The organism is Aeromonas taiwanensis (genome assembly GCF_000820165.1).
Classification (GTDB): domain Bacteria; phylum Pseudomonadota; class Gammaproteobacteria; order Enterobacterales; family Aeromonadaceae; genus Aeromonas; species Aeromonas taiwanensis.
In genome coordinates, this window is sequence record NZ_CDDD01000013.1 from 56,857 (window position 1) to 151,464 (window position 94,608).

Annotated in this window: 83 protein-coding genes and 1 riboswitch (1 of these 84 only partly in view); of the genes, 42 read left to right on the forward strand and 41 right to left on the reverse strand. The window is 63.8% G+C overall.

The genetic code is table 11. The features are described from left to right. The 8 genes from BN1136_RS02430 to BN1136_RS02465 all read left to right on the forward strand — a co-directional run. Nucleotides 1-959, forward strand: the 3' portion of a protein-coding gene (locus BN1136_RS02430; protein ID WP_043758234.1) for an N-acetylmuramoyl-L-alanine amidase. 601 nt of this gene lie to the left of the window's left edge; only the last 959 of its 1,560 coding nucleotides appear in the window; its start codon lies beyond the left edge, outside the window; the stop codon is at nucleotides 957-959. A 209-nt stretch (nucleotides 960-1,168) separates the two neighbouring features. Continuing rightward, nucleotides 1,169-3,091 carry a DNA mismatch repair endonuclease MutL gene (gene mutL, locus BN1136_RS02435; protein ID WP_043758237.1) on the forward strand — a complete coding sequence of 641 codons (1,923 nt, stop codon included), beginning with the start codon at nucleotides 1,169-1,171 and terminating at the stop codon, nucleotides 3,089-3,091. Between the two features lie 93 nt (nucleotides 3,092-3,184). Beyond that, nucleotides 3,185-4,102: a tRNA (adenosine(37)-N6)-dimethylallyltransferase MiaA gene (gene miaA / locus BN1136_RS02440; RefSeq protein ID WP_081843618.1), complete on the forward strand. Its 918-nt coding sequence runs from the start codon at nucleotides 3,185-3,187 to the stop codon at nucleotides 4,100-4,102. Nucleotides 4,103-4,174: 72 nt separating this feature from the next. Then, complete coding sequence (gene hfq, locus BN1136_RS02445; protein WP_005304228.1) at nucleotides 4,175-4,438, forward strand: RNA chaperone Hfq; 264 nt, start codon at nucleotides 4,175-4,177, stop codon at nucleotides 4,436-4,438. A gap of 63 nt (nucleotides 4,439-4,501) precedes the next feature. Continuing rightward, on the forward strand, nucleotides 4,502-5,788 hold the full coding sequence (gene hflX / locus BN1136_RS02450; RefSeq protein ID WP_043758245.1) for a ribosome rescue GTPase HflX: 1,287 nt from the start codon (nucleotides 4,502-4,504) through the stop codon (nucleotides 5,786-5,788). Nucleotides 5,789-5,880: 92 nt separating this feature from the next. Then, nucleotides 5,881-7,032, forward strand: coding sequence for an FtsH protease activity modulator HflK (hflK, locus tag BN1136_RS02455; RefSeq protein ID WP_043758246.1), 1,152 nt, complete (start codon nucleotides 5,881-5,883; stop codon nucleotides 7,030-7,032). A gap of 3 nt (nucleotides 7,033-7,035) precedes the next feature. Beyond that, nucleotides 7,036-7,920: a protease modulator HflC gene (gene hflC, locus BN1136_RS02460; protein WP_043758249.1), complete on the forward strand. Its 885-nt coding sequence runs from the start codon at nucleotides 7,036-7,038 to the stop codon at nucleotides 7,918-7,920. Nucleotides 7,921-7,997: 77 nt separating this feature from the next. After that, nucleotides 7,998-8,186, forward strand: a complete 189-nt coding sequence (locus BN1136_RS02465) for a DUF2065 domain-containing protein (protein WP_043758252.1) — start codon at nucleotides 7,998-8,000, stop codon at nucleotides 8,184-8,186. A 68-nt stretch (nucleotides 8,187-8,254) separates the two neighbouring features. On the opposite strand, the gene ispB is transcribed toward BN1136_RS02465, so the two are convergent. Further along, entirely contained in the window at nucleotides 8,255-9,226 is a 972-nt protein-coding gene (ispB, locus tag BN1136_RS02470; RefSeq protein ID WP_043758255.1) for an octaprenyl diphosphate synthase, read from the reverse strand. Nucleotides 9,227-9,468: 242 nt separating this feature from the next. Here ispB and rplU point away from each other — a divergent pair, with 242 nt between their 5' ends. The 4 genes from rplU to BN1136_RS02490 all read left to right on the forward strand — a co-directional run bounded on the left by rplU (nucleotide 9,469) and on the right by BN1136_RS02490 (nucleotide 13,184). After that, entirely contained in the window at nucleotides 9,469-9,780 is a 312-nt protein-coding gene (gene rplU / locus BN1136_RS19600; RefSeq protein WP_005304210.1) for a 50S ribosomal protein L21, read from the forward strand. A 17-nt stretch (nucleotides 9,781-9,797) separates the two neighbouring features. After that, nucleotides 9,798-10,055, forward strand: coding sequence for a 50S ribosomal protein L27 (gene rpmA / locus BN1136_RS02480; RefSeq protein ID WP_010673199.1), 258 nt, complete (start codon nucleotides 9,798-9,800; stop codon nucleotides 10,053-10,055). 189 nt (nucleotides 10,056-10,244) lie between these two features. Beyond that, nucleotides 10,245-11,447: an Obg family GTPase CgtA gene (gene cgtA / locus BN1136_RS02485; protein ID WP_043758257.1), complete on the forward strand. Its 1,203-nt coding sequence runs from the start codon at nucleotides 10,245-10,247 to the stop codon at nucleotides 11,445-11,447. A gap of 366 nt (nucleotides 11,448-11,813) precedes the next feature. After that, complete coding sequence (locus BN1136_RS02490) at nucleotides 11,814-13,184, forward strand: YjiH family protein (protein WP_043758260.1); 1,371 nt, start codon at nucleotides 11,814-11,816, stop codon at nucleotides 13,182-13,184. A 67-nt stretch (nucleotides 13,185-13,251) separates the two neighbouring features. Here the strand turns inward: BN1136_RS02490 and BN1136_RS02495 are convergent, their stop codons facing one another. Then, the gene (locus BN1136_RS02495; protein WP_043808007.1) at nucleotides 13,252-16,134 is read right to left on the reverse strand and encodes an HD domain-containing phosphohydrolase; all 2,883 of its coding nucleotides are present in this window, start codon (nucleotides 16,132-16,134) and stop codon (nucleotides 13,252-13,254) included. Nucleotides 16,135-16,387: 253 nt separating this feature from the next. On the opposite strand from BN1136_RS02495, the gene BN1136_RS02500 reads away from it, so the two are divergent. Next, on the forward strand, nucleotides 16,388-17,377 hold the full coding sequence (locus BN1136_RS02500; protein WP_043808009.1) for a luciferase-like monooxygenase: 990 nt from the start codon (nucleotides 16,388-16,390) through the stop codon (nucleotides 17,375-17,377). Nucleotides 17,378-17,625: 248 nt separating this feature from the next. After that, complete coding sequence (locus BN1136_RS02505) at nucleotides 17,626-18,111, forward strand: 2TM domain-containing protein (protein WP_043758279.1); 486 nt, start codon at nucleotides 17,626-17,628, stop codon at nucleotides 18,109-18,111. 151 nt (nucleotides 18,112-18,262) lie between these two features. Here the strand turns inward: BN1136_RS02505 and BN1136_RS02510 are convergent, their stop codons facing one another. From BN1136_RS02510 to lptD, 6 genes are read right to left on the reverse strand one after another with little or no spacing between them, the layout of a single operon-like run. Next, entirely contained in the window at nucleotides 18,263-19,084 is an 822-nt protein-coding gene (locus tag BN1136_RS02510; RefSeq protein ID WP_043758281.1) for a symmetrical bis(5'-nucleosyl)-tetraphosphatase, read from the reverse strand. Nucleotides 19,085-19,090: 6 nt separating this feature from the next. Next, entirely contained in the window at nucleotides 19,091-19,453 is a 363-nt protein-coding gene (gene apaG / locus BN1136_RS02515; protein ID WP_043758284.1) for a Co2+/Mg2+ efflux protein ApaG, read from the reverse strand. A 4-nt stretch (nucleotides 19,454-19,457) separates the two neighbouring features. After that, nucleotides 19,458-20,270: a 16S rRNA (adenine(1518)-N(6)/adenine(1519)-N(6))-dimethyltransferase RsmA gene (gene rsmA / locus BN1136_RS02520; RefSeq protein WP_043758286.1), complete on the reverse strand. Its 813-nt coding sequence runs from the start codon at nucleotides 20,268-20,270 to the stop codon at nucleotides 19,458-19,460. Further along, nucleotides 20,260-21,255, reverse strand: coding sequence for a 4-hydroxythreonine-4-phosphate dehydrogenase PdxA (gene pdxA, locus BN1136_RS02525; protein ID WP_043758291.1), 996 nt, complete (start codon nucleotides 21,253-21,255; stop codon nucleotides 20,260-20,262). The genes rsmA and pdxA overlap by 11 nt, the downstream gene beginning before the upstream one ends. After that, a complete protein-coding gene (surA, locus tag BN1136_RS02530) occupies nucleotides 21,255-22,547 on the reverse strand; it encodes a peptidylprolyl isomerase SurA (protein WP_043758294.1) in 1,293 nt (430 codons plus the stop codon). The genes pdxA and surA overlap by 1 nt, the downstream gene beginning before the upstream one ends. A gap of 30 nt (nucleotides 22,548-22,577) precedes the next feature. Next, entirely contained in the window at nucleotides 22,578-25,010 is a 2,433-nt protein-coding gene (lptD, locus tag BN1136_RS02535) for an LPS assembly protein LptD (RefSeq protein ID WP_043758297.1), read from the reverse strand. 174 nt (nucleotides 25,011-25,184) lie between these two features. Between lptD and BN1136_RS02540 the strand changes: the two genes are divergently transcribed. The 3 genes from BN1136_RS02540 to djlA are packed head-to-tail and all read left to right on the forward strand — an operon-like array spanning nucleotide 25,185 to nucleotide 27,713. After that, a complete protein-coding gene (locus BN1136_RS02540) occupies nucleotides 25,185-26,213 on the forward strand; it encodes an aminoglycoside phosphotransferase family protein (RefSeq protein ID WP_043808010.1) in 1,029 nt (342 codons plus the stop codon). Next, complete coding sequence (murU, locus tag BN1136_RS02545) at nucleotides 26,210-26,878, forward strand: N-acetylmuramate alpha-1-phosphate uridylyltransferase MurU (protein WP_043758300.1); 669 nt, start codon at nucleotides 26,210-26,212, stop codon at nucleotides 26,876-26,878. The genes BN1136_RS02540 and murU overlap by 4 nt, the downstream gene beginning before the upstream one ends. A 19-nt stretch (nucleotides 26,879-26,897) precedes the next feature. After that, complete coding sequence (djlA, locus tag BN1136_RS02550; RefSeq protein ID WP_043758302.1) at nucleotides 26,898-27,713, forward strand: co-chaperone DjlA; 816 nt, start codon at nucleotides 26,898-26,900, stop codon at nucleotides 27,711-27,713. Between the two features lie 64 nt (nucleotides 27,714-27,777). Here djlA and BN1136_RS02555 read toward each other — a convergent pair whose 3' ends face one another. The 4 genes from BN1136_RS02555 to BN1136_RS02570 form a co-directional block, all read right to left on the reverse strand. After that, entirely contained in the window at nucleotides 27,778-29,133 is a 1,356-nt protein-coding gene (locus tag BN1136_RS02555) for an NCS2 family permease (RefSeq protein ID WP_043758306.1), read from the reverse strand. Between the two features lie 255 nt (nucleotides 29,134-29,388). After that, complete coding sequence (locus BN1136_RS02560) at nucleotides 29,389-29,718, reverse strand: hypothetical protein (protein ID WP_043758309.1); 330 nt, start codon at nucleotides 29,716-29,718, stop codon at nucleotides 29,389-29,391. A 151-nt stretch (nucleotides 29,719-29,869) separates the two neighbouring features. Next, entirely contained in the window at nucleotides 29,870-31,537 is a 1,668-nt protein-coding gene (ettA, locus tag BN1136_RS02565) for an energy-dependent translational throttle protein EttA (RefSeq protein ID WP_043758312.1), read from the reverse strand. Nucleotides 31,538-31,814: 277 nt separating this feature from the next. Next, entirely contained in the window at nucleotides 31,815-32,660 is an 846-nt protein-coding gene (locus BN1136_RS02570; protein WP_043758315.1) for a lytic transglycosylase domain-containing protein, read from the reverse strand. A 357-nt stretch (nucleotides 32,661-33,017) separates the two neighbouring features. Here BN1136_RS02570 and BN1136_RS02575 point away from each other — a divergent pair, with 357 nt between their 5' ends. The 3 genes from BN1136_RS02575 to BN1136_RS02585 are packed head-to-tail and all read left to right on the forward strand — an operon-like array spanning nucleotide 33,018 to nucleotide 35,789. After that, nucleotides 33,018-33,746: a glycosyltransferase family 2 protein gene (locus BN1136_RS02575; RefSeq protein WP_231557826.1), complete on the forward strand. Its 729-nt coding sequence runs from the start codon at nucleotides 33,018-33,020 to the stop codon at nucleotides 33,744-33,746. Further along, on the forward strand, nucleotides 33,746-34,111 hold the full coding sequence (locus tag BN1136_RS02580; protein WP_043758321.1) for a lipid-A-disaccharide synthase N-terminal domain-containing protein: 366 nt from the start codon (nucleotides 33,746-33,748) through the stop codon (nucleotides 34,109-34,111). The genes BN1136_RS02575 and BN1136_RS02580 overlap by 1 nt, the downstream gene beginning before the upstream one ends. Then, on the forward strand, nucleotides 34,098-35,789 hold the full coding sequence (locus BN1136_RS02585; protein ID WP_043758324.1) for an ArnT family glycosyltransferase: 1,692 nt from the start codon (nucleotides 34,098-34,100) through the stop codon (nucleotides 35,787-35,789). Before BN1136_RS02580 ends, BN1136_RS02585 begins: the two co-directional genes overlap by 14 nt. Before the next feature lie 187 nt (nucleotides 35,790-35,976). Here the strand turns inward: BN1136_RS02585 and BN1136_RS02590 are convergent, their stop codons facing one another. Next, a complete protein-coding gene (locus BN1136_RS02590) occupies nucleotides 35,977-36,987 on the reverse strand; it encodes an NAD-dependent epimerase (RefSeq protein ID WP_043758327.1) in 1,011 nt (336 codons plus the stop codon). Further along, a complete protein-coding gene (locus BN1136_RS02595) occupies nucleotides 36,984-38,345 on the reverse strand; it encodes a UDP-glucose dehydrogenase family protein (RefSeq protein WP_043758329.1) in 1,362 nt (453 codons plus the stop codon). The genes BN1136_RS02590 and BN1136_RS02595 overlap by 4 nt, the downstream gene beginning before the upstream one ends. A gap of 316 nt (nucleotides 38,346-38,661) precedes the next feature. Between BN1136_RS02595 and BN1136_RS02600 the strand changes: the two genes are divergently transcribed. Then, entirely contained in the window at nucleotides 38,662-39,270 is a 609-nt protein-coding gene (locus BN1136_RS02600; protein WP_043758332.1) for a YitT family protein, read from the forward strand. A gap of 149 nt (nucleotides 39,271-39,419) precedes the next feature. Here the strand turns inward: BN1136_RS02600 and BN1136_RS02605 are convergent, their stop codons facing one another. The 3 genes from BN1136_RS02605 to BN1136_RS02615 are packed head-to-tail and all read right to left on the reverse strand — an operon-like array spanning nucleotide 39,420 to nucleotide 42,100. After that, nucleotides 39,420-40,211, reverse strand: coding sequence for a heme ABC transporter ATP-binding protein (locus BN1136_RS02605; RefSeq protein ID WP_043758333.1), 792 nt, complete (start codon nucleotides 40,209-40,211; stop codon nucleotides 39,420-39,422). 15 nt (nucleotides 40,212-40,226) lie between these two features. Continuing rightward, on the reverse strand, nucleotides 40,227-41,258 hold the full coding sequence (locus tag BN1136_RS02610; protein WP_043758335.1) for a FecCD family ABC transporter permease: 1,032 nt from the start codon (nucleotides 41,256-41,258) through the stop codon (nucleotides 40,227-40,229). Then, nucleotides 41,255-42,100, reverse strand: coding sequence for a heme/hemin ABC transporter substrate-binding protein (locus tag BN1136_RS02615; RefSeq protein WP_043808011.1), 846 nt, complete (start codon nucleotides 42,098-42,100; stop codon nucleotides 41,255-41,257). The genes BN1136_RS02610 and BN1136_RS02615 overlap by 4 nt, the downstream gene beginning before the upstream one ends. Nucleotides 42,101-42,268: 168 nt before the next feature. Between BN1136_RS02615 and hutX the strand changes: the two genes are divergently transcribed. Both hutX and hutZ read left to right on the forward strand, forming a co-directional pair. Further along, nucleotides 42,269-42,781, forward strand: a complete 513-nt coding sequence (hutX, locus tag BN1136_RS02620; RefSeq protein ID WP_043758337.1) for a heme utilization cystosolic carrier protein HutX — start codon at nucleotides 42,269-42,271, stop codon at nucleotides 42,779-42,781. Continuing rightward, a complete protein-coding gene (gene hutZ / locus BN1136_RS02625; RefSeq protein WP_043758340.1) occupies nucleotides 42,778-43,335 on the forward strand; it encodes a heme utilization protein HutZ in 558 nt (185 codons plus the stop codon). The genes hutX and hutZ overlap by 4 nt, the downstream gene beginning before the upstream one ends. 66 nt (nucleotides 43,336-43,401) lie before the next feature. On the opposite strand, the gene BN1136_RS02630 is transcribed toward hutZ, so the two are convergent. From BN1136_RS02630 to BN1136_RS02640, 3 genes are read right to left on the reverse strand one after another with little or no spacing between them, the layout of a single operon-like run. Continuing rightward, complete coding sequence (locus tag BN1136_RS02630) at nucleotides 43,402-43,809, reverse strand: hypothetical protein (RefSeq protein ID WP_043758344.1); 408 nt, start codon at nucleotides 43,807-43,809, stop codon at nucleotides 43,402-43,404. 42 nt (nucleotides 43,810-43,851) lie between these two features. Then, nucleotides 43,852-44,400 carry a cysteine hydrolase family protein gene (locus BN1136_RS02635; protein ID WP_043758346.1) on the reverse strand — a complete coding sequence of 183 codons (549 nt, stop codon included), beginning with the start codon at nucleotides 44,398-44,400 and terminating at the stop codon, nucleotides 43,852-43,854. 21 nt (nucleotides 44,401-44,421) lie between these two features. Further along, nucleotides 44,422-45,387: a ChaN family lipoprotein gene (locus BN1136_RS02640; RefSeq protein WP_043758349.1), complete on the reverse strand. Its 966-nt coding sequence runs from the start codon at nucleotides 45,385-45,387 to the stop codon at nucleotides 44,422-44,424. Nucleotides 45,388-45,574: 187 nt separating this feature from the next. Here BN1136_RS02640 and BN1136_RS02645 point away from each other — a divergent pair, with 187 nt between their 5' ends. The 4 genes from BN1136_RS02645 to BN1136_RS02660 all read left to right on the forward strand — a co-directional run bounded on the left by BN1136_RS02645 (nucleotide 45,575) and on the right by BN1136_RS02660 (nucleotide 55,600). Beyond that, nucleotides 45,575-47,668 carry a TonB-dependent hemoglobin/transferrin/lactoferrin family receptor gene (locus tag BN1136_RS02645; RefSeq protein WP_043758351.1) on the forward strand — a complete coding sequence of 698 codons (2,094 nt, stop codon included), beginning with the start codon at nucleotides 45,575-45,577 and terminating at the stop codon, nucleotides 47,666-47,668. 260 nt (nucleotides 47,669-47,928) lie between these two features. After that, nucleotides 47,929-49,083 carry a 3-phenylpropionate MFS transporter gene (locus BN1136_RS02650; RefSeq protein WP_043758354.1) on the forward strand — a complete coding sequence of 385 codons (1,155 nt, stop codon included), beginning with the start codon at nucleotides 47,929-47,931 and terminating at the stop codon, nucleotides 49,081-49,083. A gap of 54 nt (nucleotides 49,084-49,137) precedes the next feature. Further along, nucleotides 49,138-52,599, forward strand: coding sequence for a hybrid sensor histidine kinase/response regulator (locus BN1136_RS02655; protein ID WP_043758357.1), 3,462 nt, complete (start codon nucleotides 49,138-49,140; stop codon nucleotides 52,597-52,599). A gap of 202 nt (nucleotides 52,600-52,801) precedes the next feature. Then, a riboswitch (cyclic di-GMP riboswitch) is annotated at nucleotides 52,802-52,889 on the forward strand. Between the two features lie 110 nt (nucleotides 52,890-52,999). Further along, nucleotides 53,000-55,600 (forward strand): glycosyl hydrolase family 18 protein, encoded by a 2,601-nt coding sequence (locus BN1136_RS02660; RefSeq protein WP_043758358.1) that lies wholly within the window; start codon nucleotides 53,000-53,002, stop codon nucleotides 55,598-55,600. Nucleotides 55,601-55,745: 145 nt separating this feature from the next. On the opposite strand, the gene BN1136_RS02665 is transcribed toward BN1136_RS02660, so the two are convergent. Then, on the reverse strand, nucleotides 55,746-56,546 hold the full coding sequence (locus tag BN1136_RS02665; protein WP_043758360.1) for a putative RNA methyltransferase: 801 nt from the start codon (nucleotides 56,544-56,546) through the stop codon (nucleotides 55,746-55,748). A 126-nt stretch (nucleotides 56,547-56,672) separates the two neighbouring features. Next, the gene (crp, locus tag BN1136_RS02670; protein ID WP_042074976.1) at nucleotides 56,673-57,311 is read right to left on the reverse strand and encodes a cAMP-activated global transcriptional regulator CRP; all 639 of its coding nucleotides are present in this window, start codon (nucleotides 57,309-57,311) and stop codon (nucleotides 56,673-56,675) included. Between the two features lie 371 nt (nucleotides 57,312-57,682). Between crp and BN1136_RS02675 the strand changes: the two genes are divergently transcribed. Next, the gene (locus BN1136_RS02675; protein ID WP_043808013.1) at nucleotides 57,683-58,087 is read left to right on the forward strand and encodes an OsmC family protein; all 405 of its coding nucleotides are present in this window, start codon (nucleotides 57,683-57,685) and stop codon (nucleotides 58,085-58,087) included. A 48-nt stretch (nucleotides 58,088-58,135) separates the two neighbouring features. After that, nucleotides 58,136-58,435: a hypothetical protein gene (locus BN1136_RS02680; RefSeq protein WP_043758367.1), complete on the forward strand. Its 300-nt coding sequence runs from the start codon at nucleotides 58,136-58,138 to the stop codon at nucleotides 58,433-58,435. A 69-nt stretch (nucleotides 58,436-58,504) separates the two neighbouring features. Here BN1136_RS02680 and BN1136_RS02685 read toward each other — a convergent pair whose 3' ends face one another. The 3 genes from BN1136_RS02685 to BN1136_RS02695 form a co-directional block, all read right to left on the reverse strand. Beyond that, entirely contained in the window at nucleotides 58,505-59,038 is a 534-nt protein-coding gene (locus BN1136_RS02685; protein WP_043758370.1) for a DUF4136 domain-containing protein, read from the reverse strand. Between the two features lie 15 nt (nucleotides 59,039-59,053). Next, entirely contained in the window at nucleotides 59,054-59,923 is an 870-nt protein-coding gene (locus BN1136_RS02690; RefSeq protein ID WP_043758373.1) for a phosphoribulokinase, read from the reverse strand. A gap of 236 nt (nucleotides 59,924-60,159) precedes the next feature. After that, a complete protein-coding gene (locus tag BN1136_RS02695; protein WP_043758375.1) occupies nucleotides 60,160-60,405 on the reverse strand; it encodes a YheU family protein in 246 nt (81 codons plus the stop codon). Nucleotides 60,406-60,494: 89 nt separating this feature from the next. Between BN1136_RS02695 and BN1136_RS02700 the strand changes: the two genes are divergently transcribed. Next, complete coding sequence (locus BN1136_RS02700) at nucleotides 60,495-61,646, forward strand: GGDEF domain-containing protein (protein ID WP_043758378.1); 1,152 nt, start codon at nucleotides 60,495-60,497, stop codon at nucleotides 61,644-61,646. Here the strand turns inward: BN1136_RS02700 and BN1136_RS02705 are convergent. The 3 genes from BN1136_RS02705 to BN1136_RS02715 all read right to left on the reverse strand — a co-directional run bounded on the left by BN1136_RS02705 (nucleotide 61,628) and on the right by BN1136_RS02715 (nucleotide 64,397). Next, nucleotides 61,628-62,611 (reverse strand): hydrolase, encoded by a 984-nt coding sequence (locus BN1136_RS02705; RefSeq protein ID WP_043758382.1) that lies wholly within the window; start codon nucleotides 62,609-62,611, stop codon nucleotides 61,628-61,630. The genes BN1136_RS02700 and BN1136_RS02705 overlap by 19 nt on opposite strands. A gap of 60 nt (nucleotides 62,612-62,671) precedes the next feature. Then, nucleotides 62,672-63,571, reverse strand: coding sequence for a chemotaxis protein CheV (locus BN1136_RS02710; protein WP_043808015.1), 900 nt, complete (start codon nucleotides 63,569-63,571; stop codon nucleotides 62,672-62,674). A gap of 139 nt (nucleotides 63,572-63,710) precedes the next feature. Further along, on the reverse strand, nucleotides 63,711-64,397 hold the full coding sequence (locus BN1136_RS02715) for a hypothetical protein (protein WP_043758384.1): 687 nt from the start codon (nucleotides 64,395-64,397) through the stop codon (nucleotides 63,711-63,713). A gap of 39 nt (nucleotides 64,398-64,436) precedes the next feature. Here BN1136_RS02715 and BN1136_RS02720 point away from each other — a divergent pair, with 39 nt between their 5' ends. Beyond that, nucleotides 64,437-64,643: a YheV family putative zinc ribbon protein gene (locus BN1136_RS02720; RefSeq protein WP_033130616.1), complete on the forward strand. Its 207-nt coding sequence runs from the start codon at nucleotides 64,437-64,439 to the stop codon at nucleotides 64,641-64,643. Nucleotides 64,644-64,849: 206 nt separating this feature from the next. Further along, the gene (locus tag BN1136_RS02725) at nucleotides 64,850-65,482 is read left to right on the forward strand and encodes an FKBP-type peptidyl-prolyl cis-trans isomerase (protein WP_043758389.1); all 633 of its coding nucleotides are present in this window, start codon (nucleotides 64,850-64,852) and stop codon (nucleotides 65,480-65,482) included. A gap of 60 nt (nucleotides 65,483-65,542) precedes the next feature. Here BN1136_RS02725 and BN1136_RS02730 read toward each other — a convergent pair whose 3' ends face one another. Both BN1136_RS02730 and BN1136_RS02735 read right to left on the reverse strand, forming a co-directional pair. Then, nucleotides 65,543-65,758 (reverse strand): SlyX family protein, encoded by a 216-nt coding sequence (locus BN1136_RS02730; RefSeq protein ID WP_043758392.1) that lies wholly within the window; start codon nucleotides 65,756-65,758, stop codon nucleotides 65,543-65,545. 14 nt (nucleotides 65,759-65,772) lie between these two features. Continuing rightward, the gene (locus BN1136_RS02735; protein ID WP_043758395.1) at nucleotides 65,773-66,741 is read right to left on the reverse strand and encodes a WD40 repeat domain-containing protein; all 969 of its coding nucleotides are present in this window, start codon (nucleotides 66,739-66,741) and stop codon (nucleotides 65,773-65,775) included. Between the two features lie 119 nt (nucleotides 66,742-66,860). Here BN1136_RS02735 and fkpA point away from each other — a divergent pair, with 119 nt between their 5' ends. Both fkpA and BN1136_RS02745 read left to right on the forward strand, forming a co-directional pair. Next, nucleotides 66,861-67,664: an FKBP-type peptidyl-prolyl cis-trans isomerase gene (gene fkpA, locus BN1136_RS02740; RefSeq protein ID WP_043758586.1), complete on the forward strand. Its 804-nt coding sequence runs from the start codon at nucleotides 66,861-66,863 to the stop codon at nucleotides 67,662-67,664. A 147-nt stretch (nucleotides 67,665-67,811) separates the two neighbouring features. Further along, nucleotides 67,812-69,227, forward strand: a complete 1,416-nt coding sequence (locus BN1136_RS02745; protein ID WP_043758396.1) for a sigma-54-dependent transcriptional regulator — start codon at nucleotides 67,812-67,814, stop codon at nucleotides 69,225-69,227. Between the two features lie 90 nt (nucleotides 69,228-69,317). Here the strand turns inward: BN1136_RS02745 and BN1136_RS02750 are convergent, their stop codons facing one another. The 3 genes from BN1136_RS02750 to BN1136_RS02760 form a co-directional block, all read right to left on the reverse strand. Continuing rightward, nucleotides 69,318-70,184: a tetratricopeptide repeat protein gene (locus BN1136_RS02750; protein WP_043758399.1), complete on the reverse strand. Its 867-nt coding sequence runs from the start codon at nucleotides 70,182-70,184 to the stop codon at nucleotides 69,318-69,320. Nucleotides 70,185-70,292: 108 nt separating this feature from the next. Then, a complete protein-coding gene (locus tag BN1136_RS02755; protein ID WP_043758401.1) occupies nucleotides 70,293-70,628 on the reverse strand; it encodes a hypothetical protein in 336 nt (111 codons plus the stop codon). Nucleotides 70,629-70,745: 117 nt separating this feature from the next. Then, nucleotides 70,746-71,084, reverse strand: coding sequence for a DUF2956 domain-containing protein (locus tag BN1136_RS02760; RefSeq protein ID WP_043758403.1), 339 nt, complete (start codon nucleotides 71,082-71,084; stop codon nucleotides 70,746-70,748). A 248-nt stretch (nucleotides 71,085-71,332) separates the two neighbouring features. Here BN1136_RS02760 and ushA point away from each other — a divergent pair, with 248 nt between their 5' ends. Then, on the forward strand, nucleotides 71,333-73,063 hold the full coding sequence (ushA, locus tag BN1136_RS02765; protein WP_043758406.1) for a bifunctional UDP-sugar hydrolase/5'-nucleotidase UshA: 1,731 nt from the start codon (nucleotides 71,333-71,335) through the stop codon (nucleotides 73,061-73,063). Between the two features lie 316 nt (nucleotides 73,064-73,379). On the opposite strand, the gene BN1136_RS02770 is transcribed toward ushA, so the two are convergent. After that, the gene (locus BN1136_RS02770; RefSeq protein WP_043758408.1) at nucleotides 73,380-74,234 is read right to left on the reverse strand and encodes a Tim44 domain-containing protein; all 855 of its coding nucleotides are present in this window, start codon (nucleotides 74,232-74,234) and stop codon (nucleotides 73,380-73,382) included. Between the two features lie 425 nt (nucleotides 74,235-74,659). Between BN1136_RS02770 and dnaB the strand changes: the two genes are divergently transcribed. Further along, nucleotides 74,660-76,054: a replicative DNA helicase gene (gene dnaB, locus BN1136_RS02775; RefSeq protein ID WP_039040054.1), complete on the forward strand. Its 1,395-nt coding sequence runs from the start codon at nucleotides 74,660-74,662 to the stop codon at nucleotides 76,052-76,054. Nucleotides 76,055-76,395: 341 nt separating this feature from the next. Beyond that, nucleotides 76,396-77,469 carry an alanine racemase gene (gene alr / locus BN1136_RS02780; protein ID WP_043758415.1) on the forward strand — a complete coding sequence of 358 codons (1,074 nt, stop codon included), beginning with the start codon at nucleotides 76,396-76,398 and terminating at the stop codon, nucleotides 77,467-77,469. Between the two features lie 152 nt (nucleotides 77,470-77,621). Here the strand turns inward: alr and putA are convergent, their stop codons facing one another. Further along, complete coding sequence (gene putA / locus BN1136_RS02785) at nucleotides 77,622-81,572, reverse strand: trifunctional transcriptional regulator/proline dehydrogenase/L-glutamate gamma-semialdehyde dehydrogenase (RefSeq protein WP_043758417.1); 3,951 nt, start codon at nucleotides 81,570-81,572, stop codon at nucleotides 77,622-77,624. A gap of 358 nt (nucleotides 81,573-81,930) precedes the next feature. Between putA and BN1136_RS02790 the strand changes: the two genes are divergently transcribed. Beyond that, a complete protein-coding gene (locus tag BN1136_RS02790; RefSeq protein WP_197068416.1) occupies nucleotides 81,931-83,253 on the forward strand; it encodes an MFS transporter in 1,323 nt (440 codons plus the stop codon). Between the two features lie 106 nt (nucleotides 83,254-83,359). Continuing rightward, on the forward strand, nucleotides 83,360-83,797 hold the full coding sequence (locus tag BN1136_RS02795; RefSeq protein ID WP_043758420.1) for a VOC family protein: 438 nt from the start codon (nucleotides 83,360-83,362) through the stop codon (nucleotides 83,795-83,797). 62 nt (nucleotides 83,798-83,859) lie between these two features. Here BN1136_RS02795 and fumC read toward each other — a convergent pair whose 3' ends face one another. Next, nucleotides 83,860-85,263 carry a class II fumarate hydratase gene (gene fumC / locus BN1136_RS02800; RefSeq protein WP_043758422.1) on the reverse strand — a complete coding sequence of 468 codons (1,404 nt, stop codon included), beginning with the start codon at nucleotides 85,261-85,263 and terminating at the stop codon, nucleotides 83,860-83,862. A gap of 122 nt (nucleotides 85,264-85,385) precedes the next feature. Here fumC and BN1136_RS02805 point away from each other — a divergent pair, with 122 nt between their 5' ends. The 3 genes from BN1136_RS02805 to BN1136_RS02815 are packed head-to-tail and all read left to right on the forward strand — an operon-like array spanning nucleotide 85,386 to nucleotide 88,456. Then, nucleotides 85,386-85,814 carry a MarR family winged helix-turn-helix transcriptional regulator gene (locus BN1136_RS02805; RefSeq protein ID WP_043758426.1) on the forward strand — a complete coding sequence of 143 codons (429 nt, stop codon included), beginning with the start codon at nucleotides 85,386-85,388 and terminating at the stop codon, nucleotides 85,812-85,814. Between the two features lie 37 nt (nucleotides 85,815-85,851). Then, nucleotides 85,852-86,919: an HlyD family secretion protein gene (locus tag BN1136_RS02810; protein ID WP_043758430.1), complete on the forward strand. Its 1,068-nt coding sequence runs from the start codon at nucleotides 85,852-85,854 to the stop codon at nucleotides 86,917-86,919. Nucleotide 86,920: 1 nt separating this feature from the next. After that, on the forward strand, nucleotides 86,921-88,456 hold the full coding sequence (locus tag BN1136_RS02815; RefSeq protein WP_043758433.1) for a DHA2 family efflux MFS transporter permease subunit: 1,536 nt from the start codon (nucleotides 86,921-86,923) through the stop codon (nucleotides 88,454-88,456). Nucleotides 88,457-88,526: 70 nt separating this feature from the next. On the opposite strand, the gene pepE is transcribed toward BN1136_RS02815, so the two are convergent. The 5 genes from pepE to BN1136_RS02840 form a co-directional block, all read right to left on the reverse strand. Continuing rightward, entirely contained in the window at nucleotides 88,527-89,276 is a 750-nt protein-coding gene (pepE, locus tag BN1136_RS02820) for a dipeptidase PepE (protein WP_043758434.1), read from the reverse strand. Between the two features lie 223 nt (nucleotides 89,277-89,499). Continuing rightward, complete coding sequence (locus BN1136_RS02825; RefSeq protein ID WP_043758437.1) at nucleotides 89,500-91,308, reverse strand: carbon starvation CstA family protein; 1,809 nt, start codon at nucleotides 91,306-91,308, stop codon at nucleotides 89,500-89,502. Nucleotides 91,309-91,520: 212 nt separating this feature from the next. Beyond that, nucleotides 91,521-92,258, reverse strand: a complete 738-nt coding sequence (btsR, locus tag BN1136_RS02830; protein WP_043758439.1) for a two-component system response regulator BtsR — start codon at nucleotides 92,256-92,258, stop codon at nucleotides 91,521-91,523. Then, nucleotides 92,252-93,946, reverse strand: a complete 1,695-nt coding sequence (locus tag BN1136_RS02835; RefSeq protein WP_043808018.1) for a sensor histidine kinase — start codon at nucleotides 93,944-93,946, stop codon at nucleotides 92,252-92,254. Before BN1136_RS02835 ends, btsR begins: the two co-directional genes overlap by 7 nt. 45 nt (nucleotides 93,947-93,991) lie before the next feature. Then, nucleotides 93,992-94,608 (reverse strand): endonuclease/exonuclease/phosphatase family protein (locus tag BN1136_RS02840; protein ID WP_043808019.1); only part of this gene is annotated, 617 nt, incomplete at its 5' end.

Consider the following 94,608-nt stretch of genomic DNA (forward strand, 5'->3'; position numbering starts at 1 on the left):
TCGTCGATCTGAACAAGCGATCCGAGATTGCCCGCAAGGCCAAGGCGGATCTGCTGGTATCTGTCCACGCCGACAGCTTCCACAACTCGACACCCCGGGGCGCGTCCGTCTGGGTGCTGTCGACCAACCGCGCCAACCGCGAGATGGGCAGCTGGCTCGAGAAGCAGGAGAAGCAGGGGGAGCTGCTGGGCGGCGTCGGCAAGGTATTGGCCGAATCCGATCCCAACCCCTATCTGGCGCAGACCTTCCTCGATCTCTCCATGGACAAGTCCAGGGCCGAAGGTTATGAGGTGAGCCGCCAGATCCTGCGCTCCATGGGCAGGGTGGCCCGGTTGCACAAGAAGGCGCCGGAGCACGCCAGCCTGGCGGTGCTGAAGGCGCCGGACATTCCCTCCGTGCTGGTGGAGACGGGCTTCATCTCCAACCACGCGGAAGAGAAGCTGCTGGCCACCGCCAGCTATCAGGATCAGCTGGCCCGCGCCATCTTCGAGGGGATCCGCACCTATTACCGCAGTCACCCGACCAAGGGGCCCGTGCTGACCGGCAAGGGGCAGGTCGCGTCCACACAGGCGACTAGCCGCCCGGCGCCCGCGAGCAAGCCGGTGGCCGCCAGCAAACCGGCCGCGCAGCCAGCACAGCAGATTGTCACCAACCGGATGCCGGCGACCGAGCCATATCGCGTCGGCGATAGCGGTGCCCCGGTCAGCAGCGTGGGCAGCGCCTCCGGCGCCGGGGTGATCAAACCCTACAAGGTGGCGGCCAAGGAGCCGAGCGCGCCGGCCGCCAGCAGCCAGAGCAACGACAAGAGCAAGATGATCCGCCACGTGGTCACCCGGGGCCAGAGCCTCTCCCGCCTCGCGGAGAAGCACGGCGTGAGCCAGGCGCGGCTGGTGGAGATCAACAAGCTCAAGTCACGGGACATCCAGATAGGGCAGGTGCTCTACATCCCGCAAAAATAGTGCCAAATGAGTGCTACTCCCATCAGTGCCAGTGGCACGGTGGGCGCGGCACCTCTCAAGCCATGAACGCCACGGGTTTCCCCAGGCTTCATCTCGGGAGCGGGTAATGCCGCTCCCCATAGTGCCGCCGAACCTGGTCCGCCAGCTTGCTGCGGGAGATGGCCGGACAAAGGAGCCCGCTTCCCCAGATCCACGCTCAGGAGTCAGCGATGCCGATCCGTATATTGCCTCCTATCCTGGCCAACCAGATCGCCGCCGGCGAGGTGGTGGAGCGGCCCTCCTCCGTGGTCAAGGAGCTGGTGGAAAACAGCCTGGATGCGGGCGCCGACCGGGTCGAAATCGACATCGACAAGGGCGGGGCCAAGCTCATCCGCATCCGTGACAACGGCTGCGGCGTCGCCAGGGATGAACTGGTGCTGGCGTTGTCGCGCCATGCCACCTCCAAGGTCGCGACCCTGGACGATCTGGAGGGGATCAACAGCCTCGGCTTTCGCGGGGAGGCGCTTGCCTCCATCAGCTCGGTCTCCCGACTGACCTTCACCTCCCGCACGGCGGAGCAGGCCGAAGCCTGGCAGGCCCAGGCCGAGGGGCGCGAGATGAGCGTCACCATCAAGCCGGCGGCCCACCCGGTGGGCACCACGGTGGAGGTGGTGGACCTCTTCTTCAACACCCCGGCGCGGCGCAAGTTCATGCGCAGCGAAAAGACCGAGTTTGCCCACATCGACGAGCTGGTGCGCCGCATCGCGCTCTCCCGTTTCGATGCCACCCTGATCCTGCGCCACAACGGCAAGGTGGTGCGCCAGTACAAGGCCGCCAACACGGTGGCCGAGCAGGAGCGTCGCCTCGCCGCCGTCTGTGGCTCCCCCTTCATGCACCACGCCCTGGCGGTGTCGAGCGAACACAGCGACGTGCGGCTCTGGGGCTGGTTGGCGACCCCGGAGGGCGCCAGGCCGCAAAACGATCTGCAATACACCTATGTCAACGGCCGCATGATGCGCGACAAGCTCATCAACCACGCCATCCGCCAGGCCTATGACGAACTGCTGCCGGCCGACCGGTTCGCGGCCTATGTGCTCTACATCGAGCTGGATCCCCGTCAGGTGGACGTGAACGTCCACCCCGCCAAGCACGAGGTGCGCTTCCATCAGGCGCGCCTCATCCACGACTTCATCTTCCAGGCGCTCTTTACCGCCCTGCGCCGTGAAGGGGTTGGCGCGGCCACCGAGGAGCCGCTGGCCGAGACCCTGATCGAGCTGCCGGGCAGCCCGGAGGTCACCTACCCCGGTCAGGCGCCGCGCACCGAGTGGTACGGTGCCGAACATAGTTATCGGGCCCCCGCCCAGACGAGAGAGGGGGGCACCGTACGAGAAGGGGCCGGGCGCGGGGGCAACTACCAGCCCCCCGAGCCCCCGAGCCGGGCAGCGATGCGTGGCATGGGCGCCCTGCTCACCACCTTGCCCGAAGTGACGTCGGCAGCGTCGCTGGCCGAGGCGCCAGAGCGCTTCGCGAGCTCTACGCCAGGCACTACGCCGAGCACTGTCCCGGGCACCGCCCCGAGCGGTCGAACCGGGGAGTGGCGTGCCCTGACCCTGGTGGAGCAGGCTTATCTGCTGCTGGAGCGCAGCGGTCAGTTGGCGCTGCTCTCCCTGGTGCGGGCGGAGCGCCTGCTGCTGCGCCACTGGCTGCTGGACGCCTGGGGCCAGGGGCTGGCGGCCCAGCCCCTGCTGCTGCCGGTCTCCTTCAAGCTGCCGAAAAACCTGGTCGCCCTGGTGGAAGATCGGGAACGCCTGCTCAAACGCATGGGGCTGGAGTTGAAAAGCGGCGGGCGCGACACCATGATCCTGACTCGGGTACCGGCCCTGCTGCGCCAGACCGATCTGGCCCGCCTCTTACCCGAATTGCTGCAGCTGGTCGAGAGCGGATCTGACAGTGATGCGGACGAGCAGGCTGGGATACTATGCCAATGGCTGGTGGAGCAGGGCATAAGTGCCGATAAAATATACGATTTTGCCACGGCTAACCGATTGTTGACGGAACTAGTTGCCGATTTCAATGACCAACTGGCAGACGCGCGCCTGGTGCGCCCGCTGCCGCTGGCCAGCGTGCTGGCCGAGTTCGCCGATGGCAAGTGAGGGGGATGCCTCCTCTTGAACCCATAAACCAGTTTTTTTGCAGGTGCGCCGCCAGGGTGGCGACCATGCGAGGGAGTTTTTCACGTGGCTGAGTTGCCGACTGCAATTTTTCTGATGGGGCCCACGGCCTCCGGCAAGACGGATCTCGCCATCGAACTGTGCCAGGCACAGCCCTGCGACATCATCAGTGTGGATTCCGCGCTCATCTATCGCGGCATGGACATCGGCACCGCCAAGCCGACGCCGGCCGAGCTGGCGCAGGCGCCGCACCGGTTGATCGACATCCTGGATCCCGCCATGAGCTATTCGGCGGCGGATTTTTGCAAGGATGCGCTGCGGGAGATGAAGGAGATCGCCGACCGTGGCCGTATTCCGCTGCTGGTGGGCGGCACCATGCTCTATTTCAAGGCGCTGCTGGAGGGGCTCTCCCCGCTGCCCTCCGCCGATCCGCTCATTCGGGCCGGTATCGAGGAAGAGGCGGCGCGCCTTGGTTGGCAGGCGCTGCACGATGAACTGGTGCGCATCGACCCGGTGGCCGGCGCCCGCATCCACCCCAACGACCCGCAGCGGCTCAGCCGGGCGCTCGAGGTCTACCGCATCAGCGGCAAAACCCTCACCGAGCTGACCCGGGTGCAGGGGGAGGGGCTGCCCTACCGTGTGCTGCAGTTTGCCATCGCCCCCCAGGATCGCGCCGTGCTGCACCAACGCATCGAGCAGCGCTTCGACAAGATGCTGGGAAGCGGCTTCGAGCAGGAGGTCAGGGCGCTTTACGAGCGGGGGGACCTCACCCCGGAACTTCCTTCCATTCGCTGCGTGGGATACCGCCAAATGTGGGACTACCTGGCGGGGGAAGTGGAGTATGATGAGATGCGTTATCGTGGAATTGTTGCCACCCGCCAGTTGGCCAAGCGTCAGATGACCTGGTTGCGCGGTTGGTCTGATGTGACCTGGTTGGAATCTGGTGAGTCTGGCAATCTGGCAAGGGTCGTCGCCCGAGCCGGTGCGGCTTGACACTCCTGTATAATCAGGTTGTTATATTGAATATCCGGTGTTTAAAAACAACAAACTATAAGGAAAAGAAAGATGGCTAAGGGGCAATCTCTCCAAGACCCGTTTTTGAATGCGCTGCGCCGTGAGCGGATTCCTGTTTCTATCTATTTGGTGAACGGCATCAAACTGCAGGGTCAGATCGAATCGTTTGACCAGTTTGTCATTCTGCTGAAGAACACCGTGAGCCAGATGGTCTACAAGCACGCCATTTCCACCGTGGTGCCTGCCCGTGCCGTCAACCATCATCAGCACGCCCAGGGCGCTGCCGGTGAAGAGCAGGGTGAAGCCGAGGCGTGATATCCCGCGGCGAGCCCACTCGCCAACACAGATCCATCATGATACCTGTCAAGGAGCAAGCGCTTGTTTGACCGTTACGAAGCTGGTGAACAGGCCGTTCTGGTACATGTCAACTTCAGCGATGAGGGTGAGCGGGAGGATCTGGACGAGCTCAAGATGTTGGTGAGCTCGGCCGGGGTCAATGCACTGGGGGTGATCACCACCAGTCGCAGCGCGCCCAGCGCCAAGTTTTTTGTCGGTAGCGGCAAGGCGGAAGAGATCGCGTCCCAGGTCCAGATGCTGGATGCGGACGTGGTCATCTTCAACCATGCCCTGACCCCCGCCCAGGAGCGCAACCTGGAGCGTCTGTTCCAGTGCCGGGTCGTGGACAGGACTGGCCTCATCCTCGATATCTTCGCCCAGCGCGCCCGTACTCACGAAGGCAAGTTGCAGGTCGAACTGGCCCAGTTGCGCCATCTTTCCACTCGCCTGGTGCGAGGCTGGACCCACCTCGAACGTCAGAAGGGGGGGATCGGCCTGCGCGGCCCGGGTGAAACCCAGCTTGAAACCGACCGACGTTTGCTACGTGAACGCATCAAGGCGATTCTGCGCCGGCTCGACAAGGTGGCCAAGCAGCGGGAGCAGGGGCGCCGTGCCCGCAACCGCAACGAGGTGCCGACCGTTTCCCTGGTGGGTTACACCAACGCCGGAAAATCCACTTTGTTCAACCAACTTACAGATGCCAGCGTGTATGCTGCCGACCAGTTGTTCGCAACCCTGGACCCTACCCTGCGAAAATTGGTGATCCAGGATGTGGGTGATGTGATCCTGGCGGACACAGTTGGATTTATTCGGCACTTGCCCCATGATCTGGTCGCGGCCTTCAAGGCGACGCTGCAGGAGACCCGCGAAGCGGATCTGCTGCTGCACGTAGTGGACTGTGCCGATGAACAGATGCAGGAGAATATCGACTCGGTCCAGCAAGTCCTGGCCGAGATCGAGGCGGATGACCGTCCTCAGCTGATGATCTGCAACAAGATCGACAAGCTGAGCGATCGTCCTGCCGGCCTGGAGCGTGACGAGGCGGGTCGCCCGGTGCGAGTCTGGCTGTCGGCCCAGACCGGCGAAGGCAGCGAATACCTTTTCCTGGCCCTGACCGAACTGCTGGCCGGTTCCATGGTCCATCACACCCTGCAGTTGCCGCCGTCGGCCGCCAGATTGCGCAGTGCGCTCTATCGGCTGAAGGGCATCGAGCAGGAAGGTTTCAGCGAGGAGGGGGATTTCGTCCTGGAAGTCCGCCTGCAACTGGCCGACTGGAACCGCCTCATGAAACAAGAAGGTGAGAGTTTACAACGCTTTATCAGGCATTGATTCGTCGATGACGATGAATGTTTACAGGTTTCATCGACGAGAGATGGCCCGATAGAGATGATATCCATCCGCATGTATTAATGGAGACGCTGATGGCTTGGAATGAGCCTGGTAACAATGGCAAAGACCGTGACCCCTGGGGGAACAACGGCAAGAATCAGGGCCCCCCTGATCTGGACGAGATGCTGCGCAAGGTGAGCCGTCGTTTCGGCGGTCTGCTCGGTGGTGGCAAATCCGGTGGTGGTGACGTGGGCAAGTTTGGCCTCTCCATCGCCCTGGTGGTGGCCGTGGTGGTGTGGGTCGTCAGCGGCTTCTACACCATTCGCGAAGCCGAGCGGGGCGTGGTGCTGCGCTTTGGCGAGTACTCCCACAACGTGGATCCGGGCCTGCGCTGGAAGCCGACCTTCATCGATCGGGTGATCCCGGTGGATGTGGAGTCCGTGCGCTCCCTGCCGGCCTCCGGTTTCATGCTGACCCAGGACGAGAACGTGGTACGGGTCGAGATGGACGTGCAGTATCGCGTGGTCGATCCCGAGCAGTACCTGTTCAGTGTGACCAATGCCGACGAGAGCCTGAGCCAGGCGACCGACAGCGCCCTGCGCTATGTGGTGGGTCACACCAAGATGGACGACGTGCTGACCACGGGTCGTGAGAAGGTGCGCCAGGAGACCTGGCAGGTGATCGACAGCATCATCGAGCCCTACCACATGGGTCTGCAGATCGTGGACGTCAACTTCCTGCCGGCTCGTCCGCCGGAAGAGGTGAAGGACGCCTTCGATGATGCCATCTCCGCTCAGGAAGATGAACAGCGCTTCATTCGTGAGGCGGAAGCCTATGCCCGTGAAGTGGAGCCCAAGGCCCGCGGCCAGGTCAAGCGCCTGGAGCAGGAAGCCGAAGCCTACAAGTCCCAGATCGTGCTGAAGGCCAAGGGTGAGGTCGCCCGCTTCAACGAGCTGCTGCCCCAGTATCAGGCTGCCCCGGAGTTGACCCGCGATCGTATCTACCTGGAAACCATGGAAGAGCTCTATCAGCAGGCCAACAAGGTCCTGGTGGACATGCCGGCTGGCAACAACAGCATGATCTACCTGCCGCTGGACAAGCTCTCCGGCAAGGCGAATGCCGTGCAACCGGCGCGTCCGGCGAGCACCCCTGCCGTCGAGCCGGCCCAGCCGTCCAACGAAGGGGCCAATTCCACACCGACCCCGCTGCGTGGCGGTGATCGTTTCAGCACAGGGAGAAACTGATAGATGAAGAAGATAGCTATTGGTGTCATCGCTGTGGCCGCCATGGTCTGCTTCTCTTCCGTCTTCATCGTCGATGAAGGCCAGAAGGGGATCGTGGTGCAGTTTGGCAAGGTGAAGCGGGTGGATTCCGGTGAGCCGCGTCTGTATGAGCCGGGCCTGCACTTCAAGGTGCCGCTCATCGACCAGGTGCGCAAGATGGATGCCCGCATCCAGACCCTGGAAGGCCAGGCGGATCGTTTCGTCACCTCCGAGAAGAAAGACCTTATCATCGACTCCTACGTGAAGTGGAAGATCGAGGACTTCTCCAAGTACTACCTGGCGACCGGTGGTGGCAACAAGATCCAGGCCGAAGACCTGCTCAAGCGCAAGATCAACAACGGCCTGCGTTCCGAGATCGGTAACCGCACCATCAAGGACATCGTCTCCGGCGAGCGGAGCACCGTGATGGAAGATGCCCTGATGAAGATGGCGCGCTCCTCCGAGCTCGGCATCAAGGTGGTGGATGTGCGGATCAAGCAGATCAACCTGCCGGTGGAAGTCTCCAGCTCCATCTATCAGCGGATGCGTGCCGAGCGGACCGCTGTGGCCCGTGAGCACCGCTCCCAGGGTCGCGAGCAGGCCGAAATCCTGCGCGCCGACATCGATCGCAAGGTGACCGTCATGATCGCCGACGCCGAGAGCAACGCCCGCCAGCTGCGCGGTGAAGGGGATGCCGAAGCCGCCCGGATCTACGCTGACAGCTACAAGAAGGACCCCGAGTTCTTCAGCTTCGTGCGCAGCATGGAGGCCTATCGCAAGAGCTTCGCCAGTGGCAATGACCTCATGGTCCTGAAGCCGGACAGCGAGTTCTTCCGCTACCTCAAGTCGCCTAACGGGGACAAGCAGTAAACACCGAATGGTGATAGCAAAGGGCCTGAGCATTCAGGCCCTTTTCCATTGTGAGGCATTTCTTGTGAGGAGGGGGGATGCTGACATCCATCCTGATGGGGTTGGGGTTGCTGCTGCTGTTCGAGGGGCTGGGTCCCTTGCTGGCCCCCAAGGCCTGGCAGCAGATGCTGCGGATACTGAGCGATCAGCCACCTGAACAGCTGCGCCGCATCGGCGGCTGCCTGGTGGTGGCGGGGGCTGTCATCCTCTGGGCACTCGGCCACTAGTCGCCACGGCGATAGAGAATGAAAAAAGAGGCCAATGGCCTCTTTTTTGTTGGATTCGGAAATTCGACTCAGGCGCTGCGTTGTACCGCCATGTGGGCCAGGGTTTCCAGTGCCTGCTTGTGCTGGGAGTCCGGCAGGATGGCGAGGGCGGCAATGGCCTTGTCGGCCTCTTCCCGGGCCCGCTGGCGAGAGTATTCGAGGGCACCGGTACGGTCGAGGATGGCCAGGATGCGTTCCAGGTGATCCATGCCGTTGCGGTGCTCGATGGCGTCGCGTACCAGCTGGCGCTCTTCCGGTGTACCCACTTCCATGGCGCGCAAGAGCGGCAGGGTGGGCTTGCCCTCGGCCAGATCGTCGCCCACGTTCTTGCCCATCTCGTCGCTCTGGGAGCAGTAGTCCATCACGTCGTCGATAATCTGGAAGGCAGTGCCGAGATACTTGCCGTAGTCGGTCATGGCCTGCTCGACGGGGGCGGACTGATGGGTCAGCACGGCGGCGAGGCGGGTCGCTGCCTCGAACAGCTTGGCGGTCTTGCAGTAGATGACCGTCATGTAGCTCTCTTCCGTGGTATCCGGGTCGTTGCAGTTCATCAGCTGCAACACTTCCCCTTCTGCGATGGTGTTGGTGGCATCGGAGAGGATCTCCATCACCTTCAGGTTGGAGAGCTCGCTCATCATCTGGAAGGAGCGGCTATAGAGGTAGTCACCCACCAGAACGCTGGCAGCGTTGCCAAACAGGGCGTTGGCGGTTTCCCGGCCCCGGCGCAGGTCGGATTCATCGACCACGTCGTCGTGCAGCAGGGTGGAGGTGTGAATGAATTCGATGATGGCGGCCAGCTTCAGGTGATCTTCACCCTCGTAGCCCAGGGCGCGCGCCGCCATCACGGTCAGCATGGGGCGCATCCGTTTGCCACCGGCACTGACAATATAGAAACCCAGCTGGTTGATCAGGCTGACATCGGACTGGAGTCTTGCCAGGATCAGTTCATTGACCGCCGTCATGTCGGCGGCACAGAGCGCACGGATAGTCTGTTGGTCCATAAGTCTCGTAACGTGACGGCAGCATTTACTGCGTTTTTAGCAATGGCGGGGATTCTACACGATTTCACAATGGGTTACAGTTAAGCGTTTATTCACGGCGAGGGATATGCGCACAAAATAAACTTTTTGCTAAATTGGCCTTGCCTCGGCAAATCGTTCTGCGTAGAATGCCCGCCCATTGTTATAGGTTTTTGCGCGTGTCTGGCCTTGAGCAAAAGACACGCCTTTACGGAGTTAATCAAATGTACGCGGTATTCCAAAGCGGCGGAAAACAACACCGTGTGGCCGAAGGTCAAATCGTTCGTCTGGAAAAGCTGAACGTTGAGACTGGCGCTACCATCGACTTCAACGAAGTGCTGATGGTTGCTGCAGGCGACACTTTCAAAGTAGGTGCTCCTTTCGTTGAAGGTGGCAAGGTTGTAGCTGAAGTTGTGGCTCACGGCCGTGGCGAGAAAGTGACTATTGTCAAGTTCCGTCGTCGTAAGCACCACCGTAAGCAAGCGGGCCACCGTCAGTGGTTCACTGAAGTCAAAATCACTGGCATCAGCGCTTAATTAGAGGAGTCCGATAGATGGCACACAAAAAAGCTGGCGGTTCATCCCGCAACGGTCGCGATTCTGAAGCTAAACGCCTGGGCGTGAAGCGTTTCGGCGGCGAAACAGTTCTGGCTGGCAGCATCATCGTTCGTCAGCGCGGCACCAAGTTCCACGCTGGTGAGAACGTTGGTCTGGGCAAGGACCACACTCTGTTCGCTACCGCGAACGGTAAAGTGCAGTTCGAAGTTAAAGGTCCGCAGAATCGTAAGTACGTCAGCATCGTTGCTGAGTAATTACGGACCGCAAGGATCCGAAGCCCCGCCCACCAGGCGGGGCTTTTGTTTTTCTGATGAGTTTGACGAAAAAACGGCACGCGGATGAGCTGGCGCAGGCAGGCTCAATCGGCCAGATGCGTCTCGCCCGAAGGGGCCCGTATCACTATAATTGCGTATCGGTTTTTCGAATTAAGGTGACGGTTACCTATGAAGTTTGTTGATGAAGTCCAGATTCGAGTCGATGCCGGTGACGGTGGTAACGGTTGTGTGAGCTTCCGCCGCGAGAAGTACATCCCGAACGGTGGCCCGGACGGCGGTGACGGCGGCGACGGCGGCGACGTGTATCTGGTTGCCGATGAAAACCTGAACACCCTGATCGACTACCGCTTCGAGCGTTTCCATGCCGCCGAGCGTGGCGAGAATGGCCAGAGCGCCAACTGTACCGGCCGTCGTGGCAAGGACAAGATCCTGCGCGTGCCAGTCGGTACCCGTGCCAGCGACGAAGACACCGGCGAGCTGCTGGGGGATCTGACCAGCCACGATCAGAAGCTGCTGGTCGCCAAGGGCGGCTTCCACGGCCTTGGCAACACCCGCTTCAAGAGCTCCGTCAACCGGGCCCCGCGCCAGAAGAGCAACGGTACCCCGGGTGAGGTGCGTACCCTGAAGCTGGAGCTGCTGCTGCTGGCGGACGTCGGCATGCTGGGCCTGCCCAACGCGGGCAAGTCCACCTTCATCCGCGCCGTCTCCGCCGCCCGTCCGAAAGTGGCCGATTACCCCTTCACTACCCTGGTGCCGAACCTCGGCGTGGTGCGTGGCGAGAACTCCCGTTCCTTCGTCATTGCCGACATCCCGGGTCTGATCGAAGGGGCTGCCGAGGGGGCTGGTCTGGGGATCCGCTTCCTCAAGCACCTGGAGCGTTGCCGCGTTCTGATCCACCTGGTGGACATCTGCCCGGTAGATGGCTCAGATCCGGCTGAAAATGCCGTGACCATCGTCCGGGAGCTGGAGAAATACAGCCCGGAGCTTGCGAGCAAGCCGCGCTGGCTGGTGTTCAACAAGATGGACCTGATCCTGGAAGAGGAAGCGGGCGAGGTGATGGAGCGCGTCAAGGCCGCCCTGAACCACGAGGGCCCGGTCTACGCCATCACCGCCATCAGCAAGGAAGGCACCAAGAAGGTGTGCTACGACATCCTGGATCTGCTGGACACCATGCCCCGTCAGCTGGATGCCGATGCCAAGGCCGCCATCGAGAAGGTGGAGTTCAAGTGGGACGACTACCACAAGAACCAGCTGGCCCAGGCCGAGGCGGAGGCCCTGGCGGCGTCCAAGGCTTTTGACGATGGCCTGGACGATGATGACTGGGACGACGAGGATGACGACGGTGTCGAAGTCATCTACGTCCGCGATTGAGTATCGCCTCAGTGACGAAACCGGAGCCCCGAGAGGCTCCGGTTTTTTTATGGGAGGATCGACGGGATCACCCTATAGATATATTTTTCATCTCTCTTATTGCCTGCCTGCGGCTGCAGATTATACTGCGCTCCTGAACTTAACCTCCTTGAAACATTATGCTAACCAATAAAAATGAATTGATATGCATGACTGTTTTGGTTTGTTCTTATGGATGGTTTGCCTGATAAAATATTTATGCTTGAGATAATGTATAAAAAGCTTGTTTGTGCACTTTTTTACGTTATTCTTGCGCCCGCTTGCCGGGCAAGAGCATGGATATGCAGGTGGCCTGGCTGAAGGAAAAGTCACATTTAAGGTTTTATCATGTTGGAAAAGACCCTGGAGGCACCGGCGATCCGTACTCGCCGCAACGTGCTGATGTTTTTGATCCCGTCGCTGATCGGGATCCTGCTGTTCATGACCCCGGTCCTCTACGACGGCAATGTCACCATCCCCGTCGCCGTGCTGGCGAAGCTGGTGCAGACGGTGTTTGCCGATCATCTGGTTGCCATGGTCAGCGCCATCATCACCACCACCATGCTGATGACCCTGGTCGCCTGGCTGTTCAAGCCGGCCATCCTGGTGCGTCGCCCCTTCCTGAACAGCCTGTTCAACGTCTCCCCCTTCTGGGCCTGCGTGCGGGTGTTGGGCGGGATCTTCGTGCTGCTGACCTTCTTCGAGGTTGGCCCCGAGGTGCTGCGTTCCGGCGCGACCGGCGGCCTGGTGCTGCACGATCTGCTGCCGGTACTGTTCTCGGTATTCATCTTCGCCGGCTTGCTGCTGCCGCTGTTGCTCGACTTCGGTCTGCTGGAGTTTGTCGGCACCATGATGACCCGCATCATGCGCCCCGTGTTCCGCCTGCCGGGCCGTTCTGCGGTGGATTGCTTCGCCTCCTGGCTCGGGGATGGCAGCGTTGGCATTCTGCTCACCAGCAAACAGTACGAAGGCAAGTTCTATACCCAGCGGGAAGCTGCCGTCATCGGTACCACCTTCTCCGCGGTCTCCATCACCTTCTGTCTGGTGGTGATCTCTCAGGTGAAGCTGGAACACATGTTCGTGCCCTTCTACCTGACCGTCTGCCTGGCTGGCGTGGTGGCCGCTATCGTGGTGCCGCGCCTGCCGCCGCTCTCCTGGAAGAAGGATGTCTACAGCGACGGTACGCCCCTGTGCCGCAAGCAGGAGGCGATTCCCCATGAGCACAGCGTGCTGAGCTATGGCTATCAGCGAGCCCTGGCCAAGGCCGACGGCATGACCGACATGGGCGCCGTGGCGCGGGAAGGGGTGAAGAACGCCCTGGACATGATTTTCGGGGTGCTGCCCGTTGTGATGGCCATCGGCACCTGTGCCCTGATGCTGGCCGAACACACCCCGGTGTTCAACTGGCTGGGGGCGCCTTTCGTTCCCCTGCTGGAGCTGCTGCAACTGCCGGAGGCGGAAGCCGCATCCAAGACCATCATGGTGGGTTTCGCCGACATGTTCATCCCGGCGGTGCTGGCCTCGACCATAGAGAGCGATATCACCCGCTTCGTGATCGCCGCCATGTCGGTGACCCAGCTTATCTATATGTCGGAAGTGGGCGCCCTGCTGCTGGGCAGCAAGATCCCGGTCAAGCTGTGGGAGCTGTTCATCATCTTCCTGCTGCGCACCCTGATCACCCTGCCGGTGATTGCCGGTGTGGCCCATCTGCTGTTCTAAGAGGCAGTGCTTTAAGAAAAAACGGTCAACCCAGGTTGACCGTTTTTTTTATGGACGGCGGTGAAGGCTAGTGTGCCTCTGCCAGCAGGGACTGGCAGGCCGTCTCGTCGAGCTGCTCGGGGGCGAGGAAACGCCTGGCATAGTCGCGCCAGACGCCGCTCTCGATGAAGAGGGCGAACAGGGTCGGGTCTATGTGCTGCTCCTCTACCATTTTCTGCATGATGCCCAGGGACTGGGAGACAGTCTTGCCCGACTTGTAGGGGCGATCGCTCGCGGTCAGCGCCTCGAAGATGTCGGCGATGGCCATGATGCGGGCGGGAATGCTCATCTGCCCCCCCTGCAGCTGGCGTGGATAGCCGGTGCCATCCATCCGCTCGTGATGACCCCCGGCTATTTCGGGCACCTTGCTAAGGTGGCGGGGGAAGGGGAGGCGCTCCAGCATGCGGATGGTCTGGATGATGTGCTCGTTGATCTTGTAGCGCTCCTCCTCGGTAAGGGTGCCGCGGCCGATGGCGAGGTTGTAGTGCTCCCCCCGGTTGTAGAGGTGGGTGGGCACCCTGACCTTGAAGCCCCAGGGGTTGTTGCGGGCGAGGTTGTCCTGGTCCGGGCGGGGAATGAGGTGAACCGGCTTGTCGGCGAGCAGCTGCTCGCGGCAGGGCAGGGGGGAGGGGCCTGGATGGCGCTTTCTCTCCTCCTGGCTGATGCCGAGGCGATCGTCCAGGGTGCGCAGCCAGCTACGTTTGGCGATGGCATCCAGCCTGGCCAGCTTCTCCGGTGCCATCCACTCGCCTCCCAGGTTGCACTCGGCCACGAAGGCAAACTCCTCATCCAGGGTTTGCCAGTGGGATGCCAGCGCCTCCTCGGCCGCCTGCCGCTCCGAGGCTGGCAGTCTGGCCGCCAGGGCCTCGATGTGGGCATCGCGCTTGAGCACCTCGAAACGGGTGCGGATCTCGTGGATCCGGTCGTAGATGGTCTCCAGCTTGGTGGCCTTGTCGACCACGAACTCCGGGGTGGTCACCTTGCCGCAGTCGTGCAGCCAGCTCGCGATGTGAATGGCCTCCCACTCCTCGTCGTTGAGGTTAAAGTCTCTGAAGGGCCCCTGCTGCTGTGCACAGGCCGCCTCCGTCAACATTTTGGTCAGTTCGGGGACGCGCTGGCAGTGGCCGCCGGTGTAAGGGCTCTTGGCGTCGATGGCGCCTGCGATGAGCTCGATGAAGGCCTCCAGCAGCTGTTTCTGCTCTTCCAGCAGGCGCTGGTTTTCGATGGCGGAGGCGGACATGCCCGCCAGCGCCTCGATGAGGCTGATGCGTGAAACCAGCTCCCGGGGGGAGCAGTCCGGCAGCACCAGCAGCAGGCTGCCGATCAGCTCCTGGCGGTGGTTGTGAAGGGGTTCGACCAGCAGCTGGCAAGGGCCGGGGAAGGGGCCCCAGCCCACGAGGCAACGGTTCCACTGCTCCTCATCGAGGCGGAGGCTGAGACGCTCCGTGTGATAGAGGCCGGCGAGCAGGGTATCCTGCCAGATCACCTGTTCGCAGGGCAGCGGCTGCCCCTGCCAGATGGCTTGAACGGCCTGCATCTGCTTCTTCTGCGCTAGGTAGAGGGCGCCTCCTTCCGCCTGGGCCGCGGACACGGTTTCATGGAGGATGCGGCTCAGCAGGGAGTCGAAGCGGTGTTCGGCCGTCAGTGCCCGTCCCATGCTCATGAAGTTGCCCAGGGTCAGCCGCATGCTGGACATGGCGCGGGCGAGATCGTCTATCTCCCGGATGGCCGAGCCGGGCTCCTTGCTCTGGCCAAAGTCGAATTGCTGGATCCGCTCGGCCTCTGCGGTCAAAGCCAGCAAGGGGGTGGCCGTCCGTCTGGCCACCAGCCAGATGACGGGCAGCAGCAGGAGCAGGCCGGCGAATGCCCAGGCCAGGTTGTGCAGGGCATCCTGGCGAGCCGGGGCGGTGAGCACCTTCGCCGGAACCAGCAGGGCGAGATAGAAGGGGGAGCCTTCCCCGAGGGAGGAGAGGTTGATCAGCCAGTCCTCCCCCTTGTCGGTGCTCAGGGTCAGCTCGGTAGGGTTGTGCAGCAGGGTGGGCTGGCTCGCCATCTCCTGTTGCAGCAGGGCCAGGACGGGATGCCTGAGGGCTGTCAGCATGGGCAGGCGGCTCAGCTGGTCGAAGCTCGGCAACTGTTTCGGGTCCGTGGCCAACAGGGTGCCGGCCTCGTCGAACAGCACCAGCTGGCTGTGGCTGGGAAGGGGCAGCTCGCCGATGAGGGAGGAGAGCCCCTCTACACCGGCATCCAGCCCGATCACTGCCCGGCGGTCATCGCTCTCCACCGCCAGGGTCATGCCAGGCTCCCGGGTGGTGAAGAAGAGGTAGGGGTGGGTCACTATGATGCCGGTGTTCCAGCGTGCCTGCTTGTACCAGCCGCGATCGCGGGGATCGAAGCGGTACTCCGGCATGGGGCGTCGCTCCAGCAGCCGCTGGCGCTGATCAAAATAGAGAAATTCCCCCCGACCCTGACTCAGGCTCTGGACCAGCAAACGGCTCTCGGCGGGCGGATTGTCCAGCGCCCCTTTCGCCCGTTCGGTCAGCTTGCGCACCAGGAAGAAATCACCATTGTCATAACCCACATAGATGGCGCCATAGCTGCTGCTGTTGGCCAGCACTTCAGCCAGCTGGGGCAGAAAGGCGAGGCGTGCCTCCAGGTCCGGCGTGGCAGAGAGCTGACCGCTGCGCAAGAGGCTCAGTGACATGCGCGCGGGGCGCTGGTTCAGCGTGATGGCCAGCGCCAGCTGCTCCCGATAGTGCTGGAAACTCTGTCGTTCGTGCGCCAGCCCCTGTTGCATGCCCTGCTGGAACTGCAGGAGGATGAGGGCCCCTCCCAACACGGAGAAGAGCAGGATGAAAAGGGTGGCAATGTGTACGTAGAAGGGTTTGCGGCTGAGTTGTGTGCTTGTCATGGACGGGTCCTTGTCCTCCGGCGATCGCGGTCATGATCGCCTATCAGTGTGCTCGCTTAATGACAAAAAGCATAGGGCCTGACGGGATGGAATGAGGCCTTAGTGACCTCTTTCGCAGCGCATAGTGAATGCGTACCGACGAGTGGACCGCTCGGGAACGTCTTGCCAGCCTGCTCCGGTCACGTGATTCATTCAGATATCTCGTGCTACATTGCTGCACTGGCAAATGCCCTGTGAATCAAAGGAGTGTCCCATGTCTGTCGTTCCCTATTCCGTACTGGATCTGGTGCCCGTTCCCGAGGGCTCATGGCCGGCCGAGTCGTTTCGCCGCTCTCTGGACCTGGCCCGGCATGCGGAACGCTGGGGGTACCACCGCTACTGGCTGGCGGAACATCACAACATGCCGGGGATCGCCAGTGCCGCCACCTCGGTGCTCATCGGCCATCTGGCGGGGGGCACCTCCACCCTGCGGATCGGTGCCGGTGGCATCATGTTGCCGAACCATTCGCCGCTGGTGATTGCCGAGCAGTTCGGCACGCTAAGCTCCCTTTACCCGGATCGCATCGATCTCGGCCTCGGCCGCGCTCCCGGGAGCGATCAGCGCACCATGCAGGCGCTGCGCCGGCAGCGCAGTGGCGAGGTGGACGATTTCCCGGCGGACGTGCGCGAGCTGATGGGTTACTTCGGGGACGAGATCGGCGCCGTCCAGGCGGTGCCGGGCCAGGGGCTGCACGTCCCCATCTGGCTGCTGGGCTCCAGTCTCTACAGCGCCCAGCTGGCGGCAGCCATGGGGCTGCCGTTCGGCTTTGCCTCCCATTTTGCCCCCGGTCTGTTGCTCCAGGCGCTGGAGCTTTATCGCACCCAGTATCGCCCCTCGGTTCGCTGGCCCAAGCCCTATGCCGTGGTCTGCGTCAACCTGATCGCCGCCGACAGCGAACAGGAGGCCCGCTTCCAGTTCACCACGGTACAGCAACAGTTCCTGCGCCTCTACCGAGGGGATGCCGGCAAGCTGCCGCAGCCGGTGCAGGCGCTGGGGGAGGAGTGGTCCCCCCGGGAACTGATGGCGATGGAGCAGACCCTGGCCCGCTCCCTGGTGGGGGATCCGGAGCGGGTACGCCACGGTCTCAAGGCCCTGCTGGCGGAAACCGGGGCTGACGAACTGATGTTCAACGGGCCCATCGTGGATCATCAGGCCAGGCTGCGCTCCTTCGAGATTGGCGCCGAGCTGATGCAGGGGCTGTAGGCCAGCCCTTTGGACCTGTTTCGTTCCCATGCCGGGTCGCCCGGCTGGATGCGCAGCCGGATCCGCTTTGCGGCGAGACCCCGCATGGCGGGCCTGGCCCTGTCTGGTTTCATGGACGAAAGATCGGCTGTGAACAATCCTAATTGTCTGATTTTAAAAGTAAGTCAGGTAAGTGTCGGCTCTCTGTCGTGTCTCTCGTTCGGCTCTGTCCCTATGCTGGTCCTGTCAATCACCACAAGGAGCACAAGATGATCGTCAGGAAGTTGAGATTGCAACGGGGATGGTCCCAGGAACAGCTGGCGACCCTGACTGGCCTGAGCGTTCGCACCATCCAGCGGATAGAGCAGGGACAGTCACCCGGACTGGAATCCCTCAAGGCCCTGGCCGCCGTCTTCGAGCTCGATGTGATCCAACTGCAGGAGAGCGAGATGAGAGGAAACGAAGTGGACGGTCGGGAAGCAGTGTCAGTGGCGCGGGATGAGCGGGAGGCGATGAAGTTCGTGGAGGGGTTGCGGGGCTTCTATGGTCACCTCATCAGCTATGTGCTGGTGATAGGGGGGCTGTTCGTCATCAACTACCTGAGCAATCCGGACTACATCTGGGCCTGGTGGCCCATGCTGGGGTGGGGGCTGGGGCTGGCTTCCCACGCCATCAATCTGTTCCAGCCGTTCAGGCTGTTCGGCCCGGAGTGGGAGCGGCGCCAGATTGAGAAGCGGCTGGGGCGCAGGCTATAGCCTTGTGGGTTGTGATAACAAGACGGGCCCGGTGATGCCGGGCCCGTCTTGTTTTTTCGCCCCTGACTGGTGTTTGCTGCCTGGCAAAGGCTAGGCGGGAGTCCTGTGATTGTGCCGGAGCGTCAGGCACAGCTGGGCTAGGCCCAGATCCTTACTTGGCATAGACAGGGCAGGGCGTCGCTATCAGGGCGTCGTCCTCGTAGCGCCACAGGGTGAGACTGTTGCCCCAGACGCAGCCGGTATCCAGCCCCTTGATGTCGTCCTTGCCGGTCTTGCCCATCAGTGCCGCCCAGTGGCCAAACACCAGTATGGGGTCATCCACATGGTGCTCGCGCTGCTCGAACCAGGGGCGCAGGCCCGGGGTCGATTCGGTGGGGCCCTTCTTGCATTTGAAGTCGAGCCGGCCATCGAAGTAGCAAAAGCGCATGCGGGTGAAGCTGTTGATGATGTAGCGGTAGCGCTCTATCCCCAGCAGACCCTCGTCCCAGCTGTCTGGCTGGTCCCCGTACATGTTGTGCAGCAGCCAGCTGTACTGATCCCCGCGCAGCAGGGTCTCCACTTCCCGCGCACAGCTGCGAGCGGTGTGGGCATCCCAGGCGGGGGAGAGACCGGCGTGGATCATCATGATGGGCAGATCGGGGTGCTCAGCCAGCAGCGGCCGGTGACGCAGCCACTCCAGCAGCTCGTCCCGATCCGGTGCTTCCATCAGTTCCTGCAGCTTGTCCTTCTTCTTGAGGGGCGCGACCCCGTGGGCCACGGCCAACAGGTGCAGGTCATGGTTGCCGAGCACGGTCACGGCCTGTTGTCCCAGTGACTTGACGAAGCGCAGGGTGTTGAGAGAGTCCGGGCCGCGGGCGACGAGATCACCGCACAGCCAGAGCACGTCGTTATCGAAGTCGAACTCGGCAAGATCCAGCAGGCGGCGCAAGTCGTCGTAGCAGCCCTGGATATCGCCGACGAAACAGTTCGCCATGAAACCTCAGTTGATAATGTTTGGAATGGCCAGTGTGAAGGGGGCGATGGGCGCCTCGAATTGCTGGCCAGATTCATCTTGCAGGATGTAGCTGCCTTCCATCACGCCGAGCGGCGTGGCGAGCGGCACGCCGCTCTGGTAGGTGAAGGTCTCGCCTGGGGCGATCAGGGGTTGTTCACCGACAACCCCGGGCCCTTCCACTTCCTGCATCTTGCCATTGGCGTCCGTGATGAGCCAGCGTCGATGCAGCAGCTGCACCGTGCCCGGACCCAGGTTCTCTATCTCGATGCGATAGAGAAAATGGTAAGGGTCTGCGGTCCCTGCCACATAGCTGGGGTGGGGGCGGACCAGGATCCGGGCTTTCGTCATGGGATCAGGCCTGCTGCTGATCGGCCAGCCAGTTGGCGATCGTGACGAACTGCTCGAGGGAGAGGTTCTCCGGTCGCAGGTTGCCATCGATGCCAAGCTCGGTCAGCTGGGCGTCTGTGATGAAGTTGGCGAAGCTGTTGCGGATGGTCTTGCGACGCTGGCCGAAGCCCTCGGTGCAGACCCGGTTCAGGCAGCGGATATCCTTCGCGACTATGGTCGGGTTCTTGTGCGGCACCAGGCGTACCACGGCGGAGTCCACCTTGGGTGCCGGCTTGAAGGCGCCAGGGCCCACTTCCAGCACCGGGATCACCTGGCAGTAGTACTGGGTCATCACGCTCAGGCGGCCATAGGCCTTGCTGCCCGGACCAGCGGCCAGACGCAGTACCACCTCTTTTTGCAGCATGAAGTGCATGTCTTCCACCCGTTCGGCGAACTCGCACAGGTGGAAGATGAGCGGGGTGGAGATGTTGTAGGGCAGGTTGCCGAAGATACGAAGCGGCCCCTTGCCTTCCCCCATCAGGGTGCTGAAGTCGAAGCGCATGGCATCGGCCTCGATGACGGTTAATTTGTCTTTAAGAGTGGGGTGATCGCGCAGGCGTGCGGCGAGATCCCGGTCCAGCTCGACCACGGTCATCTTGTCCATCTGGGCGGCGACCGGTTCGGTTAGCGCCGCCAGACCCGGCCCGATCTCCACCAGGTTCTGACCTGGCTGGGGGTTGATGGCGGCCACTATCTGGTCGATCACATAACGGTCGTGCAAGAAGTTCTGACCGAAACGCTTACGGGCCGTGTGGCCCATGTGCACCTTACTGCTCATATCTTTTTTTCTCTACCATCTGGATGGCGTGGTTGATCGCGGTGATCAGGCTGCCGGGATCGGCCAGGCCCTTGCCTGCCAGATCCAGCGCGGTGCCGTGATCCACCGAAGTACGGATGAATGGAAGTCCGAGGGTGATGTTGACCGAGTTGCCAAAGCCCTTGTATTTGAGCACGGGCAGCCCCTGGTCGTGGTACATGGCGAGTACCGCATCCGCATCCTTGAGGTATTTGTCCTGGAACAGGGTATCGGCCGGCAGGGGGCCGACGAGATCGATCCCCTCCTGGCGCAGAGCGGCCAGAGCGGGTTCGATCACCTCGATCTCTTCACGACCGAGGTGCCCCCCTTCCCCGGCGTGGGGGTTGAGGCCGCAGACGTAAATCCGGGGCTGTTCGATGCCGAACTTGCGCTTGAGATCCGCATCCAGGATGCGGATCACCTTGCCAAGGCGCTCCTCTGTGATGGCCTTGGCCACATAGGCCAGCGGGATGTGGGTGGTTGCAAGCGCCACCCGCAGCCCTTCGGTGGCCAGCAGCATCACCACGTCGGCGGTGTCGGACTGCTGGGCGAAGAACTCGGTGTGGCCGCTGAACGACACGCCCGCCTGGTTGATGATCCCCTTGTGCACCGGCCCGGTCACCACGGCGGCAAACTCGCCGCTCAGGTTGCCGTCGCAGGCCCGTTGCAGGGTGGCTAGCACATAGGCGCCGTTACCTTCGTCGAGTATGCCCGGCACCGCAGGGGCGCCAAGGGGCACGGTGCAGATGCTCAGGGTCCCCGCCCGCTGGGGGCGGGCAGGGGCCGTGGCGTCATAAGGTTCCAGCTCGACAGACAGCCCCAGCAGGGCTGCCCGCTCTTGCAACAGGGCGGGATCGGCGATCACCACCAGTTGATGGGGCCAGTCCCGCTGGGCGATGTGCAGCACCAGATCCGGGCCTATGCCCGCCGGCTCACCCGGGGTGATGGCAAGACGATGACAGCTCATCAGTTCGGTTCGATCTGGATGTAGGCTTCGTCACGCAGCTCATCCAGCCAGGACTGGGACTCTTCGGCGAAGCGGCGGTTGAAGATGAGCTGGTAGGCTCGCTGCTCCTGGGCCTTGCCGGTGGCGTCCTGGCTGCGGCGATCCTCCAGCTGGACGATGTGCCAGCCGTGGGTGGTGCGGAAGGGTTCGCTGATCTGGCCAGGTTGCAGGCGGCCCACCATGTCGCGGAACTCCGGCACGTAGACGTTGGGATCAGACCAGCCCAGCTCGCCGCCCTGTACCGCGGAACCCGGATCCTCGGAGTACTTCTCCGCCATGCTGGCGAAGCTCGCCTTGCCGCTCTTGATGTCGTGCAGGATGCCGTCCAGGGTGCTCTTGGCCTTCTCCTCGCTCAGGATGATGGAGGGCTTGATCAGGATGTGACGGGCCTTCACCTCGGTCTGCATCACCTGCTGCTGACCCTTGGTGTCGAAGATCTTGACGATGTGCAGACCGGCACCGGAGCGCAGCGGGCCGACGATGTCGCCTTTCTTGGCGCCCTGTACCGCTTCGGCCATCAGGGTGGGCATCTCCTGCGGGCTCATCCAGCCCCAGTCACCCCCTTCCAGGGCCTTGGGACCGTTACTCTCGGCGATGGCCAGCTTGCGGAAATCCGCCCCCTCTTTCAGGGCGGCGAGGATGCGTTCGATCTTGGCCTTGGCGGCGTTGAGCTGTTCGGCATTCGGGTTATCCGGCAGGGCAACCTGGATGTGGCCGATATGGAACTCGGTCTGCTGCTGGCCCTGCTTGCTCAGCGCCTCGACCACCTGCTTGACCTCCTGATCGGAGATGTTGATGCGGCGACGCACCTGGCTGCGGCGGACTTCGTTCATCAGGATCTCGCGACGCACCTCTTCCCGGTACTGGGCATAGGTCAGCCCTTCCCGATCCAGCTGGGCACGCAGCTGCTCCAGGGTCATCTTGTTGTCGGCGGCGATGCTCTGGATGGCCTGCTCCAGCTGGGTGTCACTGATCTTGAGCCCCTGGCGCTCCGCCAGTTGCAGCTGCAGGCTCTCCTGGATCAGGCGGTCCAGCGCCTGCTTGCGCAGGGTGACGTCATCGGGCAGGGACTGGCCACTCTCCTGGGCGGATGCCTTCACCTTCTGTACTAGGGCTTCCTGCTGACTGGCCAGCACCACGTCCTTGTTGACCACGGCCAGCACCTTGTCCATCAGCTCGGGGGCGGCGAAGGCGCCCTGGCTCATGACACCGAACAGGCCTGCGGTCAGCAGGGAAATCAACGTCTTCTTCATATCCATCTCTCAAGGCGTTTGCCAGACCGGTTATTGGTCTCGCAGGTTAAACGGACGAATGTAAGGCAGTGCTTCGGTGTCCAGGGAGGTGCCCTTGGCGCCGGTACCCACGCTACCCAATCCTTTCATTTCAAATTGAATGCCGAAACTGCGCTCCGAAGTCGGTTCCAGATTCACGTTATCCGGTGTGTTGACCCACTCCAGGTTGAAGTTGATGCTCCAGCAGCAGGAGTCGTACTTCAGGCCCACCTTGCGGTCCACTTTGACGTTCTGGTTGAGCTCCTGATAGTAACCCCCGTAGAGGTGCCACTGGTCGTTCAGGGGCGTGGTCAGCAGCAGGCCGATCTGGTTGAGATCCGTGACCTGTCCCTTGTTGTCGAGGTCGTAGTTGGCATCCCGCACGAAGCGGTGGTTCAGCTGGCTGATCAGTTTCTCGTGGCGGTACTCCAGGGCGCTGTTGGCAGAGCTGATCTGGCGCTGTTCCACGTCATACTGTGCCCCGGCATGGGCGTACCACTGCTCGTTGATCTTGGCGTCTCCCTCGAACGACAGGGGCGAGCGGGTATTGGTGCTCAGCTCGTCGCTGCTGTAGAGCTTGACCCTGGGGGCCACGAAGTCGAAGGCTTGGGCAACGGCCAGCCGGATTCGTTCATCCCCGGCCGGATCATAAATGCGGGTCGTGACGCCCAGGGAGAGGCGATTGGAGTCGCTGATCCGGTCCAGACCGGCGTAGCGGCGATCGCTGAACAGGCTGTAGTAGTCCTGGCGCATGGTGGTGGAGTCGTAGACCCCGATGTTGTCCTGATCCTTGTAGGGGATGTAGAGGTACTGGAACTCCGGCTCCAGGGTCTGGTTGGCGCCCTCGCCAAACCACTGCTGATCACGCTCGAAGGTCATGCCCCCCTTGAGACGGAAAGAGGGCAGCACCCGGGTGATGGTGCCTTCTTCCAGCGTGACATCCCCCCCGCCTACCGGGGTGAAGCGGCTGGTGAAGGTGCTGCTCATGTTGTCCGGTACCGTCTGATCGTAACGGGTGTACATCAGCTTGTACTGGCTGTCGAGGAAGTAACCGGCTTCGTCGATGAGCGGGATGGTTAGGGTGGGGGCCGTGTGGAAGCGGGTCCCGGTGTAGGCCTCCCCCTGGTTCTGCGCAATGGCCTGATCGTTGTTGTAGCCGAAGTTGGTCAGTTCGGTGTTCCAGGCCAGATCGTACCAGCTCCCCTGCTGGTAGTAGTTGTGGTTGATGCGCGGCATCAGCTCGTGGGGCTGCTGGGCGCTCGCCAGCAGGATCTGGTAGGTGCGCACCTCTGCGTTGAGGTTCCAGTTCTGTTGGAAGTAGCCGGCCGTCAGGGATTGTTGTAGCTGGTTGTCAACCTGGGTCCCTACCTTGGGGGAGAAGTCGTTGAAGTAGTTGTAGTCACGGTCCCGCACCTTGGTGTAGTCCACCGACACTCGCAAGGTGTTGTCCATGAACATAGAGGTGTGACGGGCGTTCAGCAGGTAGCGATGACCGTCGGAGAGGTAGTCGTTGAGGCTGTCCGTCTCGTCGTACTGCTTGTCGTTCGCCAGGTTCTCGAAGTAGAGGCTACCCACGTGGGCCGGATCCGGCATGTAGCGGAACTCGACCTGCTCCATCAGGCCCCGTCTGTCCATGAAGCGGGAGGTGATGGTGGCATCGTAGTTGGGCGCTATGTTCCAGTAGAAGGGCTGGGTGATGTCCATGCCGTTCTTGGAGCTCTGGGTATAACCCGGGTAGAGCAGACCCGTCTTGCGCTCGTCCTTGATGGGGAAGTTGATGTAGGGGAAATAGAAGACAGGATAGTCATAGAGCCAGAGGCTGGCGTTCCAGGCTTCCCCGAACACCTCGGACTGGTCGATGTCGATGCTGCCAGCCTTCAGGGTCCAGACCTCCTGACCCGGCGGGCAGGTGGTGTACTGGGCCCCTTCCAGGGTGATGTTCTGGTTGTTGTTGGTCATGGTCACCTTCTCGGCGAAGCCGCGCACCGGTGAGCCGTGAACCTGATACTTGCCCTCTTCCAGCTCGGAGTTCTTGGTGTCCAGGTTGGACTTGAGGGTCTTGTCGCTGGTGACCGTGATCTGGCCATCGTTGTAGTAGATGTTGCCGATGGCGATGACGTCCCGGCTCTTCTGATCGAGCTGGGCGTAGTCGGAGTCGAACTTGCGCACCCCCTGACGAACCTTGACATCGCCCTCGTAGACGGCGGTGCCGCCCTGCTTGGCCTCCAGGCGATCGGCATCCACCTCGACGGGCAGGGCATTGGCATCTTGGCCTGCGGTGGGTTTCTCTATCTTGGGCACATAGTCATAGCAGAGGCTGTCGAGGATCCCGGTGGCGGGCGGTGCGTTGAGTGGCGCAGCCTGAACCATGAGCGGACTCACGGCAGGAACAAGGCTGATGGTCAGGGCGATGGGACAGGAGTATCCCAGTGTCCATTTTGTCATGTGAAAGGCTCGCGCAATCCGTAGTAAAAACGGTTAGTTCAGGGCATGCATTTTATGTCAGGATCCATCGAGTTGACATTGCATGTCATTGCTTTATGTTAGCCGGCAATGATAAAGCATTATTGCGGCCAGGGCTAACAGCCAAGTGCTGCTTTCCAATTTGGTTCCCGACTCATGCACGATCGCGCTTCCCTGCTTTTGCAATGGGCACGCCGGATTTCCGGTGATGCCAACCTTCCGTTGACCCTCATATCCGGTGACGCCAGTTTCCGCCGTTACTTCCGTGGTGGTGGTCTGGTGTGGGTGGATGCTAATCCTAAAACCGAAAAAAATCATGAGTTCGTTCGCAATGCGGTCGCATTGCATGAAGTGGGGTTGAAGGCGCCCGAGGTCAGGGGGGTGGACTACGATCACGGACTGCTGGCGGTGACGGACCTCGGGGATACCCAGCTCATCGGCTGCCTGGACGAGAGCAACGTGCTGGCCTGGTATGGCAAGGCCATCGCCCTGTTGCCCCGTCTCGGCGCTGTTGAACTGGAGCTTGAGCCTTTTGATGCCGCCTTCATGGCCCGGGAAAACGCCATCTTCCCCGAGTGGCTGCTGGGGCAGCACCTGCAGCTGACCCTGAGCGCCGAGGAAGAGCAACTGCTGGCGGAGACCTTCGCCTGCCTCACCGCGAACAATCTGGCCCAGCCCCAGGGGGTGATGCACCGGGACTTCCATAGCCGCAACCTCATGGTGTGCGGTGGGCAGACCCCGGGCGAGAGCGAGCTCGCCATCATCGACTTCCAGGACATGGTCATCGGCCCTCTGAGTTATGACCTGGTCTCCCTCCTGAAAGACTGTTACGTGCGCTGGCCCGACGAGGTGATCGAGCAGGGCATGCGCCAGGGCTTCGAGACCCTTCGTCAGGCGGAGCTGCTCGGCGGGCTCGACTATGCCGCGTTTCGTCGCGCAGCAGACCTCACCGGCATGCAGCGTCACCTCAAGGCGGCGGGGATCTTCACCCGCCTCTGGCATCGGGACGGCAAGTCCGGCTACCTCAAAGACATCCCACGCACCCTCGACTATGTGGTCGATGTCTGTCGCACCCATGGCGAGAGCTATCCCGTGCTGGTTCGCTTCGGTGCCTGGCTGGAGCAGGTGGTGCTGCCGGGTCTGACCCGGGTGGCCGAGGCCCGTGCCGACGGAGCTGCATCATGAAGGCGATGATCCTGGCCGCCGGCCGCGGCGAGCGGATGCGCCCGCTTACCGACAGTCTGCCCAAGCCGCTGCTGGCGGCGGGAGGCAAACCCCTCATCGTGCATCATATCGAGAAGCTCAAACGCGCCGGGATCAGCGAGCTGGTCATCAATCATGCCTGGCTTGGCCACAAGCTGGTGGAGGCCCTCGGCGATGGCAGCGCGTTCGGGGTGTCTATCCGCTGGTCGGCAGAGGAGAGCGCGCTGGAGACCGCAGGCGGCATCGTGCAGGCGCTGCCCCTGCTCGGCAGCGACCCCTTCCTGGTGATCAACGGCGACACCTGGATCGATGCCGACTATGCCTCCCTGGTAAGTCAGCCCCTGGGGGGGGATCTGGTCCACCTCTGGCTGGTGCCCAATCCCCCCCAGCATCCCAATGGGGACTTCTCCTTGCAAGCCGGCCGGGTGCAGGATGCCCCGGCCCTGACCTTCAGCGGCGTAGGTCTCTACCACCCCGCCGCCTTTGCCGATCTGCCCTCGGGCGCCCGCAAACTGGCGCCCCTGCTGCGGGACTGGATGGCGCAGGGCAGAGTCGGCGGCAGCCTGCTCGCCGGCGAATGGCGGGACATCGGCACCGTGGAGCGGCTGCGCTCGCTGGACGAGCTGCTGCTCGCCGGCACTCATTAACATCACGAGGTCTTGAACCATGCGTATTTGGGGTAAGGTGCTTGGCGCCTTCTTCGGTTTTCTGCTCGGCAACATCTTCGGGGCCCTGCTGGGCCTGTGGATTGGTCACCGCTTCGATCGGGGCATGGGCATGTCCTTCCGCCGTGCCCCCAGCCAGCAGCAACAGGCGGTCTTTTTCCACGCCACCTTCGCCGTCATGGGCCACATCGCCAAGGCGAGCGGGCAGGTCACCGAACACGAGATCCGGGTGGCGTCCAACCTGATGGACAGGATGCGCCTCTCCGGTGAGCAGCGCGTGCGCGCCCAGGAGTCGTTCCGTCAGGGCAAGGAGAGCGACTTCCCGCTGCGCGAAACCCTGGCGGAGTTTCGCCAGGCCAGCCAGGGGCAGCGGGACATTCTGCGCTTCTTCCTGGAGGTCCAGCTGCAGGCCGCCTTTGCCGATGGCAAGGTGGAGGCCAACGAGCGCGCCATCCTGCAGACCATCGCCGACGAGCTGGGGTTCAGCCGTATCGAACTGGCGCGGATCCTGGCGATGGCCGAGGCTCAGATGAACTTCTTCCACCGCCAGCAACAGGGCGGTGGGCAGGGGCAGCAATACCGGCAGGAGCCGCCCTCCCGGGACCGTCTCAAGGATGCCTATCAGCTGCTCGGGGTGAGCGAGAGCGACAGCGATCAGGAGATCAAGCGCGCCTATCGCAAGGAGATGAGCAAACATCACCCGGACAAGCTGGCCGCCAAGGGGTTGCCGCCGGAGATGATGGAGATGGCCAAGGAGAAGGCCCAGGAGATCCAGCAGGCCTGGGAGTGGATCCGCGAGGCTCGCGGCATCCGTTGAGCGGCGATGCCAGACATGAAAAAAGCCCGTCGATGACGGGCTTTTTTGTGGGTGCAAGCGAGGGTTAGTGGCTGTCGACCCAGACAAACTTGAGCACGAACAGCAGGGCCACCACCAGCACGCAGGGGTTGATCTCGCGCCAGCGGCCGGTGCCCGCCTTCATCACGCAGTAGGAGATGAAGCCCACGGCGATCCCCTCGGTGATGGAGAAGCTGAACGGCATCATGACGGCGGTCATGAAGGCCGGCACCGCCTCGGTCAGGTCTTCCCACTTCACCCGGGTCAGCTCGGAGCACATCAGCACGCCCACGTAGATAAGGGCGCCCGCGGCGGCGTAGGCCGGCACCATGGCGGCGACCGGGGAGAAGAAGATGGCCAGCAGGAACAGCACGCCGACCACGATGGCGGTCAGGCCGGTGCGACCGCCCACGGCGACCCCGGAGCTGCTCTCGATATACGCCGTCACGGAGGAGGTGCCCATAAAGGCGCCGCCGACGGAGCTCACGCTGTCCACCACCAGGGCCTGTTTCATGCGCGGGAAGTGACCTCTGTCATCGGCCAGCTTGGCGCGGTTGGTGACCCCGATCAGGGTGCCGGAAGAGTCGAACAGGTTGACCAGCATAAAGGAGAAGATGATCCCCGCCAGGCTGATGTCGAGCGACCCCATCAGATCCAGCTGGCCGAATACCGGCTCGACGCTGGGTGGCATGGAGACGAAGCCCTTGAAGGTGACATCCCCGAACAGGAAGCCCAGCCCTGTGGTGACCACCATGGAGATGAGCACGGCGGAGTGCACCCCACGGGCGGAGAAGATGCAGATCAGGAAGAAGCCCAACAGCCCCAGCAGGCAGGGCAGGGAGGTGAGGTTGCCCACGGTCACCATGGTCGCGGGGCTCGCGACGACGATGCCGGCGTTGTGCAGGCCGAGCAGGGCGATGAGCAGGCCGATGCCGGCGGTGATGCCGACCCGCAGGGTGAGCGGGATATTGGCGATCAGCCAGTAGCGCACCCGCAGCAGGGTGAGGATCAGCAGGCCCAGGGCGCCCCAGAAGATGGTGCCCATGCCGACCTGCCAGGAGTAGCCCATGCCGGCCACCACCACGAAGGCGAAGAAGGCGTTGAGGCCCATGGCGGGCGCCAGGGCGATGGGCAGGTTGGCCAGAAGACCCATCAGGATGCTGCCGATGCCGGCGATGAGGCAGGTGGTGACGAACACGGCCTGGGTGTCCATGCCCGCGGCAGAGAGGATCTGCGGGTTGACGAACACGATGTAGACCATGGTCAGGAAGGTGGTGATACCGGCGATCACCTCGGTGCGGGCCGTGGTGCCATGACCGCGCAGGGCAAACAGGCGCTCGAGCAGTCCATGCCCGGCAGCCGGGCTGGCGGTCTGCCCGGTAGCGTGATGTGGTTGATTCATGTTGGATTCCAATGGGTAACGTGAAATAAGCAGCAGGGGGGCCGCACCCATCCATGCGGGGTGAAGGGCCCTGTTTCTGGCGGTGAAATGACCAGACTCGTCCTGATACCGTGACAGCGCGCACATTTTTACACAGGCGGCCAGGTTTACAAACCCCGGATCTGCGAGGCGGATCAATGAATAGAGTAAAAATTCAAACGTTTGCTCCGGGAGGCGTTAAAACGGGGCTCGATAGAGGCTTGTTTGCGGGGGCCATCAACGGCTCTTCAGGTAGCGCTCGATAAGCTGGCTGAGCACGGCGTCGCTCTGCTCCAGCAAGGGGGCGAGTGCCAGCCCCAGGCGCTGCAGCAGCAGGCCGGCCTGGGCCTCGCTCAATTTGCGCCCCTCGATGAGGAACTCCTGCTCCGGCAACTGCTTGTCATGGCGGGGGATCAGCACCCAGTTGACCCGTTCGGGCTCGATGGCGGCAAAGACCCGACTGGCTGCCGTGCAGAAGGTGTCGATGTGGTGCTTGCCATCCGGCCCCAGGCAACCGGGTTCAAGCCGGATCTGGATGGTGAGTCTGGGGGCGGTGGGCTGGGTCATGGCGCGTTGTCACTGGGTGAAGGAGGGGATGATTGTAATCCGGAAGGCGATAAAAAGGGGAGCCCATGCTCCCCTTGTCATCACAGCGTTTGCCATGCCGTCCCCGGTCGGTGTGGTCCGGCAGGCCGCCTTGCTTCATCGCCAGGCGCAATTACTTGGCGATACGCTTGTATTTCGCGCGATGCGGCTGGACGGCCTCGGCGCCATAGGTCTTCTTCTTCCACTCTTCGTATTCGGTGAAGTTGCCCTCGAAGAACGCGATCTTGCCCTCGTCCTGATAGTCCAGGATGTGGGTGGCGATGCGGTCGAGGAACCAGCGGTCGTGGGAGATGACCATGGCACAACCCGGGAACTCCAGCAGGGCGTTTTCCAGGGCGCGCAGGGTTTCGATGTCCAGGTCGTTGGTCGGTTCATCGAGGAGCAGCACGTTGCCGCCGGTCTGCAGCAGCTTGGCCAGGTGCAGACGGCCACGCTCGCCACCGGAGAGCTCGCCGACGCGCTTCTGCTGGTCAGAGCCCTTGAAGTTGAAGCGACCGATGTAGGCGCGGCTCGGGAACTCGTAGTTGCCGATGCGCAGGATGTCCTGACCGTCGGCGACCTCTTCGAACACCGTCTTCTTGTCATCCATGCTGTCGCGGAACTGATCCACCGATGCCAGCACCACGGTTTCGCCCAGGGTGATGGCGCCGGAGTCCGGCTGCTCCTGGCCCGACATCATGCGGAACAGGGTCGACTTACCGGCACCGTTCGGGCCGATGATGCCGACGATGGCACCCTTGGGAATGGCGAACGACAGGTCATCGATCAGCACCCGATCACCGTAGGATTTGCGCAGGTTGGCCACTTCCACCACCTTGTCGCCGAGGCGCGGTCCGGGCGGAATGAACAGCTCGTTGGTCTCGTTGCGCTTCTGGTAGTCGTTGGTGTTGAGCTCCTCGAAGCGAGCCATACGAGCCTTGGATTTGGCCTGACGACCTTTCGGATTCTGACGAACCCACTCCAGCTCCTTCTCGATGGACTTGCGACGGGCGGCTTCGGAACTCGCCTCCTGGGCCAGACGCGCGTCTTTCTGCTCCAGCCAGGAGGAGTAGTTGCCTTCCCAGGGGATGCCCTCGCCGCGGTCCAGCTCGAGGATCCAGCCCGCCACGTTGTCGAGGAAGTAGCGGTCGTGGGTGATGGCCACCACGGTGCCCTCGTAGTCGTGCAGGAAGCGCTCCAGCCAGGCCACGGACTCCGCATCCAGGTGGTTGGTCGGTTCGTCCAGCAGCAGCATGTCCGGCTTTTCCAGCAGCAGGCGGCACAGGGCCACGCGGCGGCGCTCACCACCGGAGAGGTGCTTGATCTGGGCATCCCAGGCCGGCAGGCGCAGGGCGTCAGCCGCGCGCTCCAGCTGGTTTTCCATGTTGTGACCGCCCTGGGCGGCGATGATGGCTTCCAGCTCGCCCTGCTCGCGGGCCAGCTTGTCGAAGTCGGCGTCCGGATCGGCGTAGGCCGCATAGACCTCGTCCAGACGAGCCATGGCGCGTTTCACCTCGCCCACGGCCTCTTCCACCGCCTCGCGCACTGTCTGCTCCGGATCCAGCTTGGGCTCCTGAGGCAGGTAGCCGATCTTGATGCCGGGCTGCGGGCGGGCTTCCCCTTCGATCTCGGTGTCGAGCCCGGCCATGATGCGCAGCAGGGTGGACTTACCGGCGCCGTTCAGACCCAGCACGCCTATCTTGGCGCCCGGGAAGAAGGAGAGGGAGATGTTCTTGAGAATATGACGCTTGGGCGGCACGACCTTGCCGACCCTGTTCATGGTGTAAATAAATTGAGCCATTGGCTAATTCTCTTCCTTTCAGCAGTTTAATGTCTTGGCATTAACAGACTGATGTCGTGGTGGGGCCGGGTCGGCAGGACCGACACGGTTCCAAAAAACCCGTCGATTGTAAACCAATGGGAGGAGGGCGGCAAAGCCGCCACCGGGGAGCTGGCGCTGGCGAAGCTGAGGGGCGGGAGGGCCGCATCAGGCCACCCGCCGGGGCTCATGCTTAAGACTTCCTTAACTCTGGCCCGATAGGATACCCACTGAACGGCGGTGCGGGCCCGGATGGTGGTCAGCGTGGCCGTTTCTGCCCCTTGTCCGCATCGTGTCCCGAGTAGTAGAGCACCCGCTGCACATACTCCTGGGTCTCCTGATAGGGAGGCACGCCACCGTGGCGCATCACGGCCTGCTCCCCGGCATTGTAGGCCGCGCTGATCCTGACCCAGTCAGGGCCAAACTGCTTCTCCAGCCATTTCAGGTAGATCATGGCGCCACGGATGTTCTGCTGCGCATCGAACGGACGGGTCACGCCGAAGCGGGCCTGGGTCTCGGGGATGAGTTGCATGACCCCCTGCGCCTGTTTGGGGGAGACGGCCTGGCTGTTCAGATTGGATTCGGTGATGGCGATGGCCAGCGCCAGCCTGGGATCGACCTTGTGGCGCAGGGCCGCCTTGCGGATCTGGCTGGCCAGCTGCTGCTTGGCGACCGGTTGGCGGGCGATGTAGTGCTCCAGATCGAACGGCGTGCCCGGTTGCACCCAGGGGGCGCCGCCGCCTCCTCCCCCGACGCCGCAGTTACCCAGGGGGGCATTGCCGACGCGTGCGTTGTAGTAGCGGGCGGCCTGCTGGTTGCCGAGGCGCATGGCCATGGCCAGGTAGGCGTTGGCGCTGCGGGCGTTGCGGATCCCCTGGGGGCCGCGAGCCAGCAGGCGGCCGATGCGGAAATAGGCCTCGGGGTTGCCGAGGCGAGCCGCAGAGCAGTAGTGGGCGATGGCCTGCCTCGGGTTGCTGCGCTCCAGGGTGGCGCCCTGGCGCAGGGCGCTCATCGCCTTGGGGGCCTGGCGAAAGGCTTCGGCGTGGGCCGGGGTCGTGGTCAGGAGGAGGAGGAGCCCCCAGCCCCAGATGCAGAGTTTCTGCATGATGGATACCTCATTTTCGTATCCGCAAGATATAGGTTCTAGGTGGGCTGGCTGCCAGCCAGATGATGGAACATGTGGTTATGTCTCAGTTCATCAGAGACGAAAATGGTATGGAACTTTTGACCAGGAGATGCACCCGTGGGTTGCGGTGCCCGGAAGAGCGGCAGGACAAAATGACTGCGTAATGCACAGTGGTTGATGCCGTCGTCAATTGCAGAGTGGTAGACTGCGAACGTCATGATGCAATACCTTGTATTTTAGTGGGTTATGGCGTTAAGGCCCTCTCCCCATCTCATGATGTGAGCAACAGGATTAGTTGCGTTTTTCAATTGTTGGGAAGCTCTTATGGGTTATTCAGTGGATGTATCAGTCGTAGTGCCAGCCAAGGACGAGCGGGACAATCTGGCCCCCCTCATCACTGAAATCGATACCGCTTTGGGGGGCAGTTACGACTACGAATTGATCTATGTGGATGATGGCAGTGAAGACGACAGCTACGCACTCCTGTGCGAGCTGAAGGCCCGCTTTGCCAGGCTGCGGGTGGTGCGACACGTCAGGGCCGTCGGCCAGAGCATGGCGGTGCTGAGCGGCGTGCGCCAGGGGCGCGGTGACTGGCTGGTGGTCCTCGATGGGGATGGCCAGAACGATCCGGCCGACATTCCCGCCATGCTCGAGGAGGCCAAGCGCCGCTTCGAGGCGGACAAAAATCAGGTGGGACTCATCGGCCATCGCGTCACGCGCCGCGACGACTGGGTCAAGCGCCTCTCGTCGAAACTGGCCAACGGTTTTCGCGATCTGCTGCTCAAGGACGGTATCCCGGATACCGGTTGCGGGCTCAAGGTGGTGCGCCGTGAATGGTATCTGCGCCTGCCCTCCTTCAATCACATGCACCGCTACATTCCCGCCCTGATCCAGGCGCAAGGGGGTACCATGTCTCCCTGGCCGGTCAATCACAGGCCGCGGCAGGCGGGCGTCTCCAAGTACGGTGTCTGGAACCGGCTCTGGGTCGGGCTGGTGGACGTGGTCGGCGTCTGGTGGTTGCAGCGCCGCTCCAAGGTGGTCGAGATCCGGGAGATTCTGGAGTGATGGATACCCTGCTCTCCATGCCACTGGACTGGCTGGACTGGACCGGTCTGCATGTCACCGGCTGGAAGATCATCGGTTACACCGGGGCGCTCATGTTCGGCGGCCGCTGGCTGGTGCAGTTCATTGCCTCGAAGCGGGCCGGGCGGCCCGTCATTCCCCGCCTGTTCTGGTACATGAGCGTGCTCGGCAGCCTGATGACCCTCAGCTACTTCGTCTTCTCCCCCAAGCAGGACTCCGTCGGCGTGCTGCAGAATCTCTTCCCCACCTTCACCGCCCTCTACAGCCTCTATCTGGACATCCAGCATCGCGGCTGGAACCGGGACAAGCTGGCCACCAACCGGGAGGTGCGCGATGGTGGCGAGTGATCGCTTCTTGCTCGACCAGCGCTCCCTGGGCTGGCTGCTGCTGATCGCCCTGGTGGTGCTGGGAGCGGGTCTGGGCTTGCGGGATCCCTGGCCAGCCGATGAGCCCCGTTTCGCCCTGGTGGCCAAGGAGATGGTGGAGAGCGGCCAGTGGCTGTTCCCCATGCGCGGCGGCGAGATCTATCCGGACAAGCCCCCCATGTTTATGTGGGGGATAGCGATAGGGTATCTGCTGACCGGTTCCATCAAGGTGGCCTTCCTGCTGCCCTCCCTGCTGGCGGGTCTGCTGACCATAGCGCTGGTGTGGGATCTGGGCCGCCGGCTGTGGAGCGCGCAAGTGGGCTTTATGGCCGGTCTGCTGCTGCTGTTCACCGTCCAGTTCACCCTGCAGGCCAAGACGGCGCAGATAGATGCCCTGGTGACCTTCTTCATCACCCTCGGCGTCTACGGTTTCATCCGTTTCCTGCTCTGTGAGGGGGGCTGGCGCTGGTACTGGCTCGGCTGGTTCGCCGCCGGCCTTGGCATCATCACCAAGGGGGTGGGGATCCTGGCCGTGCTGATCCTGATCCCGGCTGTCTGGACCCATAGGGAGCAGATCCGCGCCGCCTCCCGGGCCGACTGGCTGAAAGGGCTGGCGGGGCCCCTGTTCATGCTGCTGGCCATCGGCCTGTGGCTGGTGCCCATGTTGCTCGCCGTGGCCCAGAGCGGGGATCCCGTGCTGCAAGCCTACCGGGACAACATACTGCTGCGCCAGACGGTGACCCGCTATGCCAACTCCTGGCACCACGTCAAACCCTTCTGGTATTACCTCACCTCGGTGATCCCGCCATTCTGGCTGCCCCTCTCCCTGCTGCTGCCCTGGCTGGTGGTGGCGTGGCGCAAGGCCGTTCAGGGGCGGGACAAGTGCATCATCCTGCTGCTCGGTTACCTGGTGCTGGTGATCGTGTTCTTCTCGGTGTCGCCGGGCAAGCGCGGCGTCTATGTCACGCCGGGCACGCCGGCCCTGGCCCTGCTGACGGCCCCCTTCATCGCCGAGCTGCTGGCCCGGCGCTGGCCCGGCCGCCTGCTGTCGGGCCTTGGCTGGTTGCTGGGGATCGTCGGCGTGGGCGGTGCCGCGGCGCTGGTCTTCAGTGCCAGGCTGGCGAGCAAGGCCGGAGAGCTGGGGCCGGCCCCCTGGCTGCCCTTGCTGGTGCTGGGGGTTGCGCTGCTGCTCCTCAATGCCGGGCTGCGCCGGGCGCCCCTCACCGCCATCCTCAGTTCGCTGGCGGTGGGCTGGCTGATCTACTCCTGCTGGATCTGCGTGAAGCTCAATGACCTGCGCACCCCCGAGGGGGTGATGGCGCTGGCGGTGGAGCGGGTGCCTGCGGAGAACGCGCTGCTGCTGGCCGGCTTCAAGGAGCAGCACCTGCTGTTCACCCGTCAGCCGCTCTGGCACTACTCCTATCGGATGCCGGACGAAGAGCAGGCTCGCGAGGCGGCGGCCTGGGTGGCGGCGGCCCCCGGCCGCCAGGTGCTGGGGGCAGCCGATCTCATGGCGCGCTGCTTCGAGCCCTCCCTCATGGAGAATCTCGGCAATCGCCACCGCACCGACTGGATGCTGGCCGACAGCTCGGCCCTCAAGCCCCAGTGCCGCGGGCTTACCCCCGGGATCGAGCCGTTCCACTATGCCCCCGGCCCCTGAGGCTGGAGACCCGGATCGGATAAGCAGAAGGGCTGCCAGTGGCAGCCCTTCTTGTTGTCGGATCCCCCGGTGCGATCAGGCCTTGTAATATGCCTTGTACCAGTGGACGAAGCTCTCTACCCCTTCCCTCAACCCGACTCTGGGTCTATAGCCGGTTGCTTCGGTACGAACAGGGCCCGTTGGGGGCTCAGGCTTGGTAGTAGGATCTGTACCAGTTGACGAAACTCTCGACCCCCTCTTTCAACCCGACTCTGGGTCTATAACTCGTCGCCTCGAACAGCGCCTCGGTGTCGGCCCAGGTGGCGAGCACATCACCGGGCTGCATGGGCATCATGTTGCGGATGGCCTGCTTGCCGAGGGCAGCCTCGATGGCCTCCACAAAGTCCAGCAGCCGCACCGGGCTGCCGTTGCCGATGTTGAAGAGGCGATAGGGGGCCGGGCTCGACTCGGTCTGCCCATGCCAGTTCGCCTCGCCGACCGGCGGGCGGTCCGCGATGCGCACTATGCCTTCCACTATGTCGTCGATGTGGGTGAAGTCCCGGCTGAGCTGGCCCTGGTTGTAGATGTCGATGGGCTCGCCATTGAGGATGGCGCGCACGAACTTGAACAGCGCCATGTCGGGGCGTCCCCAGGGGCCGTAGACGGTGAAGAAGCGCAGTCCCGTGGTCGGCAATCCATACAGGTGGGAGTAGGAGTGGGCCATCAGCTCGTTGGCTTTTTTGCTCGCCGCATACAGGGAGACGGGGTGATCCACCCCGTCCGAGGTCTTGAACGGCATCTGCTCGTTGAGGCCGTACACCGAGCTGGAAGAGGCGTAGATCAGGTGTCCGATCCCGTGATGGCGGCACCCCTCCAGCACCGTCAGGGTGCCGGTGAGGTTGCTGTCGGCGTAGGCAAAGGGATTGTCCAGGGAGTAGCGCACCCCGGCCTGGGCACCGAGGTGGATCACCCGTTCGAACCGCTCCCGGGCACTCTCGCGGGCAAAGAATGCCGCCATGGCTTGCCTGTCCGCGAGATCGCAACGCTCGAAGCGGAACCCGGGCAGCGGCAGGAGCCGGGCCAGGCGCGCCTCCTTCAGGCTCACCTCGTAGTAGTCGTTGAGGTTGTCGAGACCGACCACCTCGTGGCCCTCCTGGATGAGCCGCTGCGCCAGGTGAAACCCGATGAAGCCGGCGGCGCCGGTGACGAGATACTTCATTGTGCCTTCTCCAGAATGCGTGCCTGTTCCAGGCTGTTGCCGCGGCCAATGGCGTAATAGGTGAAGCCGCGCTGGTGCAGGCGGGCCGGATCATAGAGGTTGCGGCCATCGAGGATGACGGGCTGCTTCAGGGTGCGTTTGATGAGCTCGAAGTCGGGGGCGCGGAACTGTTGCCACTCGGTGCAGATGAGCAGGGCATCGGCGCCCTTGAGGGCGGCTTCCTGGGTGCCGCACAGGGCCAGATCGTCGCGCAGGCCGTAAAGGTGCTGGGCCTCTTTCATCGCCTCGGGATCGAACGCCTGCACCTTGCCGCCGGCGGCCCAGATGGCCTCCATCAGCACCCGGCTCGGGGCTTCGCGCATGTCGTCGGTGTTGGGCTTGAAGGCCAGCCCCCAGAGCGCGAAGGTGAGACCGCTCAAGTCTGCACCGAAGTGCTGGTGGAGGCGCTCGGCGAGCCTGTGCTTCTGTCTGTCATTGACCTGTTCCACCGAGCGCAGCAGGGGCACGTCACAGCCGTTTTCGCTGGCGGTATGGATCAGCGCCTTCACATCCTTGGGGAAGCAGGAGCCGCCGTAGCCGCAGCCCGGGTAGATGAAGTGATAGCCGATGCGCGGATCGGCGCCTATCCCCTTGCGCACCTCCTCGATATCGGCCCCGAGGCGCTCCGCCAGCCCGGCCATCTCGTTCATGAAGGAGATCTTGGTGGCCAGCATGGCGTTGGCGGCGTACTTGGTCAGCTCGGCGCTGCGTTCGTCCATCTGGATGATGCGATCGTGCTGGCGGTTGAAGGGGGCGTAGAGCTCTTCCAGCAGGGCGAAGGCATGGGACGAGCCGGTACCGATGATGATGCGATCCGGCCGCAGGCAGTCATTGACGGCGGCCCCCTCCTTGAGGAACTCGGGGTTGGAGACCACCTCCAGGGGCAGCTCGACGCCGCGATCGCGCAGTATGGCCTCGATATGGTGGCGTACCCTGGCGGCGGTGCCGACCGGCACAGTGCTCTTGTTGATCACCACCTTGCCTGCCTGCATCAGCTGACCTATGGTGCCCGCCACCGCCAGCACGTGCTTGAGATCGGCGGAGCCGTCCTCGTCCGGCGGGGTACCGACCGCGATGAAGATGAGCTCGGCGAAGGCTACCCCTTCGGTCACGTCCGTGGTGAAGTGCAGGCGGCCGGCCTGATGGTTGGCCTGCACCATGGGGGCGAGGCCGGGTTCGAAGATGGGGATGATCCCCTCCTTGAGGCGCGCCACCTTGGCGGCATCCACATCCACGCAGGTCACCTGGTGGCCCATCTCCGCCAGCACGGCGGCCTGGACCAGACCGACATACCCTATCCCGAATACGGTGACTCTCATCTGCGATAGCTCCTTGAGGCAGACTTGTTGCAAGACAGCCATTCTAGAGCGATTCAACCCCGTGAACAGCGGGCTCTGCCGGGTTTTCAGCGTTTCTTCAGGTTCTCTTCAGCCTGGCGCAAGAGGGAGTGGCAGATCTTGGTGCAGGGGCTGTAACGCTGGGCTGACGAGCACCATTTTGGTGCGTGTGGTCGCGGACTTGTGATCCGGCTCACTCAAACCGGACACTGTGACCATTACGAAGTCCCGGCCCACGGGGCTCATTCCCGCCAGAGATGGCGGCAGACACTCTTTCACTTCGCATGGACACCCGGTTATGGACAACACCCCCCGCTCTGCGCACCCGCTCTATGAGGATGTGCTCGCCCTGCTGACCGCGGCAGGTTTCGTTTCACTCGGCATCTTCCTGTTCCATCAGGTCGGGCTGCTCACCGGTGGCACCGCCGGGTTGGCCCTGCTGTTGCAGCAGGTGACCGGCATCAGCTTCGGCCTGCTGTTCTTCACCATGAACCTGCCCTTCTATGCCCTGGCCTGGCTCAGGATGGGGCCGCGTTTCACCCTCAACACCTTCGCTTCCGTGGCCACCGTCTCCTTCATGACGGACCACCTCAACGCCGTGTTGCAGATAGGCAAGATTGAACCCGTCTATGCGGCCCTGATCGGGGGTACCCTGATCGGCATGGGGCTGCTCATCATGTTCCGCCACAAGGCGAGCCTGGGAGGCTTCAACATCCTGGCGCTCTTCATCCAGGACAGGTTCGGCATCCGGGCTGGAAAGCTGCAAATGGGGCTGGATTGTGCCATCGTCATCGCCTCTTTCTTCGTGGTCTCCCCCTGGTTGCTGGCTCTCTCCGTGGTGGCCGCCATCATCTGTAACCTGGTGTTGACACTCAATCACAAGCCGGGCCGTTATCAGATTGCCTGAGCCGCCGGCTCGCCCCGACACAAAAAGAGCGCCTTATGGCGCTTTTTTTTTCTCTGCAGTCTGGGGAGTCTGGGGCCCGGCCCCGGCTCTCTGGGCAGTGCATTTCCGGGGCCTGGGGGTTATCGCGATGGACGGCGGCGGGCCCGAGATCAGATCACCATGGGCAGGCCGCTCCGGGGGTGGTGGATCACCTGGGCCGGGTAGCCGTAGAGCCGCTCGATGAGCGCCGGCGTCAGCACCTCTGCCGGGGCGCCGTCCGCCATCAGGCGGCCCTGGGCCAGCATCACCAGCCGGTCGGCGTAGCGGGCTGCGAGGTTGAGATCGTGCAGCACCACCAGCACGGCGGTGTGACGGCCGGCCAGGGCGCGGGCCATGGCGAGCAGCTGATGCTGGTACTTGAGGTCGAGGGCCGAAGTGGGTTCGTCGAGCAGCAGCAGCCTCGGTTGTTGGGGCTCGTCGGGCGCCTGCCAGATCTGGGCAAGCACCCGGGCGAACTGTACCCGCTGGCGTTCCCCGCCGGAGAGGCCGGGATAGAGGCGGCCGGCCAGATGATCCACCCCGGCATGGGTCATGGCGGCCCGCACTATGTGGTCGCGCCGGCTGGCTGGCTCGCTGTGGGGCAACCGGCCCATGGCCACCACCTCCTCGCAGAGGAAGGGAAAGCTCAGGGAGGAGCTCTGGGGCAAGACGCCGACCCGGTGCGCCAGCGCGTTGCCGGCCCAGCTCTGGCGTTCCCGGCCGAACAGGGTGATGGAGCCCTGACAGGCCAGCTCGCCGGTCAGGCACTTGAGCAGCGAACTCTTGCCCGCGCCATTGGGGCCGAGCAAGGCGGTCAGACTGCCCGCCTGCAGGCTGAGATCCAGGCTGTCAAGGATGAGGCGGTTGCCCCGGGTGAGGCTGATCTCCCGGCACTCAAGCAGGGGGGAGGGGGATCCGGGCAAGGGGACTGTCTCCTGTTACAGGGTCCGGCGGCTCTTGACCAAGAGCCAGATGAAGAAGGGAGCCCCCATCAGGGCGGTGATGATGCCGACCGGCATCTCGGCCGGCGCCAGCAGGGTGCGCGCCAGCATGTCGGCGCCCAGTAGCAGGGCTGCCCCGAGCAAGGCGGAGAGCGGCAGCAGCCGGACGTGGTTGGGGCCGGCCAGCAGCCGCACCAGGTGGGGCACCACCAGGCCGACGAAGCCGATCATGCCCGCCACCGCCACCGCCACGCCGACTCCGGCGGCGGTGAGCAGGATGAGCCGCCGCTTGAGGGCCTGCACGTTCACCCCCAGGTGGCGAGCCTCCCCTTCGCCCAGCAGCAGGGCGTTGAGGGGATTGGCATCGCGCGCGAACAGCAGCAGCAGGGCGGCCAGGGTCAGCAGCGCCAGCGCCACGTCCACCGGCTTGCCCGCCGCCAGCGATCCCATCTGCCACAGGCTCAGGTTGCGCAGCATCTGATCGTCGGCGAGGTAGGTGAGCAGGCCGATCACGGCGCCGGAGAGCGCCGTGATGGCGACGCCGGCCAGCAGCATGACGGTGACCGAGGTGCCCCCCTCCCGGGTGCCGAGCAGATAGACGAGGGTGGTGGTCAGCGCCCCGCCGAGGAAGGCGAGCAGGGGCAGCAGGCCGAGGCCGAGCAACGCCTGCAGCTGCTGGCCAAGAGGGGCCAGCAGCACGATGGCCAGGGCGGCGCCGAGCGCTGCGCCGCCGGAGACGCCGATGATGCCGGGATCGGCCAGGGGGTTGCGAAACAGCCCCTGCATCACGGCGCCGCAGAGGCCGAGGATGCCCCCCACCGCGATGCAGAGCAGGGTGCGGGGCAGGCGGATCTCTTTCACGACGAGGAGCTTGTGGGCCTCCATCCCGCTCGCCTGCCCGGCGAACAGGGCGCGCAGGCTCTCGCCAAACGACAGGGACATGGGGCCGGTCGCCAGGGAGCCGACCAGCAGCAGCGCCAGCGCACCGCCGGTGAGGGCGAGCAGCCAAGGCAGTGGCAGGCGCATCATGATCCTTGCTTGATCCACTGGGCGATCTGGTTCGCCTGCTGCAAGGATCTCAGGCTCAGCCCCCCCTGCAGGGCGTGGCCGTCGATGGCGTGGATGGCCCCGCGCTTGCCGGCGGGGGTGGCTTCCAGCGCCGGCACCTGGCCCAGCACGGAGGCGGGATCCTGATACTGCTGCCAGTCGCGCCCGCTCACCAGCACCAGGTCCGGCTGCAGTTCGATGAGGGATTCGGTGGAAACGGGCTTGTAGTCGTGCAGCCGGGCCACCGGGTTGACGCCGCCGGCCAGGGTGATGAGGGCGCTGGCGGTGGTGTTGCCACCGGCGATGCTGGTGGGCTGCCCCTTGTGCAGCAGCAGGAAGAGCACCTTGAGCGGTTTGTTCTGCTTCGCCTGGGTGGCCAGCTGCTCGCTCTGGGCCCGAATCTCGCCCTTCAGGCGCGCGCCGGCGGCCGGGTCCTGGAGCAGGGCGGCCAGGGTGTCGATGCGCTCGTCGAGGTTGGCGAGGGTGGGGGCGGTGGGCAGCACGTCCACCTCGACCCCGGCCCGGCGCAGCTGTGCCAGGGCGGGTGGCGGCCCCATCTCGTCGCTGCCGACCACCCGGGTCGGGGCCAGGCTCAGGATCCCCTCGGCGGCCAGGGCGCGGTGGTAGCCGACCCTGGGCAGGTTCTTGGGTTCAGGGCTGCTCACATCGGTGGCAATAATGCTCGACTCCCCCCCCAGCGCCAGGATGAGTTCCGTGGTGGCCGGGCCTATGCTGACGATACGCTCCTTCGCCGCGGCGGGCAGGGAAGAGAGGGAAAGGGCGCAGCCTAACAGGCTGAGAGCGAGGGCAAAACGACGGCCCATGCGAACCTCCGAGGGGTGAGTGAGAGTGGGATTGCCGCCGAGAATATCAAGCCCGCGAGGAAAATGCACTGAGAATGAAAGCGATTATCAATTGCGTTAAGTGGGTCGCTTCATTACAGTATCCGCCGCGACATCGAGCACCATTACAGATCATCCAGGGGAGAACCGATGAGCATTGCACAACGCATTCAGACACTGCTGGAGCAGGACCCCAGCGCTCACCCGTCCAGCATCGCCACCCAGCTGGCCGTCAGCGAGTGGGAGGTGGTGCGCCACCTGCCCGCCGACTTGATGACGCAAGTGCCGAGCGATCAGGCCGAAGCCCTGCTGGCGGATCTGGCCAGCTGGGGTCCGGTGACCACCATCGTCGAGTCCGACGGCTCCATCTTCGAGGTGAAAGCCCCCTTCCCCAAGGGCAAGACGGCACGCGGCTACTACAACCTGATGGGACGGGACGGCGAGATGCACGGTCATCTCAGGCTCGACAACGTGGTGGGCATCGCCCTGGTCAGCAAGCTGTTCATGGGCAAGGAGGGGCACTCCTTCCAGTTCTTCGGCCATAGCGGTCGCTGCATTTTCAAGATCTACCTGGGCCGCGACGAGCAGCGCCAGCTGCTGCCTGATCAGGTAGAGCGTTTCATGGCCCTGCGCCACCAGTATCAAGAGGAAGTGAAAGCATGAGTGAACGTCAGGAGCGTCTGCAAAATCGCCTGCAACCGGAGATCCGCGAATTCCGCGACGGTTGCCGCACCCTGCAGCTCGCGACCGTGGACAGTGAAGGCAACCCCAATGCCAGCTATGCCCCCTTCGTGCTGCAGGAGGATGGTTACTATGTGCTCATCTCCGAGATCGCCCGCCACGCCCGCAACCTGCAACAGGTGCCCAGGGTGTCGCTGATGCTGATCGAGGACGAGAGCGGCGCCCGCGAGCTGTTTGCCCGCAAGCGCCTCACCTTCGATGCGCTGGCCGAGGTGGTGGCTCGCGACGACGTGCGCTGGGAGAAGGCCGTTACCGCCTTGGAAGGGCGCTTCGGCGAGATAGTCAGGGGGCTTTCCAACCTCAAGGACTTCGTGCTGTTTCGCCTCAAGCCCGAGCAGGGACTCTTCGTCAAGGGCTTCGGCCAGGCGTTCCGGGTCTCCGGCGACGAGCTGGTGGACTTCGTCCATCTGGTAGAGGGGCACAAGCGCATCGACAACGGCGCCGAGCTGACCAGCCCGGCGGACGAACCGGTCTGACGGACGCGAGTCTGGCATGAAAAACGGGCAGCCCAGGCTGCCCGTTTTGTTGTCTGCACGCCCCGGTCACTCCTGCCAGGAGGCCTGGTTGGGGAAGGCATCGCGATCGGCCTGGGAGGCGGTCTCGTTGCATTCTCCCCGGATCTTCCAGGAGGTCTGGCTGAGGACGATGTAGCCACTGCGGCAATACTTGTTCGTCGCCAGCATCTGGGCCAGCTGATCGTCCTGCAGCGCCTCCCGGCGCTCCAGCAGGCTCTTGCTGCGGCGGGTCAGGCGACTGTCATCGTCCTCCTGCAAGCGGCCCGGCAGGGCGTCTAGGGGCGCGGCCTCGAAGGTGAAGCGCTTGCTCCCCTCCTCGTTGATGTGGGTGTGGAACAGGGGGGCCGGGCCATCGGGCGCTATCCCCGGCAAACCGGAGCAGGCGGTGATCGCCGGTAACGACAGCAGCAGGACAACAGCAGAGAGTTGACGCACACAAGACTCCAATCAGGTGATCGCTTCAGGGCGGGCAGCTTATCACGCCTGCGCGCCTTGAGGGTTGGTGAGCAGTTGATCCGTGGTGAGCAGGGTCACGCTTCTGCCCTGGGGCAGGCTCAGGTGCCGCCACATCCAGTGGTGATGCTCGATGATCTGTTCGGCACTCAGGTGTGGCCTGTCCGCCGTGGTGTGGGCATCGGTCACCGCGAAAACGTCGAACCCCTGGGCCGCGGCGCTGCGCAGCGTGGTGTCGACGCAAAAGTCGGTGGCGCAGCCGCACAGCAGCAGCCTGTCCACCGGCTGCTCCGCCAGCAGGAAGCCGAGCTCGGTGTCGAGGAAGCTGTCGCAGGCGGTCTTGCGTACCCGGCTGTCATGGGCGCCCGGCGTCAGATCGGCGTGCAGTTGCCAGCCCGCGCTGTGGGGTTCGAGTTCGGATCCCGGCTCGTCGTGCTGCACATAGATGACGCGCCCTTGCCGGGCCCGCACGGCGTCGGCCAGACGATTGACGTTGGCGATGACCCGGGCGTCCTGATGGCGGGGTTGCTCGAAAAGCCCTTGTTGCATGTCGATGACCAGTAACACATCCATATGAAATCCTTGGGCTATTTGTCAGGGTTGCAGCCACTGGCTGCAGTCACGGCTGCGAGATTGATGCAGTGCGCCCATATCTTGCTTCATTTCCTCCGCATTTAGCCAGCGCTCCGGCAGGGGGGCGATCTGCACCCTGACGTCTGGGGTACTCCCCGGGGCGGCCCTGGCATCCGTCTGCGGCACGATCAGCGCCACCTTGAGGGCCGGGTTGCGGCTGGCGATGCGGCTGGCGATGCCGAGCCCCCCCTCCACGTGGAAGTTGCCGGCGATGTGCAGGATGCGCCGGCCGGGGTGCTTGCCGAGGTAGTCGACCATGCTCTCGGCCATGGTGTCGTCCCAGCTGGTCTGGGCGGCGAAGCGGCGGGCATTGCCATCCGCATCCCCATGGTGCATGGAGGCCATGAACTTCTGGCGATAGGGATCATCGCCGAGGGTGAGTTCGCGGGCGAGCTGGCTGCGGCGGCTGGCGGGCAGCCTGTCGAGCCAGGTCGGGCCCTCCTGGCCGACACAGCTCACCAGCGGCTTGGGGGCATTGGCGGCGATCACCGGCAGTTGATGGCTCTTGGCAAATTCCACCAGGGGGCGGTAGTCGCTCGGGTAGTTGGGCCAGGCATGGCCGTCCCGGATCAGCGCCGACTCGCCGATGCGCCCGGCGAGGTAGGCGTCCAGCACCGGCTGATCGGCGCGGCTGAACTGCTCCATGGAGAGCACCAGGGCGCGGCCATCCCCCTGGGCGATCCCGGCCAGCCCCGCCAGCAGGCGGGCCTGCAGCAGGTGAACGGCCGGGTGGGTGTGAAGCTCCCCCACCAGCACGATGTCGGCATCCTTCACCCTCTCCAGCGCCTGGGGCAGGGTCAGCGAGCGATCTCCCTGCCCCTCGGTGAGGCGGTAGTCATAGAGGGTGCGGGGTGGCTCGCCCTGGGGCGGCGTGGCGCAGGCGGCCAGCAGCAGGGGCAGGGCGAGCAGGGGGAGTCGTCGGGTCATGGCATCTCACAATGTCGGGGGTGCTGCGCCACACGATGGCAGCATGGCGAGCGGAAAAAAAGTGGCGCCAGTGTAAAGGGGAATTGATGCAAAAGAAAATGAGAATGATTTACTTTATTGTTGATCTTTGTTCGTGTCGGGGTAAGATGCCTCCCGCTTGATAATAATTCTCAATAAGGACTTTGCAGTGGCGCACAACTACACCCCCTCACTGATTGCCCTCGCCGTGGCGGCAGGGCTGGTTTCCCCCGCCTTCGCCGCAGACACCCAGACCGATGAGGTCATGGTGGTCAGCGGCTCCCGGATGGAACAGAAGCTGGAAGATGTCTCCGGCCCCATCGCCGTCATCACCTCGGAGCAGATAGAAGAGCAGGTCGTCAGCAACGTGGCCGATCTGTTCCGCTACGAGCCGGGCGTGAGCGTGCAGGGGGGAGCGGGGGATGCCCAGACCTTCACCATTCGCGGCATGAGCGAGAACCGGGTCAAGGTGGTGCAGGATGGCGTGCGCCAGAACGATGCCTACAAGAACGGCGGCGTGGGTCAGACCTACTTCGACACCGACATGATCAAGCAGGTGGAAGTGGCCAAGGGACCGGCGTCCGCCGCCTACGGCTCCGATGCCCTGGGGGGCGTCATCGCCATCACCACCAAGGATGCCGGCGACTTCCTGAAGGGGCGTGACAGCTACCTGGACGCGACCACGGGCTACGCCTCCAGCAGCCACCAGAAGATGGCGGGCATCACGGGGGCGCTGCGCGCCGGGGAGTTCGAGAACCTGCTGCGCTACACCTGGCGGGACGGCGGGGTGACCCAGAATTACGACGGCGACAAGGACGAGTTCGACATCATCAGCCAGGCCGTGCTGTTCAAGAGCAAGTGGAATCTCAGCGACGATCAGTTCCTGAAGCTGACGATCGACTACTTCACCGAAGGGCAGGATCCGGATGCCGTCGATCTGACCAAGACCGGCTCCGTCTTCAACCAGCCGATCACCGACAAGGAGACCGACAACCTCTCCCTGGTGCTGGATCACGGCCTCGCCCTGAACGCCCCCTGGGCGGATCGGGTGGACAGCAAGGTGTATTACACCCGCACCAAGCAGACCCTGGATCAGTACGCCTCCTCCAAATACCCGGTGCGGCCGACCAACCCCTATGTGACCAAGAACTCGCTGGATCACAACGGTTTCGAGCAGGAGAGCCTGGGGGCTCAGGTGAAGTTCAGCAAGGCCCTCGCCAGTCAGCGTCTGGCCTGGGGTCTGGAATACGAGCACACCGACAACGAGCGCACCCGCTTCAAGGGGCCGACCGTACAGGGCGACTTCGTCGGCTACAGCGAGCTGAGTTTCCCGTCCACCACCAGCGAGCGCAGCGCGCTCTGGGCCTTCGACGAGATCAAGTTCGGCGAGCGCTGGGTGCTGACCCCGGGCATGCGTTACGACTACTACAAGATGACTCCGGACGAGGATCCCGCCTACACGGGCGAGAACATGAAGAAGATCTCCGAGGGGGAGTTCTCGCCCAAGCTGGGGCTGGTGTTCAAGGCTCACGAGGCGGCGAACCTGTTCGCCCAGTACAGCCACGGCTTCAAGGTGCCCATGTATGACAACGCCTTCTCCACCCTGAACCACCAGGCGTATGGTTACCGCATCGAGCCGAACCCGAACCTCAAGCCCGAGAGCAGCGACGGCATCGATCTCGGCGTGCGCGGCAGCAGCGGCGGTTTCAGCTACGAGGTCGCCACCTTCTACAACAAGTTCGACGACTTCATCGAGCTGACCGGGGTGGGGACGGAAGGGCGCACCGCCGTCTACCAGTACCAGAACCTGGACAAGGCGACCACCAAGGGGGCCGAGGTCAAGGCGGACTACTGGCTGAACGCTCTGGTCAACGTCTGGGGCAACCTGGCCTACATCGAAGGCAAGGATGGCGATGGCAACTACATCAACAGCCTGAGCCCCCTGAACGGCAGCCTGGGCGTGCGCCTGGAGCAGCCGAACTGGAACATCAACACCGCCCTGCGCTTCGCCGACGACATGGACAAGGTGGGCAAGGATTCCCGCGGCAACGACAACATCAAGAGCGCCGGCTGGGGCGTGGTGGATCTCTATGCCCAGTTCAAGCCGATGCAGGATCTGCAGCTCAACGTCGGCGTCTTCAACCTGTTTGACAAGGAGTACGTGAGCTACGAGAGCATCACCGGCCTCGCCGCCAGCGCGGACACCAGCGGTCAGACCGAGCCGGGTCGCAACCTGAGCGCACGGGTGAAGTACGTGTTCTGACGGAACGGTGCATGTCATAAAGAGGGGGCCACTGGCCCCCTTTTTCGATGGGAAGGGGAACGGCGCCAAAAAGAAACCCGCCGGCGGCGGGTGGAAGGATTGCAACACTCATCAGGAAGCGGTGTTATTCAAATAGACAGGGGGATGTGACAAAGGTTCAATTTTATTGATATTTCTGGTTTTTATCCTGGCTGCCGCCTGGGGATCCCCGCCCCGAAATCGGTTATCATTTGTGCCCCTTGTCTCGCAGTCGAGCCCCTATGCCCGCGTTCTCCTGGTTAGCCCTGTTCTTCGGTGCCTTCTACTTCGTCTATGGCGCCTATCTGCCGTTCTGGTCCCTCTGGCTGGAAGGCATAGGGGTGAGCGCCGAGCAGATAGGCCTCTTGCTGGGGGTCGGCATGGCCATCCGCTTCGCCGGCAACCTGGTGGTGATGGGACGGGTCAAGGGGGCGGGGCAGCTGTTGCCCGTCACCCGACTGCTCTGTCTGCTGAGCCTGCTGGCCTTCCTCGGCTTCTATGTCAGCCACGGCATCTGGTGGCTGGTGGCGCTGACCCTGGCGGCCAACTTCATCTACCCGACCCTGATGCCCATGGGGGAGGCGCTCGCCACCCGCATGGTGGTGCAGACCCACCTGGACTACGGCAAGGTGCGCCTGTGCGGATCCTTCGCCTTTATCGTCGCCTCGACCCTGGTGGGCGCCCTGGTGGGCAACTTTGGCAGCGACTGGGTGCTGCACACCATGGTGGTCGGGCTGCTGATCATGCTGGGGCTGAGCCTGCTGCCGCTGCACCCGGCCCCCCGGGAGCTGCAGGGGGAGCGGGCCAAGGCCTCCTTGAAGGAGACGCTCAAGTCCCCCTCGGTGCGCCGTTTCCTGCTCATCACCGCCCTGCTGCAGGGGAGCCACGCGGCCTACTACGGGTTCAGCGCCATCTACTGGAAGGCCGAGGGCTACAGCGGCACCCTCATCGGTTATCTGTGGGCCCTGGGGGTGGTGGCGGAGATCGCCATGTTCGCCGCGGACAAGCGCTTCCTCCAGCGTTTCGGGGCCCAGACCCTGTTCCTGGTGGGGGCCGTCGGTTGCGTGGCGCGCTGGGCGCTGCTCGGCAGCTCCACCGAGCTGGCGGTGCTGGTGATCGGCCAGCTGCTGCACGGCGTTACCTTCTGCATCAGCCACCTGGGGGCCATCCGCTTCATGACTCGCCAGCTGCCTGCGGAGCAGCAGATCCCCACCCAGGCGCTCTACGCGGCGCTCGGCCTCGGCATGACGGTGGCCGCCCTGATGACGTTGAGCGGCCTCCTTTTCGAGTCCCTCGGTGGGGGCATCTTCTTCATCATGGTACTGGTGGTGCTGCCGGTCTTCGTGCTGCGACTGCGTGAAGAGCGCGGCGACGCGCGGCCTGCACCGGGCCACTGAGACGGGCCCGCCTCTGGCGGGCCATCGACCAATCTGGACAAAGGAAATACGTAGATGCACCAAGGATGGCTGCTGATCGGGCTGTCGCTCGCCTATCTGGGACTGCTGTTCCTCATCGCCTTCGTGGCGGACAAGAACAAGCGCCGCCGCCCCAAGGGGCAGCCCCTGCTCTACAGCCTGTCGCTGGCGGTCTACTGCACCTCCTGGACCTTCTTCGGTACCGTGGGCCAGGCCAGCGAATCCCCCTGGTCGCCGGTGCCCATCTACCTGGGCCCCATGCTGGTCTTCCTGTTCGGCTGGCGTCTGCTGGCCCGCCTCATCCTGGTGGCCAAGCGCGAGCACATCACCTCCATCGCCGACTTCATCGCCGCCCGTTACGGCAAGTCCCAGCGCCTGGCCATGGTGATCAGCCTCATCGCCATCATGGGGATACTTCCCTACCTGGTGTTGCAGCTCAAGGCGATCGTCACCGGGCTGGATCTGCTGATGGCCAACAGTGCCGGAGCCAGCCCCACCAGCAACATGGCCGAGCTGGCGCTGGGCGTCACCCTGCTGCTGGCCCTGTTCAGCATCCTGTTCGGCACCCGCAACCTGGACGCCACCGAGCACCACCGCGGCATGGTGGTTGCCATCGCGTTCGAATCCGTGGTCAAGCTGCTCGCCTTCATGGCGGTGGGGGGCTTCGCGCTCTGGCTCATCGTCAGCAAGCCGAGCGAGGCACGCACCCTGGTGGCCAGCGATTTTCTCGATGCGGTGGTGGCGGTGACGCCGGGCGGCCTGCTGGAGCTCGCCATCTATACCCTGATCGCCATGTGCGCCGTCATCTGCCTGCCGCGCCAGTTCCACGTGACCGTGGTGGAGAACAACCAGGGGCAGGATCTGCACTGGGCGCGCTGGATCTTCCCCCTCTATCTCTTCCTGATGGGGCTCTTCATCTGGCCGCTGGCTCTGGCGGGCAAGCAGTGGGTGGGGGCCGGCATGGCCTCGGACACCTATGTGATCAGCCTCCCCATGTCCCTCGGCTACGACGGCATGGCGATGCTGGCGTTTCTCGGCGGCACCTCGGCGGCCACCGGCATGGTGATCGTCTGCACCATCGCGCTGGCCATCATGGTGAGCAACGATCTGGTGCTGCCGGTGCTGCTGCGCCGGGTCTGGCAGCAGGGGCGGGACGAGCGCCTGATGCGGCTGCTGCTGCAGGTGCGCCGTGGCGCCATCCTGCTGATCCTGCTGGCCGCCTGGGCGCTCTACCTCTGGCTCGGGGATCTCACAAGCCTGTCGCGCATCGGCTATTTGTCGTTCGGCGCCGTGGCCCAGTTCGCGCCGGCCCTGCTGCTTGGTCTCTACTGGCGGCACGGCAACCGCAAGGGGGTCTACCTGGGTCTTGTCCTCGGGGTCAGCCTCTGGTGCCTGACCCTGCTCGCCGAGAGCGGCCTGCTGGCGGGATCTCCCCTGGAAGCCCTGCTGGCCCCCCCCGACTGGCCCGCGTTTCGCGAGCTGAGCCTGGGGGCCTGGTGCCTCTTCCTGAGCCTCTTGCTGAACCTGGTGGGCTATGTGGCGGGCTCGCTCCTGTCCCGGGCGGCGGTGAGCGAGCGGCTGCAGGCGGCCAACTTCGTCGGCAAGCAGAGCCGGGACACCACGGCGCTCTACCAGGCGCGGGTCTCGGTCAAGGAGCTGGAGATGCTGGCGGCCCGCTTCGTGGGGTCGAGCCGGGTCAAGCGCGCCTTCGGCCGCTTCGCCGGCGAGCGGGGCGGCACCCTGGCGCCCCAGATGCAGGCCTCGGCGGAGCTCATTGCCCACACCGAGCGTCTGCTGGCGGGGGTGTTCGGCACCTCGTCCGCCCGGCTGGTGCTGGCCTCGGCCCTGCAGGGGCGCAACATGCAGCTCGAGGAGATCGCCACCATAGTGGACGAGGCCTCCGACGTGTTCCGCTTCAACCGCGGCCTGCTGCAGGGGGCCATCGAACACATGGGGCAGGGGATCTCCGTGGTGGACAGGGAGCTCAGGCTGGTGGCCTGGAACCGGCGTTACATCGAGCTGTTCTCCTATCCCCCCGGCCTCATCCAGGTGGGTCGCCCCATCGAGGAGATCATCCGCTACAACGCCGGGCAGGGGCTGTGCGGCCCCGGCGAGATCGAGGCCCAGGTGGCGCGCCGGGTTGCCTTCATGCAGCGCGGCAGTCCCCACATCTCGGCCAGGGAGCGGCCGGATGGCCGAGTGATCGAGATGCAGGGCAACCCCATGCCCGCCGGCGGTTTCGTCATGACCTTCACCGACATCACCCCGTTTCGTGACGCCGAGCGGGTGCTGCGCGAAGCCAACGAACACCTGGAGGCGCGGGTGGCCGAGCGCACCCACGAGCTCTCCGAGCTCAACCGCCAGCTGCTGCTGGTGAACCAGCAGGTGGAGCGGGCCAACCACTCCAAGAGCCGCTTCCTCGCGGCGGTGAGCCACGACCTTACCCAGCCGCTCAATGCGGCCAAGCTGTTCACCTCCTCCCTGCTGGAGATGCTGCCCCCGGCGGACGAGCCCGCCCGCATCGCCCGCCACATCGACGATGCCCTGGGGGCGACCGAGGATCTCATCATGGACCTGCTGGATATCTCGCGCCTCGAGGCCGGCAAGTTCAAGGCCAAGAAGCTCGACTTCGCCCTGCGGGACGTGCTCGACAACCTCAAGGCGGAGTTCGGGGTGCTGGCCCAGGCCGGGGGGATCCAGTTCTCCGTGGTGGAGAGCAGCCTCGCGGTCTACAGCGACGTGCGCCTGCTGCGGCGGGTGCTGCAAAACTTCCTCACCAACGCGTTTCGCTACAACCCGGGGGGCCGGGTGCTGCTCGGCTGTCGCCGGCTGGGGGACAAGGTGCGCATCGAGGTGTGGGACAACGGCCCCGGCATCCCGGAGGGCAAGCAGGAGGCGATCTTCGACGAGTTCTCCCGCCTCGATCACTCCCGTACTGCCAAGGAGCAGGGGCTCGGCCTCGGGCTTGCCATCGCTCGCGGCATCTCCCTGGTGCTGGGTCACCAGCTCTCACTGCGTAGCTGGCCCGGAGCGGGATCCGTGTTTGCCATCACCCTGAACCTCGCGACCCGGCCCGTGACGGCGAGCCAGATGACGGCGCCAGCCCAGCGGGACAGCCAGCTGGAAGGGGTCAGGATCCTCTGCATCGACAACGAGGAGGACATCCTCATTGCCATGGCCTCCCTGCTGGAGCGCTGGGGCTGCGAGGTGCGCTGTGCCCAGAGCCTGGAGCAGGCAGAGGAGATCATCGGGGCTGGCTTCCTGCCCCGGCTGGTGCTCTCTGACTATCACCTGGACGACGGCAAGACGGGGTTGCAGGCGCTGCACATGATCAGGCTGGCCCATGGCAACGGCATCGGCGGCATCATCATCAGCGCGGATCGCAAGAGCGAGCTGCAGACGCAGATCCGCGAGCATGGCTTCGGTTATGTGAGCAAGCCGGTCAAGCCGCTCAAGCTGCGGGCCCTGATGAACAGCCTGCTGCTACCGGTTCAGTGACGGCAATCACAGAATCCATCATTGATTGACGTGGCTGATAATGGTTCTCATGCAGCATCATCGGCGACGTTGTTGCCGATTTGTATGCATTTTCGTGGCCAACTGGCAATGGTGAGTCCCTCTCACTGTTATTTTTACTAGGTGGCGGGCCGACGACTCTCCTCTATAGTCATTCGGCGATTATTTTCATCGCAAATCAAGTTGTGCAAAAAGGCAAACCGGACGAAAGTCCGGGACGCAAAGCTTCCGGTCTAAGGGTCAGCGGTACCTAGGATAGCGGGGCCACCACAGGTTGTTTCGTCCATGGGCCAAGCCATGGTGCGATGTCGTCTGCATTCCCTGTCTGGTTGCGTTGCCTTTTTCGTTGTTTATTCCAATAACGAAATAAGGAAGTTCAACTATGTTCAGTCCAAAACATTCCCTGCTGGCGCTGCTGGTCGGGGGGATCTATTCCACCTCCGCCCTCGCCGCCGCCCCCGGCAAACCCACCATAGGCTGGGGTGAAACCAAGTTCGCCATCATCCAGATCGATCAGGCCGCCACCTCCTACAACAAGCTGGTGACTGTCCACAAGGATGGTGCCCCCGTCAGCGTGAGCTGGAACCTCTGGTCCGGCGACGTGGGCCAGACCGCCAAGGTGCTGCTCGATGGCAAGGAGGTGTGGTCGGGGGCCGCTGCGGCATCCGGCACCGCCAACTTCAAAGTCACCAAGGGGGGCCGCTACCAGATGCAGGTCGCCCTGTGCAACGCCGATGGCTGCACCCTCTCCGACAAGAAGGAGATAGTGGTCGCGGATACGGATGGCAGCCACCTGGCGCCGCTCGATGCGCCGCTGCAGGAGAACAACAAGCCCTATGCCAACAAGTCCGGCAAGGTGGTGGGGGCCTATTACGTGGAGTGGGGCGTCTATGGCCGCAAGTTCACCGTGGACAAGATCCCGGCCAAGAACCTGACCCACATCCTCTACGGCTTCACTCCCATCTGCGGTGGCAATGGTATCAACGACAGCCTCAAAGAGATCTCCGGCAGCTTCGAGGCGCTGCAGCGCTCCTGTGCCGGTCGCGAGGACTTCAAGGTCTCCATCCATGACCCCTGGGCCGCCGTGCAGATGGGGCAGGGCAAGCTCACCGCCTTCGATGAACCCTACAAGGGCAACTTCGGCAACCTGATGGCCCTCAAGCAGGCCAACCCCGACCTCAAGATCCTCCCCTCGGTCGGCGGCTGGACCCTCTCCGATCCCTTCTACTTCTTCAGCGACAAGACCAAGCGCGACACCTTCGTCGCCTCCATGAAGGAGTACCTGCAGACCTGGAAATTCTTCGACGGCGTGGACATCGACTGGGAGTTCCCGGGCGGTCAGGGGGCCAACCCCAACCTGGGCGGGCCGCAGGATGGCGCCACCTATGTGGCGTTGATGAAAGAGCTGCGCGCCATGCTCGACGAGCTGGAAGCCGAGACCGGTCGCCAGTACGAGCTCACCTCGGCCATCAGCGCCGGCGGTGACAAGATTGCCAAGGTGGATTATCAGGCGGCCCAGCAGTACATGGACCACATCTTCCTGATGAGCTACGACTTCAACGGCGCCTGGAGCAACACCGAGCTGGGCCACCAGACCAACCTCCATGCTGCGAGCTGGGATCCGGCCACCAAGTACACCACCGACAAGGGCGTCAGGGCGCTGCTCGGCCAGGGGGTCACACCGGGCAAGATCGTGGTCGGTGCGGCCATGTATGGTCGCGGCTGGACCGGGGTCAGCGGTTATCAGGCCGGCAACCCCTTCACCGGCACCGCAACCGGCCCCGTCAAGGGCACCTGGGAGAACGGGGTGGTGGATTACCGCGACATCGTCAACAACCGCATGGGCGCAGGCTGGGAGCAGGGCTATGACGAGGTGGCCGAGGCCCCCTACGTCTTCAACGCCGGCACCGGGGATCTCATCAGCTTCGACAACGACCGTTCGGTCAAGGCCAAGGGGCAGTACGTGCTGGCCAACCAGCTTGGGGGCCTGTTCGCCTGGGAGATCGATGCAGACAACGGCGACATCCTCAACGCCATACACGAGGGGCTCGGCCATGGGGACGGCGGCACCACGCCACCGGTCAACAAGCCGCCGGTGGCCAATGCCGGCAGCGATCTGAACGCCACCGGTCCGGCCGAGGTGACGCTCAATGGCGCTGCCTCCCATGACCCCGAGAGCGGTGTGTTGAGCTACAGCTGGAAGCAGGTGTCCGGCCCGCAGGCCAGCCTGCTGGATGCCACCTCGGCCAAGGCCCGTGTGGTGCTGGATGCCGTCAGCAGCGACATCAACCTGGTGTTCGAGCTGACCGTGACCGACGATCAGGGGCTCTCGGCCAAGGATCAGGTGGTGGTGACCAACAAGGCACCGCAGCCGAACTTGCCGCCCGTGGTGAACGTGTCGGCCACCGCCAGCGTCGAGTCCGGCAAGCAGGTGACCATCCAGGCCACGGCCTCCGATCCGAACGGTGACGCCCTGAGTTATCAGTGGACGGTGCCGGCGGGGCTCAGCGCGACTGGCCAGGACAGCGCTAGCCTGGTGGTGACGGGCCCGAGCGTCACCAGCGACACCGCCTATGATCTGACCCTGGTGGTCACCGACGGTGCGCTGGATGCCACGGCGACGACGCGTCTGACCGTCAAACCGGCCAGCACGGGGGGCGGCTGCAGTGCGACCGATCCCGATGCGGCCAACCATCCGGCGTGGAGCGCCAGCACCGTCTACAACACCAATGACAAGGTGAGCCACAAGCAACTGGTGTGGCAGGCCAAGTACTGGACCCAGGGCAACGAGCCGAGCCGCACCGCCGATCAGTGGAAGCTGGTGAGCCAGGTGCAGCTGGGTTGGGATGCCGGCGTGGCCTACAACGCAGGTGACCTGACCACCCACAACGGTCGCAAGTGGAAGGCCCAGTACTGGACCAAGGGCGACGAGCCGGGCAAGGCCGCCGTCTGGGTCGATCAGGGCGCCGCGAGCTGCAACTGATCGTCCGTGATATGACAATGGGGCCTGGGGCCCCATTTCTTTTGCAAGCGGAACGTGACGCCGGGTTGTGCCCTTCAGAGCAGGGGGGCAGGAGCACTCCCGGCACAAAGCAAAAAGGCCCGTCAGGGCCTTTTTTTATCGCGGGTCAGAGCGGCTTCTGCCACAGGGTCAGCAGCAGATCCTGTTCAAGCTGATCCGGCCCCTGGTGGGTGAAGGCGTGGCGCTGCTCGCCGCTGGCACGCCAGCCGAGGCGACTGGTCTCCAGGATATGCTCGCGCAAGCCCTGATCCAGGACCGTGGTGAACTGGACGCGCTGTTGCTGGGCGAGGGTGAGCCCGGCGAGGCTCGGCCAGCTCAGGGGGTGTTCCATGCTCACCGGGTTGAGGCTGACGCGCAGCTGCCACTGGTGACGGGGGCCTGGCTGCACATAAAGCAGATAGCCGCCCGGTGCCAGCCAGCTGACCAGCTGCTCGGTCTTGACCTTGAGGTCGTTGACCAGCAGCACCTGGGCCTTGCCCGGCTGCAGCGGGGCGCGCGCCGGATCGGCGATGATGAACTGGCCTTCCGGCTGGGCCTTGTTGGCGGCGAAGATGGCGTTCTTGGCGAGATCGAATCCGCCGACCTGCCAGCCTGGCAGGCGCTCTGCCAGGGCCCGGCAGTAGTAGCCCTCGCCACAACCCAGATGGATCAGCTCATGTTCTCCGAGGGGAACCAACAGGGCCGCCATGGCCTCCACCAGGGGCAGCTGGTGGCCCTGCTCCAGGAAGCGGCGCTTGGCACGCAGCAGGGCCCGGCTGTCGCTGTCCTTGGGGTTCTTGGTACCGGGGATGAGGTCGAGATAGCCTTCCGGGGCGGGGTCGAAATGGTGCTTGTTGGCGCAGTAGCGGCCCTTGGAGGCCTCATGCAGCTGGAGTGGGTTGCGGCAAAGGGGGCATTGAAGGTGCATAGGCATTCTCTTGGCGACGGCCATGACGGCGGGGGCGTTCGGGATTATAGGGGAGAGGATCAGAAAAGGCTGCCGTGGCAGCCTTTTTATCCAACGGCTCTGTGCGGGAGCCGTCAGGGAACCCTGTCAGCGGGTGCCAAACACCACTATGGTCTTGCCGTGGGCGGAGATGAGCTCCTGCTCTTCCAGCATCTTGAGGATGCGGCCGACGGTTTCGCGGGAGCAGCCGACGATCTGGCCTATCTCCTGACGGGTGATCTTGATCTGCATGCCATCCGGGTGGGTCATGGCATCCGGCTGTCTGGCCAGGTTGAGCAAGGTCTGGGCAATCCGGCCGGTCACGTCCAGGAAGGCGAGGTTGCCGACCTTCTGGCTGGTGTGCTGCAGGCGCTTGGCCATCTGGCCGGAGAGGCGCATCAGGATGTCCGGGTTGACCTGGATCAGCTGGCGGAACTTTTTGTAGGAGATCTCGGCGACTTCACAGGCGCCTTTGGCACGTACCCAGGCGGAACGTTCCGGATTCTCGTTCTCTTCGAACATCCCCATCTCGCCCAGGAAATCCCCCTGATTCAGGTAGGAGAGGATCATCTCCTTGCCTTCGTCATCCTTGATCAGGACGGCGACGGTACCCTTGACGATGTAGTAGAGGGTTTCCGCTTTCTCACCGGCGTGGATCAGGGTGCTCTTGGCGGGATACTTATGAATGTGGCAATGCGACAAGAACCACTCCAGGGTGGGATCGCTTTGCGGTTTGCCAATGATCATGAGACTTCCTCGTAGTGTCTTTTTTATGGACTGTGCGTCCAGGCAAGTTGCCAAGCTTGCCATTCCTTACTCTTTGGTCGCAGTAGAATAAGAGCCTTTGCCTGTGCTGACAAGGCTTTGGGGTGCCGCGTCCCCTCGGGGAGCCGCGATCTGCTGCGCGATCCGGGCCATTCTAGGCAAGAAGGGGGGTGCAGATGTTGATTTCGATCTATTTCCCTCGGGGTCGCTGACGTTTCGATTCTCCCGTCCCGGTCGGTGGAAACGGGACGGGATCCTCCCCTGGCTGCAAGATGACGAGTCATGTGCCACTCGACCCCTGCTTGAGGTATGCTATGGGCGTCAGAATCGTCGTCATTGAGAGGAAGTGTGAGATGAAAGCCAAGGTCAGCTGGGTCGAAGGCATGAAGTTTGTGGGCGAGAGCGAGTCCGGTCATCAGGTGACCCTGGATGGCGCGAACCCGGGTGAAGGTGCCAGCCCGATGGAGATGATCCTGCTGGCGGTCGGCGGGGGCAGCTCCATCGACGTGGTTTCCATCCTGGAGAAGGCCCGCCAGTCCGTGACCGCCTGCCACGTCGAGCTGGAAGGGGTCCGTGCCGATTCCGTGCCCCGGGTGTTTGAGAAAATCCACCTCAAGTTCGTCGTGACCGGCACCGGGCTGGCCGAGAAGCACGTCTCCCGCGCGGTCGATCTGTCCATGGAAAAGTATTGTTCCGTTTCCCTGATGTTGGAAAAAGCGGTAGAAATTACCCATAGTTATCAAATTCTTGAGGCTTGATCGTTGTAATTTGTCCCGTCGATAACGCCATGACATAAGGAAAGTGCGATGAAAAAAATGATGATGTTGCTTCCCCTGTTCGGGCTCGCTGCCTGCAGTGCGCCGCAGCCGACCCAGTATCAATACAGCCAGTATCAGTGCGGGGAAGAGATGCTGGGGATCACCTATGATGCCCAGGCCGACATGGTGCAGTTCCCTTATGCCGGCGTGTATCACAAGCTGGGCCGCATCGAGTCGCCCAAGGAGGTTGCCAGCTATTCCGACGGGGTGACCACCTTCTCCCAGCAGGACAAGCAGGCCACTCTGGTCAAAAGCGGGGTGACCCAGCTGACCTGTGAACTGAAGTGATCTTCATGCCGACATGGCGTGTACGAAAAACGGCCTGCTTCAAGCAGGCCGTTTTTGTTGAAAGAGAAATCAGTTTGACGGTAGCGAGCCCAGCAACTGTCCGGCCAGTTCCTGGCTGAGCTGGCTGCGGGCCTCCTCGGCGATGGGCACGTCGCTGGCGAGCTGGATGGCGCTGCTCCATACCGTCTGCTGGGTTCGCCGGTCGAGCAGCAGTATGGCCAGGGTACCTTTGCGGGCATCGGCGGCGGCATTCAGGCCCGGGGTCATGCCGAGGCGAGAGAAGATCTCCCCGTCGCTCATGTCCTGGCTGCCGGCGACGCCGATGGCAACCCAGACGTCCGCCTCATCCAGAGGCACGCTGCGCCAGCCCTTGCCGTCAAGCTGCCGGGTCACCGCCTGCTGGACCGGCTCCAGCCAGGGGGCGGCGCTGTTGCCCGCGTACTGGAACTGCTCGGCGAGGGCGTAGCGTGGTGTCGCCCCATAGGTCCAGTTGTCTGCGGGACGCACCACCATGGTCCCCGTCTCGACGGTGGGGGCGGCGGGGCCCGTGCTGCAGCCGCCCAGCAGGGCAGCCAGTATGAATGAGAGAAGTGCACCGCGCATCGTAAGCTCCTTGGCTCAGGTGATCTTGCCCGTTTCGATCAGTTGCTGGATCAGGGGGCGCAGGATCAGCTCCATGGCGAAACCCATCTTGCCACCCGGCACGACTATGGTGTTCATCCTGGACATGAAGGCGCCGTCTATCATCGACAGCAGGTAGGGGAAGTCCACCTGCTTGATGCCCCGAAACCGTATCACCAGCATACTCTCGTCCAGGCTGGGTATCACCTTGGCGCTGAAGGGGTTGGAGGTGTCGACGGTGGGTACCCGCTGGAAGTTGATGTGGGTGCGGGAGAACTGCGGCGTGATGAAGTTGATGTAGTCGTCCATGGAGCGCACGATGGAGTCGGTCACCGCCTCCCGGGAGTGGCCGCGCTCCGACGTGTCGCGAATGAGCTTCTGGATCCACTCCAGGTTGACGATGGGGACCACGCCGATGAGAAAGTCCACGTGCCGCGCCACGTTGTGCTCGTCCGTGACCACGCCCCCATGGAGCCCTTCATAGAACAGCAGATCCGTCTCCCCCGGCAGATCTTGCCAGGGGGTGAAGGTGCCCGGCATCTGGTTGAAGGGCACCGCCTCGTCGAAGCTGTGCAGGTAGCGGCGATACTGTCCGGTGCCGCTCTGGCCGTACTCCTGGAAGAAGGACTCCAGCAGACCGAAGTCGTTGGCCTCAGGGCCGAAGTAGCTGATGTGCCGCCCCTGCTCCCGCGCCTTGCGGATCGCCACGTCCATCTCGGGCCTTGTATAACGGTGGAAACTGTCCCCCTCGACCACGGCCGCCTTGTACCCGAGCTGATGGAACATGGAGCGAAACGCGTTGGTGGAGGTGGAGGTGCCGGCACCGGACGAACCGGTGACCGCGATGATGGGATGCTTGGCCGACATAGAATTCTCTCTTCCTTGGGAGTTCCGTTATAAGGGCTGGCCCAAAGTACGGTCAAGCCCCTGCAACATCTTCCGCCCCGGCCCTCGTCCGTCGGCCTGGCTGGGCGCGGGATCCCTCTGGAAGGGCAACCTGGTGTCGTGTCGCGGCCGGGAGAGAGGCCCGGGGAGGGGGCGGCTAGCCCGGGCATCGGGCGGAAGATCCCCCGCTCGTTCAGCCCGGTTTTCCGTTGCCGGTGTCATTCTGGTTGATAATCGTCCGTATAAGTCTTACTTAAATGAGTCTTGTGTACGACGTTGACGCTCTCGTGCAATTCGCTGTAGACCAGCACGGCGATGCCTTGCTGTAATTGCTGACGGACCGCTTCGACCTTGTCGGCCAGGCTGACATCCTGCTCGCCGTATTCGGTGCCTTCTTGCAGGACAAAGTGCTCGAGCAGGTTGGTGAGGGTCTCGGGATCCAGTTCTTGCCAGGGGATAATCATGGTTTCATCTTCAATCAGTGGGGTGTGGGTATTGTCGGTGCCAGTCCGGCAAGTGCAAGAAGTTTGTCTTGTGCCGTTCGAGGGGTTACATGAATTCAACTGATGCTCGTCGCCCTTCCGGGCAGCTCACCCAGCACCTGCTCGATGCCCGTCGGCAGGCTCTGGACTCCGGACTTCGCTGGTTCTGGGCCATCAATCTGATCGCTATCCTGTTCCTGCTGGCGCGCTTCTATATCTATCAGGATGCGCACCTGGTGCTCAATGACCTCTTGCCTTGGTCCTACAAGTGGCAGCTCATCGCCATGGCCGGCGTCTGTCTGCTGCTGCCTATCGGATGGCGCTGGCTCTCCCGTCAGCCCCGTGCCCTCTGGCAGGTCTCCCTGCTGGTTTGCGGCCTCTTCTGGGGACTGGCTTGGGCCTTGGTAGGCTATACCATCTCGATCGTCGATCTGAAGGGCGGTTTCAGCTTCATTTTCAACATGGTCAGCCTGTTGTTACTGACCGGTCTCATCGCGACTTATTCTGATGTACGGCTGTTCTATGCCCTGGTGTGTGCCCCTCTGCTGTTCTTGCTGTTAAGGGCTTGCTGGAGCCCTTCTCCATTTGTCATGGTCAATATCATGGTGGTCGGGGTTCTGCTGGTCGTGCTGGAGACGGGGCGACGCATGCTCAACGGCTGGTTCGAGCTGGCCGTGTCGAGGGAGTATGACAACCTGATGCTGGCGCACAAGATGAATGCCATGGCCCATCGGGATCCCCTGACCGGCCTGGCCAACCGTCGTCATTTCGATCAGGCGTGCAAGCGTGCCATCGCGCAGGGCACGACCCTGGAACTGCCGCTCACTGTGATCCTGCTCGATGTGGACTTCTTCAAACGCTACAACGATCGCTATGGCCATCAGGCAGGAGACGAGTGCCTGATCCTGGTGGCCGAGTGCCTGGAGGAGAGCGTGCGCGAACCCGGCGATCTGGTGGCCCGCTACGGTGGGGAGGAGTTCGTGGTACTGCTGCAGGAGACGGATCTGGCGGGGGGGAAGGAGGTGGCCGAGCGCATTCGCGCCACCCTGGCCGCCCGGGCCCTGCCCCATGAAGACTCCGATGTCGCCCCCCACCTCACCCTGAGCCAGGGGATTGCCCAGTGGCGTCCGGGAGAGAGCCTGGTGATGCTGCTCGAACGGGTGGATGGCGCTCTTTATCAGACCAAGGAAGAGGGGCGCGACGGCTACCGGGTCGCGTCCTGAGCCTGCTCCCGCAGCCACTGGCTGATGCGCTCATCCAGCCAGAAGCGGGGACGCCAGGGGGAACCGTGCAGGAAGCCCACGTGGCCCCCCCGCCGGCTCAACTCGTAGCGCACCTGAGGTGAGAGCTGCTCCGGCGTCGGGATCACGGCGCCGGTCATGAAGGGGTCGTCGGCGGCGTGAATGACCAGGGTCGGGATGGGGATGCGAGCCAGCAGGCCCAGGCCGGAGCAGGTCTGGTAGTAGTGATCGGCGCTGTCGAAACCATGGAGCGGGGCCGTCACCTGCTCGTCGAAGTCGCGCAGGGTGGCGATGCGTGCTACCTGCGCCGGTTGCCAGCGTGCCCGGGCTGCCTCCTGATGCCGGATCTTGCTCTGCAGATTGGCCCGCATGGTGCGCAGCAGATAGCTCTGATAGACCCGTGAGAACCCCTGGTTGACCCGATCGGCACAGCTCGCCAGCTGCAGTGGTGCCGAAATCACCACAGCCGCTTTCAGCTCGGTTGGGCAGGCCCGTGCCAGCAGGTTGACCAGCATATTGCCCCCCAGGGAATAACCGATGGCAATGAGGGGCTTGCCGGGGAAGCGCCGACCCAGCTCGGCAATCACGGCCTGGGCATCTTCGATGGCGCCGGAGTGATAGGCCCGCAGCAGCCGGTTCGGCTCGCCGCTGCACCCCCGAAAATGCATCAGCACCGCCTCCTGCCCCTGCTGCTGCAGATGGGCGAACAGCCCCTTGGCATAGTGGGAGTGAATGCTCCCCTCCAGGCCGTGGAACAACACGATAAGCGGTTGCTCGTCCCGGTGTGACCCTGTGCTCCAGGCGAGATCGACGAAGTCGCCATCCGGCAGCTCGAAGCGCTCCTGGGTGAAGCGGGCCGGGGCGCGGCGCAGCCACTTGGGTAGTATGGTTTGCAGATGGGGATTACGGGCCCACCAGGGGGCGTGGAAGTGGCTTTCTGTCAGCATGCAACGGCTCGGGGCAGCAGGGAAGGGGAAGCGGCGGCGAGCCAGGGGCTCGCCGCGGTGTCAGGCGGGCAGGCGATCGTGGTGCTCGGCACCGCGCAGCATCGCCTGGATCAGTTCGTTGGCCTCAAACTTGGTGAGCGCCTCGTGGGCCCCGACCTGATGGGCCCGCTCCACGCTGATCTCGCTGGAGAGGGAGGTGTGCAGGATGATGTAAGCCTCCGCCAGCCTGGGGTCACTCTGTACCTCGAAGGCCAGCTCGTACCCGTCCAGCCCCGGCATCTCGATATCGCTCACCAGGATGTCGATCCGCCTGCCCTGGGCGACGTTGGCCTGCATCAGGGCCAGGGCGTCCCGTCCGTTGGTGCAGACCTCGTAGGGGATGTTGATGTAATCCAGCGCCGCCATCAGCTGGCGGCGGGCGACGGAGGAGTCGTCCACCAGCAGGATCCGCATCGGCTTGAGCCGCTCGCGCTGCACATCGGTCAGCACGGGATAGAGGTGGCTGGGATCGTCCGGATAGACCCGCGACAGGATGAGTTCCACGTCCAGCAGCTGGATCAGCTGCTCTCCCACCCGGGTCACGCCGGTGACGAACACGTTCTGTCCTAGGGAGGGGGGCGGCGGCTCGATGTCACGCCAGTTGCACTCGGTGATCTTGTCGATGCCCCGCACCAGGAAACCCACCAGGGTGCGGCGGCAATCGGTGATGATGATGAAGCAGTTGGGCATCTCCTCCCTGGTGATGGGGCGATAGCCCACCGCCATCGCCATGTCGATCACGGGGATGGTGGTGCCCCGCATGCTGGCCGCTCCGAGCACGGTCGGATGAGACTGCGGCAGGGCGGTGAGCTGGGTGTAGGGCACTATCTCCTTCACCTTGAGCGTGCCGATGGCGAAGGATTGTCTGGCAGAGAGGTGGAACAGCAACATGCCCTGGGATTGGTTGGCCTTGCTCGTCATGGCGGATGTCCTGTTGATCTAGTCGGTGACGGTCAATCTGGTGTTCAGCATAGAGGATGGTGACATGGATGACTTCTCTGTTATTAACGGCGGCGCACCGTAAAACTGGATCCCTTTTCCCATCATTTTGTCGCCCCGTTTATCGGGAGGCGGACTGCTGTGCGTCCTGGTCGTGCCCCAGCCAGCGCCGGGAGGCATCGGCCAGCGCCGCCTCGTCCCGGTAACCCAGCCTGGCCACGACCTGGGCCGGAGTGCTGCCGCTTCTGAGCAGGCGAATCCCCTGCAACAACTGCCACTGGGCAAGCAGGCTCTCTGCATCCAGGTTATCCGGTTGCCGCTCGGCCAGCAGGGCCTGCCAGGCGGCCAGACTGCCCGGTTGCCGGGTCGCCAGCGCCTGCCAGGCGTCTTGCAACAGCTGATCCCCTTGCGGCGTGATGGTGCAACCCTGCAACTCGTCCCCCAGGATCTGCAGCCGCTGGCCATAGGGGCCTTGCCACTCTCTGGGCCGCGACCAGTGGGCCAGGTTCTCCAGCAGCGCATCCATCAGCGGACTTGCCTGCAGCCAGCCGGCCTGAGCCGGTTGGGGCACCCGCACCGAGCAGGCCAGCAGATCGTACTGGCAGCCCGCCAGGGGGGTGAAGGCGGCGAGGGCATCGGCACAGAGCCAGAAGTAATTCCCCTCCGTCAACAACAGCTCATGGGCGCCCAGCCTCAGCAGTGCCGCTCCCCGGGTGACGCGCAGCAGCTGGCCCATGGGAGAGCGCTTGCGGGGGCCGACCTGGAGGGTGGGAGTGGAAAAATGCTGATATTCGATAGCGTGATGCATGTAAAAACCCTGATATGATGCTGCCTGGAGGTAACAAAAATGGAAACCAGGCGTAAAAAACGCTTCATTGCCGGTGCGGTTTGCCCGGCGTGCGGCAAGATGGACACCATGATGCTGTATATGGAGCATGGAGTCGAGAAGGTGACCTGCGTCGACTGCGGGGACACTCAGGTGCAGACCCAGGCCGAGGTGGACAAGGCGACCCGGGAGGCTGAACAGGTCATAGGGGTGTTTCGTCCCGAGTGAGAACGAGCGGCCCGGTGAAGGGGCAGGGGAGGTTCCGGTGACAGCCGGGGCCATCTCTCGCTCCCGCAGCCGTTTTTGTCCGGCGCGGGACAGGCGTCTCTCCGGATTGCCGACTTTTTCAGCATGAGGGGGCGGGGCTGATCATATGCTTGGCCACCTTTTTGAGGTATTCTGGGGCCGTTTTTTCTATCCGCAGGATCCCTGACATGAAAGTAGCTCCCCTGAGCGTGGTTACGCTGGAATACACGGTCACCGACGAACACGGTGAAGTCATCGACACCACAGTCGGCAAAGAGCCGCTGGTGTATCTGCACGGTACCCGTTACCTGGTCTCCGGCCTCGAAGCCGAGCTGGAAGGTCGCAGCGTGGGCGAGGCCTTCGACGTCACCCTGACGCCGAACCAGGCCTACGGCGAGTACGACGAGAACCTGGTGCAGGAAGTGCCCGGCGAGTTGTTCGATGGCATGGAAGTGTCTGAAGGGGATACTTTTGTGGCCGAGACCGACGATGGCCACCGTCCGGTGACCGTCATCGAGGTGTCCGAAGAGTTCGTCAAGGTGGATGGCAACCATCCCCTGGCCGGCGTGACCCTGGGCTTCAAGGTCGAGATCAAGGACGTGCGTGCCGCGACCGCCGAAGAGCTGGCCCACGGCCATGTGCACGGTGCCGGTGGCTGCGGTCACGATCATGGCCATGATCACGGTCACGACCACGATCACGACCATGGCGGTTGCTGTGGTGGTCACGGTCACGCCCATGCTCACGATCACGGCGACGACCATGGTCACGGCGGCTGCTGCGGTGGTGGCGGTTGCGGTGGCAAGGGCCATCAGCACTGATCACGGCATGCCCGATGATGAAAAAACCCGCCTGGTGCGGGTTTTTTCATGGCCGTTCGCTCAGTAGTGCGGGGGCGGGGTCTCTTCGGCCATGCTGGCGATCTGGCTCGGCTGCACGCTCTGCAGCTTCTCCACCAGCAGATGGATCTGGTGCTTGAGCCGATCCAGCTCGCGGCCCTGGGTGGTGACTTCGTCGTTGAGCTGCTCCACCGTGTATTCGGCATAGGCGAGGCGGCTTTCCAGGGTTTCGAGGCGATCGTTTAATGACTGACTCATGGGCCTTTTGGTCCTTACTTGATTGTCCAGGTTTCGGCCAGGCCGCTTGAGCTGGCGCTGACGAGGTGGCCATTGTCGCGCAAAGCCACGCCATAGACCACAGCACTCGGCGGTTTCACCTTGGGATGGGGCGAGACGCGCCAGCTCTGCAGCTGGCTGCCGTCGCTCACCTGCCACAGGGCGAGCTGGCGGGAAGGGGAGCCGGTGACGAGCCATTTGTCGTCATTGACGAAGCGGGCACTGGTGTAGACCTCGAAGCGATGGTCGAACTGCAGCCGGCTCTGCTCCTTGCCGGTTTTGAGATCCCAGATGCTGGCCTGGCGGCTGTCGGCGGTGAAGGCGAAACGCCCCGCCGGATCCAGCCTGGCCATCACCACCCGCCCGGCGTGATTGAAGCGCCACACCACCTGGCCCGTGCGGGTATCCCACAGGTAGGCGCTGTAGTCGTTGCCGCCGGTGAGGGCGTAGCGGCCGTTGGCGGAGAGATCCACCGTATTGACCTGTTCGGTGTGGCCGAGGAACTGCAGCCGGCGACCGGTCCGGGTGTCCACCAGCTCCGCCTTGCCGTCTTCCCGGCCGATCAGCACCATGCGCCCGTCGGCGGAGATGGCCGCGTCGCGCAGGCTGGATTCGGGCAGGGAGTAGTAGCCCTGGGAGCGGCCATCCTGCAGGCGCCAGATGGCAAAGGTATGCTGGCTGGCGGTGATGGCGTGGCTGTCGTCGGGGGAGAAACGGGTCAGGGTGACGAACTCCGCCTGGTCGTCGCTCTGGCGCCAGCGCCAGCGCTCCTTGCCCTGTTCCAGATCCCACACCACAGTGCCCTGACCCAGGCTGGAGACGATGGCCTGCTTGCCGGAGCTCGCGAGATCCGCGCTCAGCAGACCCTGTTCGGCGAGGCGGATCTGCTGGCCGGGAAGGGCGCTCTGTTCGCACCCCGTCAGCATCAGGCAAATACCGATGAGATAAATGGCACTTTTGATCATTTTTCCTGTCTCATGCTTTCGTTACCCGCGATCACGGCGTTAGTATAAGGCGCTTATCACGATAAACCTCTCATTTCACGAAGGAACCGAGAGCGGTATTTAGCGTTTTGGAGAAACTGATGAACAATTTTCTGAAGGTGTCCCTGTTGGCTGCGGCAGTTGCCGTCGGCCTGACTGCTTGCCAAAAAGATGAGAAACCTGCTGCCAACACCGAAGTGAAGGCAGAAGCCAGCAAGCCGGCAGAGGCCACCAAGGCAGAGGCCAAGAGCTTTGAAGAGCAATCCGGCTATGCGATCGGCCTCTCCATGGGTCGTTATATCGCCAATACCCTGGAGCGCCAGCAAGAACTCGGCATCAAGCTGGACAACACCGTCATCCTGCAAGGGGTGACCGACGGTCTGGGCAAGAAGGCCAGCATGACCGACGAAGAGATCCAGAAGGTTCTGCAGGAATACGATGCCAAGATCAACGAGCTGACCAAGGCCAAGGCCGACAAGGATGCAGTTGACAACCTGAAGAAGGGCGAGACCTTCCTGGCTGACAACGCCAAGAAAGAGGGCGTGAAGAGCACCGAATCCGGCCTGCAATACCAGGTCGAGAAGATGGGTGACGGCGCCAAGCCGAAGGCCACCGACATCGTCAAGGTTCACTACACCGGTACCCTGATCGATGGCACCAAGTTCGACAGCTCCGTCGATCGCGGCGAGCCGGCCACCTTCCCGCTGAACCAGGTTATCCCGGGCTGGACCGAAGGCGTACAACTGATGCCGGTCGGTTCCAAGTTCAAGTTCTTCCTGCCGTCCAAGCTGGCCTATGGCGAGCACGGTGCAGGCACCATCCCGGCCAACGCCGTGCTGGTATTTGACGTTGAGCTGCTGGCCATCGAGAAGCCCGCTGCCAACGGCGACGACGCAAAGAAATAAGCTGCAATACGATGAAAACGGCTCCTCTGGGAGCCGTTTTTGCTTGTGGGTCAACACGGGCGATGGGAGAAAGCCGTTAGTCCGTCTTGAGTCTGTGACGGCTAGACCCCAGAATAGATAACAAAATCAAGCGCAAGGATGGATCTCGTGGCTGAAAGCAAACCCCGTGTTCTGCTGGTGGAAGACACCCGCAGTCTGGCTGTCGTCTATGAGCAGTACCTGACCCAGGATGGTTATGAGGTACAGCTGGCCGATTGCGGCCAGCAGGCACTGGCGCACCTGCTGGCCAGCCCGCCCCCCGTGGTGCTGCTCGATCTCGAGCTGCCCGACATGTCGGGCATGGCGATCCTGCAGCAGATCACGGAGCAGCAATTGCCCTGTTCCGTGGTGGTGATCACCGCCCACGGTTCGGTGGACGTGGCGGTGGAGGCGATGCGCCTCGGCGCTTTCGATTTTCTGACCAAGCCGTTCGACGGCAAGCGGCTGTGCGCCACGGCGCGCAACGCCCTCAAGCACCAGCAGCTCAGCTCCCTGGTGGCCCAGTATCGGGAGAACTTCGAGCGCAGCTCGTTTGCCGGTTTTATCGGCGCCTCCATGGCGATGCAGGCGGTCTATCGCATCATCGAGAGTGCGGCGCCGAGCAAGGCGACCGTCTTCATCACCGGCGAGAGCGGCACCGGCAAGGAGGTATGTGCCGAGGCCATCCACCAGTGCAGCCCGCGCCGGGATCAGCCCTTCATCGCGCTCAACTGCGCCGCCATTCCCCACGATCTGATGGAGAGCGAGATCTTCGGTCACGTGAAGGGTGCCTTTACCGGTGCCCAGGGGGAGCGCAAGGGGGCGGCCAGCCTGGCGGATGGCGGCACCCTGTTTCTCGACGAGATCTGCGAGATGGATCTGGACCTGCAGAGCAAGCTGCTGCGCTTCATCCAGACCGGCACCCTGCAGCGGGTCGGCAGCGGCAAGCTGGAGACGGTGGACGTGCGCTTCGTCTGCGCCACCAACCGGGATCCCCTGGCGGAGGTGAAGGCAGGGCGTTTTCGCGAGGATCTCTACTACCGGCTGCACGTCATCCCCCTCTACCTGCCGCCCCTGCGGGAGCGGGGCGAGGACATACTGCTGCTGGCGCGCGACCTCCTGCTGCGCTATGCCAAGGAGGAGAACAAGCACTTCCGGGACTTCGATGCCAATGCGGTGCGGGTGCTGCTCGATTACCCCTGGCCCGGCAACGTGCGGGAGCTGCAGAACGTGGTGCGCAACATAGTGGTGCTCAACGACCGCGAGCTGGTGAGCCCGGAGATACTGCCGCCGCCCCTCAACGGCGGCCGTGTGCTCACCACCGCGGTGGCGGCCCCTGTGTCCGAGGTGATCATGGATACGCCGGCCACCCCCATGCTGGCCCGTCCTCTCGTTCGTCCGCTCTGGCAGGTGGAGAAGGAGGCCATCGAACAGGCCATCGCCAGTTGCGACGGCAACATCCCCAAGGCGGCGGCGCTGCTTGAAATAAGCCCCTCCACCATTTATCGCAAGAAACAGAGCTGGGAAGAGGCGAGTCTGGTCTGAGGCTGGGGATGGCCTCTGTCATCCCTGACAGATAACCCAGTGAACGGGGCGGCCCATTGGCCGCCCCGCTGCTTTGCCGGAAGGGCGGTGTCAGAGCTTGGCGAGCCGCTTGAGCCTGGCCAGTCGCTCCCCCTCGTTGGCCTTGAGCCAGCCATCCTGTGACAGCAGGAACCAGGCCCGGGCGAAGTATTCCGGCGCGGCCGGGTCATCCAGCGCCAGCGCATTCTCCCCCAGCTCCTCGAACACATAGCCATCCTCGGGGGCCCTGGCTGCGTTCATGTCGGCCTGCAGTTGCTTCAGATCCGCCATGGCCTGCTCATGTTGATCCTTGGCCCGGCAGAGGCGCGCCAGGCTCCAGCGGGCGATAAAGGCCTTGGCCCTGTTGTTGTGCTGCTCGTGCCAGGCCAGGCATTTTTGCTGGCAGACGATGGCTTCGTCGAGGCGACCCAGTTCGAACAGGGTCCAGCCCTGATTGTTGTAGAGGGTGGCGAGCCAGCCGCGCACCCGCTTGTCCTGGCTGCGCTCGGCCAGCTCCATCGCCAGCTGGTGCCAGTGGCTCTGCTCTTCCAGGGGGGCGGCGATGGCCACCATGTGGGCCGCATCGATGGCCAGATAGCGCTCCTCATGCTTGAGCCCGTGTTGCCAGGCCTGCTCGAACAGGGCTCTGGCACTGGCCTTGTCACCGGCGGAGTTGAAGGTGCGGCCGCGCTCCAGCAGGGCGCGCAGGCGGGCTCTCGGGGTCGCCTCGGTGAGGCGGGGTTCTATCTCGTCGAGCAGGTGGTGCGCCTGTGCAAACTGGCGGCGCAGCGAATGGGTGCGGGCTATCTGGGTGAGCAGTTCCAGTTCATATTGCAGATCCTGGTTGTCTGCCTCGGCGAGCAGCTGCTGAAAACGCAGGGCGCTGGCGGCGGGATCCTGATAGTCCCACAGCGCCATGAAATCGGGCGGATTGTCCATTTGGCCTCCTTGCTGGCTATCCGCTCACCAAGATGCCCGCAGGCCACTATTTGCACAAGGGGCGCCCGTTACGGAGCGCCCCTGGGGTCATGTCAACATGCCAGCCGGTCAATAGACCATGGCGAGGCTCATCAGCATCAGGCCGAGGGCGGCGAAGGCTCCCTCCTTGATGGCCAGACGCGGCACTAGCGCCTTGGGCAGGGCCGGGAACAGGCTGAGCGCAAAGCCCAGGCCTGGCATCAACCAGTGGAAGCCCGGGCTGCGGGTGCCGGGATCGGCCGCACCATTGATGATGATGAGCAGGATGAAGAGGGTGAACGCAGGCAGGATAAACCAGCGGGCGTGACCGGCGGCAACCGCCCGCAGCGGCGAGATGCGATAGAGCACCAGGGTCACGACAAACAGGACAAGGGGCGCCAGCAGATAGAGCGGGGCTGGATTCATGATGAGGGGTCTCCTGACAAGGGGGGCAGAGTGTACGCATGCCGGGCGCGGGATGACCAGCACCCCGCGCCCGGGCTGTGAAGCCGATCCCAGGGCAAAGGTTTGCCCAGGACGGGATCAGCGCAACAAGAACCAGAGGCAGGCAAACGCCAGCCAGCTCAGCCCCAGCAAGATCCAGGGCAGCGGGTGCTGGCGGCTGATCTCGATCACCTCGACCTCGGGCTCTTCCTCCTGATGAGCCTGGGACGACAGCTTCGCCTTGATCTGCATCTTCTTCTGGCGGCTCGCCTCGCGGGCCTTGGCTTTCATCTGTTTCTTGTATTCGTCTATGCCCTTCTGGATCCCCTGGGCGATCAGCTGGGTCTGCTCCTTGGTCTGCCCCGGCTTCTGGTTGGCGCGGGCGATCTTCATCGCCTCCTGCTGGGTTTCGGGGGAAATCTTGTCGTACTTGGCCATGCAAGGCGCTCCTTGGCATCGAATGGCGGGAAGTATGCCATAACTGTTTCCGGCGGGCTGCCACCTTGCGCCGAAATGCGCGGAGACCTTGGTGCAGTCTTATCCGAATTAAGAAACAGGTTGCGCCAATGATCACATTTGGCGGAATTTGTGAGTCGCCGATGAAAAACCGTCACATGTTGTTTGTTATATTACCGGCCGACCCAAGAAGGGGTCATCCAATAACAAAATAACAAGGTGATATGGAAATGAATTATAAATTTGTCAAAGGAAGTATCGCACTGGCAGTGCTCGCCGCCCTGGCTGGCTGTAATACCTCACAAAATGAAAGTGTCGCCCCCTGTACCGAAAATGTCTGCAAGCTGACCGTCCTCCATACCAACGATACCCACGGCCGTTTCTGGCACAATACCGACGGTGAATATGGCATGGCCGCCCAGAAAACCCTGGTCGAGCGTCTGCGCGCCGAGGCCAAGGCGGCGGGCAGCGAGGTGCTGGTGCTCTCCGGTGGCGACGTGAACACCGGGGTCCCCGAGTCCGATCTGCAGGACGCCGAGCCCGACTTCGTCGGCATGAACAGCATCCGTTACGATGCCATGGCGGTGGGTAACCACGAGTTCGACAACCCGCTGACCGTGCTGGAGAAACAGCGTGAGTGGGCCCAGTTCCCCATGCTCTCCGCCAACATCTATGACAAGGCCAGCGGCAAGCGCTACTTCGACCCCTACAAGGTGTTCAAGCTGGAGAACGGCCTCAAGGTGGCCGTCCTCGGCCTGACCACGGAAGACACCGCCCAGCTGGTTGACCCCAACAACGTCAAGACCCTGGAGTTCCGCGATCCGACCACGGAAGCGGCCAAGCTCGGCCAGGAGATCCGCAGCAACAAGGAGGCGAACCTGGTCTTCGCCATCACCCACATGGGCCACTATGCAGATGGCCAGCACGGCAGCAATGCGCCGGGTGACGTGGAGATGGCCCGTGCGCTGCCGGCAGGCACCCTGGACGCCATCATCGGCGGTCACTCCCAGAATCCGGTCTGCATGGAGCCGGGTACCCCGGACACCTATGCCGACTTCCAGCCCGGCGACGATTGCCAGCCGGATCAGCAGAACGGCACCTGGATCATGCAGGCTCACGAGTGGGGCAAATATGTGGGGCGCGCCCAGTTCGACTACCAGAATGGCAAGCTGACCCTGACCGGATATGAACTTATTCCCGTCAATCTGGTGAAGCGTGATGCCAAAAATAATGCCATCAAGGATGACAGCGGCAATGTCCAGTTTATTCAGGATGAAATTATCAAGGATCCCGAGCTGAATGCCGCCTTGCAAGTATTCCAGGAGAAAGGAGAGGCTGAGCTCGGTGTAAGAATTGCCTCTACCGATGATCTGCTGTTGGGTGAACGCAAAAACGTTCGCTATATGCAAACCAATTTGGGACGCCTTATTACCACGGCGACCGCCGAGAAGCTGAATGCCGACTTTGGCATCGTGAACTCGGGTGGGGTGCGTGCCTCCATCCAGACGGGGGATATTGCCTATCGTGACGTACTGACCGTGCATCCGTTCGGCAATACCGTCAACAAGGCCACCATGAAGGGCAGTGAGCTGGTCGATTATCTCGGCCAGGTCGCCACCCTGACCGGGGGCGGTTATCCCCAGTTCGGCGGTATCAGCATGGAGGTCAACTGCAGTGCCAAGAGCGTCTCCATCAGCGCCATCGGCGGCAAGGCCTTCGATGCCAGCGCCACCTACAGCTTTGCCATTCCGAGCTTCAGTGCGGCTGGCGGGGACAAGTATCCCGTCATCAACACCATCAACGCCGGTCTGGTCGATGCGGGCGTGCTGAAGGAGTATCTGGAGTCCAAGCAGACCATCCATGCGGCCGACTACCAGCCTGCCGGCGAAGTGACCTTCATCAACAACAGCCTGAACCCGGCCAATACCAACAACTGCGGTCAGGATGCGATAGGCAACTGATGTCCCCTGGTGTTATCGCCCCTTGCGGGGGGCGCGCCAGTTGAAGTCAGTCATAGAAGGAGGGAGGCGTCATGCCTCCCTCGCTATTTGGTACCCACACCCGCACTCAAGCCTCTCCAGTGCCATCCTCCTCTCTTCACGGACTTGATGCCCAGACGGTCGCACGGCGATTTTCCTTGACCAAGCCAAGCCAAGCCAAGCCAAGCCAAGCGTCATCGGCAGGGCTGAGGCTGCCGCTGCCAGGGGCATTGAGCAATAAGCGGAGCAATAAAAAGGCGACCCTGAGGTCGCCTTGATGAGATGGGTCGGGAAGCGCTTAGAGCTGCTCGATGCCGACGATGTGCCAGGGCGCATTGTCCTTGGCCAGGTTGCGCTCGAGGTGCCACACCTCCTTGATGTCTTCCTCGACCTGCTCCTGACGGTCCATGTAGCGGCCGCTGAAGCGCACGCTCACCTGGGCCCAGTCGCTGCCGTAGTCGGCGCGCACCAGCTGGGTGTCCACGTACATCACCTCGGTGTGCTGGTCGCCAGTCAGCTCGGCGCGCTCGGCCTTGAGGCTGTCGAACAGTTCCGGGCTCACGTACTCGCGGATCTTCTCCAGATCGTTCTTGTTCCAGGCCTCTTGCAGGGTGCGGTAGTGATCGCGGGCACCGGACAGGAAGCCGTTCATGTCAAAGCCCGGGGGCAGGCGGAAGGGCACGTCGCTGTCGGCAAAGCCGGTGGCCTGCGGGGCGCTGTGGCTCTGCTCGAACTGCTGCGGGGCGGCCGCAGGCGGCTGGTATCCCGCATAGGCGGCCTGTGGCTGGGTCGCCGCCGCCTTGTTCTTGCGCAGGGCGCGGATCAGGAAGACGGCACCCAGTGCCAGCAGGGCGATCAGCAGGAAGTCCATTCCTTGCATGCCTTCGAAGGCGCCGCTGCCCAGCAGGTAGGCGAACAGACCGCCGGCCAGCAGGCCACCCAGCAGGCCACCCATCATGCCGCTCTTCTTGGGCGCCGCGGCCAGGGTCGGGTTCTTGCCATTCACGGGAGCCGCAGTCGGAGCCGGCTGGGCCGGCGCCGTCTTGTAGCTCTTGCCAAAGGATTTGCCGCCACCAAGTTTCTTGGCCTCGGCGATGGGTGCCCCAAGGCCAATGGCCAGGATCACGGCAAACAGGGTCAGCATCTTTTTCATTTTGACTCTTTCACTCTCATGTAGGTGGGGGCATGCTCTGCTTGTGCAAGCTCAGCGAGGCGCATGGCAGGCTGCCAGTCCCTTTTTGTGTTGCAGCTTGCGCCTAAGGTAAACATGTCTGGCATGAATTATTCATGAACGGATTGAACCCTGAACAGGCAGTGGAGGCAGCGATGAAAAACAGACGACCGAGCCGCTCTGTGCGCAGGCTGCGCAACAAGCAGAGAGCCAAACAGAAAGACCAGACCCTGGTCTGGCCCTTCCTCGTCCTCTGAACGGCAGGAGGCGCCGAGAGACCCATCAACAGACCCGCACCTGCGTCCGGGCTTGTCACCGGATGAGGTGAATGGCGCGTATTAGCGCTCGCGATGACGGGGTTTCTTTTGTAAAATTCCCGTCCCCTTCCCGCTGCGGTTTTTATGTGTATGGCAGAGCAAGTGACGGCGAAAAAAGACGCCAAGACACAACAGCTGAAAGTCCCTCCCCACTCTTTTGAGGCCGAACAGTCCGTACTGGGCGGCCTGATGCTGGACAACGAGGCCTGGGATCGGGTCGCGGAACGGGTGATCGACAAGGATTTCTACAGCCGTCCGCACCGCCTGATCTTCCAGGCCATGACCCGCCTCTCCAACGCGGGCAACCCCATCGACCTCATCACCCTGCAGGAAGAGCTGGAACGCTCCGAGCAACTGGAAGAGGCCGGTGGCTTCGCCTACCTGGTGGAGATCGCCAAGAACACCCCGAGTGCCGCCAACATCAGCGCCTACGCCGAGATCGTGCGTGAGCGGGCGGTGGTGCGGGAGATGATCTCGGTCGCCAACGAGATAGTCGAAGCGGGCTACGAGCCCCAGGGGCGTACCTCCAACGATCTGCTGGATCTTGCCGAGAGCAAGGTATTCCAGATCGCCGAGCAGCGCACCAGCGCCAACGAGGGCCCCCAGCCCCTCAAGCTCATCCTGGAGCAGACCGTCGACAAGATTGAGGAGCTGTTCAAGACCCCTCACAACGGGGTGACCGGCGTTTCCTCGGGTTACAACGATCTGGACAAGATGACCGCTGGTTTGCAGCGCTCGGACCTGGTCATCGTCGCGGCCCGTCCCTCCATGGGCAAGACCACCTTTGCCATGAACCTGTGCGAGCACGCGGCCCTCACCGCCGACAAGCCGGTGCTCATCTTCTCCCTCGAAATGCCCTCCGAGCAGATCATCATGCGTATGCTCGCCTCCGTGGGGCGCATCGACCAGACCAAGGTGCGGACCGGTCAGCTCGACGACGAGGATTGGGCCCGTCTCTCCTCGACCATGGGTCTGCTGCTGGAGAAGGGCAAGATGTACATCGACGACTCCTCCGGCCTCACCCCGACCGAAGTGCGCTCGCGCGCCCGCCGGGTGGCCCGGGACAATGGCGGCATCAGCATGATCATGGTGGACTACCTGCAACTGATGCGGGTACCGGCGCTGTCTGACAACCGGACCCTGGAAATCGGTGAAATCTCCCGCTCCCTCAAGGCGCTGGCGAAGGAGCTGCAGTGCCCCGTGGTGGCGCTCTCCCAGCTGAACCGAAGCCTGGAACAGCGGGCCGACAAGCGTCCGGTCAACTCTGATCTTCGTGAATCCGGCTCCATCGAGCAGGATGCGGACTTGATCATGTTCATCTACCGCGACGAGGTCTATCACGACGACAGCCCCGACAAGGGGATCGCCGAGATCATCATCGGCAAGCAGCGTAACGGCCCCATCGGGCGGGTACGCCTCACCTTTCAGGGCCAGTTCTCGCGCTTTGACAACTATGCGGGCCCGGCGTTTGATGATGACTATTGATCATCGCCCTGAAAGCGTGGTGAGAATCATCTCTGCCAGGCAGCGTAACGGCGCCAATATGCGAAAGAGTGCGGCTTACCTTCCAGGGACAGTTCTCGCGGTTTGACAACTACGCCGGTCCTGCGTTTGACGATGATTACTGATGAGCAATCCGCAGGGTGATGCCTACTCGGGAGTCACCATTGCGATCCTGACGGGGAGGGCGCTCGCAAGAAGGCCGACCCCGCCTCCATACACAGTTTTCCCGGTTCGACAATTCTGCCGGTCCGGCCCAAGACGATGAGATTTGAGGGCTGACACCACCCGGTGCCTGAATATCATGCCCTCGTAAGGGAAAACAGATGAAAGCGGCTATCGCCCAGATCAATACAGCGGCCCTGCGCCACAACCTCGCCGTGGTCAAGCGCCACGCCCCCCAATGCAAGATCATCGCCGTGGTCAAGGCCAACGCCTACGGCCACGGCCTGCTGCCGGTCGCCCGCACCCTGGTGGATGCAGACGCCTACGCGGTGGCCCGCATCGAGGAGGCGCTGATGCTGCGCTCCTGCGCCGTGGTCAAACCCATCGTGCTGCTGGAGGGCTTCTTCAGTGCTGCCGACCTGCCGGTGCTGGCGGCCAACAACCTGCAGACCGCGGTGCACACCTGGGAGCAGCTCGAGGCGCTGGAGCAGGCGGACTTGCCCGCTCCCGTGGTGGCCTGGCTCAAGCTCGACACCGGCATGCACCGCCTCGGGGTACGGGCCGAGGAGATGCCCGCCTTTATCGAGCGCCTCGGCAAGTGCAAGAACGTGGTGCAGCCGTTCAACGTCATGACCCACTTCAGCCGCTCCGACGAGCTGGACCAGCCCGCCACCCGCGAGCAGATCGACCTCTTCAGCAAGCTCACCGCGCCGCTGTTGGGCGAGCGCGCCATGGCGAACTCGGCAGGCATCCTGGCCTGGCCGGATGCCCACTGCGACTGGATCCGCCCCGGCGTCATCCTCTACGGTGTGTCCCCTTTCCCCAATACGGTAGCGGCGGATTACGATCTGCAGCCGGTGATGACCCTCAAGACCCAGCTCATCGCGGTGCGGGAGCACAAGGCGGGCGAGCCGGTGGGTTATGGCGCCAACTGGGTGTCGGATCGCGATACCCGGCTCGGGGTCATCGCCATCGGTTACGGCGACGGCTATCCGCGCATGGCCCCCAACGGCACACCTGTGCTGGTTAACGGCCGCATCGTGCCGCTGGTGGGCCGGGTCTCCATGGACATGACTACGGTGGACTTGGGCCCAGGCGCCACCGACAAGGCCGGCGACGAGGCGGTGCTCTGGGGCGAGGGGCTGCCGGTGGAGCAGGTGGCCGACCGGATTGGCACCATCCCCTACGAGCTCATCACCAAGCTCACCTCCCGCGTCTTTATGGAGTATGTGTAGGCGAGTCGCCCCCTCATCCCCGACCCTTCTCCCGCAAGGGGAGAACAAAAAGGCCACCTCGATAAGGGCGGCCTTTTTTATGCCGCTTGCTCCATGGCAGAAAGAACAAGCCCCGCATTGGCGGGGCTTGGGGTTCTGTCACTGGGGGGCGCTTAGCCTATGGTCATCAGGCTGGCGTTGCCACCGGCGGCGGCGGTGTTGACCGAGAGGGCGTGCTCGATGAGCAGACGCTCCAGCGGGATATCGGTCTCGCCGCGGTGCAGGCCGTGCACGCCGATGATGGCGCCGCCCCGGGCCGCCTGGCGGGCGGCGGCGAGCTTGCTCACCTCCCGCAGCTGATCGGAGTCGCCGTGGTGCAGCAGGGCATCGAAGTCAGCCTCGCCCGTGGCCCAGTCTGCCACCAGTGCGATGCGATCCCGCACCTCTGTCGGCAGGGAGGAGAGCAGGGTGCGGGTCTGGGCATCATCCTGCCACAGCACCCGGCTGCCCACCGCCAGCGCGGCGGCCAGCTGGGCCAGCAGATCTGCCTTCTCCTGTGCCAGGCACAGCACCGTCTCCCGGGGCTGCAGGCTGTAGCTGTTGCGCTCGCCGGTGGGGCCGGCCAGCAGCTGGGTACGGCCGCTCTGGGAGAGCGCGGCGTAACGGTCGCACAGGGCGGCGAGGGCCGGATCCTGCTTGCTCGCCCAGTTGCGCAGGGCCGCGAGGGGCGCCTTCGCTTCTGCTTGCGCCGTGGCGCCGGACTCCTGACGCAGCTGGTTGGCCACCGCGTCCTGGGGACGGGCGCCCAGCAGACGGTACATGTAGAGCGGGCCGCCCGCCTTGGGACCGGTGCCGGAGAGGCCTTCGCCGCCGAAGGGTTGCACCCCGACCACGGCGCCCACGATATTGCGGTTGACGTAGAGGTTGCCGACCTTGGCCACGTTCACCACCTGGGCGATGGTCTCGTCGATGCGGGTGTGAACCCCCAGGGTCAGGCCGTAGCCGCTGCCGTTGATCTGCTCGAGCAGCTCGCCGAGCCTGGCGCGCGGGTAGCGAACCAGGTGCAGCACGGGACCGAACACCTCGCGACCCAGCTCGTCCAGGCTGTCCAGCTCGATCAGGGTCGGCAGCACGAAGGTGCCGCGGCTGCAGGCATCCCCCTGGGCGCGGGCGATCTGGTGCACCTTGCGGCCCTTGTCGCCCATCGCCTTGATGTGGCGCTCGATGTTGGCTTTGGCCTCGGCGTCGATGACGGGGCCGATGTCGGTGGCGAGGTGCTCGGGGCTGCCGACCTTGTACTCGGCCATGGCGCCCTTGAGCATCCGGATCACCCGCTCCGCCACGTCGTCCTGCACGCACAGCACCCGCAGGGCGGAGCAGCGCTGACCGGCGCTGTCGAACGCCGAGGAGATGACGTCCATCACCACCTGTTCGGTCAAGGCGGAGGAGTCGACGATCATGGCGTTCTGGCCGCCGGTCTCGGCGATCAGCGGAATGGTGCGTCCCTGGGCATCGAGGCGACCGGCCAGGTTGCGGGAGATGATGCCCGCCACCTCGGTGGAGCCGGTGAACATGACACCACGGATCCGCTCGTCACCGATCAGGGCCGCGCCCACGGTTTCGCCGCGGCCCGGCAGCAGTTGCACCGCGCCCTCGGGCACGCCGGCTTCGCGCAGGATACGCACCGCCTGGGCGGCGACGAGGGGGGTCTGCTCGGCCGGTTTCGCGAGCACTGTGTTGCCGGCGGCCAGGGCTGCGCAGACCTGGCCGGTGAAGATGGCCAGCGGGAAGTTCCAGGGGCTGATGCAGACCACGGGGCCGAGCGGCCGGTGGGTGTCGTTCGCGAAGTGATCGCGGGCCTGGGCAGCGTAGTAGCGCAGGAAGTCCACCGCCTCGCGCACCTCGGCGATGGCGTTGGCGAAGGTCTTGCCGGACTCGCGCACCAGCAGGCCCATCAGGGGCTGCAGCTCGGACTCCATCAGATCGGCGGCACGCTCCAGCACGGCGGCCCGCTCGGCAGGCTGGGTGGCCTGCCAGATCTGGCCGCTCGCCAGGGCGCAGGTGAGGGCCTGATCCACCATCTCGACGGAGGCTTCGCTCACCTGACCGACGATGTCGCGGTGATCCGCCGGGTTGATCACGGGCTGGAAGGCGCCGGGGGCGTCGAGTTCGCAGCCCAGCATGGGCAGGGCCTGGTAGGCGGTGTTGGTGCTGGCGAGCAGGGCGGCGGAGAGCGATCCCAGACGGTGCTCGTTCGCGAGATCCAGGCCGGCGGAGTTCGGGCGAGCCTCGCCGTAGAGATCCCGGGGCAGGGGGATGCGCGGGTGCGGCAGGCCCAGGCTGCCTTCGCGAGCGGCCATCTGTTCGATCTGCTGCACCGGATCCTGCACCAGATCCGAGAGGGAGATGTTGTTGTCCGCGATGCGGTTGACGAAGGAGGTGTTGGCTCCGTTCTCCAGCAGGCGGCGCACCAGGTAGGCGAGCAGGGTCTCATGGCTGCCGACGGGGGCATAGATGCGGCAGGGGCGACCCAGCTTGCCGTCCGCTACCTTGCCGACCACCTGTTCGTACAGGGGTTCACCCATGCCGTGCAGGCACTGGAACTCGTACTGGCCCGGGTAGTAGTTCTGGCCTGCCAGCTGATAGATGGCTGACAGGGAGTGGGCGTTGTGGGTGGCAAACTGGGGATAGATGGCCTCAGGCACCGCCAGCAGCTTGCGGGCGCAGGCGAGATAGGAGACATCCGTGTAGGGCTTGCGGGTGTAGACCGGATAGCCTTCCAGCCCTTCCTGCTGGGCGCGCTTGATCTCGCTGTCCCAGTAGGCGCCCTTCACCAGGCGGATCATCAGGCGGTGACGGCTGCGCTTGGCGAGATCGATGACGTAGTCGATCACATAGGGGCAGCGCTTCTGGTAGGCCTGGATGACGAAGCCGATACCGTTCCAGTCGGCGAGGCTGGGGTCGAAGCAGAGCTTCTCCAGCAGATCCAGAGAGATCTCCAGGCGATCGGCTTCCTCGGCGTCGATGTTGATGCCGATGTCATACTGCCTGGCGAGCTGGGTCAGACCGAGCAGGGTGGGGTAGAGCTCTTCCATGACGCGATCGTACTGAGCGCGGCTGTAGCGCGGATGCAGGGCGGAGAGCTTGATGGAGATGCCCGGCCCCTCGTAGATGCCGCGACCGTGGGAGGCCTTGCCAATGGCGTGGATGGCCTGCTCGTAGGAGGCGAGGTAGCGCTTGGCATCCTCTTCGGTCAGGGCCGCTTCCCCCAGCATGTCGTAGGAGTAGCGGAAGCCCTTGGTCTCCATGCCGCCTGCGTTCGCCAGCGCCTCGGCGATGGTCTCGCCGGTGACGAACTGCTCGCCCATCAGGCGCATCGCCATGTCCACACCCTTGCGGATGAGCGGCTCACCGCCCTTGCCGATCAGACCCTTGAGGGAGCTGTTGAGGCCCGCCTCGTTGTGGGTGGCCACCAGCTTGCCGGTGATGAGCAGGCCCCAGGAGGCGGCGTTGACGAACAGCGAGGTGCTCTGGCCCAGGTGCTGGCTCCAGTTGCCGCCGCTGATCTTGTCGCGGATGAGGGCGTCGCGGGTCGCCTTGTCGGGGATGCGCAGCAGCGCCTCCGCCAGGCACATCAGGGCTACCCCTTCCTGGGAGGAGAGGGAGAACTCCTGCAGCAGCCCCTGCACCAGGCCCTGGCGGCCGCTGGCGCTCTTCTGGTTGCGCAGTTTCTCGGCGATGCTCATGGCGAGTTTCTGGGTGGCGTCGGCCTTCTCCTTGGGCAGGCGCGCCTGCTCCAGCAGCATGGGGACGGCCTCGGTCTCGGGGCGGCGATAGGCCCCTGTGATGGCGGCCCGCAGGACGGACTGGGGCAGGATGCTCTCGGCAAACTCGAGGAAGACCTGGATGCCCTGCTCGGTCAGGGTCTCGACGGCCTCTTCTCCGGCGGCGGCGGCCAGTCCGGAGTGCTCGGGAGGGGTCAGACCGCGCTCCAGTTGCTCCAGATAGGTGAAGATCGCCTGCTTGATCAGCCAGTGGGGGGTGCGATCCAGGGTCTGGGCGGCCTGCTTGAGCCGGTCGCGGGTCGCTTCGTCGAGTTTAACGCCAAGGGTGGTGGTAGCCATGGGACTTCCTGTGTCTAGAAGGTAACAATATTACCGGACGGTTAAATTTTGACGATAATGGTGCAACTAGGTGCAACCTTCAAGCAAGAATTTTTAATGGTTGTGCTACACGGTTTCGTTTGAGTTGAGGCCTTGCTAGGGCTGTGCTGGTGGAAAAAACTGCCCCGGTAGTGATTTTTGCTGCTGGATCAGCTTGTTAACAATTTAAATTGTGAATGTTGTTAATGGTGCAACCTGTAGATGGATCTCGGTTGCATCTTTTTTTTGCCGCTGTCTAAGATGTGCCGCGTGGGTGCAACCGAAGCATGGATGTGATGCCCCACCACTCGCTGACAACAACCTTCAAGGAATGAAGACAATGATGACTACACCCCTGGTGCAGCCACAGACGGCTGCGACCCGAAAACGGGCGCTGATCGCCAGCCTCACCGGCAGCTCTATCGAATGGTTCGACTATTTCCTCTATGGCACGGCCGCGGCCCTGGTGTTCAACAAGCTGTTCTTCCCGAACTTCGACCCCGTGGTCGGCCTGATGCTCTCCTACCTCTCCTTCTCCCTCACCTTCTTCATCCGGCCCATCGGCGGGGTGCTGTTTGCCCATATCGGCGATCGCATCGGCCGCAAGAAGACGCTGGTGATCACCCTCTCCCTGATGGGGGGCGCCACCGTGTTGATCGGCTGCCTGCCGACCTATGAGCAGATCGGCATATGGGCCCCCATCTTGCTCATCTCCCTGCGGGTGGTGCAGGGCATGGGCATCGGCGGCGAGTGGGGCGGAGCCCTGCTGCTGGCCTATGAGTATGCGCCCCCCAGGCGCAAGGGGCTGTTTGGCAGCGTGCCCCAGGTGGGCGTCACCATCGGCATGCTGCTGGCGACCCTGGCGGTGAGCCTGATGGCCATGCTGCCGGAGGCGCAATTCCTCTCCTGGGGCTGGCGGGTGCCCTTCCTGCTGAGTGCGGGCCTGGTGTTCCTCGGCCTCTGGATCCGGCACGGGCTGGACGAGACCCCCGAGTTCAAGCAGGCCAAGGCCAGCGGCAATGTGGCCAAGATGCCCCTGCTGGAGACTCTGCGCCACCACTGGCGGGAAGTGCTGATCGCCGCCGGCCTCAAGGTGGTGGAGACGGCCCCCTTCTACATCTTCTCCACCTTCGTGGTGAGCTACGCGGTCAACTCCCTGGCCTATGAGAAGGGGGTGGCGCTCCATGCAGTCATGCTGGGAGCCCTGGTGGCGACCGGCATGATCCCCCTGATGGGGGCGCTGTCGGACAGGGTGGGGCGCAAGGCGGTCTACATCGGCGGCATCCTGGGGCTGGCGCTCTTCATCGTCCCCTACTTCATGCTGCTCGACACCCGCGCCGGCTGGGGCATCACCCTGGCGACCGTGATCGGCTTCGGTGTGCTCTGGGCTCCGATCACCGCCGTGCTGGGCACCCTCTCCTCGGAGATCTTCGCCACCCGGGTGCGCTACACAGGTATCACCCTGGGCTACCAGCTGGGGGCCGCCCTGGCCGGCGGCACGGCGCCCCTCATCGCCACCTGGCTGCTGAGCCGCTACCAGGGGGACTGGCAGCCGGTCGCTCTCTACATGCTGGTGACCGTCGGCATCTCCCTGGTGGCCATACTGGCCATCGGCAGGGGCCGGGACGCCGAGTTGCCTACCGGGGAAGTGGAGGCCGGGTAAGGCAAGCCTCCCGGGCGCACCCCCGTCTGGGCGGGAGCGGGGGGCTGACCTCTTCTATGCTGTTAGCTGGCCAGCGGGGCCAGCGACTGGTGACAAGGAGAAACCCATGGCGCGTGTGAGTACCTATCTCAATTTTGCCCGGGAGACGGAGGCCGCCTTCCTCTTCTACCGCACTGTGTTCGGCGGGGAGTTTGACGGCCCCATCCACCGCTTCAAGGAGTCCCCCGGCTGCCCGGGCCAGCCGCCCCTGTCCGAGGAGGACGGGGAGCTGGTGATGCACGTGGCGCTGCCCATCCTCGGCGGTCACGTGCTGATGGGCACGGATGCGCCCGCCAGCATGGGGTTCACTCTGGTACAGGGCAACAACAGCTACCTCAACCTGGAGCCGGACAGCCGGGCCGAGACGGATCGCCTGTTCGCGGCCCTGGCCGAGGGGGGCAAGGTGGAGATGGCGCTGCAGGAGATGTTCTGGGGCGACTACTTCGGATCCCTGGTGGACAAGTTCGGTACCCACTGGATGTTCAACTGCCAGAGCAAGACGTGAGAACAGACTGCAAGCACGGAAGGAGAAGCAGGGGCGCCACGGCGCCCCTGCTTTTTTACGGGTCAGGCGCCTCCTTGTTCGCCGCGACCCACCATGTCGGCGGGGATCACCCAGGCATCGAACTGCTCCGCATTGAGGTGGCCGGAGGCGATGGCCGCCTCCTTCAGGCTGAGCCCCTGGCGGTGCGCCAGCTTGGCGATCTCGGCGGCCTTGTCGTAGCCGATGTGGGGGTTGAGCGCGGTGACCAGCATCAGGGAGCGGGCCAGCAGATCGTCGATCCTGGCCTGGTTCGGGGTGATGCCGACGGCGCAGTGATCGTGGAAGCTTCGCATGCCGTCCGCCAGCAGCCGCACGCTCTGCAGGAAGTTGTAGGCGATCATGGGCCGGAACACGTTCAGCTCGAAGTTGCCGCTGGCGCCGCCGATGTTGATGGCCACGTCGTTGCCCATCACCTGGGCGCAGAGCATGGTGAGCGCCTCGCACTGGGTCGGGTTGACCTTGCCCGGCATGATGGAGGAACCGGGCTCGTTCTCCGGGATGATGATCTCGCCGAGCCCGCTGCGGGGGCCGCTCGCCAGCCAGCGCACGTCGTTGGCGATCTTCATGAGGGAGGCCGCCAGCGTCTTGAGGGCGCCGTGGGCGAAGACCTGGGCATCGCTCGCCGCCAGGGCCTCGAACTTGTTGGGGGCGCTGACGAGCGTGAGTCCCGTCTGCTCCGCCAGGGTCCTGGCCACCGCCTCGGCAAAGCCCGGAGGGCAGTTGAGGCCGGTGCCGACCGCGGTGCCGCCGAGCGCTAGCTCGCACAGATGGGGCAGGGCGGCGTGCAGGTGGCGCTCCCCCTGCTCCAGCTGGGCGACCCAGCCGGAGATCTCCTGCCCCAAGGTGAGGGGGGTGGCGTCCTGCAGGTGGGTGCGGCCAATCTTGACGATGTGGTCGAAGGCGGCGGCCTTGCCGGCCAGGGTCTGCTTCAGGGCGGCGAGGGCCGGCAGCAGGTGGCCCGTGATGGCGGTGACGGCCGCCAGGTTCATGGCGCTCGGGAAGACATCATTGCTGGACTGGCTCCGGTTCACCTCGTCGTTGGGGTGCACCAGGCGCGCCTCCCCGCGGGGGCCGCCGAGCAGTTCGCTGGCCCGGTTGGCCAGCACCTCGTTGAGGTTCATGTTGGTCTGGGTGCCGGAGCCGGTCTGCCAGACCATCAGGGGGAACTCGGCGTCGTGCAGGCCGCGCAGGATCTCGTCGGCGGCGGCCATGATGGCCTGGGCCTTGCGGGCGGGCAGCAGCCCCAGGGCGTGGTTGACCCTGGCACTGGCGGACTTGATGCGGGCCAGGGCATGGATGATCTCCATGGGCTGGCGCTCTCCCGAGATGTTGAAGTGGTGCAGGGAGCGCTGGGTCTGGGCCCCCCACAGCCTGTCCGCCGGGACGGCTATCTCCCCCAGGCTGTCCCTCTCCATCCTGATGTTCATCGCGTTTCTCCTGCCGTTGGGGTGGTGATCCCCAGCATGAACTCAAACGGCGGCCGGGGCCAGCTTGCACACAACTTATCTTTGCTTATAATGAGCAAAGCTTACTATATAGGTGGCATGCCATGAACAAACAGCCCGACACCCTCGGCTTCCTGATAGGGGACGTCCAGCGCCTGATGCGCCGCCAGTTCCAGCAGCAGCTGGAGGGCAGCGGCCTCACCCTGGCACAGGCCAGGGCCCTGGTGCATATCGCGCGCAGCCAGGGGATCCGCCAGGTGGATCTGGCGGATAGGCTCGACATCCAGCCCATCACCCTGGCCCGCCAGCTCGATCAGCTGGCGGAGAGCGGCCTGGTGGAGCGGCGCAGTGATCCCCATGACAGGCGGGCCTATCAGCTGTTTCTGACCGAGGCGGCCACCCCCCACCTGGCGATGATCAAGCGGGCCGCCGACCTGGTGCATCAGAGGGCCATCGGCGAGCTGGGGGAGGAGGCGACAGAGGCCCTGTGCCACTCCCTCAAGATCCTGCGTGCCAACCTCTGCCACTCCTGATTCTTTTTGTTTGACGCAACCAATGCGGAGCGATCTCATGACCCATGACTCACCCTCTTCCCCCCGTCCCGCGGCCAATCGGCGCCGCACCCGCCTGCTGTTGCTGGTGGTGGTGCCGGCCCTGGTGCTGCTCGGGGCGGGGGCCATCTACCTGCAGGGCGGACGCTATGTCGAGACGGACAACGCCTATGTGAAAGCGGACAAGGTGCCCATCAGTACCGAGGTACTGGGCCGGGTAGCCAAGGTGTTCGTCGACGAGAACCAGCAGGTCAAGGCCGGCCAGCCGCTGTTCGAGCTGGATCCCGAATCCTTCCGGGTCGCCGTGACCAAGGCCGAGGCGGAACTCGCCAAGGTGCGCACCGATCTGGTGGCGCTGCAGACCAGCTATCGGGGCCAGCAGGCCGAAATCGCCGTGGCCCGCACCCGCCATGCCTATGCCGTGAAGGAGGAACACCGCCAGGCGGATCTGGTGGCCAAGCACTTCACCTCTACCGCCAATTACGACGATGCGCGCCAGCTCACCATACAGACAGCCCAGCAGCAGGTGGCGCTGGAGGAGGGGCTCAAGAAGATTGAGGCCTCCCTCAGCGGGGACGTGAACCTGCCGGTGGAGCAGCAGCCCGCTTATCGGGAAGCCGCCGCCGGACTGGCCAAGGCCAGGCTGGATCTGGCTCGCACCACCGTTTATGCCCCCGCCAACGGCGTCGCCAGCCAGCTGCCCAAGCCGGGCCAGTACATGATCGCGGGCATGACCGCCATGATGCTGGTGGAGACCGACACCCCCTGGGTGGAGGCGAACTTCACCGAGACGGAGCTGACCCATGTGCAGCCTGGCCAGCGGGTCGACATCAGCGTGGACACCTACCCGGATGCCCATTGGACCGGGGTGGTGGAGAGTCTGAGCCCGGCCACCGGCTCCGAGTTCTCGGTGATCCCGGCCCAGAACGCCACCGGCAACTGGGTCAAGATCGCCCAGCGCGTGGCGGTGCGGATCAAGCTGGACACGGGGGCGGATCTGCCCACCCTGCGGGCGGGGCTGAGCGCCATCGCCGAGATCGACACCGGTCACCAGCGCTCCCTGCCCGGCTGGTCGAGCCGAGGTTGATATGACGAGCGCAGCCACAGAGGAGGCCGACCAGGTCTCCCGTCGCACCTTCATCACCCTGTCGGTGATGGTGGCGACCATCATGCAGGCGCTGGACACCACCATCGCCAACGTGGCCCTGCCCCACATGCAGGGGGCCATGGGGGCGACCCAGGACCAGATCTCCTGGGTGCTCACCTCCTACATAGTGGCGGCCGCCATCTTCATGCCGCTGACCGGTTTCATCTCGGCAAGAATTGGCCGCAAGCGGCTGTTCATGTGGTCGGTGGCGGGCTTTACGGTCGCCTCCATGCTGTGCGGCGCGGCCCAGAGCCTGGAGCAGATAGTGCTGTTCCGCCTGCTGCAGGGGATCTTCGGCGCCAGCCTGGTGCCCCTCTCCCAGGCGGTGCTGCTGGACACCTACCCGCCGGAGAAACACGGCTCCGCCATGGCGCTCTGGGGCATTGGGGTCATGGTGGGCCCCATCCTGGGGCCGTCGCTGGGGGGCTGGCTCACCGAGTACTACAACTGGCGCTGGGTCTTCTACATCAACCTGCCGTTCGGCCTGCTGGCCTGGTTCGGGCTCGCCGCCTTCATCGAGGAGACGAAGATCGATGCCAGCCGCCGCTTCGATCTGCTGGGCTTCGCCCTGCTGAGCCTCGGCATCGGTGCGCTGCAGATGGCGCTGGATAGAGGGGAATCCCAGAACTGGTTCGCGAGCCGGGAGATCATCATCGAGACCGCCCTGATGGTGATGGCGTTCTACCTCTTCGTGGTGCACATCTTCACCCACCCGCATCCCTACATCGAGCCGGCCCTGTTCCGGGATCGCAACTTCAGCGTCGGCCTGGTGTTCATCTTCATCGTCGGCATCATACTGCTCGCGACCATGACCCTGCTGCCCCCCTTCATGCAGGGACTGATGGGGTACCCGGTGATCGACGTGGGCTATCTGCTCGCCCCGCGCGGGGTCGGCACCATGTTCGCCATGATGCTGGTGGGGCGCCTGTCCGGTCGGGTGGATGCCCGCTATCTCATCCTCTCGGGGCTGCTGCTCACCAGCTTCTCCATGTGGGAGATGACCCTGTTCAACACGGACATCGGCAGCTGGGACATAGTGCGCACCGGCATCATCCAGGGGCTGGGGCTCGGCTTCATCTTCGTGCCGCTCTCCACCGTCACCTTCGCGACCCTGGCGCCGCGCTATCGCAACGAGGGGACGGCGCTGTTCAGCCTGGTACGCAACATCGGCAGCAGCATCGGCATCTCGGTGGTGATCACCTACCTGGCCCAGCGCACCCAGATGAATCATGAGGTGTTCGCCGCCTACATCACCCCCTTCAACACCGGTCTGCACCAGGGGACGGGCATGGCGGAGCTGATGACGGCCAAGGGGCTCGCCACCCTCAATGGGGAGGTGACCCGGCAGGCCAGCCTGCTCGCCTACCTGCAGGATTTTCGCCTGATGATGTGGGTCAGCCTGTGCGCCGTGCCGCTGGTGCTGCTGCTCAAGGCGCCAGGGCGGGGCGGCAAGGAGGAGCTGGCGATCCTGGAGTAGGGCGCCGGCGTCACCAGCAAAGAGGGATGGCCTTGGCCATCCCTCTTTTCATTTGCGCGTGCGCGCGGAATCAGCCCCTGAGGGTGAAGGGAATGAAGGGGGTCAGCGCGGCCAGCGGCGCTGCGTCCTGGTACTCCCGGGGCGTCTCGCCGTGCCGGAAGATCTTGAAGTCCTCGCCGCGGGCGCTCCAGTACTCGACGGTCTCGTGGCCGTTCTCGCCGCTGACCTGCAGCAGGCTCGCCTCGCGCAGGGCCACCACGTGCTCGCTCGGGTTGATGGCGCAGAACTCGGCCAGGCGCTCGTCCCGGGTCTCCCCCATGTGGCCGCTGATGCTGGCGTCCAGGTAGTGGGGGTTGATCTGCACGGGGAAGAGGCCCAGCGCCGGCAGTACGGCGACGCTGCACACCGGCATGTCGTTGGTGGTGCGGATGCTGGGGGTGGCCACGTTGCAGCCGGCGCTCCAGCCCACGTAGGGCACGCCCCGCTCGCGCACCGCCCGCTGGATGGGGACCACCAGACCGTACTCGTGCAGCCGCTGGTTCAGGCGCCAGGTGTTGCCGCCGCTGATGAAGATGGCGTCGGCCCGGTGGATGGCGTCCACGGGGTCGTCGAACTGATGGATGCTGATGGTCTCGACCCCCAGGCTCTCGGTGAGCTCGCGGGCGCGGGCATCCCAGTCGCTGCGGATCACCGCGTAGGGGATGAGCAGGATGCGCTTGACCTGTTTGCGGGCGAGCAGGGTCTGCACCCGGTCGCGGGCCCAGCCGAGCAGGCCGGGGTGTTCGGTGGTTTTGCCGTTGCTGAGCAGAAGCAGTTCCATGAAAGCTGTCCTCAAAGAGTGAAAGCGGAGGAGGGAGGGCCACTAGGGCCAGGTTGGCCGATGCGGCCAAGTGGCCGTCTGGGCATGCTAGCATCCCGGGCCGGGCGGTTCTGTGATCCGGGGAGTCATTCAACCACAGCGAAGGGGCGGTTCAATGCCAATGGATGAATGTGCAGCGCCAATGAAAGACCCCGCCGAGGCGGGGTCTGGGGAGGGGGGCGGATCAGGAGGCGGTCGCCTCGGCCACCCGGAACTCGGGCTGCTGGCGCCGCTTCCACAGCTCGCTCCACTTGCGCAGGGCGGAGATCAGGATCAGCGCACCCAGCACCAGCATGATGAGGGAGATGGCGCCGTTCATCGGGTTGTAGCCCTTGGCGGCCGAGTTGAAGTAGACGTTTCGCATCATCCAGTAACCGGCGTAGTTGACGGTGACGAACAGGTAGGCCAGCGGGATCAGGCAGGTCAGTATGTAGCGGCGCTTGGTGGCGAGACGCAGGATGATGGTGGCTCCTATGATGAGGCCCACCGAGGCCATCAGCTGGTTTGATACCCCGAACAGCGCCCACACCGAACCGATATCACCGGACATCAGCAGATACCCCCACATCACGCAGGCGAGCACGCTGGCCCCGATGGCGCCCGGCATCCAGTCGATGCGCTTGAGGGGCGGGTAGAACTCGCCGAAGAAATCCTGAATGAGGTAGCGGGAGACCCGGGTGCCGGAGTCGACGGCCGTCAGGATGAAGACCGCCTCGAACATCACCACGAACTGGAAGAAGTAGGAGGCGAGGTTACTGAACCAGGGCACCTTGGTGAAGATGTAGGACATGCCCACCGCCAGGGTGACGGCGCCGCCGGTGCGGCCGTTCAAGTCCATGCCGATCTCCTGGGAGAGGAAGGGCAGGTCCACCACCTGCATCCCCAGCTTGGCGAAGGCTTCCGGGGTGGCGTTGATGGCGAAGTAGTCGGCCGGGTGCAGTGCAGTGGCAGCGATCAGCGCCATCACGCCCACCACGCATTCTGCCAGCATGGCACCGAAGGCGACCGGCAGGATGTCGTTCCACTTGTCCACCAGTTTCGGGGTGGTGCCGGAGCCGATGAAGGCATGGAAACCGGAGATGGCGCCGCAGGCGATGGTGATGGAGATGAAGGGCCAGACCGGGCCGCCCAGTACCGGGCCGCCGCCGTGGACGAACTGGGTCATGGCGGGGAACTGGATCTCGGGGTTGATGCAGATGACGCCGATGACCAAAGCGCCGAACACGCCGATTTTCATGAAGCTGGAGATGTAGCCGCGCGGGGTGAGCAGCAGCCAGACCGGCAGGGCAGTGGCGAAGAAGGCGTAGACCGGCAGTGCCAGGCTGATGGTCTCGGCACGCAGGGTCAGCCAGGCACCGAAGGCGCTCTCCTGCACGTAGGGGCCGAAGAAGACGCAGGCCAGCACGGCGATGAAGCCCACCCAGGAGGCGGCTTGCAGGTTGCCGGTCAGCTTGTGCCAGATCCCCACCACCATGGAGATGGGGATGGTCATGAACACTGCAAACACGCCCCAGGCGTTACGCTCCAGCGCGTGCACCACCACCATGGAGAGACCCGCCATGGTGATGGTGATGATGAACAGCATCGCAAGGCCCGTGCACCAGCCGGCGATGGGGCCGAGCTCGGCCTTGGCCACCTCGGAGAGGGACTTGCCCTGATGCTTCATGGAGGCGAACAGCACGACGGTGTCGTGCACCGCGCCGCCGATGACGCAGCCGATCAGCAGCCAGAGGAAGCTCGGCAGGTAGCCATACTGGGCGGCCAGGACCGGGCCCACCAGGGGGCCGGCGGCGGCGATGGCCGCGAAGTGCTGGCCGAAGTTGACCCACTTGTTGGTCGGCACATAGTTCTTGCCATCTTCCAGCTCGTGGGAGGGAGTGACCAGCTTGTCGTCGGCCCGCAGCACCTTGCGCACAAAGAACACGCCGTAGAGGCGATACGCGATGGCGAGGATGCAGAGGGCCGCAATGACGAAGGTGATTGCGTGTTGCATGATGGAGTTTCCTTTTCCTGCGGCCAATCTGGCCGGGCTCAGGCTGCACTCTACGCAGGCGGTGGGGAAAGGGGAGCGCAGAAAAGGTCAGTGGCAGAGGGCCGCCCGCGAGCGGCAGAAAAGCGACCCCGAGCGGTTTGAGGGATGAGCCGGCGGGCGCGGCAAGCGGGTGAGCGGTAACGGGCAGGGGAGCGGAGTGAGTGGCCCGCTCCTCAGGGAATATCGAGCAGCTCCTTGAGGGGCTTGAGGTAGCGGCGGCTCACCGGCACCTTGTGGCCGCCCTGGGTCACCACCTCCGCCAGCCCGCCGTCCAGCAGCAGGATCTCGCGGATCTGGCCCGGGTTGAGCAGGTACTGGCGGTGACAGCGCACGAAGCCGGTCTTCTCCTCCAGCGTGCGCAGGGTCAGCTCCGTGGTGCCCTGTTGCTGGGCGCTCACCACCTTGTTGCCGGCCAGATCGCTGTGGACGAACTCCACCTCGCCAAGGGGCAGCAGCAGGATGCGGTTGTGGCCGCAGCAGGGGATGCTGCGCAGGGGCTGGGCGATGCGGGTCGGGTCCGGCAGCGGTTGGCCCGCCAGCTCCCCCTTTGGCGAGAGCAGCCGGTGGATGCGCTCCAGCGCCTTGTTCATCCGCTGTGCGGTGACCGGCTTGAGCAGGTAGTCGAGGGCGTTCTCCTCGAACGCGCGCAGGGCAAACTCGTCATAGGCGGTGATGAAGACGATGTGAGGGCGCAAGTCCGGGTCCAGCATGCTCACCAGCTCCAGTCCGCTGATGCGTGGCATCTGGATGTCGAGAAACAGCAGGTCGGGCTTGAGGCGATGGATGGCGGGCAGCGCCTCCATGGCGTGGCCACATTCTCCCAGCAGGCGGATGTTGCCCGCCTGCTCCAGCAGCAGCCGCAGCTCCTCGCGGGCGAGGGGTTCATCGTCGACGATAAGGGCGGTCAGCATGGGCTCTCCTGCAGGGGAAGGGTGATCCTCACCCGGGTGGATTGATGGGGCTCGCAGTGAATGGTGACCCCGTACTCGGCGCCGTAACGGGCCTTGATGCGTCGGTCCACTATGTTCATGCCAAGGCCGCTCTCCTCCCGCCTGGCCTGATAGAGGCCGGCGTTGTCCTCCACCTCCAGCACCAGTTGTTCGCCCTCCTGGCGCGCCGTCAGGGTGAGTCGGCCGGGCTCGAACATCTGGGAGATGCCGTGCTTGATGGCGTTCTCGACGATGGGCTGCAGGGAGAAGGTGGGCAGCCGATACTCCAGCAGCGGCTCGGGAATATGGGTCTCCACGCTCAGGTGCTCGGCGAAGCGGGCCTGCTCGATGTGCAGATAAGCGTTCACGTGCTCCAGCTCGTCGGCCAGGGTCACCTCGTCCCCTTGCCGCTTGAGGTTCTTGCGAAAGAAGGTGGAGAGGTGGTGCACCAGGGTACGGGCATCCTCGGGGTCGCGCCGGATCACCGCCGCCAGGGTGTTGAGGGCGTTGAACAGGAAGTGCGGGTTGATCTGCGCCTGCAAGAGCTTGATCTCTGACTGGGCCAGCAGCCGCTTCTGCTCGTTGTATTTGCTGGCCAGGATCTGGCCGGAGAGCAGGCGGGCAATCCCTTCTCCCAGGGTGCGATTGATGGAGGAGAAGAACTTGCGCTTGGGCTCGTAGAGCTTGATGGTGCCCACCACCGACCCCTCTTCCCCCCGCAGCGGAATGACCAGCGAGGAGCCGAGCCGGCACTGGGGATGCAGGTTGCAGCTGTAGGGGATGAGGTTGCCGTCGGCATAGACCACCTCGTTGTTCTGGATCGCCTTGAAGGTGTGGGCCGAGTTGATGGCGGTGCCCGGCAGGTGGTGATCCTCGCCGATGCCGATAAAGGCGAGCAGCTTCTCCCTATCCGTGATGGCTACGGCGCCCACCCCGGTCTCCTCGTAGAGGATGCGCGCCATCTGCTGGCACGCCTGCTGGGTGAAGCCCTTGTCCAGCACCCGCATCGCCCGCTCGGCGATCTTGAGGGCGCGGGCGGAGAAGGCGACCGAATACTTCTCCAGCATGGCGCGGTGATCGAGGATCATCCGCATGAACATGGCGGCCCCTAGCGTATTGGCCACCAGCATGGGGGCGATGATGCTCTCGATGAGGTGGACGGCGTCGTCATACGGGCGTGCCACCAGCAATATGATGCCCATCTGCATCAGCTCGGCGATGAGGGCCACCGAGCCCACCACCCAGGGGCTGAACAGCAGGTCGAGCCGGTGGCGGGCGACGAAGTGGCGGTGCACCAGGCCGCCGAGCAGCCCCTCGGCGATGGTGGAGAAGGTGCAGGCGAGTGCGGTAAAACCCCCCAGCGAGTAGCGATGGATGCCGCCGGTGAGCCCCACCAGCAGGCCCACCACAGGGCCGCCGACGATGCCCCCCAGCACGGCGCCGATGGCACGGGTATTGGCGATGGAGTCCTCTACCCTGAGGCCAAAGTAGGTGCCCATGACGCAGAAGCCGGAGAAGATGAGGTAGCAGAGGATCTTGTGGGGCCAGCTCAGGGTCACCTGGGTCAGCGGCATGAACAGCGGCGTCTTGGAGAGCAGCCAGGCGATCACCAGATAGACGCAGAGCTGCTGGAAGAGAGATATCACGAGCGCGAATTGTTCGAAAGCCACGGCACACTATCTCGAAAGGGATGCTCATCCGATGGACGCGGAGTATTAGCAAACGCTGATTTTCGCCGCAAGCCGCAGGCGNNTGGCGTCATACACCAGGTGGTAGCCAGGCTCGAAGCTGGCCGGCCAGAACACGCCGGAGGCGACCGCGTTCAGGTTGGCGGAGGGCAGCACGTGGTCAAGCTGCAGGCCGCTGCTGCTGGTGATGCGCTCCGGGGTGGGGCGGTTGTTGTTGCGCTTGCACTGATCCGGCTGGCTGGCGAGGCACTCGGGGCCACCCTGGCTGACCGGGATCAGGGCGCCGTTGGTGACGGCCTGATTGACCAGCACATGGTTGTGCAGATCCTGAATGGCGGTGAGATCCCCATCGCCAATCTGGGGATCGGCGTTGAGATCGCCGGCGATGACGAACCTGGCATCCGCGGGCAGGCCACCGGCCTTGCCCGCGTCGTCCACCATGTAGCCGGCGCTCTCCACGTAATCCTGCCAGAAGGCGACTTCGGCCCGGTTGTGCCTGACGTTGTGGCGCGCCGCGTTGGCGAAGATGGGTGGGGTCGGGTGGGAGATGAGGAAGTGGATCACCTCCTCCTTGTTGCCGCGCTTGATGCGCACCGGCACGTCGGCGTGGTTCTTGGACGAGAGCGGGAAGGCCTGCCAGGCGG

Bases quoted from the DNA above. Each gene is read 5' to 3' on its own strand.
- BN1136_RS02570 (WP_043758315.1), bottom strand. From the start codon at position 32,660: ATGCAGAAACTCTGCATCTGGGGCTGGGGGCTCCTCCTCCTCCTGACC.
- BN1136_RS02815 (WP_043758433.1), top strand. From the start codon at position 86,921: ATGACGAGCGCAGCCACAGAGGAGGCCGACCAGGTCTCCCGTCGCACC.
- BN1136_RS02650 (WP_043758354.1), top strand. From the start codon at position 47,929: ATGCCCGCGTTCTCCTGGTTAGCCCTGTTCTTCGGTGCCTTCTACTTC.
- BN1136_RS02770 (WP_043758408.1), bottom strand. From the start codon at position 74,234: ATGAAAAAGATGCTGACCCTGTTTGCCGTGATCCTGGCCATTGGCCTT.
- surA (WP_043758294.1), bottom strand. From the start codon at position 22,547: ATGAAGAAGACGTTGATTTCCCTGCTGACCGCAGGCCTGTTCGGTGTC.
- BN1136_RS02810 (WP_043758430.1), top strand. From the start codon at position 85,852: ATGACCCATGACTCACCCTCTTCCCCCCGTCCCGCGGCCAATCGGCGC.
- BN1136_RS02665 (WP_043758360.1), bottom strand. From the start codon at position 56,546: ATGCACCTTCAATGCCCCCTTTGCCGCAACCCACTCCAGCTGCATGAG.
- BN1136_RS02655 (WP_043758357.1), top strand. From the start codon at position 49,138: ATGCACCAAGGATGGCTGCTGATCGGGCTGTCGCTCGCCTATCTGGGA.
- ispB (WP_043758255.1), bottom strand. From the start codon at position 9,226: ATGGACCAACAGACTATCCGTGCGCTCTGTGCCGCCGACATGACGGCG.
- murU (WP_043758300.1), top strand. From the start codon at position 26,210: ATGAAGGCGATGATCCTGGCCGCCGGCCGCGGCGAGCGGATGCGCCCG.
- pepE (WP_043758434.1), bottom strand. From the start codon at position 89,276: ATGGAACTGCTTCTGCTCAGCAACGGCAAAACCACCGAACACCCCGGC.
- BN1136_RS02610 (WP_043758335.1), bottom strand. From the start codon at position 41,258: ATGATGCGCCTGCCACTGCCTTGGCTGCTCGCCCTCACCGGCGGTGCG.
- BN1136_RS02720 (WP_033130616.1), top strand. From the start codon at position 64,437: ATGGAAACCAGGCGTAAAAAACGCTTCATTGCCGGTGCGGTTTGCCCG.
- dnaB (WP_039040054.1), top strand. From the start codon at position 74,660: ATGGCAGAGCAAGTGACGGCGAAAAAAGACGCCAAGACACAACAGCTG.
- BN1136_RS02465 (WP_043758252.1), top strand. From the start codon at position 7,998: ATGCTGACATCCATCCTGATGGGGTTGGGGTTGCTGCTGCTGTTCGAG.
- BN1136_RS02500 (WP_043808009.1), top strand. From the start codon at position 16,388: ATGTCTGTCGTTCCCTATTCCGTACTGGATCTGGTGCCCGTTCCCGAG.
- alr (WP_043758415.1), top strand. From the start codon at position 76,396: ATGAAAGCGGCTATCGCCCAGATCAATACAGCGGCCCTGCGCCACAAC.
- hflC (WP_043758249.1), top strand. From the start codon at position 7,036: ATGAAGAAGATAGCTATTGGTGTCATCGCTGTGGCCGCCATGGTCTGC.
- BN1136_RS02710 (WP_043808015.1), bottom strand. From the start codon at position 63,571: ATGACGAGCAAGGCCAACCAATCCCAGGGCATGTTGCTGTTCCACCTC.
- mutL (WP_043758237.1), top strand. From the start codon at position 1,169: ATGCCGATCCGTATATTGCCTCCTATCCTGGCCAACCAGATCGCCGCC.
- BN1136_RS02600 (WP_043758332.1), top strand. From the start codon at position 38,662: ATGGACAACACCCCCCGCTCTGCGCACCCGCTCTATGAGGATGTGCTC.
- BN1136_RS02555 (WP_043758306.1), bottom strand. From the start codon at position 29,133: ATGAATCAACCACATCACGCTACCGGGCAGACCGCCAGCCCGGCTGCC.
- BN1136_RS02690 (WP_043758373.1), bottom strand. From the start codon at position 59,923: ATGTCGGCCAAGCATCCCATCATCGCGGTCACCGGTTCGTCCGGTGCC.
- fumC (WP_043758422.1), bottom strand. From the start codon at position 85,263: ATGAACATCAGGATGGAGAGGGACAGCCTGGGGGAGATAGCCGTCCCG.
- BN1136_RS02790 (WP_197068416.1), top strand. From the start codon at position 81,931: ATGATGACTACACCCCTGGTGCAGCCACAGACGGCTGCGACCCGAAAA.
- BN1136_RS02495 (WP_043808007.1), bottom strand. From the start codon at position 16,134: ATGACAAGCACACAACTCAGCCGCAAACCCTTCTACGTACACATTGCC.
- btsR (WP_043758439.1), bottom strand. From the start codon at position 92,258: ATGCTGACCGCCCTTATCGTCGACGATGAACCCCTCGCCCGCGAGGAG.
- BN1136_RS02735 (WP_043758395.1), bottom strand. From the start codon at position 66,741: ATGATCAAAAGTGCCATTTATCTCATCGGTATTTGCCTGATGCTGACG.
- BN1136_RS02805 (WP_043758426.1), top strand. From the start codon at position 85,386: ATGAACAAACAGCCCGACACCCTCGGCTTCCTGATAGGGGACGTCCAG.
- BN1136_RS02540 (WP_043808010.1), top strand. From the start codon at position 25,185: ATGCACGATCGCGCTTCCCTGCTTTTGCAATGGGCACGCCGGATTTCC.
- BN1136_RS02730 (WP_043758392.1), bottom strand. From the start codon at position 65,758: ATGAGTCAGTCATTAAACGATCGCCTCGAAACCCTGGAAAGCCGCCTC.
- BN1136_RS02700 (WP_043758378.1), top strand. From the start codon at position 60,495: ATGAATTCAACTGATGCTCGTCGCCCTTCCGGGCAGCTCACCCAGCAC.
- BN1136_RS02675 (WP_043808013.1), top strand. From the start codon at position 57,683: ATGAAAGCCAAGGTCAGCTGGGTCGAAGGCATGAAGTTTGTGGGCGAG.
- BN1136_RS02580 (WP_043758321.1), top strand. From the start codon at position 33,746: ATGGATACCCTGCTCTCCATGCCACTGGACTGGCTGGACTGGACCGGT.
- BN1136_RS02695 (WP_043758375.1), bottom strand. From the start codon at position 60,405: ATGATTATCCCCTGGCAAGAACTGGATCCCGAGACCCTCACCAACCTG.
- BN1136_RS02750 (WP_043758399.1), bottom strand. From the start codon at position 70,184: ATGGACAATCCGCCCGATTTCATGGCGCTGTGGGACTATCAGGATCCC.
- rpmA (WP_010673199.1), top strand. From the start codon at position 9,798: ATGGCACACAAAAAAGCTGGCGGTTCATCCCGCAACGGTCGCGATTCT.
- rplU (WP_005304210.1), top strand. From the start codon at position 9,469: ATGTACGCGGTATTCCAAAGCGGCGGAAAACAACACCGTGTGGCCGAA.
- cgtA (WP_043758257.1), top strand. From the start codon at position 10,245: ATGAAGTTTGTTGATGAAGTCCAGATTCGAGTCGATGCCGGTGACGGT.
- BN1136_RS02825 (WP_043758437.1), bottom strand. From the start codon at position 91,308: ATGCAACACGCAATCACCTTCGTCATTGCGGCCCTCTGCATCCTCGCC.
- putA (WP_043758417.1), bottom strand. From the start codon at position 81,572: ATGGCTACCACCACCCTTGGCGTTAAACTCGACGAAGCGACCCGCGAC.
- BN1136_RS02635 (WP_043758346.1), bottom strand. From the start codon at position 44,400: ATGGATGTGTTACTGGTCATCGACATGCAACAAGGGCTTTTCGAGCAA.
- ushA (WP_043758406.1), top strand. From the start codon at position 71,333: ATGAATTATAAATTTGTCAAAGGAAGTATCGCACTGGCAGTGCTCGCC.
- BN1136_RS02755 (WP_043758401.1), bottom strand. From the start codon at position 70,628: ATGAATCCAGCCCCGCTCTATCTGCTGGCGCCCCTTGTCCTGTTTGTC.
- BN1136_RS02505 (WP_043758279.1), top strand. From the start codon at position 17,626: ATGATCGTCAGGAAGTTGAGATTGCAACGGGGATGGTCCCAGGAACAG.
- hutX (WP_043758337.1), top strand. From the start codon at position 42,269: ATGAGCATTGCACAACGCATTCAGACACTGCTGGAGCAGGACCCCAGC.
- ettA (WP_043758312.1), bottom strand. From the start codon at position 31,537: ATGGCTCAATTTATTTACACCATGAACAGGGTCGGCAAGGTCGTGCCG.
- rsmA (WP_043758286.1), bottom strand. From the start codon at position 20,270: ATGAGCAGTAAGGTGCACATGGGCCACACGGCCCGTAAGCGTTTCGGT.
- BN1136_RS02640 (WP_043758349.1), bottom strand. From the start codon at position 45,387: ATGACCCGACGACTCCCCCTGCTCGCCCTGCCCCTGCTGCTGGCCGCC.
- BN1136_RS02660 (WP_043758358.1), top strand. From the start codon at position 53,000: ATGTTCAGTCCAAAACATTCCCTGCTGGCGCTGCTGGTCGGGGGGATC.
- lptD (WP_043758297.1), bottom strand. From the start codon at position 25,010: ATGACAAAATGGACACTGGGATACTCCTGTCCCATCGCCCTGACCATC.
- BN1136_RS02685 (WP_043758370.1), bottom strand. From the start codon at position 59,038: ATGCGCGGTGCACTTCTCTCATTCATACTGGCTGCCCTGCTGGGCGGC.
- hfq (WP_005304228.1), top strand. From the start codon at position 4,175: ATGGCTAAGGGGCAATCTCTCCAAGACCCGTTTTTGAATGCGCTGCGC.
- BN1136_RS02680 (WP_043758367.1), top strand. From the start codon at position 58,136: ATGAAAAAAATGATGATGTTGCTTCCCCTGTTCGGGCTCGCTGCCTGC.
- BN1136_RS02715 (WP_043758384.1), bottom strand. From the start codon at position 64,397: ATGCATCACGCTATCGAATATCAGCATTTTTCCACTCCCACCCTCCAG.
- BN1136_RS02760 (WP_043758403.1), bottom strand. From the start codon at position 71,084: ATGGCCAAGTACGACAAGATTTCCCCCGAAACCCAGCAGGAGGCGATG.
- hflK (WP_043758246.1), top strand. From the start codon at position 5,881: ATGGCTTGGAATGAGCCTGGTAACAATGGCAAAGACCGTGACCCCTGG.
- BN1136_RS02560 (WP_043758309.1), bottom strand. From the start codon at position 29,718: ATGACCCAGCCCACCGCCCCCAGACTCACCATCCAGATCCGGCTTGAA.
- BN1136_RS02590 (WP_043758327.1), bottom strand. From the start codon at position 36,987: ATGAAGTATCTCGTCACCGGCGCCGCCGGCTTCATCGGGTTTCACCTG.
- BN1136_RS02795 (WP_043758420.1), top strand. From the start codon at position 83,360: ATGGCGCGTGTGAGTACCTATCTCAATTTTGCCCGGGAGACGGAGGCC.
- BN1136_RS02615 (WP_043808011.1), bottom strand. From the start codon at position 42,100: ATGGGCCGTCGTTTTGCCCTCGCTCTCAGCCTGTTAGGCTGCGCCCTT.
- hutZ (WP_043758340.1), top strand. From the start codon at position 42,778: ATGAGTGAACGTCAGGAGCGTCTGCAAAATCGCCTGCAACCGGAGATC.
- BN1136_RS02705 (WP_043758382.1), bottom strand. From the start codon at position 62,611: ATGCTGACAGAAAGCCACTTCCACGCCCCCTGGTGGGCCCGTAATCCC.
- fkpA (WP_043758586.1), top strand. From the start codon at position 66,861: ATGAACAATTTTCTGAAGGTGTCCCTGTTGGCTGCGGCAGTTGCCGTC.
- crp (WP_042074976.1), bottom strand. From the start codon at position 57,311: ATGATCATTGGCAAACCGCAAAGCGATCCCACCCTGGAGTGGTTCTTG.
- BN1136_RS02510 (WP_043758281.1), bottom strand. From the start codon at position 19,084: ATGGCGAACTGTTTCGTCGGCGATATCCAGGGCTGCTACGACGACTTG.
- djlA (WP_043758302.1), top strand. From the start codon at position 26,898: ATGCGTATTTGGGGTAAGGTGCTTGGCGCCTTCTTCGGTTTTCTGCTC.
- apaG (WP_043758284.1), bottom strand. From the start codon at position 19,453: ATGACGAAAGCCCGGATCCTGGTCCGCCCCCACCCCAGCTATGTGGCA.
- BN1136_RS02725 (WP_043758389.1), top strand. From the start codon at position 64,850: ATGAAAGTAGCTCCCCTGAGCGTGGTTACGCTGGAATACACGGTCACC.
- BN1136_RS02595 (WP_043758329.1), bottom strand. From the start codon at position 38,345: ATGAGAGTCACCGTATTCGGGATAGGGTATGTCGGTCTGGTCCAGGCC.
- BN1136_RS02490 (WP_043758260.1), top strand. From the start codon at position 11,814: ATGTTGGAAAAGACCCTGGAGGCACCGGCGATCCGTACTCGCCGCAAC.
- pdxA (WP_043758291.1), bottom strand. From the start codon at position 21,255: ATGAGCTGTCATCGTCTTGCCATCACCCCGGGTGAGCCGGCGGGCATA.
- BN1136_RS02585 (WP_043758324.1), top strand. From the start codon at position 34,098: ATGGTGGCGAGTGATCGCTTCTTGCTCGACCAGCGCTCCCTGGGCTGG.